The 112,532-nt window shown below is 67.0% G+C and carries 103 protein-coding genes, 1 tRNA gene and 1 pseudogene (2 of these 105 running past the window's edge); 73 read left to right on the forward strand and 32 right to left on the reverse strand.

Annotation, left to right across the window (positions count from 1 at the left end; translation table 11 throughout):
* The 3 genes from ASE66_RS03745 to ASE66_RS03755 form a co-directional block, all read right to left on the reverse strand.
* Positions 1 to 1,218, reverse strand: partial view of a TRAP transporter permease gene (locus ASE66_RS03745; RefSeq protein ID WP_057188193.1) — the 5' portion only. The gene continues 948 nt to the left of window position 1, outside the view; 1,218 of the gene's 2,166 nt are visible here — the first part of the coding sequence; the start codon lies at positions 1,216 to 1,218; its stop codon lies beyond the left edge, outside the window.
* A 128-nt stretch (positions 1,219 to 1,346) separates the two neighbouring features.
* Positions 1,347 to 2,324 (reverse strand): TAXI family TRAP transporter solute-binding subunit, encoded by a 978-nt coding sequence (locus ASE66_RS03750; RefSeq protein WP_057188194.1) that lies wholly within the window; start codon positions 2,322 to 2,324, stop codon positions 1,347 to 1,349.
* A gap of 139 nt (positions 2,325 to 2,463) precedes the next feature.
* Positions 2,464 to 2,784: a hypothetical protein gene (locus ASE66_RS03755; RefSeq protein WP_156412001.1), complete on the reverse strand. Its 321-nt coding sequence runs from the start codon at positions 2,782 to 2,784 to the stop codon at positions 2,464 to 2,466.
* Positions 2,785 to 2,968: 184 nt separating this feature from the next.
* Between ASE66_RS03755 and ASE66_RS03760 the strand changes: the two genes are divergently transcribed.
* A tRNA-Ser gene (locus ASE66_RS03760) sits at positions 2,969 to 3,058 on the forward strand.
* 163 nt (positions 3,059 to 3,221) lie between these two features.
* Here ASE66_RS03760 and ASE66_RS31945 read toward each other — a convergent pair.
* Both ASE66_RS31945 and ASE66_RS03765 read right to left on the reverse strand, forming a co-directional pair.
* Positions 3,222 to 3,353 (reverse strand): annotated as a pseudogene (locus ASE66_RS31945) (IS481 family transposase); the annotation flags it as partial.
* Between the two features lie 146 nt (positions 3,354 to 3,499).
* The gene (locus ASE66_RS03765; RefSeq protein WP_057188196.1) at positions 3,500 to 4,405 is read right to left on the reverse strand and encodes a LysR family transcriptional regulator; all 906 of its coding nucleotides are present in this window, start codon (positions 4,403 to 4,405) and stop codon (positions 3,500 to 3,502) included.
* 157 nt (positions 4,406 to 4,562) lie between these two features.
* Between ASE66_RS03765 and ASE66_RS03770 the strand changes: the two genes are divergently transcribed.
* The 13 genes from ASE66_RS03770 to ASE66_RS03830 all read left to right on the forward strand — a co-directional run bounded on the left by ASE66_RS03770 (position 4,563) and on the right by ASE66_RS03830 (position 18,645).
* Entirely contained in the window at positions 4,563 to 5,141 is a 579-nt protein-coding gene (locus ASE66_RS03770; protein WP_057188197.1) for a VOC family protein, read from the forward strand.
* Positions 5,138 to 5,563: a nuclear transport factor 2 family protein gene (locus ASE66_RS03775; protein WP_057188198.1), complete on the forward strand. Its 426-nt coding sequence runs from the start codon at positions 5,138 to 5,140 to the stop codon at positions 5,561 to 5,563. The genes ASE66_RS03770 and ASE66_RS03775 overlap by 4 nt, the downstream gene beginning before the upstream one ends.
* Positions 5,564 to 5,622: 59 nt before the next feature.
* A complete protein-coding gene (locus ASE66_RS03780; RefSeq protein ID WP_057188199.1) occupies positions 5,623 to 6,507 on the forward strand; it encodes a fumarylacetoacetate hydrolase family protein in 885 nt (294 codons plus the stop codon).
* Positions 6,508 to 6,533: 26 nt separating this feature from the next.
* Entirely contained in the window at positions 6,534 to 8,195 is a 1,662-nt protein-coding gene (locus tag ASE66_RS03785; protein WP_082613171.1) for an FAD-dependent monooxygenase, read from the forward strand.
* Between the two features lie 41 nt (positions 8,196 to 8,236).
* The gene (locus tag ASE66_RS03790; protein ID WP_082613172.1) at positions 8,237 to 9,277 is read left to right on the forward strand and encodes a TRAP transporter substrate-binding protein; all 1,041 of its coding nucleotides are present in this window, start codon (positions 8,237 to 8,239) and stop codon (positions 9,275 to 9,277) included.
* On the forward strand, positions 9,274 to 9,819 hold the full coding sequence (locus tag ASE66_RS03795) for a TRAP transporter small permease (RefSeq protein ID WP_057188201.1): 546 nt from the start codon (positions 9,274 to 9,276) through the stop codon (positions 9,817 to 9,819). The genes ASE66_RS03790 and ASE66_RS03795 overlap by 4 nt, the downstream gene beginning before the upstream one ends.
* Positions 9,816 to 11,123, forward strand: coding sequence for a TRAP transporter large permease (locus ASE66_RS03800; RefSeq protein ID WP_057188202.1), 1,308 nt, complete (start codon positions 9,816 to 9,818; stop codon positions 11,121 to 11,123). The genes ASE66_RS03795 and ASE66_RS03800 overlap by 4 nt, the downstream gene beginning before the upstream one ends.
* A gap of 206 nt (positions 11,124 to 11,329) precedes the next feature.
* Positions 11,330 to 12,982, forward strand: a complete 1,653-nt coding sequence (locus tag ASE66_RS03805; protein WP_057188203.1) for an ABC transporter substrate-binding protein — start codon at positions 11,330 to 11,332, stop codon at positions 12,980 to 12,982.
* Between the two features lie 153 nt (positions 12,983 to 13,135).
* Positions 13,136 to 14,734: an ABC transporter substrate-binding protein gene (locus tag ASE66_RS03810; RefSeq protein WP_057188204.1), complete on the forward strand. Its 1,599-nt coding sequence runs from the start codon at positions 13,136 to 13,138 to the stop codon at positions 14,732 to 14,734.
* Positions 14,735 to 14,761: 27 nt separating this feature from the next.
* Entirely contained in the window at positions 14,762 to 15,715 is a 954-nt protein-coding gene (locus tag ASE66_RS03815) for an ABC transporter permease (protein ID WP_057188205.1), read from the forward strand.
* Position 15,716: 1 nt separating this feature from the next.
* Positions 15,717 to 16,610: an ABC transporter permease gene (locus ASE66_RS03820; protein WP_057188206.1), complete on the forward strand. Its 894-nt coding sequence runs from the start codon at positions 15,717 to 15,719 to the stop codon at positions 16,608 to 16,610.
* Between the two features lie 5 nt (positions 16,611 to 16,615).
* Complete coding sequence (locus tag ASE66_RS03825; protein ID WP_057188207.1) at positions 16,616 to 17,653, forward strand: ABC transporter ATP-binding protein; 1,038 nt, start codon at positions 16,616 to 16,618, stop codon at positions 17,651 to 17,653.
* Entirely contained in the window at positions 17,650 to 18,645 is a 996-nt protein-coding gene (locus ASE66_RS03830) for an ABC transporter ATP-binding protein (protein WP_057188208.1), read from the forward strand. Before ASE66_RS03825 ends, ASE66_RS03830 begins: the two co-directional genes overlap by 4 nt.
* A gap of 214 nt (positions 18,646 to 18,859) precedes the next feature.
* On the opposite strand, the gene ASE66_RS03835 is transcribed toward ASE66_RS03830, so the two are convergent.
* The 4 genes from ASE66_RS03835 to ASE66_RS03850 form a co-directional block, all read right to left on the reverse strand.
* Positions 18,860 to 19,516, reverse strand: coding sequence for a GntR family transcriptional regulator (locus ASE66_RS03835; protein WP_057188209.1), 657 nt, complete (start codon positions 19,514 to 19,516; stop codon positions 18,860 to 18,862).
* Positions 19,517 to 19,586: 70 nt separating this feature from the next.
* Positions 19,587 to 20,417, reverse strand: a complete 831-nt coding sequence (locus ASE66_RS03840; RefSeq protein WP_057188210.1) for an ABC transporter permease — start codon at positions 20,415 to 20,417, stop codon at positions 19,587 to 19,589.
* 8 nt (positions 20,418 to 20,425) lie between these two features.
* On the reverse strand, positions 20,426 to 21,307 hold the full coding sequence (locus tag ASE66_RS03845; protein WP_082613174.1) for an ABC transporter ATP-binding protein: 882 nt from the start codon (positions 21,305 to 21,307) through the stop codon (positions 20,426 to 20,428).
* Positions 21,308 to 21,334: 27 nt separating this feature from the next.
* Positions 21,335 to 22,429, reverse strand: coding sequence for an ABC transporter substrate-binding protein (locus ASE66_RS03850; RefSeq protein ID WP_082613175.1), 1,095 nt, complete (start codon positions 22,427 to 22,429; stop codon positions 21,335 to 21,337).
* Positions 22,430 to 22,666: 237 nt separating this feature from the next.
* Here ASE66_RS03850 and ASE66_RS03855 point away from each other — a divergent pair, with 237 nt between their 5' ends.
* From ASE66_RS03855 to ASE66_RS03870, 4 genes are read left to right on the forward strand one after another with little or no spacing between them, the layout of a single operon-like run.
* Positions 22,667 to 23,800 carry a pyridoxal phosphate-dependent aminotransferase gene (locus ASE66_RS03855; RefSeq protein ID WP_057188212.1) on the forward strand — a complete coding sequence of 378 codons (1,134 nt, stop codon included), beginning with the start codon at positions 22,667 to 22,669 and terminating at the stop codon, positions 23,798 to 23,800.
* A gap of 44 nt (positions 23,801 to 23,844) precedes the next feature.
* Positions 23,845 to 24,627 carry an SDR family oxidoreductase gene (locus ASE66_RS03860; protein ID WP_057188213.1) on the forward strand — a complete coding sequence of 261 codons (783 nt, stop codon included), beginning with the start codon at positions 23,845 to 23,847 and terminating at the stop codon, positions 24,625 to 24,627.
* A gap of 11 nt (positions 24,628 to 24,638) precedes the next feature.
* The gene (locus tag ASE66_RS03865; RefSeq protein ID WP_057188214.1) at positions 24,639 to 25,520 is read left to right on the forward strand and encodes an alpha/beta fold hydrolase; all 882 of its coding nucleotides are present in this window, start codon (positions 24,639 to 24,641) and stop codon (positions 25,518 to 25,520) included.
* A gap of 2 nt (positions 25,521 to 25,522) precedes the next feature.
* Positions 25,523 to 26,773 carry a M20 family metallo-hydrolase gene (locus tag ASE66_RS03870; RefSeq protein ID WP_057188215.1) on the forward strand — a complete coding sequence of 417 codons (1,251 nt, stop codon included), beginning with the start codon at positions 25,523 to 25,525 and terminating at the stop codon, positions 26,771 to 26,773.
* A gap of 61 nt (positions 26,774 to 26,834) precedes the next feature.
* Here the strand turns inward: ASE66_RS03870 and ASE66_RS03875 are convergent, their stop codons facing one another.
* From ASE66_RS03875 to ASE66_RS03905, 7 genes are all read right to left on the reverse strand, one after another.
* The gene (locus tag ASE66_RS03875; RefSeq protein WP_057188216.1) at positions 26,835 to 28,172 is read right to left on the reverse strand and encodes an MmgE/PrpD family protein; all 1,338 of its coding nucleotides are present in this window, start codon (positions 28,170 to 28,172) and stop codon (positions 26,835 to 26,837) included.
* The gene (locus tag ASE66_RS03880; RefSeq protein ID WP_057188217.1) at positions 28,169 to 29,026 is read right to left on the reverse strand and encodes a nitrilase-related carbon-nitrogen hydrolase; all 858 of its coding nucleotides are present in this window, start codon (positions 29,024 to 29,026) and stop codon (positions 28,169 to 28,171) included. The genes ASE66_RS03875 and ASE66_RS03880 overlap by 4 nt, the downstream gene beginning before the upstream one ends.
* A gap of 57 nt (positions 29,027 to 29,083) precedes the next feature.
* The gene (locus ASE66_RS03885) at positions 29,084 to 29,974 is read right to left on the reverse strand and encodes a glycine betaine ABC transporter substrate-binding protein (protein ID WP_057188218.1); all 891 of its coding nucleotides are present in this window, start codon (positions 29,972 to 29,974) and stop codon (positions 29,084 to 29,086) included.
* A 37-nt stretch (positions 29,975 to 30,011) separates the two neighbouring features.
* Positions 30,012 to 30,740, reverse strand: coding sequence for an ABC transporter permease (locus ASE66_RS03890; protein WP_057188219.1), 729 nt, complete (start codon positions 30,738 to 30,740; stop codon positions 30,012 to 30,014).
* A 1-nt stretch (position 30,741) separates the two neighbouring features.
* Positions 30,742 to 31,848: an ABC transporter ATP-binding protein gene (locus ASE66_RS03895; protein ID WP_057188220.1), complete on the reverse strand. Its 1,107-nt coding sequence runs from the start codon at positions 31,846 to 31,848 to the stop codon at positions 30,742 to 30,744.
* On the reverse strand, positions 31,845 to 32,498 hold the full coding sequence (locus ASE66_RS03900) for an ABC transporter permease (RefSeq protein WP_057188221.1): 654 nt from the start codon (positions 32,496 to 32,498) through the stop codon (positions 31,845 to 31,847). The genes ASE66_RS03895 and ASE66_RS03900 overlap by 4 nt, the downstream gene beginning before the upstream one ends.
* Positions 32,499 to 32,629: 131 nt before the next feature.
* Complete coding sequence (locus ASE66_RS03905; RefSeq protein WP_082613176.1) at positions 32,630 to 33,622, reverse strand: GlxA family transcriptional regulator; 993 nt, start codon at positions 33,620 to 33,622, stop codon at positions 32,630 to 32,632.
* Positions 33,623 to 33,806: 184 nt separating this feature from the next.
* On the opposite strand from ASE66_RS03905, the gene ASE66_RS03910 reads away from it, so the two are divergent.
* Together ASE66_RS03910 and ASE66_RS03915 are read left to right on the forward strand one after the other, a co-directional pair.
* Positions 33,807 to 35,045, forward strand: a complete 1,239-nt coding sequence (locus tag ASE66_RS03910) for an aromatic ring-hydroxylating oxygenase subunit alpha (RefSeq protein WP_057188688.1) — start codon at positions 33,807 to 33,809, stop codon at positions 35,043 to 35,045.
* Complete coding sequence (locus ASE66_RS03915) at positions 35,042 to 36,094, forward strand: hybrid-cluster NAD(P)-dependent oxidoreductase (protein WP_057188222.1); 1,053 nt, start codon at positions 35,042 to 35,044, stop codon at positions 36,092 to 36,094. The genes ASE66_RS03910 and ASE66_RS03915 overlap by 4 nt, the downstream gene beginning before the upstream one ends.
* 13 nt (positions 36,095 to 36,107) lie before the next feature.
* Here ASE66_RS03915 and ASE66_RS03920 read toward each other — a convergent pair whose 3' ends face one another.
* A complete protein-coding gene (locus ASE66_RS03920) occupies positions 36,108 to 37,019 on the reverse strand; it encodes a LysR family transcriptional regulator (protein WP_320409750.1) in 912 nt (303 codons plus the stop codon).
* Positions 37,020 to 37,149: 130 nt separating this feature from the next.
* On the opposite strand from ASE66_RS03920, the gene ASE66_RS03925 reads away from it, so the two are divergent.
* The 8 genes from ASE66_RS03925 to ASE66_RS03960 all read left to right on the forward strand — a co-directional run bounded on the left by ASE66_RS03925 (position 37,150) and on the right by ASE66_RS03960 (position 47,082).
* Positions 37,150 to 38,193, forward strand: coding sequence for an aromatic ring-hydroxylating dioxygenase subunit alpha (locus ASE66_RS03925; RefSeq protein ID WP_057188224.1), 1,044 nt, complete (start codon positions 37,150 to 37,152; stop codon positions 38,191 to 38,193).
* 8 nt (positions 38,194 to 38,201) lie between these two features.
* On the forward strand, positions 38,202 to 39,347 hold the full coding sequence (locus tag ASE66_RS33655; protein WP_082613177.1) for a 2Fe-2S iron-sulfur cluster-binding protein: 1,146 nt from the start codon (positions 38,202 to 38,204) through the stop codon (positions 39,345 to 39,347).
* Positions 39,348 to 39,361: 14 nt separating this feature from the next.
* Entirely contained in the window at positions 39,362 to 40,591 is a 1,230-nt protein-coding gene (locus ASE66_RS03935) for an aminotransferase class I/II-fold pyridoxal phosphate-dependent enzyme (RefSeq protein ID WP_082613178.1), read from the forward strand.
* Positions 40,566 to 42,116 (forward strand): ABC transporter substrate-binding protein, encoded by a 1,551-nt coding sequence (locus tag ASE66_RS03940; protein WP_057188226.1) that lies wholly within the window; start codon positions 40,566 to 40,568, stop codon positions 42,114 to 42,116. Before ASE66_RS03935 ends, ASE66_RS03940 begins: the two co-directional genes overlap by 26 nt.
* Before the next feature lie 75 nt (positions 42,117 to 42,191).
* Positions 42,192 to 43,163, forward strand: a complete 972-nt coding sequence (locus ASE66_RS03945) for an ABC transporter permease (RefSeq protein WP_057188227.1) — start codon at positions 42,192 to 42,194, stop codon at positions 43,161 to 43,163.
* A complete protein-coding gene (locus ASE66_RS03950) occupies positions 43,160 to 44,011 on the forward strand; it encodes an ABC transporter permease (protein WP_057188228.1) in 852 nt (283 codons plus the stop codon). Before ASE66_RS03945 ends, ASE66_RS03950 begins: the two co-directional genes overlap by 4 nt.
* A gap of 31 nt (positions 44,012 to 44,042) precedes the next feature.
* Positions 44,043 to 45,683, forward strand: a complete 1,641-nt coding sequence (locus ASE66_RS03955; RefSeq protein ID WP_057188689.1) for an ABC transporter ATP-binding protein — start codon at positions 44,043 to 44,045, stop codon at positions 45,681 to 45,683.
* Entirely contained in the window at positions 45,670 to 47,082 is a 1,413-nt protein-coding gene (locus tag ASE66_RS03960; RefSeq protein WP_057188229.1) for an FAD-binding oxidoreductase, read from the forward strand. The genes ASE66_RS03955 and ASE66_RS03960 overlap by 14 nt, the downstream gene beginning before the upstream one ends.
* A gap of 181 nt (positions 47,083 to 47,263) precedes the next feature.
* Here ASE66_RS03960 and ASE66_RS03965 read toward each other — a convergent pair whose 3' ends face one another.
* The gene (locus ASE66_RS03965) at positions 47,264 to 47,449 is read right to left on the reverse strand and encodes an Lrp/AsnC family transcriptional regulator (protein WP_057188230.1); all 186 of its coding nucleotides are present in this window, start codon (positions 47,447 to 47,449) and stop codon (positions 47,264 to 47,266) included.
* A gap of 105 nt (positions 47,450 to 47,554) precedes the next feature.
* Here ASE66_RS03965 and ASE66_RS03970 point away from each other — a divergent pair, with 105 nt between their 5' ends.
* The 9 genes from ASE66_RS03970 (at position 47,555) to ehuA (ending at position 56,531) form a co-directional block, all read left to right on the forward strand.
* Positions 47,555 to 48,964 (forward strand): PLP-dependent aminotransferase family protein, encoded by a 1,410-nt coding sequence (locus tag ASE66_RS03970; protein WP_413814246.1) that lies wholly within the window; start codon positions 47,555 to 47,557, stop codon positions 48,962 to 48,964.
* Positions 48,965 to 49,093: 129 nt separating this feature from the next.
* Entirely contained in the window at positions 49,094 to 50,122 is a 1,029-nt protein-coding gene (gene eutB, locus ASE66_RS03975; RefSeq protein WP_057188232.1) for a hydroxyectoine utilization dehydratase EutB, read from the forward strand.
* Positions 50,119 to 51,132 (forward strand): ectoine utilization protein EutC, encoded by a 1,014-nt coding sequence (eutC, locus tag ASE66_RS03980; protein WP_057188233.1) that lies wholly within the window; start codon positions 50,119 to 50,121, stop codon positions 51,130 to 51,132. Before eutB ends, eutC begins: the two co-directional genes overlap by 4 nt.
* Positions 51,129 to 52,307, forward strand: coding sequence for an ectoine hydrolase DoeA (gene doeA / locus ASE66_RS03985; protein ID WP_057188234.1), 1,179 nt, complete (start codon positions 51,129 to 51,131; stop codon positions 52,305 to 52,307). The genes eutC and doeA overlap by 4 nt, the downstream gene beginning before the upstream one ends.
* Before the next feature lie 4 nt (positions 52,308 to 52,311).
* The gene (gene doeB, locus ASE66_RS03990; protein ID WP_057188235.1) at positions 52,312 to 53,325 is read left to right on the forward strand and encodes a N(2)-acetyl-L-2,4-diaminobutanoate deacetylase DoeB; all 1,014 of its coding nucleotides are present in this window, start codon (positions 52,312 to 52,314) and stop codon (positions 53,323 to 53,325) included.
* Positions 53,326 to 53,431: 106 nt separating this feature from the next.
* Positions 53,432 to 54,283, forward strand: a complete 852-nt coding sequence (gene ehuB / locus ASE66_RS03995; RefSeq protein ID WP_057188236.1) for an ectoine/hydroxyectoine ABC transporter substrate-binding protein EhuB — start codon at positions 53,432 to 53,434, stop codon at positions 54,281 to 54,283.
* Between the two features lie 85 nt (positions 54,284 to 54,368).
* Positions 54,369 to 55,034, forward strand: coding sequence for an ectoine/hydroxyectoine ABC transporter permease subunit EhuC (gene ehuC / locus ASE66_RS04000; RefSeq protein WP_057188237.1), 666 nt, complete (start codon positions 54,369 to 54,371; stop codon positions 55,032 to 55,034).
* Positions 55,035 to 55,044: 10 nt separating this feature from the next.
* Positions 55,045 to 55,737, forward strand: coding sequence for an ectoine/hydroxyectoine ABC transporter permease subunit EhuD (gene ehuD, locus ASE66_RS04005; RefSeq protein ID WP_057188238.1), 693 nt, complete (start codon positions 55,045 to 55,047; stop codon positions 55,735 to 55,737).
* Positions 55,734 to 56,531: an ectoine/hydroxyectoine ABC transporter ATP-binding protein EhuA gene (ehuA, locus tag ASE66_RS04010; RefSeq protein WP_057188239.1), complete on the forward strand. Its 798-nt coding sequence runs from the start codon at positions 55,734 to 55,736 to the stop codon at positions 56,529 to 56,531. The genes ehuD and ehuA overlap by 4 nt, the downstream gene beginning before the upstream one ends.
* A 26-nt stretch (positions 56,532 to 56,557) precedes the next feature.
* Here the strand turns inward: ehuA and ASE66_RS04015 are convergent, their stop codons facing one another.
* A complete protein-coding gene (locus ASE66_RS04015; RefSeq protein ID WP_057188240.1) occupies positions 56,558 to 57,022 on the reverse strand; it encodes an Lrp/AsnC family transcriptional regulator in 465 nt (154 codons plus the stop codon).
* A gap of 222 nt (positions 57,023 to 57,244) precedes the next feature.
* Between ASE66_RS04015 and ASE66_RS04020 the strand changes: the two genes are divergently transcribed.
* Both ASE66_RS04020 and ASE66_RS04025 read left to right on the forward strand, forming a co-directional pair.
* Positions 57,245 to 58,648 carry an aspartate aminotransferase family protein gene (locus ASE66_RS04020; protein ID WP_057188241.1) on the forward strand — a complete coding sequence of 468 codons (1,404 nt, stop codon included), beginning with the start codon at positions 57,245 to 57,247 and terminating at the stop codon, positions 58,646 to 58,648.
* Positions 58,649 to 58,683: 35 nt separating this feature from the next.
* A complete protein-coding gene (locus ASE66_RS04025; protein ID WP_057188242.1) occupies positions 58,684 to 60,111 on the forward strand; it encodes an aldehyde dehydrogenase family protein in 1,428 nt (475 codons plus the stop codon).
* Positions 60,112 to 60,218: 107 nt separating this feature from the next.
* Here ASE66_RS04025 and proX read toward each other — a convergent pair whose 3' ends face one another.
* From proX to ASE66_RS04070, 9 genes are all read right to left on the reverse strand, one after another.
* Positions 60,219 to 61,259 carry a glycine betaine/L-proline ABC transporter substrate-binding protein ProX gene (gene proX, locus ASE66_RS04030; RefSeq protein ID WP_057188243.1) on the reverse strand — a complete coding sequence of 347 codons (1,041 nt, stop codon included), beginning with the start codon at positions 61,257 to 61,259 and terminating at the stop codon, positions 60,219 to 60,221.
* An 82-nt stretch (positions 61,260 to 61,341) separates the two neighbouring features.
* Positions 61,342 to 62,289, reverse strand: a complete 948-nt coding sequence (locus tag ASE66_RS04035; protein WP_057188244.1) for an ABC transporter permease — start codon at positions 62,287 to 62,289, stop codon at positions 61,342 to 61,344.
* Positions 62,286 to 63,455 carry a quaternary amine ABC transporter ATP-binding protein gene (locus ASE66_RS04040; RefSeq protein ID WP_057188245.1) on the reverse strand — a complete coding sequence of 390 codons (1,170 nt, stop codon included), beginning with the start codon at positions 63,453 to 63,455 and terminating at the stop codon, positions 62,286 to 62,288. Before ASE66_RS04040 ends, ASE66_RS04035 begins: the two co-directional genes overlap by 4 nt.
* Before the next feature lie 64 nt (positions 63,456 to 63,519).
* A complete protein-coding gene (locus tag ASE66_RS04045) occupies positions 63,520 to 63,834 on the reverse strand; it encodes an NIPSNAP family protein (protein WP_057188246.1) in 315 nt (104 codons plus the stop codon).
* Positions 63,831 to 64,676, reverse strand: a complete 846-nt coding sequence (locus tag ASE66_RS04050) for an alpha/beta fold hydrolase (RefSeq protein ID WP_057188247.1) — start codon at positions 64,674 to 64,676, stop codon at positions 63,831 to 63,833. Before ASE66_RS04050 ends, ASE66_RS04045 begins: the two co-directional genes overlap by 4 nt.
* 5 nt (positions 64,677 to 64,681) lie before the next feature.
* Positions 64,682 to 65,767, reverse strand: a complete 1,086-nt coding sequence (locus ASE66_RS04055) for an LLM class flavin-dependent oxidoreductase (RefSeq protein ID WP_057188248.1) — start codon at positions 65,765 to 65,767, stop codon at positions 64,682 to 64,684.
* A 32-nt stretch (positions 65,768 to 65,799) separates the two neighbouring features.
* Entirely contained in the window at positions 65,800 to 67,311 is a 1,512-nt protein-coding gene (locus tag ASE66_RS04060) for an aldehyde dehydrogenase (RefSeq protein WP_057188690.1), read from the reverse strand.
* Entirely contained in the window at positions 67,308 to 68,309 is a 1,002-nt protein-coding gene (locus ASE66_RS04065; protein ID WP_057188249.1) for a flavin reductase, read from the reverse strand. Before ASE66_RS04065 ends, ASE66_RS04060 begins: the two co-directional genes overlap by 4 nt.
* 105 nt (positions 68,310 to 68,414) lie before the next feature.
* Positions 68,415 to 70,220, reverse strand: coding sequence for a helix-turn-helix domain-containing protein (locus tag ASE66_RS04070; protein WP_057188250.1), 1,806 nt, complete (start codon positions 70,218 to 70,220; stop codon positions 68,415 to 68,417).
* Positions 70,221 to 70,357: 137 nt separating this feature from the next.
* Here ASE66_RS04070 and ASE66_RS04075 point away from each other — a divergent pair, with 137 nt between their 5' ends.
* Positions 70,358 to 70,963 (forward strand): amino acid synthesis family protein, encoded by a 606-nt coding sequence (locus tag ASE66_RS04075; protein WP_057188251.1) that lies wholly within the window; start codon positions 70,358 to 70,360, stop codon positions 70,961 to 70,963.
* An 83-nt stretch (positions 70,964 to 71,046) separates the two neighbouring features.
* On the opposite strand, the gene ASE66_RS04080 is transcribed toward ASE66_RS04075, so the two are convergent.
* Positions 71,047 to 72,054: a substrate-binding domain-containing protein gene (locus ASE66_RS04080; RefSeq protein ID WP_057188252.1), complete on the reverse strand. Its 1,008-nt coding sequence runs from the start codon at positions 72,052 to 72,054 to the stop codon at positions 71,047 to 71,049.
* Between the two features lie 157 nt (positions 72,055 to 72,211).
* On the opposite strand from ASE66_RS04080, the gene ASE66_RS04085 reads away from it, so the two are divergent.
* Genes ASE66_RS04085 through ASE66_RS04115 form a run of 7 tightly spaced genes read left to right on the forward strand, consistent with a single transcriptional unit; the run spans position 72,212 to position 78,849 of the window.
* Positions 72,212 to 72,988 carry an ABC transporter permease gene (locus tag ASE66_RS04085; RefSeq protein ID WP_057188253.1) on the forward strand — a complete coding sequence of 259 codons (777 nt, stop codon included), beginning with the start codon at positions 72,212 to 72,214 and terminating at the stop codon, positions 72,986 to 72,988.
* Between the two features lie 6 nt (positions 72,989 to 72,994).
* On the forward strand, positions 72,995 to 73,783 hold the full coding sequence (locus ASE66_RS04090; RefSeq protein WP_057188254.1) for an ABC transporter permease: 789 nt from the start codon (positions 72,995 to 72,997) through the stop codon (positions 73,781 to 73,783).
* Between the two features lie 6 nt (positions 73,784 to 73,789).
* A complete protein-coding gene (locus ASE66_RS04095; RefSeq protein WP_057188255.1) occupies positions 73,790 to 74,587 on the forward strand; it encodes an ABC transporter ATP-binding protein in 798 nt (265 codons plus the stop codon).
* 56 nt (positions 74,588 to 74,643) lie between these two features.
* Positions 74,644 to 75,693: an ABC transporter substrate-binding protein gene (locus tag ASE66_RS04100; protein WP_057188256.1), complete on the forward strand. Its 1,050-nt coding sequence runs from the start codon at positions 74,644 to 74,646 to the stop codon at positions 75,691 to 75,693.
* 60 nt (positions 75,694 to 75,753) lie between these two features.
* Complete coding sequence (hisD, locus tag ASE66_RS04105) at positions 75,754 to 77,067, forward strand: histidinol dehydrogenase (RefSeq protein ID WP_057188257.1); 1,314 nt, start codon at positions 75,754 to 75,756, stop codon at positions 77,065 to 77,067.
* A gap of 2 nt (positions 77,068 to 77,069) precedes the next feature.
* Positions 77,070 to 77,840: an SDR family NAD(P)-dependent oxidoreductase gene (locus tag ASE66_RS04110; protein WP_057188258.1), complete on the forward strand. Its 771-nt coding sequence runs from the start codon at positions 77,070 to 77,072 to the stop codon at positions 77,838 to 77,840.
* A gap of 13 nt (positions 77,841 to 77,853) precedes the next feature.
* Positions 77,854 to 78,849 (forward strand): zinc-dependent alcohol dehydrogenase, encoded by a 996-nt coding sequence (locus ASE66_RS04115; RefSeq protein ID WP_057188259.1) that lies wholly within the window; start codon positions 77,854 to 77,856, stop codon positions 78,847 to 78,849.
* 129 nt (positions 78,850 to 78,978) lie between these two features.
* Here ASE66_RS04115 and ASE66_RS04120 read toward each other — a convergent pair whose 3' ends face one another.
* Positions 78,979 to 79,755, reverse strand: a complete 777-nt coding sequence (locus ASE66_RS04120) for an SDR family NAD(P)-dependent oxidoreductase (RefSeq protein ID WP_057188691.1) — start codon at positions 79,753 to 79,755, stop codon at positions 78,979 to 78,981.
* Positions 79,756 to 79,886: 131 nt separating this feature from the next.
* Here ASE66_RS04120 and ASE66_RS04125 point away from each other — a divergent pair, with 131 nt between their 5' ends.
* From ASE66_RS04125 to ASE66_RS04215, 19 genes are all read left to right on the forward strand, one after another.
* Positions 79,887 to 81,146, forward strand: a complete 1,260-nt coding sequence (locus tag ASE66_RS04125; RefSeq protein ID WP_057188260.1) for an extracellular solute-binding protein — start codon at positions 79,887 to 79,889, stop codon at positions 81,144 to 81,146.
* Between the two features lie 117 nt (positions 81,147 to 81,263).
* Positions 81,264 to 82,154 (forward strand): carbohydrate ABC transporter permease, encoded by an 891-nt coding sequence (locus ASE66_RS04130; protein ID WP_057188261.1) that lies wholly within the window; start codon positions 81,264 to 81,266, stop codon positions 82,152 to 82,154.
* Positions 82,147 to 83,007 (forward strand): carbohydrate ABC transporter permease, encoded by an 861-nt coding sequence (locus tag ASE66_RS04135; RefSeq protein WP_057188262.1) that lies wholly within the window; start codon positions 82,147 to 82,149, stop codon positions 83,005 to 83,007. Before ASE66_RS04130 ends, ASE66_RS04135 begins: the two co-directional genes overlap by 8 nt.
* Before the next feature lie 34 nt (positions 83,008 to 83,041).
* Positions 83,042 to 84,139 (forward strand): Gfo/Idh/MocA family protein, encoded by a 1,098-nt coding sequence (locus tag ASE66_RS04140; RefSeq protein WP_057188263.1) that lies wholly within the window; start codon positions 83,042 to 83,044, stop codon positions 84,137 to 84,139.
* A 12-nt stretch (positions 84,140 to 84,151) separates the two neighbouring features.
* Positions 84,152 to 84,796 (forward strand): ThuA domain-containing protein, encoded by a 645-nt coding sequence (locus ASE66_RS04145; protein ID WP_057188264.1) that lies wholly within the window; start codon positions 84,152 to 84,154, stop codon positions 84,794 to 84,796.
* A 129-nt stretch (positions 84,797 to 84,925) separates the two neighbouring features.
* The gene (locus ASE66_RS04150; RefSeq protein WP_244494789.1) at positions 84,926 to 85,966 is read left to right on the forward strand and encodes a LacI family DNA-binding transcriptional regulator; all 1,041 of its coding nucleotides are present in this window, start codon (positions 84,926 to 84,928) and stop codon (positions 85,964 to 85,966) included.
* A 201-nt stretch (positions 85,967 to 86,167) separates the two neighbouring features.
* On the forward strand, positions 86,168 to 87,121 hold the full coding sequence (locus tag ASE66_RS04155) for a GlxA family transcriptional regulator (protein ID WP_057188265.1): 954 nt from the start codon (positions 86,168 to 86,170) through the stop codon (positions 87,119 to 87,121).
* Positions 87,122 to 87,269: 148 nt separating this feature from the next.
* Positions 87,270 to 88,868, forward strand: coding sequence for an FAD-dependent oxidoreductase (locus tag ASE66_RS04160; RefSeq protein WP_057188266.1), 1,599 nt, complete (start codon positions 87,270 to 87,272; stop codon positions 88,866 to 88,868).
* Positions 88,865 to 90,046 carry an NAD(P)/FAD-dependent oxidoreductase gene (locus tag ASE66_RS04165; RefSeq protein WP_057188267.1) on the forward strand — a complete coding sequence of 394 codons (1,182 nt, stop codon included), beginning with the start codon at positions 88,865 to 88,867 and terminating at the stop codon, positions 90,044 to 90,046. Before ASE66_RS04160 ends, ASE66_RS04165 begins: the two co-directional genes overlap by 4 nt.
* Complete coding sequence (locus tag ASE66_RS04170; RefSeq protein ID WP_057188693.1) at positions 90,030 to 91,307, forward strand: sarcosine oxidase subunit beta family protein; 1,278 nt, start codon at positions 90,030 to 90,032, stop codon at positions 91,305 to 91,307. Before ASE66_RS04165 ends, ASE66_RS04170 begins: the two co-directional genes overlap by 17 nt.
* 10 nt (positions 91,308 to 91,317) lie before the next feature.
* Entirely contained in the window at positions 91,318 to 91,593 is a 276-nt protein-coding gene (locus ASE66_RS04175; protein ID WP_057188268.1) for a sarcosine oxidase subunit delta, read from the forward strand.
* Positions 91,590 to 94,514 carry a sarcosine oxidase subunit alpha family protein gene (locus ASE66_RS04180; RefSeq protein ID WP_057188269.1) on the forward strand — a complete coding sequence of 975 codons (2,925 nt, stop codon included), beginning with the start codon at positions 91,590 to 91,592 and terminating at the stop codon, positions 94,512 to 94,514. The genes ASE66_RS04175 and ASE66_RS04180 overlap by 4 nt, the downstream gene beginning before the upstream one ends.
* Entirely contained in the window at positions 94,501 to 95,115 is a 615-nt protein-coding gene (locus ASE66_RS04185; protein WP_057188270.1) for a sarcosine oxidase subunit gamma, read from the forward strand. The genes ASE66_RS04180 and ASE66_RS04185 overlap by 14 nt, the downstream gene beginning before the upstream one ends.
* A 34-nt stretch (positions 95,116 to 95,149) precedes the next feature.
* Positions 95,150 to 96,355 (forward strand): trans-sulfuration enzyme family protein, encoded by a 1,206-nt coding sequence (locus ASE66_RS04190; protein ID WP_057188271.1) that lies wholly within the window; start codon positions 95,150 to 95,152, stop codon positions 96,353 to 96,355.
* Between the two features lie 4 nt (positions 96,356 to 96,359).
* The gene (locus ASE66_RS04195) at positions 96,360 to 97,325 is read left to right on the forward strand and encodes an ABC transporter permease (protein WP_057188272.1); all 966 of its coding nucleotides are present in this window, start codon (positions 96,360 to 96,362) and stop codon (positions 97,323 to 97,325) included.
* Positions 97,326 to 97,335: 10 nt separating this feature from the next.
* Positions 97,336 to 98,235 carry an ABC transporter permease gene (locus tag ASE66_RS04200; RefSeq protein WP_057188273.1) on the forward strand — a complete coding sequence of 300 codons (900 nt, stop codon included), beginning with the start codon at positions 97,336 to 97,338 and terminating at the stop codon, positions 98,233 to 98,235.
* 33 nt (positions 98,236 to 98,268) lie between these two features.
* Complete coding sequence (locus ASE66_RS04205; protein ID WP_057188274.1) at positions 98,269 to 99,906, forward strand: peptide ABC transporter substrate-binding protein; 1,638 nt, start codon at positions 98,269 to 98,271, stop codon at positions 99,904 to 99,906.
* 142 nt (positions 99,907 to 100,048) lie between these two features.
* Positions 100,049 to 101,521 carry a protein adenylyltransferase SelO gene (locus ASE66_RS04210; protein ID WP_057188275.1) on the forward strand — a complete coding sequence of 491 codons (1,473 nt, stop codon included), beginning with the start codon at positions 100,049 to 100,051 and terminating at the stop codon, positions 101,519 to 101,521.
* Between the two features lie 204 nt (positions 101,522 to 101,725).
* Complete coding sequence (locus tag ASE66_RS04215; protein ID WP_057188276.1) at positions 101,726 to 102,367, forward strand: alpha/beta family hydrolase; 642 nt, start codon at positions 101,726 to 101,728, stop codon at positions 102,365 to 102,367.
* 70 nt (positions 102,368 to 102,437) lie between these two features.
* Here ASE66_RS04215 and ASE66_RS04220 read toward each other — a convergent pair whose 3' ends face one another.
* On the reverse strand, positions 102,438 to 103,652 hold the full coding sequence (locus tag ASE66_RS04220) for an ROK family transcriptional regulator (protein WP_057188277.1): 1,215 nt from the start codon (positions 103,650 to 103,652) through the stop codon (positions 102,438 to 102,440).
* Positions 103,653 to 103,783: 131 nt separating this feature from the next.
* Between ASE66_RS04220 and ASE66_RS04225 the strand changes: the two genes are divergently transcribed.
* From ASE66_RS04225 to ASE66_RS04255, 7 genes are all read left to right on the forward strand, one after another.
* Positions 103,784 to 105,046: an extracellular solute-binding protein gene (locus ASE66_RS04225; RefSeq protein WP_057188278.1), complete on the forward strand. Its 1,263-nt coding sequence runs from the start codon at positions 103,784 to 103,786 to the stop codon at positions 105,044 to 105,046.
* Positions 105,047 to 105,109: 63 nt separating this feature from the next.
* On the forward strand, positions 105,110 to 106,003 hold the full coding sequence (locus ASE66_RS04230) for a carbohydrate ABC transporter permease (RefSeq protein WP_057188279.1): 894 nt from the start codon (positions 105,110 to 105,112) through the stop codon (positions 106,001 to 106,003).
* The gene (locus ASE66_RS04235; RefSeq protein ID WP_057188280.1) at positions 106,003 to 106,824 is read left to right on the forward strand and encodes a carbohydrate ABC transporter permease; all 822 of its coding nucleotides are present in this window, start codon (positions 106,003 to 106,005) and stop codon (positions 106,822 to 106,824) included. Before ASE66_RS04230 ends, ASE66_RS04235 begins: the two co-directional genes overlap by 1 nt.
* A complete protein-coding gene (locus tag ASE66_RS04240) occupies positions 106,821 to 107,858 on the forward strand; it encodes an SIS domain-containing protein (RefSeq protein WP_082613182.1) in 1,038 nt (345 codons plus the stop codon). Before ASE66_RS04235 ends, ASE66_RS04240 begins: the two co-directional genes overlap by 4 nt.
* Positions 107,855 to 108,793, forward strand: coding sequence for an ROK family protein (locus ASE66_RS04245; protein WP_057188282.1), 939 nt, complete (start codon positions 107,855 to 107,857; stop codon positions 108,791 to 108,793). The genes ASE66_RS04240 and ASE66_RS04245 overlap by 4 nt, the downstream gene beginning before the upstream one ends.
* A gap of 272 nt (positions 108,794 to 109,065) precedes the next feature.
* Positions 109,066 to 111,021 (forward strand): transketolase, encoded by a 1,956-nt coding sequence (tkt, locus tag ASE66_RS04250; RefSeq protein ID WP_057188283.1) that lies wholly within the window; start codon positions 109,066 to 109,068, stop codon positions 111,019 to 111,021.
* A 12-nt stretch (positions 111,022 to 111,033) separates the two neighbouring features.
* Positions 111,034 to 111,993 (forward strand): D-2-hydroxyacid dehydrogenase, encoded by a 960-nt coding sequence (locus tag ASE66_RS04255; protein WP_057188284.1) that lies wholly within the window; start codon positions 111,034 to 111,036, stop codon positions 111,991 to 111,993.
* A 25-nt stretch (positions 111,994 to 112,018) separates the two neighbouring features.
* On the opposite strand, the gene ASE66_RS04260 is transcribed toward ASE66_RS04255, so the two are convergent.
* A protein-coding gene (locus ASE66_RS04260) for a GNAT family N-acetyltransferase (protein ID WP_057188285.1) crosses the window boundary here: on the reverse strand, positions 112,019 to 112,532 show its 3' portion. Its footprint extends 83 nt past the window's final position; 514 of the gene's 597 nt are visible here — the last part of the coding sequence; its start codon lies off the right edge, out of view; its stop codon occupies positions 112,019 to 112,021.

Raw genomic sequence — 112,532 nt, forward strand, 5'->3', positions numbered from 1 at the left:
ATGCGCCAGGCCGACCAGCATGCAGCCGGTGATGCCCCAGAAGGCGGCGAGATAGGGCGTGTAGCCGGTGAACAGGACGAGAATCAGCACGAAGAGCGGCGCGATCGTCGGCCAGTCGCGGGCGAAGACCTCGGAGAGCTTCGGAATCTCGGCGTCGGTCAGGCCGCGCATACCGGAGCGCTTCGCCTCGAAATGGACCTGCATCAGCACGCCGAAGAAGTGCATGAAGGCAGGAATGATCGCGGCGACGACGATGGTCGCATAGGGCAGATTGAGGAACTCGACCATCAGGAAGGCGGCGGCGCCCATGATCGGCGGCGTGATCTGCCCTCCCGTCGCGGCCGTCGATTCGACGGCGGCTGCAAAGTGCCGCTGGTAGCCGAGCCGGATCATCATCGGGATGGTCAGCGAGCCGACGGTGACGGTGTTCGCCACCGAGGAGCCCGAGATCATGCCGAACAGGGCCGAGCCGAAGATCGAGATCTTGGCCGGGCCCCCAGCGAAGCGCCCGGCCACCGCCGCGGCGACGCCGAGGAAGAGGCGGCCGAGTCCGACCCTGGTCGCCAGCACGCCGAACAGCACGAAGTGGAAGACATAAGTCGCGACCACGCCGAGCGCGACGCCGTAGATGCCCTGGCTGGTCAAATAGAGATGGTTGACCAGCGTCGACCAGGTCGCGCCCGGATGCAGGAAGATGCCGGGGAACCAGTTGCCGTAAAGTGCATAGACCATGGCAAAGAGCGCGATCACCGGCAGGCCCCAGCCGATCGCCCGGCGCGTCGCCTCGATCATCAGGATGATGGTGATCGAGCCCATGACGACGTCGAGCGTCGAGGGATTGCCGACGCGGAAGACCAGGTCCTCGAAGATATAGGGCACGTAGAGGCTGGAGACCGCGACGGCGACGGCGCAGATCCAGTCATAGAGCGGCACGCCGCCGGGCCGCCAGAGCGTCGAGGCGTGGACCTTGGCGGCCTCGCTCTTGCGCGCGGCGAAAACCAGGAAGATCAGCCCGAGCACGAAGGCGAGGTGGATGCCGCGATGCGTCGTCTCGCGCAGCAGGCCGAAGCCGGCGGTGTAGTAGTGGAAGGCCGAGAGCGCGAGCAGCAGCGCCCCGATCAGGACCGCGGTGCGTGGCGGCACCTTGCGGAACTGCATCTCCGGGTCGAGTTCTTCCTCGAGCCTGGCGAGTTCGGCGACGGAGGGCTGGGTTGTCATCTCTGGCTTTCGGCGAGACGCGGCATTAGATGCGGACGGTACCGTCATTCTCGGGCGGCGCATGGCTCCGACCCGAGAATCTCCGGCAAGAGATGCTCGGGACAAGCCCGAGCATGACGCCTATCGCGTCACTTCAGCAGTCCGGCTTCCTTGTAGAACTTCTCGGCGCCGGGATGCAGCGGCACGCCCTGCAGGCCGGTGAGCGCGCTCGCCTTCTGGATCGCCTTGCCCTTGGCATGGCCGGCGTCGAGCGCGGCACGGGTCTTGTCGCTCCAGAGGCCCTTGGTCACGGCATAGACCGTGTCGTTCGAGACCTTGGCCGAGGTCACCCAATGGGCGCCGACGGCGATGGTCTTGACCGCGCCGACATCCTTGTAGGTGCCGGCCGGGATTTCGTCCGCAGCGAAGAAGGGCGAATCCTTCGCCAGTTTCTCGGCGGCTGCGCCGGTGATCGGCAGGATGTCGATGCCCGAGCCGGTCGAGGCCAGTTCCGAGATCGCCGCGGCGGGAAAACCGCCGGTGAAGAAGAAGGCATCGACCGAGCCGTCCTTCATCTTCTCAGCCGCCTGGTTCGGCTTGAGATATTCGGCCGAGATGTCCTTCTCGGAGACGCCGAAGGCGGCGAGGATCGCCTTGGCGTTGAGCAGCGTGCCCGAGCCCGGCTCGTCGAGCGAGACCTTCTTGCCCTTGAGGTCGGCGACGCTCTTGACGTTCGAGGCCTTGCGAACGACGAGATGGACGCTCTCCGGGTAGAGATTGGCGATCGAGCGCAGCTCGGCGACCTTGGGCTTGCCGTCATAGACACCGGTGCCGGAATAGGCCCAGAAGGCGACATCGGCCTGGACGAGGCCGGACTCCGCCGCGCCGCCGACGATGGCGTTGACATTGGCGACCGAGCCGTTGCTGGCGACCGCCGTCGAGACCAGTTGCGGCGGCGCCGAGATCGCATTCGCGATCAACCCGCCGATCGGATAATAGGTGCCGGCGGTGCCCCCGGTGCCGATGCGGAAGAAGGCCGGAGCCTGGGCGAGCGCGATGCCGGCCAGTGCGAGCGCGCCGGACCCCAGCACGACTGCGAGGCCGCGGCGCGTGATCTTGGACTGCATGAAAACCTCCCGTTGAAACGGGAAGTGTCGGAAGCTTTGCCGCGGCAATCAAGCGGCTAACAGGCAAATCCCGTGCGTTTGTCGCGCCGTCCGCGCAAGATTGTGTTTAAAATACGGCAAACCAGCCCGCTCGCCCGCTTCACCGTCGCGTGACGATGCCGATCTCGGGCCTCGGCGCCGCGCCCAGCCAGAGCAGCAGGAAGCCGAGCAGCAGCCCAGCCGCGGCGGTCGGGACCTGCAGCATCTGGACGAGCACCGGATCCCAGAGCATGGGATGGAGATTGCGCTCGACAGCGGGCTGGAGCTGCCGGAAGCGCTCGCCGACGAAGGTGAGCGCGGTCTCGCCGAGCGGTGTGAAACGCAGGGCCGAGTTGGCGATCGAGCGCGCCCCGTCGGTGAGCAGCGCAACAAAGCCGCCGGCGACGAGGAGATAACCCAGCATCCTGACGAGAAAGCGCAATTCGTCCCCCGATCCCCGCAATGGCCGGCCAGGCGCGGTCCTCGGAACCGCCTCCCCGCCGGGACACCGCATGTGTCCCCTCGCCCGCGGTAATGCAACGGCAAAGGACAATTGCGCACAACCCCGACAGGCTGCGGCTTTAGCGCTTGAAAGTCGCGCGCTTGGACGCCATAAGCAGCGCGCCGGACAGGTGGCCGAGTGGTTGAAGGCGCACGCCTGGAAAGTGTGTATACGGGAAACCGTATCGAGGGTTCGAATCCCTCCCTGTCCGCCACTTCTTTTATCTCACGCCAGTTCGCTTCGCTCACGGCTCCGATGGGGCGGCCTTCCGGCCGGTCGCGCAGTCGCGCTCCAGGCTCCGAGTTCGAACTTGCGTCCGAACTCTCCGCCATCGATCCCGTAAGGGGTTGATTTTCCAGAGAACTTAGGCAAATCAAGTCGTAGCTGTCGTAGTGATAGCGCTTGACGGTCGCGTCCTTGATCGTCCGGTTCATCCGTTCGACCTGCCCGTTGCTCCGGGGATGGTTGATCCCGGTGAAGCGATGCTCGATCCCGTCTTCTCGGCAGACCAGGACAGCGTGACAGCGTGAGGCTCTGCGCCACCAACACGCTCCGCATCAGCGCCGATCTCAGGCCGACTTTTTCAACGCTATCCGCCAGTTGCCGACATTGACCGGAAGCGGTCAAGCAAAGCCAGGACCAGACTGCCCGAAACCTATGGTTCCGCAGCCAGGCGCGACGTCGCCCGGCGCATCAGGTCGAGGAGGTGCAGCGTGGCGGGCGTCAGGGGCAGGTCGGAGCGCCGGACGAGAACCAGCGGTGGCGCGGTGAGCTCTTCGCCAACCCTGATCGTGGTCAGCGCCTTTCCGGTCATCTCGAAGCGCTCCCATTGCGCCGGGACCATCGCCAGCAGGTCGCTGTTGGCGAGGCAGGTCAGCAAGGTCAGCGCCGACTGGCTTCGCACCGCCAGCCGCGGCGGCGGCAGGCCGTGGCGGGCGAAGAAGGCGTTGATCTCGTCGCTCGCATCGGCGGTGATCGAGGTCGTGACCCAGTCCTGGCCGACGAGTTCGCGCAATGAGGTCGCCGCCGCCAATGGGTGGCCTGCGCGGCACAGCACGATGCGGCGGTTGTGGAACAGCACCTCCCGGCTGAGTTGGGGGACGGGCTGCGCACCGCCATCGGGGCCGATGTAGAAGTCGACCGTGCCGTCGCGCAGGCGTTCTTCGAGAGTGGGGTAAAAGCCCTCGATGATATGCAGCCTGATATCGGGATAGCGCGTGCGGAACGGCCGCAGGCTCGGCGGCAGCAGAGCGAGATGGGCCGCGATGGAAAGCCCGACCGTGACCGTACCGGTGCCCGCCCCGCGCAATTGCTCGACTTCTTCGCGGGTCCGCCTGATCTCGGTCAGAATCGACCTGGCGCGGGCGACGAAGGCTTCCCCCAGCGGCGTCGCGACCACGCCGCGCGCGCGGCGTTCGAACAGGGGTGCGCCGAGCTCGCGCTCCAGCAAGGCGAGGCTGCGGGTCAGGGCGGGCTGGGCGATCTGCAGATGCCGGGCCGCGGCGCGCATGCTGCCACGCTCGGCAATTGCCACCACCTCCTCGAAATGATCCAGCTTCATCGGCTCAGCCTCGCAACGCAGCTTATCGATACCGATTTGCTATCGCTCCTGCAATTTTGACATCTGTTCAGGTATCTGTGCCGGCGTTAGCCATTCCTCACGAACAAGGCAGCGGCCGCCTCGGAGAACCGGGAGACGGCCCTTTCGGGAGGAAGGCATGGAGATCATCAAGCCCGTATTCCATCACGTCACCTTCAAGACGAGCCGGCTCGACGAGATGGTGGCGTGGTACGGCACGGTCGTCGGCGCCAGGCCGAACTTCCAGGATGCCAACAATGCCTGGACGACCAATGACGAAGCCAATCACCGCGTCGCCTTCCTCTCGGCGCCCGGGCTCGGCGACGACCCCGACAAGCGCAGCCATAACGGCATGCACCACAGCGCCTTCGAGTATGAGAGCTTCGCCGACCTGATGTCGTCCTATGCCCGCTTGCGCGACGAGGGCATCCAGCCCGCCTTCAGCCTCGACCACGGCATGACGATCTCGATCTACTACAAGGATCCCGAAGGCAATTTCGTCGAGCTCCAGTCCGATACTTATGGCGACTGGAAGCAGTCGAGCGAGTGGATGCGCTCGTCGCCGGATTTCGCCGAGAATCCGATCGGCACCTTCTTCGATCCGGAGCGGGTCTATCAGGACCACAAGGCCGGCCAGAGCTTCGACGCCCTGCACGTCGCGATGCGCCGGGGCGACTACCAGCCGCCCAGTACGCCCGATCTCGGATTGCCGGCGTGACCAACACCGTGCTCGCTCCGCAGGATCGTCTCGCGATCGAGCAGTTGATCCAGCGCCATGCCTGGCTGATCGACCACGGCGAGGCGGACAACGTCGGCGAGCTCTTCTGCCAGGATGCGGCGCTCTATGGCATCGGCCCCGACAAGATCGGCCGTGCCGCGATCGCCGAATGGGGCCGCCAGCGCGCCGCTTTGACCGAGCGCCGTTCGCGTCATCTGCAGAACAACATCTTGATCGAGCCCGCCGGGCCCGATGCGGCCCGCGGCTGGGTCGCGCTGACGCTCTACCGCCATGACGGACCCGGCCAGGGCTCGGCTTCGCCGATGCTCATCGCTGAATATGCCGATCGCTATGCGAGGGAGCCGGATGGTTCCTGGCTCTTCACCGAACGGCGGCTGAGCGTGCTGTTCGGCACCGCCTGACGACCCCGACATTCATCGCCTCGCCGCCACGGCTGGAGGCATCCAAGAAGGAGGACACCATGCGTCTCGCCACCATCCTGAACGGCGGCAAGCCGAGCCTCGCCGCCTATCGCGGCCAGGATCTGATCGATCTCGCCAAGGCTGGCCCGGGCCTGCCGGGCGATATGCTCGCCTTCCTCGCCGGCAGCGAGGCCGCCCGCTCCGCCATCGCCAGTGCGCTCGCCAATGCGCCAGCCTCTGCCGTGCTCGATCCCGAGCTTGCGACCTTCCTGCCGGTCGTACCGCGTCCCGGCAAGATCATCTGCGTCGGGCTGAACTATGCCGACCATTCGGCCGAGAGCGGCTTCAAGCAGCCCGATTATCCGACATTGTTCGGCCGTTTCTCGACCAGCCTGATCGGCCATAAGGCGTCGATGATCCGCCCCAATCTCTCGGACCAGCTCGATTACGAAGGCGAGATCGCGGCCGTGATCGGCCGGGGCGGCAAGCACATCGCGAAGGCGACCGCGCTCGATCATGTCGCCGGCTATGCCGTCTTCAACGAAGGCTCTGTGCGCGAGTATCAGTTCAAGGCGCCGCAATGGACCGTCGGCAAGAACTTCGACGGCACCGGTGCCTTCGGCCCGGCGCTGGTCACATCAGACGAGCTCCCTCCCGGCGCGCGCGGCCTCCGGATCGCGACCCGCCTCAACGGCGAGACCATGCAGAGCGCCAGCACCGACGACATGGTCTTCGATGTGGCGACCCTGATTTCGATCATCAGCGAGGCGATCACGCTGCAGCCCGGCGACGTCATCGTCACCGGCACGCCCGCCGGCGTCGGCGTGGCGCGCAAGCCGCAGCTCTTCATGAAGCCCGGCGATGTCTGCGAGGTCGAGGTCGAAGGCATCGGCCTGCTCGTCAACCCGATTGCGCAGGAAGAGGCCAGGCGGGCCGCGGCCTGACCCCGGCACCTGGTGGAGCGAGAATCGTGAGCAAGAGCGGCAACGATATCGATGTGCTGATCGCCGGCGCCGGGCCGGTCGGCCTTTCGGCCGCGATCGAGCTCGGCCAGCGCGGCATCAGCTGCCTCGTGGTCGAGCGTAACGACCGCGTCGGTTATTCGCCGCGCGCCAAGACGACCAATGTCCGTACCCGCGAGCATCTGCGGCGCTGGGGCATTGCCGATGCCCTGCGTGCGGCCTCGCCGATTCCGCCGGACTATCCCTCCAACGTCGTCTTCGCGACGCGGATGAACGGTCCCGAGCTCGCCCGCTTCAGCAATGCGCTGAACGGCAGCCGTGCCCGCAACGACCTCTATTCGGAAGAGGCCCAATGGGTGCCCCAATATGTGCTCGAGGAGGTGCTGCGCCGGCACGCCTCGTCCCTGCCGGGCGTCACCGTCGCCTTCAACACCGAGCTGGCCTCCTTCACCGATGACGGCCGCGGCGTCGTCTCGCAACTGAAGGACGTCGCGAGCGGCGCGGTGCGCGAGATCGCCAGCGCCTATCTGATTGGTGCCGACGGCGCCCGCAGCGCGGTGCGCCAGGCCATCGGCGCGAAGATGCAGGGCGAAGGCGCCTTCTCGAAGAACTACAACATCATCTTCCGGGCGCCCGCGCTGGCAACCAGCCATGCCCATGGTCCGGCGATCATGTACTGGATGGTCAACGAGGAGGTGCCGTCGCTGCTCGGACCGATGGACAGCGAGGGCCTCTGGTTCTTCATGGCAACCAAGCTCCCCAACGACGTCGATCCGGCGAGCGTCGATCCGGTCGAGCTGATCCGCGCCGGTACCGGGCTCGCCGATCTCGAGATCGAGATCGTCGGCCTCGACCCCTGGGTGGCACATCGCCTCGTCGCCGATCGCTACGAGAAGGGCCGGGTCTTCCTCGCCGGCGATGCTTGTCATCTGCATCCGCCCTTCGGCGGCTTCGGCATGAACATGGGCATCGGCGACGCCGTCGACCTCGGCTGGAAGCTGGCTGCGGTGCTGCGGGGCTGGGGCGGGCCGGAGCTGCTGGCGAGCTACACGGCCGAGCGGCGCAAGGTGCATGAGCGCACCATCGCCGAAGCCGTCATCAATTACGGCGCCGTCGGCAACCAGCTGGTCCGCCCGGGTCTCGAGCAGCCCGGCCCGCTCGGTGAGGCGACGCGGCGCGAGGTCGGCGAGATCATCGAGGCGACCAAATTGCGCGAGTTCCGCACGCTCGGCATCGTGCTCGGCTCGCGCTACGAGGATTCAGCCATCATCGTATCCGATGGCAGCGAGCCGCCGGTCGAGCACTTCATGCTCTATGTGCCCTCGGCCCATCCCGGCTGCCTCGCGCCGCATCTCTGGCTCGCCGATGGCTCGTCGCTCTACGATCATTTCGGGCAGGGCTTCACTTTGCTCGCGACCTCGGGCGACGGCGCGGACGCTGCGCCGCTGACCGCCGCTGCTACCCGTCTCGGCCTGCCGCTGAAGCTTTTGCTGCCGGGCGACCAGCGCCTGCCGGCGCGCTATGGCGCTCGCTTCGCACTGATCCGGCCGGACCAGCACGTCGCCTGGCGCGGGGATGTGATCCCGGCCGATTGCGAGGCGCTGCTCGCCATCGTCACGGGGCGAATGAAGTCGGAAGCTGCGCTCGGAATACCGGCCACGGCCGCCTAGAAACCAAGCACAAAAACAAAACTCGGATCGGGGAGGACAAGATGAAACGGGGAATGATCGGCACCTTGCTCGGCGCAGCGCTGGCGGTCTCGCTGGCAAGCGTCGGCGCGATGGCGCAGACGGTCGAGCTCAAGGTCTCGCACTACTTGCCGCCCAACCACCAGATGCACAAGCAGCTGGAAGCCTGGAGCGCGGAGCTCGCGCAGCGCTCCAATGGCCGGCTCAAGCTCGCCATCTTCCCGGCGGCGCAGATGGGGCCGATGCCGCGGCAATACGACCTCGCCCGCACCGGCGTCGCCGACATCGCCTTCTTCCTGCACGGCGCACTGCCCGGCCGCTTCCCGCTGACCGAGATCTCGCACCTTCCTTACGCCTTCAATCGCGGCGAGGGTGCTGCCGCCAAGGCGCTCTCGACGGCCGAGGCCTCCGGCATCCTGACCGAGCTCTCCGACAAGCTCGCGGCCGAGCACGAAGGCACCAAGCCGCTCTACTTCATCGCGACGCCGACGCTGAGCCTGTTCTTCAACAGGCCGGCGGTGAGAAGCCCCGCCGGCATGCGCGGGCTGCGCATGCGCCATAACGGCCCGGTCGCCTCGGCGATTCTCGAAGCCTGGGGCGCGACACCGGCTGCCGTGCCGCCGGCGGAACTGTCCGACTCGCTTGCCAAGGGCACGATCGCCGGCATGTTCTTCAACTACGAGGCGGCGAAATCCTTCCAGATGGCCGAGAGCGTCAAGTCGGTGACGCAGCTCGATGCGGCGGCCGGCACCTTCGCGCTGGTGATGAACGCCGAGAAGTACAAGTCGCTGCCCGACGACCTGCGCAAGCTGATCGATGAGACGACGGGGCCGGCCGCGGCCCGCGAGGTCGGCGCGATCTACGACCAGGCCGAGGATGATGGACGAAAGTACCTGCAGGCGGTGAACGTCGAGATCCTCGAGCTGACCGGGCCGGAGCGCGCTGCCTTCGAGGAGTTGGCCAAGCCGGTCACCGCCAGCTTCATCGCCAGGGCCGAGGCCAAGGGCGCCAAGGCGAAGCAGTTCTATGACGAGCTGCGCGCTGCTGTCAGCGGTGCGAAATGAGCGGCGGCAAGCTTCGCCGCTTCGACCCGGCGCGGCTGCTCACTGCCTCCGGCGCGCTGGCGCTAGCGGTGATGCTGCTCTGGACGATGGTCGATATCGGCGCCCGGCTCGCCTTCAACAAGCCGCTGCACGGCACGCTCGATCTCGTCGAGGTCACGCTGGTGCTCGTCGCCTTCCTCGCCCTGCCGGAATGCTTCCGGCGCGACGAGCAGATCAAGGTCGATCTCTTCGACACCATGGTTCGTCCGCGGACGCTGGCGCTGATGCGGCTCGCCGGCGAGATCGCGACGCTCGCCTTCCTCGCCTTGCTGGCTGTGACCCTGGTCCAGCCGCTCGCCGACGCCTACCGCTTCGGCGACCAGAAACCTGACCTGCCGGTGCCGGTCTTCCTGCTGCTGTTGGCGATCGAGCTTGCACTGGTCGTCTCGGTCTTCGTCGTGCTCGGCCGTGCGATCGGGCAAGTGCGCGCCTTTCCGCGCGCTAACGACGCTGTCGCCTCTCCTCCTTCGGCTCTCCACGGCAACAACGGAGCCGCGTCATGAGTGCGACCTCCATCGGCCTGATCGGCATGGCGACGCTTGTCGGCATGATCATGGTGCGCATTCCGGTTGCCGTGGCGCTCGGCCTGGTCGGCTTCGTCGGTTATGCCGCGATCGACGGCTTCGCCAAGGCGCGCCTGGTCTTCGGCGCAGTGCCACTCGAGCTCTCTTCGGCCTACACGCTCTCGGTGCTGCCATTGTTCACGCTGATGGGCGCACTCGCGACCATGGCCGGCCTCTCGGGCGACCTGTTCCGGGCGAGCAACGCCGTCTTCGCCGGCATGCGCGGTTCGCTCGCCATGGCGGCCGTCGGGGCCTCGGCCGCCTTCGGCGCGGTCTGCGGCTCCTCGCTGGCGACCGCCGCGACGATGAGCCGGATCTCGATCCCGGAAATGCTGAAGGCCGGCTATTCGCCGGCGCTGGCGGCCGGCGTGGTCGCGGCCGGCGGCACGCTTGGCATCCTGATCCCGCCCTCGCTGATCCTGATGATCTACGGCATCATCGCCCAGCTCTCGATCATCAAGCTCTTCGCCGCCGCGCTGATCCCCGGCCTCGTCCTGACCGGGCTTTATCTGCTGACGGTCTGGATCTGGGTGCGCCTGCGGCCGCAGGCGGCGCCGAAACTGCCGAGCCAGAGCAAAACGCAAGCGCTGCGGCTCGTCCTGAACGTCTGGGACGTGGCGGTGCTCTTCCTCGTCACCTTCGGTGGCATCTATCTCGGCTGGTTCAGCCCGACGGAAGCCGCCGCCGTCGGGGCGTTCGGAGCCTTGCTCCTTGGCTTGCTGCGCAAGGGCTTCGCACGCGGCGATATCGCCACCGCCTTCACCGAGACGACGCGGATCACCGCCAACCTCGTGCTCATCGTCCTGGGATCGACGATCTTCGCGTATTTCGTCGTGCAGACCGGAATGGCGCAATCGGTGGTCAAGTCGATCGCCGCGATTGGCCTGTCGCCGCTGGCGGTGATGCTCCTGCTGATTGCCTTCTACGTCTTCCTCGGCTGCTTCCTTGAAGGCATCGGCATGGTGCTGGTCACGGTCCCCGTGCTGCTGCCGCTCGTCCTGTCGACCGGGTACGATCCGATCTGGTTCGGCGTACTGCTCGTCATCGTCGTCGAGATCGGGCTGATCCACCCGCCCGTCGGGATGAACCTCTTCGTGATCCGGACCCAGGCGCCGGAGATCAGCCTGGGCGCGATGTATCGTGGCGTGCTGCCTTTCCTGGTCGCACCGTTCGCGCTGATCGCCATGCTGCTGGCGTGGCCAGATCTGGCGCTGTGGCTGCCGCGGTCGATGTCACTCAACTAGCCCCATTGCGACTGATCGCGAGGCCGGCTCGCGCCATGAGCTGACCTTGTCATGGTTCCCGATAGCGAACATTCCGGAGAAGCGCTTCAGGTGGTGTGGAGCTGCGACCAACGCCTTCTCTTCACTCCCCGGACCAATGGCACGTCCGTTGCTAGCCCCTGCTCGATCCGTGCGAACCAACGCCGGGCCTCGAGGGGAGCTCCGTCATGTCATCCACATCCGCTAAGCGCGCCGTCATGCTGGCGCTCGGCTTCTCAACCACGCTCGCGGGCGCCTCGCTCGCGCAGGAGAAAGTGCTGCGCATCGGCATGACCGCCGCGGATATCCCGCGCACTCATGGCCAGCCCGACCAGGGTTTTGAAGGCAACCGCTTCACCGGCATCCCGATGTATGACGGGCTGACCAACTGGGACCTGTCCTCGGCCGAGAAGGCGAGCGTCGTCATCCCCGGCCTCGCCACCGAATGGGCGGTCGACGCCAGCGACAAGACGAAATGGGTCTTCAAGCTCCGGCCGGGCGTCAAATTCCAGGACGGTTCGGCCTTCGATGCCGCCGCCGTCGTCTGGAATGTCGACAAGGTGCTCAACAAAGAGGCGGCGCAGTTCGCCCCGGACCAGATCGGCGTCACCGTCTCGCGCATGCCGACCCTCAAGGTGGCAAAGGTCGTCGACCCGCTGACGGTCGAGCTCACCACCTCGGAACCAGACGCCTTCCTGCCGATCAACCTGACCAATCTCTACATGGCGTCGCCTGCGCATTGGGCAGCAAAGCTCGCGGCGGTGCCGGCTTCGGTGACCGAGCCGGCCGAGCGCGCCAAGCAGGCCTGGGCTGCCTTCTCGGCCGACCCGTCCGGCACCGGTCCGTTCAAGGGCGTCAAGCTCTCGCCGCGCGAGCGCTTCGAGATGGTCGCCAACAAGAGCTATTGGGACCCCAAGCGGGTGCCAAAGATCGATCGCGTTGTGCTGTTGCCGCTGCCGGAGGCGAATGCCCGCACCGCGGCGCTGCTCTCGGGCCAGGTCGACTGGATCGAGGCGCCCTCGCCCGACGCCGTACCGCAGATCAAGCAGCGCGGCTTCTCGATCTACAGCAACGCCCAGCCGCATGTCTGGCCCTGGCAACTCTCCTTCGCCGAAGGCTCGGTCTGGCTCGACAAGAAGGTGCGCCACGCCGCCAATCTCTGCGTCAACCGCGAGGAGCTGAAGACCCTGCTCGGCGGGCTGATGGAAGTGCCGAAGGGCACGGTGCCGCCCGGCCATCCCTGGTGGGGCAATCCGAAATTCGAGATCAAATACGACCTCGAAGCCGCCAAGAAGCTGATGACCGAAGCCGGTTTCTCGGCCGCCAAGCCGGCGAAGGTCAAGGTGCTGACCTCGGCCTCGGGCTCCGGCCAGATGCAGCCCCTGCCGATGAACGAGTTCATGCAGCAGGCGCTGAAGGACTGCTATTTCGACGTCGCGCTCGAGGTCGGCGAGTGGAACGCCGTCTTCACCAACTGGCGCGAGGGCGCCAAGCACGCCAATGCCCGCGGCGCGAACGCAACCAACGTCACCTATGCCGCGATGGACCCGTTCTTCGCGATGGTCCGCTTCGTCTCGACCAAGACCTTCCCGCCGGTCTCCAACAACTGGGGCTATTTCGGCAATGACGAGTTCGACAAGCTGATCGCCGACGCCCGCACCTCCTTCGATGGCACGGCCCGCGACGCGGCGCTGGCCAAGCTCCACGCCCGCATCGTCGAGGAGGCGCCCTTCGTCTGGGTGGCGCACGATGTCGGCCCGCGCGCGATGAGCGCCAAGGTCAAGGGCGTGGTCCAGCCGAAGAGCTGGTTCATCGACCTCGCGCCGATGTCGATGGAGTGACGAGGCCGTAGGCCTCGTCATCCTCGGGCGGCCGCAGGTCGACCCGAGGACCTCCTGCCGGAGATGCCCGGGTCAGGCCCGGGCATGACGCGGGGGCGATGGCACGGCGCTTGCTGAGCCGATTTCAGAACACGTCCAGATCAAAGGTGGCCGATGATCCGTTCCGCTCTCGCCTTGTCATTCGCCGCCGGCGTCGCGCTGTTCGCACCGCAGGTTTCCGCCCAGGGCATCCTGCGCATCGGCATGACCGCCTCTGACATCCCGCTGACCACCGGCCAGACCGACCAGGGCGGCGAGGGCATGCGCTTCATGGGCTATACGGTCTATGACGCGCTGATCAACTGGGACCTGAGCAAGGCCGACAAGGCCTCCGACCTGATGCCGGGCCTTGCCACCGCCTGGGCGGTCGACGCTGCCGACAAGACGAAATGGACGTTTGTCCTGCGCGAGGGCGTGAAGTTCCATGACGGTTCGGAATTCACCGCCGAGGCCGTGGTCTGGAACCTCGACAAGCTGCTCAAGACCGAGGCGGCCCAGTTCGACCAGCGCCAGGCCGCGCAAGGCCGCTCGCGCATCCCGGCCGTCGCCGACTACAAGGTGATCGACAAATACAAGGTCGAGATCACCACGAAGGCGCCGGACGCGACGCTGCCCTACCAGATCGCCTGGGTGATGATGTCTTCGCCGGCGCAGTGGGAGAAGCTCGGCAAGAGCTGGGAAGCCTTCGCCAAGACCCCGTCCGGCACCGGCCCCTGGCAGCTCACCGCCTTCCAGCCGCGCGAGCGGGCCGAACTGACGCCGTTCAAGGACTACTGGGACAAAGCGCGCGTGCCCAAGCTCGACAAGCTCGTGCTGCTGCCGCTGCCCGAGGCCAACGCTCGCGCCGCGGCGCTGCGAGGCGGACAGGTCGACTGGATCGAGGCGCCGTCGCCGGACCTGATCCCCTCGTTGAAGGGCGCCGGCTACAAGATCGTCACCAACGCCTATCCGCATAACTGGACCTGGCACCTGTCGCGGGCGGAAGGCTCGCCCTGGAACGACATCCGCGTGCGCAAGGCCGCCAATCTCGCCGTCGATCGCGAGGGACTGAAGGAGCTGCTCGGCGGCATGATGATCCCGGCCGAGGGCTTCTATCCGCCCGGCCATCAATGGTTCGGCAACCCGAAGTTCAAGCTCAGGCTCGACCAGGCCGAGGCGAAGAAGCTGCTCGCCGAAGCCGGCTATTCGCCGGCCAAGCCCCTCCAGACCCGCATCCTGATCGCGCCCTCGGGCTCGGGCCAGATGCAGCCGCTGCCGATGAACGAGTTCGTGCAGCAGAACCTCGCCGAGGTCGGCATCAAGGTCGATTTCGAGGTTGTCGAGTGGAACACGCTGATCAACATCTGGCGCGCCGGTGCCAACCATGAATCCTCGCGCAAGGCGACGGGGATGAACTACACCTATTTCATCCAGGACCCCTTCACCGGGCTGATCCGGCACCTGCAATGCGATCTGAAGCCGCCGGCGGGCACCAATTGGGGCCTCTATTGTGATCCGGAGATGGACGCGCTCTTCGCGCAGATCCGCACCACCTTCGATCCCGCAGAGCAGCTGAAGATCCTGCAGAAGACGCATGAGAAATACGTCGACGACGCGCTCTTCCTGATGGTGACGCACGACGTCAACCCGCGGGCGCTGTCACCCAAGGTCAAGGGCTTCGTCCAGGCGCAGAACTGGTTCCAGGACTTCTCGCCGATCTCCATGGACAAGTGAGGCGGCGATGAAAGCGCGGCGCCGGCCATGCTGATCTATCTCGCCAAGCGCATCCTCTACGTGCTGCCGGTGGCGCTCGGGGTCAGCGTGTTCTGCTTCCTCCTCGTCCATATCGCGCCGGGCGATCCGCTAACCTCGGTGCTGCCGCCCGACGCCTCGCAAGCGATGCAGGACGAGCTGCGCAAGATCTACGGCTTCGACCGGCCGCTGCCGGTGCAGTTCGGGCTCTGGCTGTGGAAGGCGCTGCAGGGCGATCTCGGCACCTCGATCGCGACCGGGCGGCCTGTCGCGCCCGAGGTCTGGCGCGCCGTCGGCAACACCTTGCTGATCGCCTGTCTCGCCACCGTGATCGGCTTCGTGCTCGGCTGCTTCTTCGGCTTCGTCGCCGGCTATTTCCGTGGCTCCTTCCTCGACAAGTTCGCCTCGATGCTGGCGGTGCTCGGCGTCAGCGTGCCGCATTACTGGCTCGGCATGGTGCTGGTCATCGTCTTCTCGGTGCAGCTCGGCTGGCTGCCGCCGGGCGGCGCCGGGCCAGGCGGCTCGGCCGCCTGGAAATGGGACTGGGAGCATGTCAGCCACATGATCCTGCCTGCGGTCACCATGTCGGTGATCCCGATGGGCATCATCTCGCGGACGGTGCGGGCGCTGGTCGCCGACATCCTGAATCAGGAGTTCGTCCCGGCGCTGCGGGCCAAGGGCCTGATGGATTTCGGCGTGTTCAGGCATGTCGTCAAGAACGCGGCGCCGACTGCGCTCGCGGTGATGGGCCTGCAGCTCGGCTACCTGCTCGGCGGCTCGATCCTGATCGAGACGGTGTTCTCCTGGCCGGGCACCGGCTTCCTGCTCGGCAACGCCATCTTCCAGCGCGACCTGCCCTTGCTGCAAGGCACGATCCTGGTGCTGGCGATGTTCTTCGTCGGGCTCAACGTCCTGGTCGACATCGTCCAGGGCCTGCTCGACCCACGCGTCCGGAGGCGCTGAGATGAGCGCTGTCGCCACCGATGCCGTCCCGGTTGCGATCACGCAGCCGCTGCGCTCGCCGGGCTACTGGGCCGGCGTCTTCAGGCGCTTCAAGCGCGACAAGGTCGCGGTCGGAGCCGGCATCGTCGTGCTGGCGATCATCCTGATGGCGGTCTTCGCCGACTATATCGCCCCGGCCGACCCGACGCGCTCCTCGATGCTGCGGCGCCTGCGGCCGATCGGCACGCCAGGCTATCCGCTCGGTGCCGACGAACTCGGCCGCGACATGCTCTCGCGCCTGATCCACGGCGCCAGGCTGTCGCTGTTCATGGGGGTGGTGCCGGTGTTCATCGCCTTTGCCGTCGGCTTGGTGATCGGCGTCTCGGCCGGCTTCTTCGGCGGCAAGTTCAATACGATCACGATGCGCACCGTCGACATCTTCTACGCCTTCCCCTCGGTTCTGCTGGCGATCGCGCTCTCGGGCGCGCTCGGCGCCGGCGTCTTCAACTCGCTGCTCTCGCTGACCATCGTCTTCATCCCGCCGATCGCGCGCATCGCGGAGAGCGTGACGACGCAGGTGCGCTCGATGGACTATGTCGAGGCGGCACGTGCCTCGGGCGCGGGCTCCGGCACGATCATCCGCGTCCATGTTCTCGGCAATGTGCTCGGGCCGATCTTCGTCTACGCGACGAGCCTGATCTCGGTCTCGATGATCCTGGCCTCCGGCCTGTCCTTCCTCGGCCTCGGCACCAAGCCGCCGACGCCGGAATGGGGGCTCATGCTGAACACCCTGCGCACCGCGATCTATGTCCAGCCCTGGGTCGCGGCGCTGCCCGGCGCCGCGATCTTCATCACCTCGATCTCGTTCAACCTGCTCTCGGACGGGCTGCGCTCGGCCATGGATGTGAAGGGCTGACCGGCATGTCGCTTGAAACGTCGATCGAAGATCGTGACCGCGGCGGGGCCGGCACGCCGCTGCTCGAGGCCCGCACCCTGACCAAGCATTTCCCGCTCGGGCGCGGCGCGGTGGTGCGGGCGGTCGACGGCGTCGATTTCCAGGTCCTGAAGGGCGAGACGCTCGGCGTCGTCGGCGAATCCGGCTGCGGCAAGTCGACCACGGCGCGCGTCGTCATGCAGCTCATCCTGCAGGACAAGGGCGAAATGCTGTTCGACGGCGAGGCCGTCGGCAGCGCAGCGCTGTCGCTGAAGGAATACCGCCGCCAGGCGCAGATGGTCTTCCAGGACAGCTACGCCTCGCTCAATCCGCGGCTGACCATCGAGGATTCGATCGCCTTTGGCCCCACCGTGCACGGCGTCCCGAAATCCGGGGCGATCCTGCGCGCCCGCGACCTGCTCACCCGTGTCGGTCTCGACCCTGCCCGATTCGCGGCGCGCTATCCGCATGAGCTCTCCGGCGGCCAGCGCCAGCGCGTCAACATCGCTCGCGCGCTCGCGCTCGGGCCACGCCTCGTCATCCTCGACGAGGCGGTCTCGGCGCTCGACAAATCGGTTGAGGCGCAGGTGCTCAACCTGCTGATGGACCTGCGCGAGGAATTCGGGCTGACCTACATCTTCATCTCGCATGACCTCAACGTCGTCCGCTTCATCAGCGACCGCGTCATGGTGATGTATCTCGGCGAGGTCGTGGAGATCGGCCCGGTCGACGAGCTCTACGACGATCCGCGCCATCCCTATACGCGGGCGCTGCTCTCGGCGATGCCCTCGATGGACCCGGACAACCGGACGATGGAGGCGCCGCTCGCCGGCGATCCGCCGAACCCGATCAACCCGCCCGAGGGCTGCCGCTTCCACCCGCGCTGCCCGCAGGCGCAGACCGTCTGCGCCAAGGTGAAGCCGGCGCTGACCCGGACCGGCGCCGGGGCGCGGCTCGCCGCCTGCCATATGGAAATCGCAGGTTCCGGCCATAGCCGCGCGCCGGCACTGGAGGACGCCGCATGAATCCGGCTTCGACCAGCCCGCCGCTCGTCGCGATGGAGAACGTCACCGTGCGCTTTCGTGGCGCGCAGAATGTCCATGCCGTCAACGGTGTCTCGCTGACGCTGGAGCCGGGCAAGGTGCTCGGCATCCTCGGCGAATCCGGTTCCGGCAAGAGCGTGACGCTGAAGACCCTGCTCAGGCTTTTGCCCGAGAGCCGCACCGAGATCGGCGGCACGGTCATGGTCGACGGCCGGGATGTGCTGGCGCTCGGGGCCCAAGAGCTCTCAGATTATCGCGGCGCCGTCACCTCGATGATCTTCCAGGATCCTGCCCTGGCGCTCGATCCCGTCTACACCGTCGGCGAGCAGATCGCCGAGGCCATCGTCCGCCACGAGAAGATCGGCAGGAAGGCTGCGATGCAGCGCGCGCTCGAACTGCTCCAGCTCGTGCGCATTCCGTCACCCGAGCGCCGGCTGAAGGCGTATCCGCACGAGATGTCGGGCGGCATGCGCCAGCGCGCCATGATCGCGCTGGCATTGGCGGCGCGGCCCAAGCTGCTGCTCGCCGACGAGCCGACGACGGCGCTCGACGCCACCGTGCAGATCCAGATCCTGCTCTTGCTGCGCCAGCTCCAGCAGGATCTCGGCATGGGCGTGATCTTCGTCACCCACGATATCGGCGTCGCCGTCGAGGTCTCGGACCGGCTCGCGGTGATGTATGCCGGCCAGATCGTCGAGACCGGCACAGTGCGCGAGCTGATCAGCGACCCGCAGCACCCCTATACGCGCGGCCTGCTCGCCGCGAACCTGCATGGTGCGAAGAAGGGCGAGCGGCTCGAGGCCATTCCCGGTGCACCGCCGGCGCTGAACGAGCCGCCATCCTCCTGCTCCTTCGCGCCGCGCTGCCGGCAGGCGGAGGAAGCCTGCCGGGCGGGCCTGCCGCCAGCCGTCACGCTGGGCGCAGGCCGGATCGTGCGCTGCACCAGGGTCGAAGCCGCGCTCGCGCCGGCCTGACGATCGCTCCCGCCACAATTGCGGTTCCTTCACAGCACGGTGCACCAGCGTGCAAGCGCGATAAACTTCCCGGTGATGCGGCAGGCTTGGCAGCACAGGACGGCGCGATGTTTCTTTTCGCTGGTCCGAGCACGCCAGAGTTGCCATCTCGCGCGGCTCCAGGCGCGATCGCTGCGGGTGCTGCCGAAGCCTGCGCGTAGCGGCAATCGCCGTTCTACGAAATCTCGGTCAGCAGCCCGTGCTCCCCGGAGGTCCGCAGGAAATGCAGCAGGTCCGACAGTCCCTCGCCGAGCAGGGTGACATGGGCGCGCATCATCTGCGCCGCCTGGGCACCATCGCCCCGCAGGATCGCTTCCATCACCCGCTCATGCTCGGGGATTGACGAATGCATCCGTCCGGGCTGGTAGGTGATGGTGCGCCGATACGCCGAAATCTTCAGCGTCAGCCGGCGCAGTTCGTCCTGCAGGATGCGGTTGTGGCTCGCGTTGGCGATCACCTCGTGGAAATCGAGATTGGCCGCATAGAATGCCTCCGCATCCTCGGCCGCTGCGGCTTCGGCACAGGCACGATGCGTTGCCTGGAGACGCGCCCGCTGCTCCGGCTGGATGCGACGGGCGGCCTGTGAGGATGCGAACGCCTCCAGCTCTGCGACGACACCGAACGCGTCCAGCAGGTCCGCGAGCGACATCTGCGAGACCTGCAGACCCTGGCGGCCGCGCGACACCACGAGGCCACTGGCGGCCAGCCGCTGCAGCGCCTCGCGCACCGGCGTGCGCGACATGCCGAACTGCTCTGCGAGCTGGCGCTCATCCAGCCTGTCGCCTGGTCGCCGAATCCCCTTGAGGATCTCTTCCTCGAGGCGGGTGACCACGCCGGCCGAAAGCGATTCCGGCTCGTCCGGCGCCGTTGATCCGTTAACTCGCGCCATCACGCTCAGCGCCTCACCGGCTGTCTGCCGAATAAAATCTGTTCGCGACCGTCTCCGCGAGTGCCACCAGCCCATAGAGGAGCAGGCCGCAGATGCAAAGCACCACGATGGCCGCCATCGACACTTCCGTGTCAGCGCGCGCCGTCGCGAAGATGATCAGATAGCCGAGGCCGGCTTGCGCCGTGATGAACTCGCCGATGATCACCCCGATGATGGCCAGCGTGATCGCGATCTTCATGCCGCTGAAGATATGGGGCAGCGCCATCGGGAAGCGCACGCTGGTGAAGACCTGCCATTCCGTCGCGGTCAGTGAGCGACACAGTCTCAGGATGCCGCGGTCTACGCTCAGGAAGCCGGCGGTCGTGGCGATGACGACCGGAAAGAAAGCGATGAACACCGAAAACGCGATGCGCGATTGCGAGCCGACCCCGAGCCAGATGATGAAGAGCGGCGCGAGCGCGATCTTCGGAATGAGCTGGAAGAAGATCAGGTTTGGATAAAGTGCCTCGCGCGCCATGTCCGAATAGGTGATGACGATGGCGATCGCGACGCCGAGCAGGAGTGCGAACAGGAACCCAGCCGCCGATTCCAACGTGGTCGGCACCGCATGCATCAGCAGGATGTCGTAGCGGGCGACGATATATTTCGCGATCGAAACCGGCGAAGGCAAGATGACCGAGGGAACCTGCCAGATCGTGACGTAAAGCTGCCAGGCAGCCAATACGATGAAGGCCAGGCCAAGCGGCAGAACGATGCTGCTCAGGCTGGCGGCACCCTGGAATCGACTGGCTCCGGAAGCCGGAAGGGCGGCACCGGTCTCGGTACCGATGGTGGCCTTTGCCATGCTGGACCTCACTCGATGATGCTGACGGCGGCGCTGGTTGCCTTGCCGGGATCTTGCTTGACGGGTTCTCGGTCGGAGTTCTGGCCGTGTCCGTGCGCGGCCTCGATGGTCAGGCGCAATTGCCGGCAAACCTGCGCGAATTCCTGGGTTTCCTCGACCTCAAAACGACGCGGCCGCGGGAATGGCATCTTCATGTCGAGGATAATGGTCGACGGTCGCCCACCCATCACCACCACCCGATCGGAGAGGAACGCGGCCTCGCGGATCGAATGGGTCACGAAGATCACGGTCTTGCGATAGGTCTCGAGAATCTCCGACAGCGCGACGTTCATCTGATCGCGGGTGATGGCGTCGAGCGCGCTGAAGGGCTCGTCCATCAGCAGGATCTCGGGATCGTGAATCAGCGCCCGGCAGATCGCGACGCGCTGGCGCATGCCGCCCGAGAGTTCGCCCGGCTTCTTGTGCTCGAAGCCGGCAAGGCCGACCATCTTGATCAGGCTATGAGCCCGGTCACGGTATTTCTCGATCGGCAGGCGCAGGATGCGGATCGGGAAGAGCACGTTCTCCAGCGTGCTCTTCCACGGCAGCAGCGTCGCGTCCTGGAAGATGATGCCGATGTCGCGGCGTGGTGCTGCGACGGGCTTGCCGGCAAGCATAATCGAGCCCGCCGTCGGCCGCTCCAGTCCGGCAATCATCATCAGCAGCGTCGACTTTCCGCAACCCGACGGGCCGAGCAGCGAAACGAATTCGCCCCTCGCTACGTCGAGAGATGCGGAGGCGACCGCATGGATCGGCGACTGCCGCGTGAAGTAGGTCTTCTGGACATCCGCGGCCGATACGAGAGGTGTCTCGGCTGCGGAAACATCCGCGTTGGGTGCCAAACTCAGCATCAGATGGTCGCCTCGTGCGATTGCCGGTCAGGAGCCGACATATTTGCGGAACGGCGCCGCGCTCTTCTCGGCTGCTGCCAGCTCTTCAGGCGACAGCCTGAGCTTGCCGACGAAGTCATTGGTGAACAGCGCGCCGACATCCGGCTTCACTGCTCCCTCGCCGGCTGCATATTTCATCACGAGATCGGCCATCATGGCGACCTTGGCCGGGTCGGCCCAGCCAAAGCCGTTCTGCTTCACCTCGGGCACGAGATTGGTGAGGTTCGTCAGCCCGAGCCCGATCCGGGCATATTCCTTGCCGGTCGAGGAAATGGCGACCTCGCTATTGGCTTTCAGGAAGATGTCTACGGCTTCGTCGAAATTCGTCATCGTGAACTTGATGGCGTCCATGGCTCCCTGGACGAAAGCCTCGCACAGCGCCTTGTCCTGTTGCAGGCGGGCTGGCTGGGTCGTCAGGGACTGGCCGTAGAACTCGATCCCAACCGCCGAGAACAGCATGAAGCGGACATCTGTGCCGAGCGGCGCCAGCGACGGCACCGTGCTGGTGGCGAAAGCGGAAACCGCATCGACCTGCTTCTCGACCAGCGTGCGCTCGCGCACCTTGCCATCGACCTGCAGGATCTGGAGCTTCGAGAGGTCGATGCCGGCCTTCTCGGCATAGAGCGGCAGGAACGGATATTCGCCGGAGGTCACGCTGGCGCCCAGCTTCTTGCCCTCGAGATCCTTCGGCGCGCGGATCGGCGAGCCGGACAGCACGCCGACCCCCATCAGCGCGTCATAATTGATCTGGCCGATGCAGGTGATCGGCAGCTTCTTCGCCGCCTGAACGATCACGGTCGGCGTCGCCGCCATGCCGAAATCGAAAGTGCCGGCGCTGACTGCTTGCGCCGCCGCTCCCGAACCCGAGCCGCGTGCCACCGAGACGTCGAGGCCATGGCGCTTCCAGAAGCCCTTGTCGCGCGCGACATAGGCGAAAAGGTTCGGGCCTTCCGGGATCCAGGAGGTCGTGAAGGAGACTTTCTTCAAGCCCTGCGAGAGCGCTGGCATGGCGATAGAGCTCGCTGTTGCCGCGGCTGCTGCGGCCCCGAAGCCCTTGAGGGCACTGCGACGTGAAATAAGCATCCGATGTCTCCCCTTCGATCATCGCGAGCCGGCCGTTCGGCGGCGCTGAGACAACAATCACCGTGATCCCCTCCAGGCGCAAGCGTCATTATGCAGAAAACGCAATCCTGCATACTTTTTTACCGTGTCGGCATAATTTTGAGCTGTCCGGCATACGAATTTTGTGCAAACACTCGCGAGGTCCAACCAGAATCCCTGTTTCATTATACCAAACTGACGATATGGCGCGGAGATGTCATGAAATCCTTCGAGGTTCGCAATGCCCATTTCGACCGGCTCGTGAACACGGCCGGCCTGCGCTGGATGGGACAGAACACCAATCATGCGACGCCGCATTCCGCCGTGCTGGCGGCGATGGAGAAGTGCATCCGCGACGAGGAGTTCCACATCTACGCACCACCAGCGGGACTTGAGGAGCTGCGGCACGGCATCGTCGCCGATCTCGGCCTTGAGGGGCAGGCCGCGCTGGTTTCCGACGGCGCGGTCGCCTCGCTCTACCATGTCTGCCACAGCCTGCTCGGGCCGGGAGACGAGTTCATCACCACCGACCCGACCTGGAACTGGCCGATGGCCTTCGCGCGGGCCGTGGGCGCGAAAGTCACGCAGATTCCGATCTATGGCGAGGAATACGGCTACCGCCTCGCGCCGGAGCGGCTGAAGGCGGCGATCACGCCGAAGACCAAGGTCATCTACATCGTCGATCCGAACAACCCGCTCGGCTCAGCCTGCACGGCAGCCGAGATCGAAGGCATCGTTGCGGCCGCGCGCGAGGCCGGGGCCTACCTGATCCACGACTGCACCTATCGCCATTTCGCCCATGAGCACACGCTGGCGGCGACGCGCTATCCCGAGCGGACGCTGACGATCTACAGCTTCTCGAAATGGCTGGGCCTGGCCGGCATGCGCGTCGGCGCGGTCGTCGCCCATCCCGACATCATCGAGAAACTCTCGGCGGCACCGCCGAACAATCTCGGCTCGAACATCCTGTCCCAGCGCGCGGCGCTGGCCGGCCTCGGCATCAAGGCGGAGTGGTTTCCCGGCGTCCTGTCGCAGCAGCGTGCCAACCAGAAGCTGATCAAGGACGCGGCCGACAAGATTCCCGGCCTGTCGATGCCAGTCTTCCCGTCGAACGGCAATTTCGTCGTGCTCGAATGCGAGCGGGCCGGCGTGAAGCCGGAGGCGCTCGTCGCAGCCTATCAGAAGCACGACATCATGATCCGCCAGGGCGCCTATCACACGCCCAATTTCGGCGACCGGTTCGTCAAGATCAGCACCACCGTCCCGACAGCCTGGGTGGAGGAGTTCGTCGACCTGCTGCCGACCATGGTCGAGCAGGCGCGTGGCCAAAACGAAGACGTGAAACTGTTCTGAGCCGGCCTGCTTCGTCGCGGGGCTCATAGAAGGAGAAATCGAAGATGGATCTTAAGCTGAAGAGCAAGATGGTCCTGATCACGGGTGCATCCCAGGGCATCGGCGAGGGGCTGGCGCGCTCATTCGCCGAGGAGGGCTGCAACCTCCATGTCGTGGCGCGCTCCGGCGACAGGCTCGAGGCGCTCAAGCGCGAACTGGAAGCCGCGCATGGCATCTCCGTTACGACACATGCGCTCGACCTGACCGAAGACGGCGCGGCGGCGCGTCTCGTCGATTCCGTCGGCGATATCGACATTCTGGTCAACAATGCCGGGGTCATCCCCAGCGGCACATTGTGGGACGTTGACGAGGCGAAATGGCGCGCCGGCTGGGAGCTCAAGGTCTTCGGCTACATCAACCTCACGCGCGCGCTCTATCCGCGCATGAAGGCGCGCGGCGGCGGCGTCATCATCAACAATATCGGTAATGGCGGCGAGGTGTTCGACCCCGCCTATGTCGCGGGCACGACCGGCAATGCCAGCCTCATGGCCTTCACCCGCGCCATCGGCGGCCACTCGCTCGACGACAATATCCGGGTTGTGGGCGTCAACCCCGGCCCCGTCGATACGGACCGCATCTACAACATGCTGAAGAAGCGTGCCGCCGACTGGCTGGGTGATGCCGGCCGCTACGAGGAGCTGCAGCAGCGCTATCCGCTGAAGCGCCCGGCCCATATCCACGAGGTCACCGATCTGATCGTGTTCCTCGCCTCCTATCGCTCCGGCTATACCTCCGGCGCGATCTTCACCGTCGATGGCGGCATCGCCTCGCGCCGTTCCGTGATCTGAGGAGACGCGACATGGCTTTTGCCACTGCCAGCGACGGCGTGAAGCTTTTCTACGAGGAGGCAGGCACCGGCACGCCGATCATCTTCGTGCACGAGTTCGGCGGCAGCCACTGGAGCTGGGAGCCGCAGCTCAATTTCTTCGCGCGCCGGCATCGCTGCATCACATTCGCGGCGCGCGGCTATGCGCCGTCCGACGTGCCGGAGAGCGTCGACAGCTATTCGCAGGCCCGGGCGGCCGACGACATCGTCGAGGTGCTGACCGCGGCCGGCATCGAGAGGGCTCATGTCGTCGGGCTCTCCATGGGCGGGTTCGCCTCGCTGCATGCGGCGCTGCGCCATCCAGGCCGCGTGCTGTCGGTCGCCGCCGCCGGTGCCGGCTATGGCGCCGAGAAGGCCCATGAGGATTACTTCAAGGGCATCTCCGAGCAGGTCGCCCGGAATTTTCAGGAGCGTGGAGCCAAGGACTTCGCACCGACCTATGCCGAGGGCGCCTCGCGCGTGCAGTTCCAGGACAAGGACCCTCGCGGCTGGGCGCTCTTCGCCGAGCGGCTGGGCCAGCACCATTCGCTCGGCGCGGCGAACACCATGCGCGGTGTGCAGATGCGCCGGCCCTCGCTCTACGATCTCGAGGCCGAGTTCCGCGCCATGCAGGCGCCTCTGCTGGTCATGACAGGCGACGAGGACGACCACTGCATCCAGCCGGGGCTCTATCTGAAACGGGTCGTGCCGCGCTGCGGCCTCGCCGTCTTTCCAAAATCCGGCCATACGCTGAATCTTGAGGAGCCCGAACTCTTCAACCGGCTCCTTGCCGAGTTCATTGCGCAGGTCGAGGCCGGGCGCTGGGGACCGCGCGATCCGCGAGCTAACCCAGCGCAGATCATGCGGACCGACTGAGCATGGCCAGCTCGGAACGCCTTTCCGATTTCGTTGACGGACACCGTCTCTGGGCGCGCCACATGGAACTCGCCCGGTTCGGCGCCCGCCCCGATGGTGGGGTCGACCGCCCGACCCTGTCGCCGCAGGAAGGACAGGCGCGCGCGCAGGTGATCGCATGGGGCCGTGCGCTCGGCCTGGAAGCCTTCACCGACAAGGCCGCGAACCTGTTCCTCCGCCTGGAAGGACGCGATCCTTCGCTCTCGCCCGTCGTGGCGGGGTCACACATCGATTCTCAGCCGACCGGCGGTAAGTTCGATGGTGTCTTCGGCGTCCTCGCGGCGCTGGAAGCGGCGGAGGCGATCGTGGCGCGCGGCGAGCAACCGCTCCGCCCGGTCGAGATCGTGGCCTGGACCAACGAGGAGGGCTCGCGTTTCGCACCGGGCATGACGGGCTCCGACCTCTTCACAGGAACCAAGGCCCTGGAGGCAGTGCTACCCATCCGCGACGCGGACGGCATCAGCATTGGCGAGGCGGTGGCATCCATTCTTGAGGCCGACGACGGCGTCCCGCTGCGAGAATTCGGCCTACCGATCGCCGCCTATGTCGAACCGCACATCGAACAGGCGTCCGTGCTCGAACAGGCGGGCGTTCCGCTCGGCGTCGTCACCGGAATCCAGGGCACGCGGCGCTACCGGATCCGCGTCACGGGCGAGGCTGCCCATGCCGGCACGGCCTTGCGCAAGGATCGGCGCGACGCGCTGATGGCTGCCGTCCGCATGATCCGCGCCATGGACGAAGCCGCCATGGAGCCGGCCGACACCTTGCTGACGGTCGGCATGCTGCAGGTGACGCCGAACGCCCCTTCCGTCGTGCCGGCGGAAGCCTTCTTTTCCATCGATCTTCGGCACCCGGACAATGCCGTGGTCGACCGGGTCGATGCCGATATCCGCCGCGTCGTCGAGGAGATGAAGGGGGATTGCAGCGTCGAGCTGAAACAGATCCAGCATTCGCCCTCGTTGAATTTCGCGCCCGCCATTCGCAGCGCAATAGCCGAAGCAGCCGCTGCGCGTGATATTCGTGCGATGGATGTCTATTCGGCGGCCGGTCACGATGCGCGCCAGTTGCACTATGTCTGTCCCGCCGGGATGATCTTCGTGCCGTGCCGGGGCGGGATATCGCATAATCCCGACGAATGGGCCGAGCCGGAGCATCTGACCGCGGGAGCGCAAGTCCTCGCCGACGTCGTCTGGAACCTGGCCAATCGTGGTTGATTGGGTTGCAGCCCGCAAGTGGACATTCACATGCGGTGGAGCAGCGGCCATGCGATCCGATTCAAATCGGCGCAAACAGACTGGCGTTAGCGAGTTCAGTTTTACAACTTCCCGCGAGCGCCATGCAGTTTTTGGCGAGGGTGGTGCTGCGCTCGCTGCCGAGCATGGCGGCAAAGGAGCTGAACTTCGAGAGCATGTCCGCATCAGACAAGGGGTCCCCCCGATCGCCGCGAGCGGTTGTGGCCTCGGAGGCGGCAATCTGACCTGACTTCAGGACAATACGCAGGCGTGCCAGTCGCTCCACTGGAAAGCGTCGAGAGAATTCGGGGCTTTCGACGAGCCGAATACGGCCCAGCATGTCGCGGATCGCGGAATCACCCAAGCCGTCGGCGCCGATCTCGTCGGCACCGAGCCGCCCACGGACGAGATAGGCGGCGAGCGGGAAGCCGATCGCATACTGTGCCGCCTCCGTCGTCGCCGGCAATTGCGCGCCGAGACGCACCGCCTCGTGGAAGGTCTCGACCTCGACGCGTTCGATGTCGGAGGCCGCGAGAGCATGCTCGGAGAGGAGGCGGCTCGCGGCCTCGATCGCCGGCTGGGCCCAGCGGCAGACCGGCCAGGGCTTGAAATACTGGTCGAGGATCAGCCAGCGCTCACCGAGATCGACCCAGATCGCCGCCTGCTCCGGCGCTTCCAGGGTGATCGCCGGCGCGCCGGTGAAACCGTCCTTGGCCAGGTAGGCGGCGCTGATGCCGGCGAGCGCGCCCCAGCCCGAGCCGTCCTTGACCATGGTCGGATGGTCGATGCAGCGCATCATCTGGCTGCGCGGGCCGTGATATTCGGCGATGCCGAGCGCGTGGCGGGTGCGCTCGCGATCGAGGCGGAGCAGGCGGGCGGCGACGGCGGCGCAGCCGAGCGCGTTCCAGGCGCCGGAGGTGTGGTAGTCGCAAGCGCTGGCGTGCAGGGCGATGCCAGTGCGCGTCGCGATCTCGTAGCCGAGGACGAGGCAGGTCAGCAGCGCTTCGCCGTCGAACGCGCCATCATCGAGCAGCCCCTCGGCATCGGCGACCGCGAGCAGCGCCGGCAGGATCGCGACGCCGGCATGGCCCTTGGTCAAAGCGTGGCCGTCATGGGCGTCGAAGGAATCGATCGTCGTGGCCCCAGCGAAGGCTGCGCCGGCAGCGCTCGCCCGGCGGCCGTCGAAGAGCAGGCGCGCGCCTTTGCGGCCAGCACCGAGGTGGTCGACCGCAAAATCATGCGCGATGCGCGAGAGCTCAGTCTGCCGGCCGCTGATGGCGACGCCGACGAGATCGAGCAGGCAGCGACGGGCCTGGTGGACGACCTCGGCCGGCAGGCTGGAGAAGGTCAGGCGATGGATGAAGTCGATCGTAGCAGTCATGACCGCGCGCTTTCGATGTTCGAGATCAGGTTGCGCAGCAAGGTGCCGACCAGAGCGGGATCGCTGTCGCGAGCGGTCGGCAGGCGGCGCCGGGCCGCTTCGCCATCAGCTTGCGAGAGCTCCGCCATGATGAGTCCGGGCGCAGTCCCCGCCCGCGCGAGTTCGTGGCCGGATGCATCGAGGATGCGCGATCCGCCCCAGAAGGCCGCGCCGCCGCGCATGCCGCAATGATTGGCGAAGAGGGTCGGCAGGCCGTAGGTCATCGCGGTATGGGCGAGGTTGATCTCCCAGCCACGCGGATTGTCGAACTCCCCGCCGACCGCATTGAGCGCAGAGGCCGCCGGCAGCAGCAGCAGGCTGGCGCCGCCGAGCGCGGCGAGCCAGGGCAGTGCCGGATTCCAGGCATCGGCGCAGATCAGCGTGGCGGCATGCCAGCCTGGCGCCAGCTCGACCGACGCGATATCCCTGCCGCGGGTATAGACGCGGTCTTCCCGCAACGCGCCATAACCCGGCAGGTTGAGCTTGCGGTGGATCGCGAGCAGCTCGCCGTTGCGGAAGAGGCCCTGGCTGTTGAAAAAACGGCCCTGTTCACCGCGCTCGATGAAGCCGGCCGAGACCGTAATGCCTTCGGACGCTTCGGCGAGACGTGCGAGCAAGTCCGCATCCTGCAGCAAGGCCAAAGCTGCGCAATCGGGTGCGGCGAGATAATCGGTCAGCGAGAGTTCGGGAAACAACAGCAGCTCGACGCCCTGGCTGCGCGCCTTCGCGATGGCGTCAAGATGCGCAGCGAGGTTTGCGGTGAGATCGGCCGGCTCGCACAGGATCTGGGCGACCGCGACCTTCAGCGACGACATGGGCCCCTCGCAGGACAGCCGGAGGCGCACCGCACCTCCAGCTTGGGCAAAGAATGATCAGACCAGCGACTGCGCCTTGAGGAAGCCGGCCGCGACCTCCTCGATGCTCTTCTTGTCGACATCGACCGAGGCGTTGAGCCTGGCCATCGTCGCATCGTCGAGCTTGGCGGAGAGCCCGTTCAGGAGCTCGGCGAGCTTGGGGTTCTTGTCGAGCGTCTCCTTGCGGACGACGGGCGTCATCGCATAGGTCGGGAAATAGCCCTTGGTGTCGGTCAGGATCACGAAATCGAAGGCCGGGACGCGTCCATCGGTGGCGAAGACCAGGCCGACATCGACTTGGGCATCGCGCAGCGCCTGGTAGATCAGGCCGGTATCCATGCGCACGACATTCTCGCGGCCGAAATCGAAGCCATAGGTCTTCTGCAGCGGGGCAAGCCCGTCGGGACGCGCGTAGAACTCGGCATTGCAGCCCAGCTTCAGGGCCTGGCCGCCCTTCAGCTTGGCAGCGAGATCGTCGAGCGTCTTGACGCCCTTGGCGTCGGCGTCCTTCTTGCGCATGGCGAGCGCATAGGTGTTGTTCGCCTTGGACGGGTTGAGCCAGACGAGGCCCTTGGCGGCATCGAGTTCCTTGACCCTGGCATAGGTCGCGGCCGCATCCATCTTGTCGCTGACCTTGTTGAAGGTGATCAGCGAGGTGCCGGTGTACTCCCAATAGAGGTCGATCTGCCCGGCTTCCTGGGCCTGGCGCAGCGGCGCGGTGCCTAAGCCCGCGCGCTTGTCGACCGTGAAGCCCTTGGCCTTGAGCAGCTGCGTCGTCATCTCCGCCATGATCTGCTGCTCGGTGAAGTTCTTGCCGCCGACGACGATGGTCTGCGCCTGCGCCGCCAGCGGCAGGGCAGCGAAGGCCAGGGCGGCGGAAGCGAGCCTTAGGAAACTGCGCTTGTGCATGGTCGTACTCCCCTTTTCTGGTTGAATGGGCCGCTGCTCAGCGCAGCGGGTTGACGCCTTTCGGGACCAGCCAGAACTGGATCTGACCGATCAGGAAATCGACAAGCACGGCGAGCAGCGCCGTCGGGATCGCGCCCGCCAGCAGCATGCTCGGCTCCATCAGGTCGATGCCGGTGAAAATCAGCTCGCCGAGGCCGCCGCCGCCGATCAGGAAGGCCAAAGGCACCGTGCCGATATTGATGGCGAAGGCGGTGCGCACGCCGGCGAGGATGACGAAGACGGCGTTGGGCAATTCGACCCGCCGCAGGATCTGGCCGGGCGTCATACCCATGCCGCGCGCCGCCTCGATCAGATGCTGGGGCACGGAGCTCAGGCCAGCGATGGTGTTGAGCACGATCGGCAACAGCGTCAGCACGAACAGCGCGAAGATCGCCGGCGGCGAGCCGATGCCGAGGAACGACATCGAGATCGCGAGCAAAGCGAGCGTCGGGATCGTGGTGCCGAGATTGACGATCTGCGTCACCGCATCGGCGAACATCTCGAAGCGCGGGCGCGTCAGCAGGATGCCGAGCGGGATGCCGACGACGAGCGCGAGCGCGCCCGACATCGCTGCGAGCGCGAGATGCTGGCGGATGAGATAGGTGACATCCTGCGCATGGCCGAGAATGGCCGGGATGGTGCCGCGCGCCTGCAGCCAGGCGCCGACCGCGAAGGCGCCGAAGACGACGAGCCAGCGAAGCGTCCCTGCCAGGCCCGCGAGCGCCATCTCAGCTCTCCCGATAGGTCGCGCCGAGCACCTGGGTGATGCTCTTCTGAGTGACATAGCCCTTGTAGAAGCCGTCATCGTCGACGCAGGCGAGCCAGGTCACGCCATGGGTGAACATCTGCGAGACGGCGGTGCGCAGATCGTCGCGGATGTTGACGACGCCGGGCAACGGCTCCTGATGCTCGCCGACCGTGCCCTTGCGCTCGCGCACCTCCTCCAGCCGCACCACGCCGCGGGCCCGGCCGCGCGGCCCGACCATCACGATCGAGACATGGCCGTGCTCCTCCATCAGCTTCACGGCGGTGTCGAGCGTATCTTCGGCGCGCACGCGCGGCGGGTCGGCCATCATCGCATCGGTGACCTTGATCAGCCGCAGCCGCTTCAGGGTCCGGTCGGAGCCGACGAATTCCGAGACGAAGGCGTCGATCGGATGCGCAAGGATGTTGTCGGGCGTGTCGTACTGGATCAGCTTGCCGTCGCGGAAGATCGCGATGCGGCTCGCCATCTTCACGGCTTCGTCGATGTCGTGGCTGACGAAGACGATGGTCTTTTTCAGCTCCGCCTGGAGCTTCATGAACTCGTCCTGGATCACCTCGCGGTTGATCGGGTCGATCGCGCCGAAGGGCTCGTCCATAAGCAGCACCGGCGGGTCGGCGGCGAGTGCGCGCACCACGCCGACGCGCTGCTGCTGGCCGCCGGAAAGCTGCTTTGGATAGCGTTTCAGGAAGACCGACGGGTCGAGATTGACCATGTCGAGCAATTCGGCGGCGCGCTTGCGCGATTTCGACGCCGGCCAGCCGAGCAGGTCCGGCACGACACAGATGTTCTCCTCGATCGTCATGTTGGGGAACAGGCCGATCTGCTGGATGACGTAGCCGATCGAGCGCCGCAGCGTCACCTCGTCGACACCGGCCGTGTCCTTGCCGTCGACATAGATCCTGCCGGACGTCGGCGGGATCAGCCGGTTGATCATCTTCATCGTCGTGGTCTTGCCGCAGCCCGAGGGGCCGAGCAGGACGCAGACGGCGCCGGCCGGCACCTCCATGTCGATGCGGTCGACGGCGATCATCGTCCCGAAATGCTTGGAGACCTGATCGAGACGGATCATTTCAGCTTCAATCCCGGCGAGGTGAGCAGGCGCTGCGCGAAGAGCAGGCCGAAATCGGCGAGGATCGCGAGCAGGCTGACGGCGAAGGCGCCGGTCAGGAGCTGGCGGATGTCGGTCTGCGAGATGCCGCGCGAGATGAAGGTGCCGAGCCCGCCGGCGCCGATATAGGTCGCGATGGCGGCGATCGCGATGTTCAGCACCACGGCGCTGCGGACCCCGTTCAGGATCACCGGCAGCGCCAGCGGCAGCTCGACCCGGCGCAGCCGCTCCAGCGTGGTCATGCCCATGCCGCGCGCCGCCTCGCGCAGCGCCGGGTCGACATTCATGATCGCCGTATAGGTGTTCCGGATGATCGGGAGCTGCGCGTAGAGGATCAGCGCGATCACCGCCGGGAGGTAGCCGATGCCGTGGCCGATGGTCGAGAGCAGCGGGATCAGGATGCCGAACAGCGCGATCGAGGGGATCGTGATGATGATCGAGGCGATGTAGAGGACGAGGTCGGCGGCGCGCTTGCTCTGGGTGATCGCGATGCCGGTCGGGACGCCGGTCAGGATCGCGACGCCGACCGAGACGGCGACAAGCGAGACATGCTCGAGCATGCGCTGCCCGATCACCGGAAGATTCGCCATGATGAAGGCGATCGTCTCCACTTTCGTCCCCTCGCAGCGGCTTTCCGCCTTTTCGAGGGAAAGTGTCGATCAGAACCGTTCCAGCCTCGGGCCGGGGAAGCGACATCGAATGTCGCGCATGCGACCTGCCGCGCGCCTGCAGTGGGCGCTGTTCAGGCGGTCGAGGCCGCCGCTGCCTCATCGCTCACCGGCCGCCCGCGCAGCTGGCTCGGCCGCACGCCCTGCAGCCTCTTGAACCAGTGGGCGAAATGCGAGGTCGAGGTGAAGCCGGCCGCGATCGCGACCTCCAGGACAGGGCGATCGGAATAGAGCAGCAGCTCGCGCGCCCGGTCGATACGCAGCGAGAGGTAATAGCGCGCCGGCGAAGTCTGCAGATAGCGCAGGAACAGCCGCTCGAGCTGGCGCGGGCTCATGCCGACCTTTTCGGCGATCTCGGCGATCGAGATCGTGTCCTCGACATGGCGCTGCATCAGCCTGACAGCGCTGCGCACGGCCGGCGGCAGGCTCGACATCCGTTCCAGCCGGCCACCGCTCTGGTTGTCGCGCTCGTCGCGGATGCGGTCATGGTGGAACTGGTTGGCGACGCGGCGCGCGAGATCGGCGCCATGACGTTCGGTGATGAGATGCAGCATCAGGTCCATCGCTGCCGTACCGCCCGAGCAGGTCATCCGGTCGCGGTCGATCTCGTAGAGCTTGTCGGTGCAGACGAGATGGGGAAACTCCTCCTGGAAGGCGGGGCGGTTCTCCCAGTGGATCGTCGAGCGGTAGCCGTCGAGCAGGCCGGCGCGGGCCAACAGATAGGTGCCGGTCGAGAGCGAGCCGACGCGCACGCCGCTGCGCACCGCCTTGCGCAGGACCGCGAGATAGCGCCGCTCGTCGACCGACTGGATGCGCAGGCCGCCGCAGACGAGGAAGTAATGCGAACCGGGCAAGGCGGTCTCGGCCGCCTCCGCCGGGATCGGGATGCCGTTCGAGGCGGCGAGGACGCCGCCGTCGAGGCTCGCCAGCCGCCAGCGCCAGGCCTCCCGGTCGACCAGCCGATTGAGCGAGCGCAAGGGTTCGATGGCCGAGGCCACGCTCATCATCGAGAAGCCCTCGACGAGCAAGAGCGTGACGATCTGGGTGCCGGCTGGTGCCTCGTTCATGTCTTGGCCTCCTCCTCCGATGATCAGAGCTGGAACCAATCCAAGGAAAGCGGATTTCCGACATTGTTGCAATGAAAGCGACATGCACCCGTCGCAAAGCTTGCCGGCCAGGTCGGAATGCTCCGGCCTCCCTCCCCTCCGGCGGCGCAAGATCGCGGCTATCCACACGCAGGGTCTTCAGCCGATGATCGATCGCGACCGCATCCGCCAGCTCCTCGCCGAGCGCCGCGAGGGCTTCAGCCTGCCGCAGGCCTTCTATGTCGATCCGGCGATGCACGAGACCGACATCAAGGCGGTATTCGAGACCGACTGGCTGTTCGCCTGCAATGCCTGCGAGATCAGGAAGCCGGGCGATTATCTGACCCTGACCGTCGGCGAGAACCCGGTCGTGGTGCTGCGTGACCGGGACGGGCAGGTCCGCGCCTTCCACAACAGCTGCCGCCATCGCGGCTCGCGCATCTGCGGCCAGGAGAAGGGCCGCGCCAACCGGCTCGTCTGCCCCTATCACCAATGGGTCTACGAGCTCGATGGCTCGCTGCTCAACGCCCGCCAGATGCCGGCCGATTTCGACCGCTCGGCCCAAGGGCTGAAGCGCGTCCATGTCGAGGTGATCTGCGGCATGGTCTATATCTGCCTCGCCGACGATCCACCCGACCTGACACGCTATCGCGAGGCAGTGACGCCCTATATCGCGCCGCATATGCCGGAGCGCACCAAGGTCGCCTTCGAGATGACCTTGATCGAGGATGCGAACTGGAAGCTCGTCATCGAGAACAACCGCGAATGCTACCACTGCGCCGGCAACCATCCGGAGCTGCTGGTGACGCTGGTCGAGTTCGCGCTGCCGGACGATCCGCGCGGGCCGGCCGAGTTCAAGGGGCTGATGGACCGCAAGACGGCGAAATGGGAGGCGCTCGGCCTGCCGCATCAGCCGGTCGATGGCGGGCAGGAGTTCCGCTGCATCCGCCTGCCGTTCCATGAGGGAGCGCTGTCGTTCACCATGGATGGCGGCCCGGCCTGTAACAAGCTGCTCGCCGATTTCACCGAGCCCGATCTCGGCTCGGTCCGGATGTTCCGGGTTCCGAACAACTGGAACCACTTCCTCGCCGATCATATCCTGCATTTCAGGGTACTGCCGCTCTCCCAGGACAAGACAGCGGTACGCACGACCTGGCTGGTGCATGAGGATGCGGTCGAAGGCGTCGATTACGACATCCAGCGACTGACCGAGGTCTGGATCGCGACCAATGCGCAGGACGCCGAGCTCGCGGCCGTGAACCATGCCGGCATCCGCTCGATGGGCTACCAGCCCGGCCCCTACGCCCCGTCCGAGTTCATGCTGACCAATTTCACCAACTGGTATGCCGGCAAGATGGCGGCCTATGCCGGCGAGCCCGCGCCGTTCAGGATGGCGGCCGAATGAGCCTGGACAGCCTCGAAGCTCCGGTCGCTGCCCCGGCAGCCGATCTGCTGCAGCTCATCGTCGCCGAGATCCGCGACGAGACGCATGACGTGAAGACCTTCGTCTTCCGGCCTGAAGGCGGCACACCGCGCTACGCGGCCGGCCAGTCGATGACGCTGAAGCTTTCGATCGGCGGCGAGACGCTGTTCCGCACCTTCTCGCTGGCCTCGGCACCGGACGCGTCAGGCACGATCGCGATGACGATCAAGGCCCATGCGAGGGGGGGCGTCACCCGCTGGCTGCACGATGAACTGGCGGTGGGAGCGCGGCTTGAAGGCCGACCGCCGAAGGGCCGCTTCACCATCGAAGCTCGTACGACCGACAGGCTCGCTCTGGTCTCGGCCGGCTCCGGCGCAAGCCCGCTGATGGCGATGCTGCGCCATCTCGCGGCGACCAGGCCTGATAGCGATGTGCACTGGCTCCATGCCGCACGCACACCACGCGACATCCTCTTCGCCCACGAGCTCGCCGAGCTGCAGGCGCGGATGCCGCACCTCAAGGTCGCGATGCTCGCCAGCCGGCCAGAGCCCGGCTGGTTCGGCTTCGCCGGCCGCCTCGGCCGGCGGCTGGTCTCGGTTGCGCTGCCGGATTACGGCCGCCGCGAGGTCTTCTGCTGCGGCCCCGCCGGTTTCATGGAGGAAGCCCGGCTGATCCATGCCGCTGAGGGCGGCGTGCGCGAGCTCTTCCATATCGAGCATTTCGGCGCCGTCGCTCCCGTCGCGCCACCGCCGGTACCGGTGGATGCGCCTGCCGATGGCTATGCGGTCAGGCTCGGCGACAAGCATTTCACCGCCCGGCCGGGCGAGACGCTGCTGCAGGCTGCAACGCGCCAGACCATTATCATCCCTTGCGGCTGCGCCTCGGGAATGTGCGGCACCTGCCGGGTCAGCCTTGTCGAGGGCTCGGTCGAGATGCGGCACGAAGGCGGAATCTCGCCCGAGGAGGAGGCGCAAGGCTATATCCTCGCCTGCTCCTCGCAGCCACGCTCGAATGTGACGATCGCGCTGTGAGACCTAGAGGCTGTCAGAGGGCTGCGGATTTGCGTTGCTGCGCACGCGACATCGCCAGCACCCAATCTCGGAACTCGGCGCCGAATGGCTTCTCCAATGCGGCCCGGTCCCAGGCCAGGAAATAGCTTTCGCCGAGCTGAAGGCGCCTGTCGATCGGCACGATGAGCCGCCCCGAGGCGAGATCCTCGCGGATCATCGCGATCTGGGCGAGCACGAAACCACGGCCGTTGACGGCGGCATCCAGGGCCGTGCTCGACAACGAGAAGGCGAGCTCCGTCGAGACACTGCCCACGGAGACCCCGACGCTGCGTGCCCACTCGTCCCAGCTCGGCGGAGGCTTGTGCGATCCCTCCCACTCGATCCCGATCAGGGGGCAGGCGAAGATGTCTTCCGGTGCCGCGATGGCCTTGCCGGCGATCAAGCCGGGCGCGCAGGCCGGCACGACACAGTCCGTGAAGAGCGGTGCGTAGTGGTCGAAGGATTGGCTCTTCGAACCGTATGACAACCTGAAATCGACCCCATCCTCGAACAGCCGCGGCTCGGATTCGGCCCCGATCAGGCGGATCTTCGAAGCGGGGTTCAACACCTGCCAGTCGAAGAGCTGCGGGCCGAGCCAGCGGCTGGCCACCGTGGCGAGGCAACTGACGACGAGGCCGGCCCCGGCGCGCTTTCGGTGCAGGACGGCATGGGCCTGGCGGAGCGCCGCGAAGGGGCCGACGATGTCGAGGTGGTAGGCCGCCCCCCACGACGTCAGTTCCACGCCGCGCCCATTGCGCTCGACGAGCCGGATGCCGAGGCTGCTCTCCAGCTTCTTGATCTGCTGGCTGATCGCACCGGGCGTGACGAACAGCTCGGCTGCCGCATCGGACACGCTCCCCAGCCGCGCGACCGCCTCGAATGCCTGAAGAGCCTTGAGCGGCGGCAATCCCAAACCCGTCTCCCTTCCCGTTTTCACATTTTAGCAAATCTAAAATGTAACGCAATTCTTCGGACTCAAGCCGGCGTCGCATCGCTGCCTATCATCACCTCGGATGGCGATTGATGGGAGAGCGTCGATGTTCCTGAAAAATGCCTGGTATGTCGCAGCCTGGGACCATGAGGTCCGGGATCAGCTCCACCCGGTTACGATGCTGTCCGAGAATGTCGTGCTCTACCGTCGGCGCGACGGAAAGCTGGCCGCGCTCGAGGATGCCTGCCCGCATCGCAAGCTGCCGCTCTCGATGGGGCGCATCAAGGGCGACGACATCGAATGCGGCTATCACGGCCTGACCTTCGACTGCACGGGCACCTGCACAAGGGTTCCCGGCGCCGAGCGGATTCCGCATGTCGCCCGTGTCCGTTCCTACCCCGTCGAGGAGCGCTATGGCCTCGTCTGGGTCTGGATGGGCGACCCGGCGCTGGCCGACCCCGCGCTGATCTTCGCCGTCGACCACTGGGGCGATCCCGATTGGGGCGTCAATCAGGGCGACGGCATGACGATCGCCTGCAACTACCTCTACATGACCGACAACCTGCTCGACCCCTCCCATGTCGCCTGGGTGCACCAGAGCTCCTTCGCCGGAGCCGGGACCGAGGAAACGCCGCTCGAGACGACCTTGGGCGAGGACGGCGTCACCGTCTGGCGCTGGATGATGGATACCGCGCCTGCGCCATTCTACGCGCCGTTCCTGAACTTCAAGGGCCCTTGCGATCGCAAGCAGCACTATGAAGTGCGCTATCCGAGCCATGCGATCATCAGGGCGATCTTCACGCCGGCCGGAAGCGGCGGGGTAGGCCAGCCGCTTCACCCGGACGTGTTCCTGATGGACAGCTACAACTTCATGACGCCGGTCGACGAGAACAGCACCCGCTACTTCTGGTTCCAGATGCGCAACTTCGCGCCGAACGATCCGGAGATCTCGGCGCAGTTCGCCCATTCGGTGCGCGGCGCCTTCGAGGAGGATCGGGCGGTTCTCACCGCCGTGCATCAGGGCATGGCCAACAAGCGCACCCCCAATCTCGACCTCAAGATCGATGTCGGCCCCTTGCGGTTCCGCCGCCGCCTGGCACAGATGATCGAGGCCGAGACCGCCGCCAGCGCCCAGCAGGCGGCGGAATAGGCGGCGCCGTGGCGGACGCTGCGCAACCTGCGTCCCAATTCCGGCCGTTCCGCGTCGTCTCGCGGACGCCGGAGAGCCGGACGATCACATCCTTCGCACTGGAGCCGCTCGCCCCCGGAGACTGGCAAGCCTTCGAGCCCGGCCAATACCTGCCGATCCGCATCCCCGGCACGGACGGGCAGGCAGCGGCGCTGCGGACCTACAGCATCTCGTCGGCGCCATCCGACAGGGCGCGCTACCGGATCACGGTGAAGCGCGAGGGCGCGCCGGCGCCGGGCCTGCCGGACGGCGTTGGTTCGTGCTTCCTGCACGACCGGATCGCCATCGGCGATCTCGTCGAGATCGCGCCGCCGCGCGGAGAGTTCGTGCTGGCCAAGGAAACGAAGCGGCCCGTCATCCTCGCCAGCGGCGGTGTCGGCCTCACGCCGCTCGTCTCCATGCTCCACGCCCTGAAGGGCGAGCCGGAGCGGGAGGTGCACTTCCTGCACGCCTGCGACGATGGCGAGGTCCATGCCTTGCGCGAGGAGGTCGATGCGCTGATCCGCAGCCGCCCGGGCCTCACGGCGCGCTATTGCTACCGTGTCCCTTCTCCTGCGGATGCCGCGACCGGGCGGCATCATGCCGAGGGGCTCATGACCAGGGCATTGCTGCGCAGCTGGCTGCCGCTCGGCGATTACGACGTCTATCTCTGCGGACCGCCGCCTTTCATGGCCAATGTCTACGCCGCCTTTCGTGAGCTCGGCGTGCGCAAGGAACGGATCCGCTACGAGTTCTTCGGCCCGGCGACCGTGCTCGAAGCCGGGGAGGCGGATCCGCCAGCGGCGCCCCCGATCGAGGTGGCGCCATCCCGCGACGGGCCCGCGCATGCCCATAGCCGGAACGTGGCCGGAACAAGCGGCCCGCAGATCGGCTTCGCGCGATCGCAACGCTCGGCAAGTTGGGATGAAGCCGTCGACACCAGCCTGCTCGCCTTCGCCGAGCGGCTCGGCCTCGATCCGCCCTTCTCCTGCCGCGCCGGCATCTGCAGCACCTGCCGCACCGGCCTGCTGCAGGGCGAGGTCGACTATGTCGAGGAACCGCTCGATCCGCCCGGGCCCGGCGAGGTGCTGCTGTGCTGCGCCAGGCCGCGCGGCCCGCTCGTCCTGGATCTGTGAGGAAGGCCTTACCGATGACCGAAGCGACGCTCCGCACTGCCAACGAAGCCGGACGGACCGGCGGTTCGCTCGTCCTCAACCCGCATGTCGCTGCGCTGCCGCCCTACAATGCCGGGCTGAGCATCGCGGTGGCGCGGGCAGTGAGTGGGCGGTCCGATATCGCGCGGCTCGCCAGCAACGAAAACCCCGATGGCTGCTCGCTCGCCGTGCTGGAAGCGCTGCGCTCGCCGCAATTCGAGCCCTGGCGCTATGCCGACCCGGCCTGCACGGAACTGAGGAGCGCGCTTGCGGAGAAACTTACGGCCGCGCCCGACCTGATCGTCGTCGGCAACGGCTCGGAGGAGATGATCGCAGCGATAGCGCGGGCTGCGCTGACGCCAGGCTGCGAGGTCGTCACCGTGACGCCGAGCTTCGGTCTGCACGAGATCGAGCCGCTGGCAGCCGGCGCCCGGGTGGTGAAGGTTCCGATGGCCGATGACCTCGGCTTCGATATCGAGGCCATCGCCGCAGCGCTCGCAGCCGAGCCGCGAATCCTGTTCCTGTCGTCGCCGTCGAATCCGGTCGGGCCCGCCCTCGACCAGGCGCAGCTCGAACGGCTCGCGCGAGCCGCATCGCCGCGCACGCTCTTCGTGCTCGACGAAGCCTATTACGAATATGCCGACGAAGGCGCCCCCGATGCACGCGCGATCCTGAATGCCGGTGGCCTGCCTCATATCGTGCTGCGGACCTTCTCGAAGGCCTATGGCCTCGCCGGCCTCAGGGTCGGCTATGCGATCTGTTCCGATGCCGGGCTCGCCCGCGCCGTCGCGGCGGCGAAGACGCCGTTCAACGTCAACGGCGCCGCCCAGATCGCCGCCATGGCCGCATTGCGGGACGACGCCTGGATGAAGGCCTCCACCGCAAGGCTGCGGACCGAGCGCGGGCGGGTGCGGGCGGCATTGCACCGGCTCGGTCTCAGGCCTGCGCCGTCGCAGACCAATTTCCTGTTCTTCGATACCGGCGCCGACAGCGACGGCATCGCCGCCGCGCTCTTGCGCGAGGGGATCATCGTCAAGCCTTGGCGCGAGGCCGGGTACCGCAGCTACCTGCGCGTCACCATCGGCCATGCCGCGGACAATGACCGGCTGATCGCCGGGCTCGCCGCCTGCCTCGGCGCACATCGGCCACCAGCATTCAACGAGAGCGAAAACCGCTCCGACAACACAGAGGGAAACTGCAATGACCAACCACGGACATCCGGATAGGCGAAGCCTTCTTCTCGGCGCCGGCGCGCTCGGCGCAGCGCAACTCCTGCCGTCTAGCGCCATCGCGCAGACCCCGAAGCGCGGCGGCGCCTTCAGGGTCGGCATTTCCGACTTCGCGACCTCGGACTCGCTCGACCCGACGCTGGTCGAGACGCAGTTCTCGCAGCATCTGCAATGGCAGCTGCGCAACAATCTCGTCGAGGCCGGGCCGGGCGGAAAGCTCGTCCCCGAGCTCGCGGAAAGTTGGGAAGGCTCGAAGGACGCAAAAACCTGGACCTTCAAGCTGCGCAAGGGCGTCACCTTCCATGACGGCAAAAGCCTGACCCCGGCCGACGTCGTCCATTCCTTCAACACCCATCGCCGCGACGGCTCGAAGTCGATGACCAAGCCGATCCTGGCCCAGATCGCGACGGTCAAGGCCGACGGCCCCGATACGGTCGTGTTCGAGCTGATCGACGGCAATGTCGGATTTCCGGCCCTGACGAGCTCGGTCGGCCTCGTCATCATCCCCGACGGCGACACCGACTATCGCCGCGGCATGGGCACCGGCGGCTACATTCTGGAGCAGTTCGAGCCGGGGGTGCGCTCACGCGTGAAGCGCAATCCGAACTACTGGAAAGCCGGCAGGGGCAATTTCGACACGGTCGAGATGATCTGCATCAAAGATGCGACCGCCCGTGCCAACGCGCTGCTGACCGGGCAGCTCGACGCCTATAACGCCGTCGATCCGCGCACCGTGGCGCTGCTCGAGCGCAATGCCGCGGTCCGCATCAACCGGGTCAAGAGCAAGGCGCACTTCGCCTTCCCGATGATGGTCGACCAGGCGCCGTTCGCCTCCAACGATGTGCGCCTCGCCATGAAATACGCGATCGATCGCGAGGAGATCGTGAAGCGGGTGCTCGGCGGCTTCGGCTCTCCGGGCAACGACCATCCGCTCTCGGCGGCCTACGAATTCTATGACGGCTCGATCCCGCAGCGCGCCTACGATCCGGACAAGGCGAAGTTCCACCTCGCCAAGGCGGGCGAGGCTAGTCTGCGCGTCCAGCTCCATGTGTCCGAGACTCCGTTCTCCGGCGCGACCGATGCAGCGGTGCTGTTCAAGGCCCACGCAGCCAAGGCCGGCATCACCGTCGACGTCGTCAAGGAGCCGGAGGACGGCTACTGGTCTTCCGTCTGGAACAAGCGGCCCTTGTGCACCTCGCGCTGGAGCGGGCGCATCAACGACGACGTGCTGCTGACGCTGGGCTACTCCGAGACCGGCACCAAGGCCGGCTGGAACGAGACGCGCATCAACAGTCCGCGCCTCAACACCATCGTCGCCGAAGCCCGCAAGGAGTTCGACACCGGCAAGCGCCGCGCGCTCTACAGCGAGGCGCAGCGCATCATCCACGACGATGGCGGCTCGAACATCTTCGCCTTCGCCGATTTCCTCGATGCGACCAGCCGCAAGCTGGCCTTCGGCGAACTCGCCGGCGACTGGATGCTCGACGGCTGCCGCGCCTCCGAGCGCTGGTGGTTCGCCTGAAGCACGTCTTCCTTCTCGATTTGGCCGCCTGACCTGCCCCCGCCGGGAGCTGGTCAGGCCAGCAAGGATCGTTCGATGCACGGCGTCTCCGCCATGATAGCCCAGCGGATCGCGCTCGGGATCGCGACCCTGTTCGTGATCTCGATGCTGGTCTTCCTCGCCGTCGACATGCTGCCGGGTGATCCGGCCGAGGCGATCCTCGGCCAGAGCGCGACGCCCGCCTCGGTCGCGGCGCTGCGGCAGGAGCTCGGCCTGAACAAGCCGCTGGTCGTGCGCTATGCCGACTGGGCGGCAGGCATGCTGCGCGGCGATTTCGGGCGTTCCCTTGCCAATGACCGCCCGATCTCGGAGCTCGTTGCGCCCCGGCTTGGCGCAACCTTGTCGCTTGCGGCGCTGGCGGCCGCGATCGCGCTGCCGCTCGGGGTACTGCTCGGCATCCTCTCGACCGTGCATCGCGACCGGGCGCTCGACCGGGTCGCCTCCACAGCCTCCCTGCTCGTGATCTCGTTTCCCGAGTTCTTCACGGCCTACATGCTGGTGGCCTGTTTCTCCGTCGGCCTCGGCTGGCTGCCGGCGATCTCCCTGCCGAACCAGGGCGGTTTCCTCGAAACCCTCACGATGCTGGCGCTGCCGGCCCTGACATTGTCGCTCGCCGTGATCGGCTACGTCCTGCGGATGACGCGGGCGGCCATCATGGGCGTCATGGGCTCTCCTTACGTCGAGATGGCCCGGCTCAAGGGCGTGGGACCTTTCGGGGTCGTCGTCCGCCACGCGCTGCCCAATGCGCTGTCGCCGATCATCAACGTCGTCATCATCAACCTCGCCTATCTCGTCGTCGGCGTCGTCGTGATCGAGGTCGTGTTCGTCTATCCCTGCCTCGGCCAATTGCTGGTCGACTCGGTCGCGAAGCGGGACATCCCCGTCGTCCAGGCCTGCTGCATGCTGTTCGCCGGCACCTATATCGGCCTCAACCTGCTCGCCGACATCCTGGCCTTGCTGGCCAATCCGCGCCTGCGGCGGCCGCGTCATCGGGAGGCGCGGGCATGACCGGCATCGCAGCGCTCCGCACCGCTCCGCTCTCGGCCCGGATCGGGCTGGCGATCGTCGCCACCTATCTGTTCTGCCTGCTCTTTGCCCCTCTCGTCGCGCCCTATGGCGAAACCGAGATCGTCGGCGGGCCCTGGGCCGGGGGCTTCTGGGACCCGGCGGCGGAGGGGCCGGCAACACTGCTGGGCACCGATCATCTCGGGCGGGACGTGCTTTCGCGCCTGATCTACGGCGCCCGCAATTCGATCATGCTGGCGCTGCTGACCACGACTCTCTCCTTCCTCACCGGTACGACGCTGGGGCTGCTCGCAGCCGTGCGTGGCGGGTTGATCGACCAAGCCCTCAGCCGGCTCGTCGATCTCGTGATGGCTTTCCCGACACTGATCTTCGCCTTGCTGGTGCTCGCCGTCGCCGGTTCGACGCTGCCCGTGCTGATCGGCGTCATCGCGCTGCTCGATGCGACGCGGGTCTTCCGGATCGCGCGCGCCGTCGCGATGGACGTCGCGGCCCAGGATTTCGTCGAGGTCGCACGCTTACGCGGCGAGGGAACCGGCTGGATCATGCGCCGGGAAATCCTCCCCAACATCGTCGTGCCGCTCGCCACCGAATTCGGCCTGCGCTTCTGCTTCGTCTTCCTGTTCATCGCGACGCTGAGCTTCATCGGCCTCGGCATCCAGCCGCCCACCGCCGACTGGGGCTCGATGGTGCGCGAGAACGCCGCCGCGATCTCGTTCGGCATCCTGATGCCGCTGTTTCCGGCGGGCGCGATCGCGCTGCTCACCATCGGCATCAATCTGGTCATCGACTGGGCCGCGGCCGGCAACCATGGGCTGAGCGATGAACGCTGAAACCGCGGGCCTCGCCGAAGAGGCACAACGCATGCTGACTGAGACGGGTGGCGTGCCGCTCCTTGTCATGCGCGATCTCGTGATCGAGGCGAGCGGGGCCGGCCGGCCGCAGCGGATCGTCGACGGCATCGATCTGGAGCTGCACGCCGGTGAGGTGCTCGGTCTGATCGGCGAATCCGGTGCCGGCAAGTCGACGATCGGCCTCGCTGCGCTCGGCTATGTTCGGCCCGGCTGCCGCTTCGCGGGAGGCACCATCCACTTCAATGGGCAGAACCTGCTCGATTTGCCGCCGCAGCACCGCCGGGCGCTGCGCGGCACCCGCATCGCCTATGTCGCCCAGAGCGCCACCGCATCCTTCAACCCGGCGCATCGCCTGATCGACCAGGCGGTCGAGACCGCCACAAGGCAGGCCGGCATGGGCAGACGACAGGCGGAGCAGGAGGCACGCGAGCTGTTCGCGCGCCTCGCCCTGCCGGATCCCGACCGCATCGGCGAGCGCTTCCCGCACGAGCTTTCGGGCGGCCAGCTCCAGCGCGTGATGATCGCGATGGCGATGATCTGCCGGCCGGATCTCATCGTCTTCGACGAGCCGACCACGGCCCTCGACGTCACCACGCAGGTCGAGATCCTCGCCTGCGTCCGCGATGTCGTCGAAGCCTTCGGGACCGCTGCGATCTACATCACCCATGATCTCGCGGTGGTGACACAGCTCGCCCATCGCATCGTCGTGCTGCGCCATGGCCGCATCGTCGAGGAAGCTCCGACGCGTGCCATGCTCGCCGCTCCGCGCGAGACGTATACCCGCTCGCTCTGGGCCGTGCGCAAGATCAGGAAGGCGCCGGAGCCGGACCATGGCGCGGCGCTGCTGGAACTGGCCGGGGTCGGCGCCTCCTATGGCTCCGTCCCTGTGCTCAGGGATGTCTCGCTGACGGTCGGAAAGGGCCGCACGGTCGCCCTCGTCGGCGAATCCGGCTCCGGCAAGTCGACCCTGGCGCGCGTCGTGGCCGGGTTGCTGCCGCCCACGGCCGGACGGGTCCTGCTGCAAGGAGGCGGCTTGCCGGGGCGCCTGCGGGATCGCTCGCGTGACGAGCTTCGCCGCGTCCAGCTCATCCACCAGAGTCCGGATGCGGCACTCAATCCCCACCACAGCATCCGCGAGACGATCGGCCGGCCGCTGCAGCTCTATAACGGCCTCAAGGGGGCTGCGCGCGCGGCCCGCCTGTACGAGCTGATGGCGCTGGTCGAGCTCAAGCCCGAACTGCTCGACCGGCTGCCCAACGCGCTCTCGGGCGGGCAGAAGCAGCGCGTCTGCATCGCCCGGGCGCTCGCAGCCGACCCCGAGCTGCTGATCTGCGACGAGGTGACCTCGGCCCTCGATCAGGTCGTCCAGGCCGACATCCTGGCGATGCTGCAGCGATTGCAGAAGGAGCTCGGCCTGTCTTGCCTCTTCATCACCCATGACATCGCGACGGTGCGCGCCATCGCGGACGAAGTCGTCGTGATGCGCCACGGCGCCGTGGTCGAGAGCGGACCACGCGACACGGTGCTGGAGGCGCCGTCCGACGCCTATACGCGATTGCTGCTCTCCTGCGTGCCCGATGTCGATCCGGACTGGCTCACCCGGCTCCTGCAACAGCGGGCCATCCCCGGAGACATGCATGATGCGTTGTGAGGAACAGCTGGCCGAGCCTGAGCTGGACAAGGTCGCTTCTTTGCGCAGCCAGTTGCCGGAAAGCCAGGTGCTCGATCGCAGCGTGCTCGCCGCGCGCGATCCAGGCTGGGACGCGGGCAACCTGAACGCCTTCGCGCTCGTTCGCCCCGGCTCTGTCGCGGACGTCGTAGAGCTGGTGTCGTGGTGCCGGGCGCAGCGCTGTGCCTTCGTGCCGCAAGGCGGGCGGACAGGTCTCGTCGGCGGCGCCGTCACCACGCCCGACCAGCTGATCTGCGATCTCGGCGCGCTCGACAAGATCGAGGAGATCGACCCCGACAGCGGCATCGCCGTGGTCCAGGCCGGGGTCACGCTCGGGGCCTTGCAAGAGGCCGCGGCAGCCTTCGGACTCCATCCTGGCCTCGACCTTGCCGCGCGCGGCTCGGCCACGATCGGCGGGCTGATCGCGACCAATGCCGGTGGTATCACGGCCTTCCGCACCGGCGTCATGCGCCACCGCGTGCTCGGCCTGGAGGCCGTGCTGCCCGATGGCCGCCTCGTCGACGACATGACCCGCGTCCTGAAGACGAGTGCCGGCTATGATGTGAAGCAGCTCCTGATCGGCGCGGAGGGAACGCTCGGAATCGTCACGCGTGCAGTGATCCGGCTCGATCCCTTGCCGAACGGCCGCGCGACCGCGTTGCTCGGCCTCAACGGTGCGGCGCAGGCGCTCGACATCGTCCGGCATTTGCGTGGCGGGTCGTCGCCACTGCTCGCGGCGGAGATCATGTGGTCCGGCTTTGCCGCCGTGACCTGTGCCGCGATCGGCCTCGACCCGGCGCAATTGCCGTTGCGCTCACCCTGCCTGCTGCTGGTCGAACTCGGTGGTGCGAGCTTCGAGGCTGCGCGCACCGCCCTGGAAGAAGCGCTCGCAGCGCTCGCCGAGACAGAGCCGGACCTCGATGGCGTCGTCTGCACCTCGATGGCCCAGTCGGCGCAGCTCTGGCGGCTGCGCGAGGACACGGACGTGCTCTATCGGCTGCATCCTCAGGCGCCTTCCTACGACATCTCGTTACCGGCGCGCGAGTTCGACGCTTATGTAGCGCGCCTGCGGCCGGCTCTGAAGGCGATCGATCCGGCCATCGAACCTTATCTGTTCGGCCATCTCGCCGACGGCAATCTCCACATCGTCCTGAACCTGTCCGGCCCGCTCCGGCCGGATATCAGGGCAGCCGTGGACACTGCGATCTATGGTGAGTTGCGCGGGCTCGGCGGCTCGTTCTCCGCCGAGCATGGCATCGGCAACAAGCGGATCGCGGCCCTGCAACGCCACGCCGACCCCGTGAAGGTGGCGCTGATGGCCCAGATCAAGACGCTGTTCGATCCCGACAATCTCTGCAATCCCGGCAAGATCATCGCTTGAAGTTTCAGGCTGAGGCAGGCCGCCATGCCTGCAGCTCATTCCTCTGCACCCGCGCCGCTCACGCAAAGCGCGAGGAGCCGACATTGGGCGATCGCTTTGGAAGCGGACATTCATATGGAGAGACCGGCGGGCTATCGGCCGCAGCTCAAGTAAACCGGCATTCCATTCCCTAGCCGGATTGCTATGGCCGTGAATGCGCCTCGGCGAGTGGAATGCCCTTGATCACGCCGGCCGCGTCCATCCGGCGCAGCCGCTCCCAGCAGGCGGCTGGCGACAGCGCCACCGTTTCGGCGAGCTTGAGCTTGGTCATGCGGCGGTCGCACTGCAGGGCCGCGACGATCTTGAGGTCGATGGGATCGAGCTTCATCTTCGGTGACCGCCCGTGCATAATGTCCTGAACGATGCGTCCTTAGAACGAGACAATCCCATGTTCCGTCAAGCCGAACGGCCTTCCGGCAACAGGCTTTCCCCGATGGTGGAGAAGGCCGTCGAGTGGCATCCGGTCCTGACGAAGCAGAAGGGCGCGACCAAGCATGCCGCGCTGACCGAGCGCATCATCGCCGATATCGACGCCGGCATCCTGAAGCCGATGGACCGGATGCCGACCCATCGCGACCTTGCCCGCGAGCTCGGCATCTCCGTCCAGACCGTCAGCCTGAGCTACAAGGAGGCCGAGCGCCTCGGCTATCTCAGCGGCGAGGTTGGGCGCGGAACCTTCGTGAAGAGCCGCGTCACCGAGCAGGCCGGGCGGCTGATGCTCGACCGCAGCCCGACCGAGGTCGTCGACCTCTCGATCGTGCGCGGGGTCTATCTCGACGCGCATGAGACGGCCTCGCGCCAGGCGCTGGCGGCCTTGGCCGAGGATGACAACGGCGCCTTCATGCGGCCGTGCCGGCCGATCGCCGGTCTCGACCGCCACCGTGAAGCCGCGCGGCTTTGGCTTGGGCCACTGGGCGTCGAGACGGCCGTCGAGCGCGTGCTGATCACGAACGGGGCTGCCCATGCGCTCTTCCTGGCGCTGACTTGCGTGGTCCGGGCCGGCGACCTCGTGCTGACCGAGAACCTGACCGATCACGGCGTCATCGGCCTCGCCAATATCCTCGGCTTCAGCCTCAAGGGCCTGCCGACCGACGAGGAAGGCATTCGCCCCGACGCGTTCGAGGCCGCCTGCCGCGCAGGCGGCGTGCGGGCGCTGGTCCTGATCCCGACGCTCAACAATCCGACGAGCCATGTCGCCGGCCCCGAGCGCCGCCGCGCCATTGCCGAGATCGCGCAGCGCCATGGCGTCTTCGTCGTCGAGGACGAGGTCTACAAGCCGCTCATCCCTGAGCCACTGCCGTCGATCACCGCGCTGTTGCCCGACCTCGGCTTCTTCCTCACCAGCTTCACCAAGACGGTGCTGACCGGCCTGCGTGTCGGCTATCTCGTGGTGCCGCCGCAGTACTCGATCCGCGCCGCCTCGATCCTGCGTGTGACCAGCTGGAGCGGCACCTATCTGCCGGCCGAGATCGCGACGCGCTGGGTCGAGGACGGCACCGCGCAAAGGCTGCTCGCCGTCCAGCGCGCGGAGGCGCAGGCCCGCCAACGCATCGTCGCGGAGACACTTGGGGCGCATGTCGCCTCGAGCCATCCGCTCTCGCTCTGCGCCTGGCTCAAGGTCCCCGCGCATTGGACCGAGGACAGCCTGGTGCGCTCGCTCGCCGACAGGCGCATCGCCGTGACGCCGTCCGATCCCTTCGTCGCCGGTCCCGGCCATGGCGGCGGCATCCGCATCTGCCTTGGCGGACGGATGAGTCATGAGCTTCTGGCCCGGACGCTGACGACGGTCAGGCAGACCTTCGAGCAACTCCCGCCGGTCTTCGACATCGGCGCGATCGGTTGACAGCAGCGGCGTTTGACGGGCGCGGCTTTTTCGCGACCGCCACTTCAGCACGCGCGTCATAATTGAATCATGACAATATAGTAATTGACATGAAATTTTCTCCCTCGCAGCATGACAAGCGAGAGGGGAATGACGGTGACCAAACCGCATCTTGCCGCTGCAGAAGCAGAGCGGCCGGCCACGCAGCCGGCCTCCCTGGTTCTGTCCGACATCGAAGCCGCCGCAGCGCGCATCGCCGGCCGGGTGGTTCGCACACCGCTCGTCGCCTCGCCCTCCTTGAGCCGCCTCTGCGGCCACCCTATCCATCTCAAGCTCGAAACCCGCCAGCCGATCGGCGCCTTCAAGCTTCGTGGTGCGATGAACGCGGTGCTGGCATTGGACGGCGACCATAGCCGGCGCGGGCTCGTGACCGCGTCAACCGGCAATCATGGCCGCGCCGTCGCCTACGCCGCCCGGGAGCTCGGCCTTCACGCCACGATCTGCATGTCGGCGCTGGTGCCGGCCAACAAGGTCGAGGCGATCCGCTCGCTCGGCGCAGAGGTCCGTATCGTCGGCCGCTCTCAGGACGACGCACAGGCCGAGGTCGAGCGGCTGGTCGCCGAGCATGGGCTCGCCCCGATCCAGCCCTTCGACCATCCGGATGTCGTCGCAGGCCAGGGCACGATCGGTCTCGAACTGGTCGAGGATATGCCTGATCTCGCCTGCGCGCTGATCCCACTCTCGGGCGGCGGTCTCGCGGCCGGGATTGCGGTCGCGGTCAAGGCGCTGCGGCCCTCGGCAAGGATCGTCGGCATCTCGATGGAGCGCGGCGCCGCCATGGCCGCGGCGCTTGCAGCCGGCCATCCCGTCGCGATGGTCGAAGAGGAAACACTGGCGGATTCGCTCGGCGGTGGCATCGGCCTTTCCAACCGCGTCACCTTCGCGCTGTGCCGCGACCTTCTCGACGAAGTCGTATTGCTGAGCGAGACGGAGATCGCCGCAGGCATCCGCCATGCAGCGCGCGATGAGGGCGAGATTGTCGAGGGCGCCGGTGCGGTCGGTATCGCGGCCTTGCTTGCCGGCAAGGCCAATCCGCTGGGGCCGACAGCGCTCATCGTCTCCGGCCGCAATATCGACGAGGCCGTGCACCGGCGCATCGTCTCCGGGGCCGCCGCATGAGCCGCATGCTTGTCCTCACTGAAGCGGAACTGCGCCGCGTCGTCAGGCTCGATCAGAGCGCGGTTGCCTGTGTCGAGGAAGCCTTCGCGGCGCTCGCGACCAAGCCCGTCGCCATGCCGCCGATCCTGCGGCTCGACATCCCCGAATATCGCGGTGAGGTCGATGTGAAGACGGCCTATGTGCCGGGCCTCGACGGCTTCGCGATCAAGGTCAGCCCCGGCTTCTTCGACAATCCCAAGCTCGGCCTGCCCAGCCTGAACGGGCTGATGATCCTGTTCAGCGCCAGGACCGGGCTGGTCGAGGCGCTGCTCCTGGACAATGGCTATCTCACCGATGTCAGGACGGCCGCGGCCGGAGCCGTCGCGGCACGCCACCTCGCCCGGCCGGATGCGGCGGTCGCCGCCGTCTTCGGCGCCGGCATGCAGGCAAGGCTCCAGCTCGAAGCGCTGGCGCTGGTGCGGCCGATACGGGAGGCGCGGATCTGGGCGCGTGACCAGGAGAAGGCCGGTAAGGTCGCGAGCGACCTCTCCCGGAAGCTTGGTATTTCCGTCACGGCGATTACCGATCCTCGGGCGGCCGTAAGGGGCGCCGACATCATCGTCACCACGACGCCGAGCGAACAGCCCATCCTGAGGGCAGACTGGCTCGAGCCCGGCCAGCACGTCACCGCGATGGGCTCCGACAGCGAGCACAAGAACGAGATCGACCCGGCCGTCTTCGCTCGCGCGACCTATGTCGCCGACCGCCTCAGCCAGACCCGGCGCCTCGGCGAACTCGCCTCCGCGATCCGCGCCGGCCTCACCACGGCCGACCAGTCTTTCGCTGAACTGGGCGAGGTCATCGCGGGCAAGCGCACCGGCCGGACGCGTGCTGACGAGATCACCCTGGCGGACCTGACCGGCACCGGCGTGCAGGACACGGCGATCGCCAATCTTGCCGCCGCCCGCGCCCTCAGTGCCGGCGCCGGGCAGACCATCGACACCAAAGCCGAAGCGGGAGACGCCGCGTGACCGTGACCCTGAATTTCACGCGCGAGGAGTATGCCGAGCGCCTCGCCAAGACCCGTACCGCGATGGAGCGGGCCGGCGTCGAGCTGATGATCGTCACCGATCCCTCAAACATGCACTGGCTCACCGGCTATGATGGCTGGTCGTTCTACGTCCACCAATGCGTGCTGGTGCCGCCGACGGGCGAGCCGATCTGGTACGGTCGCAAGCAGGATGCGAACGGCGCAAAGCGCACCGCCTATCTCGGCCATGACAACATCATCGGCTATCCCGACCACTATGTTCAGTCGACCGAGCGCCATCCGATGGATCTGCTCGCTGAGATCATCGCCGAGCGCGGCTGGGGCACGCTCTCGATCGCGGTCGAGATGGACAATTACTACTTCTCGGCGGCGGCCTTCGCCTCGCTGCAGAAGCACCTGCCCAATGCCCGCTTCAAGGATGCCGGCGGACTGGTGAACTGGCAGCGCGCGGTCAAGAGCACGACCGAACTCGACTACATGCGCAAGGCCGGCCGCATCGTCGAGCTGATGCATAAGCGCATCGTCGAGGTCGCCCGACCCGGCATGCGCAAATGCGATCTCGTCGCCGAGATCTATGATGCCGGCATCCGCGGCACGCCCGAGTTCGGCGGCGACTATCCGGCGATCGTGCCGCTGCTGCCCTCGGGCGCCGACGCCTCCGCGCCGCATCTGACCTGGGACGACAAGCCGATGCGATCAGGTGAAGGCACGTTCTTCGAGATTGCCGGTGCCTACAAACGCTATCATTGCCCGCTCTCGCGCACCGTCTTCCTGGGCAAACCGACGCAGGCCTTCCTCGATGCCGAGAAGGCGACGCTCGAAGGCATGGAAGCCGGCCTCGCCGCGGCAAAGCCCGGCAACACCTGCGAGGACATCGCCAACGCCTTCTTCGCGGTGCTGAAGCGGTACGGGATCATCAAGGACAACCGCACCGGCTACCCGATCGGCCTGTCCTATCCGCCCGATTGGGGCGAGCGCACCATGAGCCTCAGGCCCGGCGACCGGACCGAGCTCAAGCCCGGCATGACCTTCCATTTCATGACCGGCCTCTGGCTCGAGGATATGGGCCTCGAGATCACCGAAAGCATCGCGATCACTGAGAGCGGCGTCGAATGCCTGTCGAACGTGCCGCGCCAGCTCTTCGTCAAGGCTTGACGCGATGTTGACCGCCTCACCCCGTCCCTCGCCGGTGACACCCACGATCGACCTGTCGGCGCAGGGCGTCCAGCACGGCCACTTACGCCTGCCCTATAGCCGCGACGACAGCGCCTGGGGTTCGGTGATGATCCCGATCTGCGTGATCGCGAACGGCGAAGGGCCGACCGCGCTCCTGATCGGCGCCAACCACGGTGACGAATACGAAGGGCCGGCGGCGCTGTTCGAGCTGGCGCGCACGCTCGATCGGGCCGAGGTTTCGGGTCGCGTCATCATCCTGCCGGCGCTGAACTATCCGGCCTTCCTAGCCGGCACGCGCACCTCGCCGATCGACAAGGGCAATCTCAACCGCAGCTTTCCCGGCCGACCGGATGGAGGCGTGACCGAGAAGATCGCCGACTACGTCACGCGCCATCTCGTGCCGCTCGCCGATATCGTCCTCGACTTCCACTCCGGTGGAAAGACGCTCGACTTCTTGCCCTATGCCGCCGCGCATGAATTGCCGGACAAGGCGCAGGAGGCGCGCTGCTTTGCAGCGGTCGCCGCCTTCTCCGCGCCCTACTCGATGAAGATGCTGGAGATCGACGCCGTCGGCATGCTCGACACCACCGTCGAGGAGATGGGCAAGGTCTTCGTCACGACCGAGCTCGGCGGCGCCGGAACGGCAAGTGCACGCAGCATCGGCATCGCCCGGCGTGGTGCCGCCAACCTGCTCAGGCACTCCGGTATCCTGGCAGGTACGCCCGAGACCGCGCCGAGCAGCTGGCTCGACATGCCCTCGGGCGACTGCTTCATCTTCGCCCAGGATGACGGGCTGATCGTCTTCGAGCACGACCTCGGCGAACCCGTGCGCGCCGGCGAGGTGATCGCCCGGGTCTATCCCGTCGGCAAGACCGGGCTCGCCCCTGCCGAGTACCAGGCCGCCATGGACGGCATCCTGGCCGCGCGCCACGTCCCCGGGCTGATCAAGGCCGGCGACTGCCTCTCGGTGCTTGCCGTGCTGACGGAGGCGCCCTGACCCGTTCGGCCGGGAGACCGGTCCAAGCCAATCCGCCGGCGCAAAGACGCCAGAGAAGCCGAAGCAATCGGCAAGCGGAGAAACATCAACCAGAGGAGAATTGCACATGCCGTTTCTGAAAATCGCCGGGGTATCCGCTTTCGCTGTCGCCATCGGCCTCTCCGCCGCCGGCGCCACCACGCTCAAGGACGTCAAGGACCAGGGTTATATCCGCGTCGCGACCGCCAATGAGGTGCCCTATTCCTACATGAAGGATGACGGCACCTCGGCCGGCATCGGCCCCGACGTCGCCAACGCCGTGCTGAAGAAGCTCGGCGTCGCCGAGGCCAACTGGTCGGTCACGCCCTTCGGCACGCTGATCCCCGGCCTCAAGGCCAAGCGCTTCGACTTCGTCGCCGCCGAGCAGAACATCTCGCCGGAGCGCTGCAAGCAGGTCTCGTTCTCCGAGCCGAACTCCTCCTATGGCGAGGGCCTGCTGGTGAAGAAGGGCAATCCGAAGAAGCTCACGACCTATGCCGACATCGCCAAGGACCCGTCGCTGAAGGTCGCGGTCGTCTCCGGGGCGAACAATATCGACTTCCTGCGCGCCGTCGGCGTCAAGGACAGCCAGGTGATCTTCATCACCGCCAATGCCGATGCGCTCGCCACCGTGCAGAGCCGCGCCGACGCCTATGCCGCGACCGAGCTCACCGTCGCCTCGCTCGCCAAGGGCCAGGCCAATGTCGAGCAGGTCGCGCCCTTCACCGATCCGGTGGTCAACGGCAAGCCGGTCCGCAATTTCGGCGGCTTCGCCTTCCGGCCCGAGGACAAGGAGTTGCGCGACGCCTTCAATGTCGCCCTCGTCGAGTTCCGCAAGAGCGACGAGTACAAGAAGACCCTTGGCAATTACGGGCTGTCCGAGGCCAGCATCAAGGCGGCGGCGGAGCGTAAGGTCGAGGACCTTTGCGCCGGCAAATAGGGCGCTAGCCGAACACGTTTCCGCCCGCCCAAGTGGCGGGCGGGACTCTGCGCCCATATTCGACGCTCTCGCGGGAGTTTACCGGATGGAGTGGCTGTCCTATCTGCCTGCGCTCTCGCGCGGCGCACTCGTCACCGCGGCGATCACGCTGTCGGCAATCGCGATCGGCGCCGTCGCCGCCTTCGTGGCCGGCATCGCCCGCGTCGAGGGCGGGCGCGTGCTGTCGACGATCGCGCTCTGTTACACGGAGCTCTTCCGCGGGACGTCGCTGCTCGTCCAGTTGTTCTGGTTCTACTATGCCCTGCCGCTCGTCGGCGTCAGCTTCGAGCCCGTCGCCACCGGCATTCTCGTGCTCTCCCTGCATGTCGGCGCCTATGGCTCCGAGATCGTGCGCGGCGCGCTGCAATCGGTCTCCGTGCAGCAGCGTGAGGCGGCGCGGGCGCTGAATTTCGGCCGCGCCCAGACGCTTCTCCGTATCAGCCTGCCGCAGGCGCTGGTCGAGATGATGCCGGCCTTCGGCAATCTCGCCATCGAGACTCTGAAGCTGTCCTCGCTGGTTTCGCTGATCTCGATCGCCGACCTGACCTTCCGGGCGCAGTCGATCCGCAACCTCACCCTCGACAGCGCCGGCGTCTACAGCCTGACGCTCGTCGGCTACTTCGCGATGTCGCTGGTGCTGATGCTGATCATGCGGCTGATCGAGCGGTGGGTCCGGCGCGGCGCGGCCTTCCCGCGCGCGGCGCATTCGTGAGGCCGATGGCATGATGTACGGCTTCGAATGGGATACGACGACGCCGCTGACCTACGCGGCCTCGATCCTGCCGATCATCCTGATCGGGCTCACCGTGACGCTGCAGGCGGCGGCGGCCGGCTTTGCGATCGCGCTGGTGCTCGGTCTCGTCTTCGCGCTGCTACGCCGCAGCCGGCTCGCGGCCGTGTCCTGGACCACGGCCGTGGTCGTCGAATTCCTGCGCGACACGCCGCTCCTGGTGCAGCTCTTCTTCCTCTATTACGTGCTGCCGGATTACGGCATCACGCTGCCGGCTTTCCTGACCGGAGCGCTCGCGCTCGGGCTGCAATATTCGGCCTATACCTCCGAGGTCTATCGCGGTGGCATCGAGGCTGTGCCGCGTGGGCAATGGGAAGCGGCGACCGCGCTGAACCTCAGCCGGCTGCAGACTTATCGCGACATCGTCGTGCCGCAGATCGTGCCGCGCATCCTGCCGGCGATGGGCAACTACCTCGTCGCCATGATCAAGGAGACGCCAGTGCTCTCCATCGTCACCGTGCTCGAGATGATGGGGCTCGCCAACATGATCGGCGAGCGCACCTTCGAATATCTCGTGCCGCTGACGCTGGTCGGCCTGATCTTCCTTCTCCTCACGCTGATCTGCTCGGCCGGGCTGCACCGGCTGCAGAAGGCGCTGCCGAAAGCAGGGATTCCGTTGCGATGACCGACACCGCCCAGCCTGCCGTCGATCCACAGCCGCCCATCATCGAGTTCGCCGGCGTGACCAAGCGGTTCGGCGCCTTGACCGTGCTCGACGATTTCAACTTCAGCGTCGCCCGCGGCGAGAAGGTCACGCTGATCGGCCCGTCGGGCTCGGGCAAGTCGACGGTGCTGCGCATCCTGATGACCCTGGAGCCGTTCCAGGAGGGACGGTTGACGCTCGCCGGCATGTCCTATCACGAGCCGAATGCCGGCGGACCGTTCAAGGCGTCGGATAGTCATCTGCGCCAGATCCGCAGCCATGTCGGCATGGTCTTCCAGAGCTTCAACCTGTTCCCGCACATGACTGTGCTGCGCAATGTCGTCGAGGCACCGCTACGGGTGCTCGGCCTGCCGCGCGGCGAGGCCGAATGCCGGGCGGTCGACCTGCTCGCCATGGTCGGGCTCGCCGACAAGAAGGACCACTATCCGGCGCAGCTTTCCGGCGGTCAGCAGCAGCGCGTCGCGATTGCCCGTGCGCTCGCCATGCGCCCGCGCGTGCTGCTGTTCGACGAGCCGACCTCGGCGCTCGATCCGCAACTCGTCGGCGAGGTGCTCTCGGTCATCCGCGGCCTCGCCAGCGAGCATGATCTCACCATGCTTCTCGTCACCCACGAGATGCGCTTCGCCCGCGAGGTCTCCGACCGGGTCTGCTTTTTCGACAAGGGCCGCATCTGCGAACAGGGCGAGCCGGAGCGCATCTTCAGCGCGCCCGAGCAGCCTCGTACCCGCGAATTCCTGGCCTCGGTGCTAGGCTGAACCGGCGCCGCTTCAACTGCGGAAATTCACAGTTCGATTGGCAAGGAAAACCCTGCCTTCACGCGGTCCATGACCACCAAGGTCTTGAAGCCCTTGATGTCGGGGTTCTCGTAAAAGAACCGTCGCGTGAACTGCTCGTAGTCCTCCATGTCGCGTGCGGTCACCACGAGTACAAAGTCAGCGTCGCCCGTCACATAGAAGCCGATCATCACTTCGGTGGTCGACCTGATGGCAGCCTTGAAGCGATCGACGATGTCCGCGCGCTCCCGTTCGAGAGAGACGAGCACGAGCATCGAAACCGGGCGCCCGACCGCCTTCGGGGACACGATCGAGACGTCCCCCTCGATAACGCCCGCCGCGCGCAGTCTTTTCATGCGGCGCTGGCAGGCGGTTGGCGACAGGTTCGCCAGTTCGGCGAGCTCTTCCGATGTGAGGCGGTTGTTCGCCTGCACTGCCCTCAGGAGCTTGATGTCGATCTGATCTAGCGTCATTGCGCACGAATCCTGCGTGAAGCCGATAAATACGCAGAAAGCCATCCATTGAGAGCATGTGAACGCCGCCAACCTGCGCCTTGGCTCTATATAACGTTATCAATGGTCAGGACACCAAATCCGGCGGTTGGCGGTCACGCCCGCTGACAATCGCTCGCGGTGGAGCGCGGAGACTTCTCCGGCGCTCTCGACTGAACATTCGATGACAGAAGGAGCCACGCAATGACGGTCAACGTCGCCGAGATCAGCAGGCTGGACCGCGCCAGCGTCCTCCATCCCTTCACGCAGCTCGCCGACTTCGCGAGCGGCAAGATCGGTGATCCGACCATCGTGGAGACAGGCAAGGGCATCCGGATTCAGGATGCGACCGGCAAGGAGTTCATCGACGGCTTCGCCGGACTCTACTGCATGAACATCGGCTACGGTCGGACAGAGGTGGCGGAGGCGATTTCCCGTCAGGCCTATCGGCTCGCCTACTACCATACCTACGCTGCGCACACGACCGACGAGCTGGCGATCCTGTCCGATCGCCTGGTGCGGATGGCCCCGGGCAAGATGAGCAAGGTTTTCTATGGCATGTCGGGCTCCGACGCCAACGAGACGAATGTCAAACTCGTCTGGTACTACAACAACCTCCGCGGCAAGCTGAAAAAGAAGAAGATCATCTCACGTCTGCGGGGTTACCACGGTTGCAGCGTGGTGTCGGGGTCGCTGACCGGCATGAGCTTCTATCATGACCATATGGACCTGCCGGTTTCCGGGATCATCCACACTGGCGCGCCACACCACTATTGGGGCGCAGAAGCCGGCGAGACGGAGCTTGCCTTCTCGGCGCGCCGGGCCGCTGAACTCGACGCGCTGATCCAGCGCGAGGGAGCCGATACCGTTGCGGCGTTCATCGCGGAGCCGGTCCTTGGCACGGGTGGCATCACGCCGCCCCCGGAAGGCTATTGGGCCGCCATCCAGGAGGTCCTCAGGAAGCACGACGTGCTCCTCATCGCCGACGAAGTGATCACGGGCTTCGGGCGGACGGGCTCAATGTTCGGCTCCCATCACTACGGAATCGAGCCCGATCTGATCACCATCGCCAAGGGCCTGACCTCGGCATACTTCCCGCTTTCCGGCTCCATCGTGGGCGAGAAGATCTACGCGGTGATGGAAGAAGGCGCGGCAAAGGTCGGGGCATTCTCCCACGGTTACACCTATTCGGGACATCCCATCGGTGCCGCCGCCGCGAACGCGGTCCTCGACATCGTCGAGAAGGAAGACCTGCCTGGCAATGCGCGCGTCGTCGGCGAGCACTTCCAGCAACGGCTCACCGCCACATTCGCTCAGCTCCCGATCGTCGGCGAGGTTCGCGGCGTTGGATTGATGGGCGCGATCGAATTCGTCGCTGATCGGGAGCGCAAGACCCGCTTCGACGCCGGATTGAAGGTTGGCGCCCGTGTCTCGAAGGCGGCACGCGACCGCGGCCTGATCGCTCGCGCGATGCCACACGGCGACATCCTCGGCTTTGCTCCGCCGCTGGTGACGACCAAGGGAGAGATCGACGAGATCATTTCGATCGCCGAGGCCGCGGTACGAGAGGTCATGGACGAGCTGTCACGCGAAAACGCGATCGCCTGATCGGGCACAGCCTGCCGCACTGCTTGGATATCGTCATGGCGTCTCCAGACTCCCACTTGGATGTGGTGCCGGCCGCATCCGAGGATTGCACCACCATCGATGTCGAGAACCCATTCGACGGCTCGGTCGTCGGGAGGGTTCCCTCGACCGGCACGGAAGCTCTTGACGATCTGCTCGCCCGCGCCCGGCGTGGAGCGGCTGTGTCTCGCCAATTGCCGCGTCACAAGCGGGCCGACATCCTCGAAGGCGCTGCCGCCCGCATAACCGATCGCTGCGATAGTTTCGCGAACACGATCGTCGCCGAGGCCGGGAAGACGATCGTTCAGGCACGCAAGGAGGTCATGCGTTGTGCCAACACGTTGAAGCTCTCGGCGGAAGAGGCAAAGCGCAACACGGGTGAGGTCATTCCCTTCGACGCCTATCCGGGATCAGAGCAGCGCCAGGGCTGGTTCACACGCGAGCCACTCGGGATCATCACCGCGATTACGCCCTACAACGACCCGCTCAATCTCGTGGCGCACAAACTCGGGCCGGCAATCGCCGGCGGGAACGCGCTCCTCCTCAAGCCGTCCGAACTGACTCCGCTCTCCGCAATGAAGCTGGTCGAGGTTCTCATCGAAGCTGGCTTGCCCGAAGAGATCATCACGGTCGCAATCGGCGGCGTCGATCTCGGCAAGGCACTCGTCTCCGCCCGAGATGTTCGTATGGTATCGTTCACCGGTGGTTTCGCCGCTGGGGAAGCGATCACGCGCTCTGCTGGGTTGAAGAAGCTCGCGATGGAGCTCGGCGGCAACGCGCCGGTCATCGTCATGGCCGACTGCGACTTCGACATGGCGGTCGAAAGCTGCGTCTCGGGTGCGTTTTGGGCTGCGGGGCAGAACTGTATCGGCACGCAGCGCATTCTCATCCAGGCGCAGCTGTATCAGCGCTTCCGTGACGCCTTCGTGCTGGCCACGCAAGAGCTCACAGCAGGCGACCCGTCACGGGAAGACACAGATGTCGGACCGATGATCTCGGAGACGGTCGCGAAGCGAGCCGAAGCCGCCGTGAACGATGCAATCGCGGCTGGCGCGACCTTGCTCTGCGGCAATCTTCGCAAAGGTTCGCTCTACAATCCGACCGTGCTGGAGGGCACTCCTCCGACCTGCTCGCTATGGCACGATGAGGTTTTTGCCCCGGTGGTGATGCTGTCGCCATTCGAGACCTTGGATCAGGCGATCGATATGGCCAACGATCCTGACTACAGCCTGCATGCCGGCATCTTCACGAACAGTCTCTCGGTTGCGCTGGAAGCCTCCCGGCGGCTCGACGCCGGCGGCGTCATGATCAATGATTCCTCCGATTATCGGTTCGATGCCATGCCGTTCGGCGGGTTCAAGCACGGCAGCATCGGGCGGGAGGGCGTTCGTTTTGCCGTCGAGGAGATGACCCAACCAAAGGTCGTTTGCATCAATCGCAGGTAACAGCCTTCACGTGCCACGCCATCTGCCGACCTGGGCCACGCCAGTTGCGGTCGCTGGGCCAAAAGGAAAGCCGGCCCTCCGGGCCGGCTTTCCCATTGCGTTCCTGCTCAGACAGCGTCCCTGCCGCTCTTCACCCAGCCATCGAAGATCGCCTTGTTCTGGCTGATCCACTCTTCCGCCATGCGGTTGACGTTGGCGCTGCTCGCTCCGTTCTTGTTGATATTGAACTCCCAGGCCGACCAGATCGGCAGCGGGAACTTCATCTGCTCGATCAGCGCCTTGACCGCCGGGTTGGCCGCGACGAACTGCTTGTTGGCAACGGAAGCCCAGTTCCACGACGCCATCGCCATGCGGCAGGGATCGGCCCCGCCGGCACAGCCCTTGACGCCGGCGACCTGGGCCGAGCCGCGATTGGGCACGTTTGGCGGCAGCGCGTCCTCCGGTGTCGGCAGCCAGACGACCTCCTCGCCCGGGATCAACGCGTTGTTCACCCAGGACGGGCTCCAGGCGTAGAAGAAGGCCGGCTCGCCGCGCTTCACCCGCGCCACGGCCTCGACCATCAGCGTCTCGTACTTGCCGCGTACCGAGCGCACCGTGTCCTTCAGCCCGAACTTGTCGATCTGGAAGTCGACGACGTCGCCGCAGCTCCAGCCGGGATCGCAATTGATCAGATCGGCCCGCCCGTCCTTGCCAAACAGGGCGGCGAGCTTGGGGTCCTTCATCTGGGCGAGGCTGGTGATGCTGTGTGCCGTCGCCGTCTTCTTGTCGATCAGGTAGCCGTTGACGCCGCCGCCGACGATCATGCCGCTGCCGATGAGCTCGGCCTGCTTCTCGACGGCGCGGAAGGCCGGCTCGCGCTGGGGCATGTTGACGTCGGTCGCCAGATCGAGGTCGCCCTGCGCCGCGGCCTGGAAGAACAGCGTCGTATTGAGTGTCGAGATCTTCACCTCGTAGCCGAGTTCCTTCAGCGCCCGGTTGACGATCTGGGCGGTGACATAGTTGGCGCCGAGGCTGTCGCTCTGGGCGTAGCGCACGGTCTTGCCCTTGCCCGGCAGCGCCTGGGCGAGGGCGGTGCCTTGCAGTGTGGCCACGGCGAGCGCCGCCGCGGCGAATGTCTTGACGAAGGTCTTGGCTGACGGGCTGATCATCGCGTTCTCCTCTTTGATTGTCGCTTCTTGTTGTCCCCACCCGCCTGACCGGCGGGATGTCTTGCGCCGCTGGCTGCGGCGTCTATGCGCCTTGCCGGGTGGCCTCGCCCGGCGGCAGGGCGGCGATCTCCTCGCGCCGCCCGCCGCGCAGGAAGCGCAGTGCGAGCTGGAACAGCGACGGGCGCTGGCCGCTCTTGGCCTCGGCGAGCTTCTGCGTGATCCGGTCGAGCATCATCGCCAGCAGCACGATGGCGATGCCGCCGACAGCGGCGCGGCCGACATCGAGCCGCCCCAGCCCCTGGAGCACGACGAGGCCGAGCCCCTCGGCGCCGATCATCGCGACGACGACCGACATCACCATCGCGGTCAGCACCGTCTGGTTGAGGCCGCCGAGAATGGTCGGGATCGCGAGCGGCAGCTGGATTTCCCAGAGCAGTTGGCGCCGGTCGGCACCGAAGGCGAGGCCGGCCTCGACGATCTCGTGCTCAACCATGCGGATGCCGAGATTGGTGAAGCGGATCAGGGGCGGAGCGGCCGCCGTGACGACCGCAACCTCGCCCGGCACCGTCCCGACGCCGAAGAGCATGACCACCGGCACGAGATAGACGAAGGTCGGCGTGGTCTGCATGATGTCGAGGATCGGACGGACCACGTTCCAGACCCGGTCGCTGCGCGCGCAGAGAATGCCGATCGGAATGCCGATCACGGCGCAGAAGACGATCGCCGTCGCGATCAGCGACAGGGTCGTCATCGCTTCGGCCCAGACGCCGAGCATGGCGATCGCGACCAGCGAGACGACGCTGAAGATCGCGACGCCCGCGCCGGCACTGCGCCAGGCGACGAGGCCGATCAGCAGCAGCATCGCCGGAAACGGGATGGCGTGCAGCACCCAGTCGTTGAAGCCGAGCAGGCTCTCGACCGGCCATTTGATCGCCTGGAAGAACGGGCGCAGGTTCAGCGCCAGCCAGCGCACCCCGTCCTGGATCCACTGGTCGATCGGGAAGATGGCAAGATCATCGGCCTTGATCATGACTCGAACTCCCGAGCCGGCAGGTTGGCGATGCGGGCGAGTATCTGCTCGGCGCCGAGCAGGCCGACGAGCCGGCCGGCATCGTCGACCACGCCGACGCTCCGGTCGGCGCGGTAGCAGCGGGCGACATCGATGAGCTTGGCGGCCGCCGGCACGCAGATCGGGGCAGCGTGCTCGGCCGGCAGCATCCCGGTCTGCTGCAGGCAGGCGATCTCGGCGCCGTCCAGCCCGGCAACGACCTGCTCCTGCTGATCGAGCAGGAAGCCCCCCTCCGGCCCGCCGACGACGATGCCGGCCGGCCCGCGCCAGAGCTCCGCGGGCACCTTCATCACCGAGCGCGCGTCGAACAGGCGCGCCCGATCGACCTCGCGCGTGAAGGCCGCGACATAGTCGCTGCCCGGCTCGAGCACGATCGACTGCGGCGTGCCCTCGCGCACCAGCCGCCCCTCGGACATGATCGCGATGCGGGTGCCGAGCTTCAGCGCCTCCTGGAAATCATGGGTGATGAACAGGATGGTCTTGTTGAACGTGCGCTGCAGGCGCAGCAGCTCGTCCTGCATCTCGGTGCGGATCAGCGGATCGAGCGCGCTGAAGGCCTCGTCCATGATCAGGATGTCTGCATCGGTCGCCAGTGCCCTCGCCAGGCCGACACGCTGGCGCATGCCGCCCGAGAGCTGGTGCGGCAGATGATAGCCCCAGCGCCCGAGCCCGACGACGGAAAGGACCTCCTCGGCACGGCGGCGTCGCGCGGCCGGCGGAACGCCACGCAGCTTCAGCCCGAATTCGACATTGTCGATCACGCGCTTGTTCGGCAGCAGCGCGAAATGCTGGAACACCATCGAGATGCGCGTGCGCCTGACCTCGCGCAGCGCCTTCTCGTCGAGTGGCACGAGATCCTGCCCGTCGAGCAGGATACGGCCGGCGCTGGGTTCGTTCAGGCGGTTGATGCAGCGCGCCAGGGTGGATTTGCCGGAGCCCGACAGCCCCATCACCATGTACATGGCGCCGGACGGCACCGCGAGCGAGACGTCGTCCAGGCCGACGACATGGCCGAGCGTCTCGAAGACGCTGTCCTTCGTGCCACCCTTGCGCAGGACCTGCAGGGCAGGTCCGGGATCCTTGGCGAAAACCTTGTAGAGGTTCTCGATACGCAGCCTCTCGCTCACTGCAACTCCCCTCCTGTGATCGTGCGGGGCGGCGATTGCGCCTTGTCACCCGCGCATGCTGCGCTCAGCGCAGCGGCGAAAAATCCGTAGGCAGCAGAATGCGGTTCTCGGCCTGCTCGATATTCTCAACCAGCTTGGGCAGAAAGGCCTGCCAGCGCGGATCGTCGGCGAGCTGCTGGCGCCGCCTGCGGCGGTCTTCGAGATCGGTATAGGCCCATAGATGCGTGACCTGGCTCAGCACCCCGATCTCGGTGGTGAAATAGCCGACGAGATGCCCGAGGATCGGCTGCTGGATAGCGAGCCCCTCCTCGCGCACGAGCTGGAGATAGCGGCCCATCCGTCCGTTGCGGATGCGGTAGATGCGTTCCTCGACGATCACGCTGCGTCCTCCGCACCCGTTTCCATGAGAAAGTCGCCCATCAACATCGCGACGCGGTCGGGCGCCTCGTTCAGCAGGGAATGGCGCAGCCCCGGCAGGATATGCAGGCGGGAGCCGGCGATGCGCTCGTGCATGAAGCGCGACATGCGCGGATTCGAGCCCAGGTCGTGCTCGCCGGTGGCGATCAGGGTCGGGAGGCGGATCTGGTCGATCAGCCCGCCGAAATCGGTTTCCGCCAGGACGCGGTAGGCGGCGGCATAGCAATCGGGATCATTCTCGGCATTGCGGCGGCGCAGTTCCGCGATCAGCTCCGGATTCCGCTCCTGGAAATCCTCGGTCAGCCAACGCGACAGCGATGCATCGTAATGCGAGCCGCGGTCGCCGGCCTTGAGCGCCGCAAGCCTGGCGAGCACGCGCTCGCGCTCCTCCGGCGTCCGGCCGGACACGGTCGAGAGCAGGACGAGCCGTCGCAGCCGCTCGGGATGCGTGAGGGCGAGGCGCTGCGCGATTAGCCCGCCGAGCGAAAATCCCGCGATATCGAAGCTGGCGAAACCGACATGGTCGGCGAGACCGAGCACGTCCCCGGTGAAATCGTCAATCTCGTAGCGCCCCCTTACCCGCTCGGAGCGGCCATGGCCGCGCAGGTCGAAGCTCAGTATCCGGAAGCGGTCGGAGAGCCGCGCGATCACCCCGTCCCAGGCCTCGCGATAGGAGCCGACGCCGTGGACCAGCACGAGCGGCCGAGGCCCCTGCCCGCTCAGCCGATAGTTCAGCGCGACGCCCTCGCGGACGAAGGTTCCGGCGATATCCGGATCGATCGCTGCGGCGGCGAGGCCAGCCATCTCCGTCAGGCCCCGACTGCGGCGAAACGAGGCTTGGCCACGTCGCGCTCACGGGCGGCGAAATGCGGCATCACCTCGTCGATGAACAGCCTGAGCGTCTTCATCTGCAGTTCGAAGGGCAGGTTGTAGGAGAGGCCGAGGCAGAACTGGTCGACGCCGGCAGCCTCATAGACCTCGAGCTTCGGGATGACCTCCTCAGGCGTGCCGAAGACGAGGTTGTCGCGGATCGTGCGGGGGTCGTAACTGCCGCGATTGGCGACGGTCTCGAACGGTACGGCCTCGGGGAAACCGTTCGTCACCGCGCCGATGTTCTGCATCAGGTTTTCGAAATAGCGCCCGTAATCGACGCTGTGACGGACGATCTGCTCCCAATCCTGCGAGCGCTCATAGACGCAGGAGCGGCGCTGCATCATGAATTTCGGCCGCGGGCGCTCGGGATGGTCGGCACAGGCCTTGCGGAACTTCTCCGCGAGAACGCCGATCTCGGCGACCGGTGCGGAAAGGGGCGTCGAGAGGATGTTGGCGCCGATGCCGACCGCCCAGTCGAAGGTGCCGGGATCGCGCGCCGCCACCCAGATGCGCGGATGGGGACGCTGCAGCGGCTTCGGCACGGAGGTGGCGAGCGGAAACTGCCAGTACTGGCCCTCATGCGCATAGTCGCCGGCCCAGAGCTTCTGCACGGCCGGCACGAGCTCCTTCATATAGGCGACGCCCTCCTGCTGAGGCATGCCGCCCGCCATGCGATCGAACTCGTACTGATAGGCGCCGCGCGCGATGCCGAATTCAAGGCGGCCGCCAGTCAGGTGGTCGCAGAGCGCCGCCTCGCCGGCCAGCCGGATCGGCGACCAGTACGGCGCCACAAGCGTCGCCGTGCCGAGCCTGATGCGGTCGGTATGCTGGGCCAGCCAGGTCAGGGTCTGGAAGGGGTTGGGCGAGACCGTGCACTCGATCGTGTGATGCTCGGCCGTCCAAAGCGTCTCGAAGCCGCCCTCATCCGCCACGCGGGCGAGCGCCAGCATCTGGGTCATGGCGTCCTTCATCGACGCCTCGGGCGAAAAGCGCTCCATATTGATCGAGAGAGCGAACTTCATGGGTGCCTCCGTGGAGCGAGCGGGACAGCGCGTCAGCGCAGCCGGATGACGAACGGGTCCTGCATGGCGCCCGAGTAGTCGATGACGACGTTCTTCAGCCGCGAGAATTCGCGCATGACCTCGAAGCCGCCGCGGCGGCCGTAGCCGCTCTTCTTCGTGCCGCCATTGGCGGACATGAAGGCGGCCGAGCGGTAGGTGTTGATCCAGACAGTGCCGGCCTCGACATTGCGGGCGAAGCGCATCGCGCGGTCGATGTCGCGCGTCCAGATGCCGGAGGCGAGGCCGTATTCGGTGTCGTTGGCCAGCGCGATCATCTCGTCCTCGCTGGAGAAGGGCATGACCCCGACCACCGGCCCGAAGATCTCGTGGCGCATGAAGCTCATCTCGTTGCGCGCTTCGGCGAGTACCGTCGGCTCGTAGTACCAGCCGCGCGCCAAAGCCTCGTCCTGCGGCTTGCGCCCGCCGACGGCGACCCGCGCACCTTCGCGCACGCCGGAGCCGACGAAGTGCTCGACCTTCTCGAGCTGTGCCGCCAGCGCCAGTGGCCCGATATCGGTGTCCTCCGCCAGCGGATGGCCGACCTTGACCCGCCTGGTGCGCTCGACCAGCGCCTCGACGAAGCGCTCGTAGACCGGAGCCTCGACGAAGCAGCGCGAGCCCGCGACGCAGGTCTGGCCCGCTGCGGCGAAGATGCCGGAGACCACGCCGTTGACCGCACGCTCGATATCGACGTCGGAGAAGACGACATGGGGCGACTTGCCGCCGAGCTCCATCTGGCAGGGCACGAGGTTGCCGGCGGCATTGCCGGCGATCTTGCGGCCAGTGTCGGTCGAGCCGGTGAAGACGTATTTGGCGATACCGGGATGGCGTGTCAGCGCGTCGCCCGTGGTCGCGCCATCACCGGTGACGACATTGACGACACCAGCCGGGATGCCGGCCTCGATGACGAGTTCCGCCAGCGCCAGGGCCGAGGCTGTCGCGTGCTCGGACGGCTTGACCACCACCGTGTTGCCGATGGCGAGGCACGGCGCCAGCGTCCCCGTCAGCATCATCAGCGGCGAATTCCACGGGATGATCATGCCGACCACGCCGATCGGCTCGCGCAGGTTGAAGTTGAGCGTGTCGAGCTTGTTGACCGGGATCGTGTCGCCCTGGAGCTTGTCGGCCATGCCGGCGAAGTAGCCGTAAGAATCCGGGATCGCCCGCATCTGGGCGCGCATTTCCTTGATCAGCTTGCCGTTGTCGCGGCATTCGAGCTGCGCGAGGTCCTCGGCATGGGCGAGCACGAGTTCGCCGAGCCGGCGCACCAGCTTGCCGCGATCGGTCTGCGTCATCCGCCGCCAGGCCGGGTCGAGCAGCGCTGCCTTCGCCGAGCGCACCGCCGCATCGACGTCACCAGCATCGCCCTGGGCGAACTCGTACCAGGGCTCGGCCGTGGTCGGGTCGTAGCTCGGCGCATAGACGCCGGCACGGGGCGCGACGAACGCCCCGTCGATGAAATGCCCGATACGCGAGCCCTGCAGGGTCTGGACCGTCGTCTTCATGCCGCGCCACCGCGCTCCCATTGTTGCGGGACGCCGTCCCAGGGCTGGGTGTCCTCGACCATCGCGAAACGCCCGCCATCATGGGAATCGACATAGATTCCGAAGCGCCGCCGGCTGCTTTCGCTGACATAGCGGCGCAGCATCGTGCGGGTTTCGCGGGTGAGGATCTGCTCGTAGGGCAGTTCGTCGAAGCCGAAGAAGCGCACCCCGTCCGGCAGCGTCAGGCCGGCGGCATCGCCCGCCAGCCGCGCCCGGTAGACCAGATGGCCGGGATCGCCGTCGGCGATATCGAAGACCGAATAGAGGAAGGTCGTCTCCGGCAGCAACGGCAGCCCCTCGCCGCCGGGCACCGGCAGCCGGCCATCGACGATCCGGCGCGCGGCATGGGGCAGAGCCCAGCCGCCATCCTCGTTGCGGCAAAGCAATAGCCGGCCGTCGCTCTCGACCAGGTAGTTGACGATCATGCTGCTGGAGGCGAGCCAGCCGGGCGGCAGCGGGTCCTTCACGGCCGCATAGCGCCCGCGACAGAAGGCCAGCGGTGCGGAAGGGCTCGTGCCGAAGGCCCGGACGCGGCCGATCAGGATGAGGTGGTCGCCGGCCTCGACGCGGTCGTGCACCGTGCAGTCGAACCAGCTCAGGCTGTCGCTCAGCACCGGCGCGCCGGTATGGACGCTGTCATGCGGCGTGTCGGTGAACTTGTCGGCCGCCTTCGACGCGAACAGGCCGGAGACCGCCTTCTGCCCTTCATGGAGCAGGTTGACGGCGAAGGCCTGTCCTTCCGCGAAGGCCGGATAGCTCGCGGCGCCCTTGCCGACGCAGACCAGGAGCAGCGGCGGATCGAGCGAGACCGAGGTGAAGGAGTTCGCCGTCATCCCGCGCGGCCGGCCTTCGGAATCGCGCGTGGTGATCACGGTGACGCCGGTCGGGAAGGTGCCGAAGGCCCGGCGCAATGCGACGGGGTCGATCGAAACCGGCTCCTGGGGTGCTGTCGCCAGCATGGCTGGTCCTCCAATGGCCTACGCCATTGGGAAACAGGCTATGGAGACCGCAGCCGGCGTTCTTCCTATGAAACAACGGAACCGCTTCGGAAATTTTCCGCGATTTCATTCAGGTGCGGGTGCAGCTCCCTCGATAAGGCCGTGCATCTTGAGCGCCAGTTCCAGAGCGAAGCGTGTATCGGGCGGTTCGGGATCGATGCCGAACAGCTCCTGTATCCGCGTCAGCCGATAGCGCAATGTGGTGACGTGCAGTCCCATGGCGTCGGCGCAGGCCTGGTTGCGGCAGCCATGGCGCAGATAGGTCGCGAGCGTGTCGAGATAGGGCGTGCCGTGCTGCCAGTCATGGGCCGCGACGCGCCCGATGCTGCCGTCGACGAACCGGCGCACCTCGGCCGCATCGGCAGCGCCGATCAGCATCGGCAACGGCCCGAAATCGAGCGCCGACAGCACGCCGGTCCGCTTGAAGCCGCGGGCGATGCGCACCATGCGCCAGACCCGCTCCCACTCGCCGGCATAGTCGTCCAGCTCCTGGCACAGCCCGCCGATCACCACGATCGGCTCGCCCTGCAGGTCATGGCGCAGGACTTCGGTGATGCGCCTGGCAAACCGTTCGGAGGCTTCGCGCCGCGGGCCCTCTTGTTCCGGTTCGAGGCAGACGAGCCCGGCGCCGACGGCAATGATGTGGCAGCCCAGGCCGAGCTGGCCGGCGAGGCGCGCGACGCTCTGATGCGCCTGTTGGGTGCGGTCGCGCTCGCCATGAGCGGCGGCAGGCAGGTCGACCACGATCATCCGCAGCGGCCGCGAGAGCGAGACGCCGAGATGGCGCGCCCGGCGCAGGATGTCGTCGGGGTCGCGCCAGCGCCGCTCGACGATCTCGAAGAATAGTTCCGTCAGCGTCCGCGTCTCGAAGCGGAAGCGGATCACGCTGCGCATCATCTGCACGCTCAAGGCAAATTTCGCGCTGTCAATCGTCAGCCGCCGCAGATCGCCGCCCTGCTCTTCGCCGAACAGCACGAGCGCACCAACCTTCTCCGCCTCGACGGCGAGCGGCTCGACCGCCCCTGCGAGCCGCAGCATGCGCCCGCCATGCGCGATCGGCAGCTCGACCCGGCCTGCCTCCTCGCGCGTGACGCTCTGCCTGAGCTGCGCGATCAGAAGTTCGGCCTCACCATCGGCGAGCAGCTTGTACCAGGCCGCTGCGTCGAGCGCGTCCGGCGTGGGGGAACCGTGGGCAACGAGCGTGTTGTCGGAGAAATCGATCACCAGCACGGCACATTGCAGGAATTCGCCGAGTCGTTCCGCCAGGGCCTCGATCAAGCCTCCGGCCAGCACCTCCTGCAGCAGGTCGCTTTGCGCCACCAGTGCATGTCGAAGGTCTTCAGCGACCCCGCGCGCGGCCCGCAGGCGATGCTCGCGCTCGACCGCGATCGTGCCGAGATGCGCGATCATCGCCATGAAGGCGAGATCTTCGGAGGGCACGGGCTTCACGGCCCGGCTAACCAGGCTCAGCACCATCGGGCGGCCCTCGGCATCGGCGCTGCCGAGCGGCAGGACGATGACAGACCGGTAGTCGCGCTCGAACGCCTCGCGCCGATAGCCGGGAAACTCCTCGGATGTCCGAGCGTCTTCGATATACACCGGCTCGCCCGTGCGGAGGGCGAGGAACGCCGGACTCGTCGCGAGTTCCCAGCGATCCTCGAGCCGTCGGCGCAGCAAGGTGGGATCGTGCCTCGCGACCACATTGGCGTGGCCATGCGTCAGATCGACCGCCATGATCGAACCCATCGTCCAGCCGCCATGCTCGCAGGCGACCTTGACCAGGTCGAGCAGCAGCCCATCGAGATCCGAGCCGGAATTGATCCGGCTGGCGACGTCGCGCAGCGAGGCGATCTGGGCAACCGGGTCGAGCATCGCGTCCTGTTCCTGGCTGGCAATCTGCGTAGTCTCACAGCATTGCCTCGGCGGTTCTTCCTAGCAACCGGAGGAAGACAGGCGCCCCCTCGCAGCTAGCTTTGCGAGCGACGACATTTCAAACGCCGGAGGCGAGCATGGATATTGGGCTGCGCAAGATCGCGACCTTCGTGGAAGAGACCATGCTAGAGGGCGGCAAGGCCGCGCCCCGGCCGACCACCATGGTGGTGGTCGCCGCCGTCGTGAAGAATCCCTGGGCCGGTCAGGGCTTCGTCGAGAACCTGCGGCCGGAGATCCTGCGGATCGCTCGCCCGCTCGGCCTGGAGATGACGCGCCGGCTCGTAGCCGCGATGCCGGGAGAGCGTGTCGAAGCCTATGGCAAGGCGGCCATCGTCGGCATCAGCGGCGAGATCGAGCATGCGTCCGCGCTGATCCATACGCTGCGCTTCGGCAACGTCTTCAGGGAAGCGGTCTCGGGCACCGCCTTCCTGAGCTTCACCAACACCCGCACGGCGCCGGGGGCGCTGATCTCCCTGCCGATGATCCACAAGAGCGAAACCGGCAAGCGCTCGCACTTCATTACCGCGACCTTCCAGATCGCCGACGCCCCGGGGCCGGATGAAATCCTGGTCGCGATCGGCGCATCAGATGGCGGTCGCATCCATCCGCGCATCGCCGATCGGTTCGAGGACATGAAGGACATGGACAGCGAGAAGGCGCCGGGCGAGACAGTGCCTGCCTAACACCCACGCGCCGGCAGTGATGATCGCCGAGAAGGCGGCGCAATTCATCGCCGCTGCTGCGTAGTGCCTCGATCCGGTTGATCTCAGCCGAAGCCGGTGGTGGAGCGTCGCACCACCAGCTCGACCGGCAGCATCGTCGTCGCCGCCGGACGCCCTGACACAAGCGCCATCAGCGTCTCCGCCGCCAGCGTCCCGATCCGACCGATCGGAAGATGGACGGTGGTCAGCGAGGGCGAGACATGGGCCGACATGTCGAGGCCGTCGATCCCGACCACCGAGAGGCCGGAGGGAACCGCGATGCCGCGCGCATGCGCCTCCTCCATGCAGCCGATGGCGAGGAGATCGATGCCGCCGATCAATGCGGTCGGCGGATCGTCGAGCTCGAGCAGCGTCGCGCAGCCGGCACGCCCGCCGGCGAGAGTGACCGCCTGTTCGGAATGGAGCTGGTCGGGAAGGCCGAGGCCGGCTTCGACCAGGGCCGCTCGCGCCCCGGCCAGCCTCGCCCGCTGGCGGTCGTTGAAGCGTAGCTGGCCGGTGACCATGCCGATCCGGCGATGGCCGAGGCCGATCAGATGCTCGGCAGCAAGGCGCCCGGCGAGCGTATTGTCGATGGTGACGGCGGTGAAATTGCCGTCGCCGCACCAGGTCAGGACGATCGGCACCCGGGCCTCCTTCAGCATGGCGACGGTCTCGGGCGAACGCTCGGCGCCGACCAGCATCAGCCCGTCGACACCGCGCCCAAGCAGCGAGCGCACGGCCTGGGCTTCGGCCGCGGCATGCCCTTCATGCGAGGCGACGAGAAGCAGGAAGCCCTCCTGCGCCAATGTCGACTGCATCGCCTGCAAGGCCCGTGCGAAGATCGCGCTGTCGAGCGTGGGGACGATCGCCCCGATCGTCATCGAACGGCCCGAGGCCAAAGCGCGCGCCGCGCCATCCGGGAGATAGCCGAGCCGTAGCGCGCTCGCCCTGACCCTGGCGAGGGTCTCCTCCGAGAGCAGATGCGGCTGGGCGATCGCGCGCGACACCGTCGCCGGAGAGACCCCGGCGTCGCGCGCCACATCGCTCAGCTTGATGCGACCACCCTGCCTCATGCCATGTCCTGAAAACTCTTTCATAAGAGATATCGCTGTCATCGCGCGATCTCAAACGAAAAGCGCGTCAGCACCGGTAGATTAGCGCTTGACAGGCGGGAGCGTCTTTGGAAACTTGAATGAAAGCGCTTTCAATAGATGCGCAACGGGAAACGCCATGATTGGACGAAGGGGATTGGCCGGCCTGACCTCCGTGGCCGCAGCCCTATTGCTCTGGTTCGTATTGACGACGCTGACCGGGCTGGTCTTGCCGGGCCGCTTTCCGGCGCCGGCGGAGTTCTGGCAGTCGCTGGTCCAGATCGCGACGCGCGGCTATGCCGGGGCGCCGCTGCTCGCCCATGCCGTCCAGAGTCTCAAGCTCGTGCTGCTCGGCTTTGCCGTGGCGGTCGCGACCGGCGTGCCGCTCGGCCTGTGGATGGGCTGGAGCCGGCGGGCGGAGGCGGCGATCAATCCCGTCTTCCTGCTGATCCGTCCGATCCCCCCGCTGGCCTGGATCCCGCTCGCCATCCTCTGGCTCGGCCTTGGCGATGCCGCGAAGATCATGGTGATCTGGTTCGCCGCCTTCGTGCCCTCGGTGATCAACGCCTTCGCCGGCGTGCGGGCGATCGACCGCCCGATGATCGAGGCGGCGCGCATGCTCGGCACGCCGCGCTGGCGGCTGGTGCGCGAGGTCATCGCGCCGGCGGCCTCGCCGATGATCTTCACCGGCCTGCGCCTGTCGCTGCAGGCCTCCTGGACGACATTGGTCGCAGCCGAGCTGGTCGGAGCCCTGCTCGGCATCGGCTTCGTGCTCAACGTCGCCCAGCAGGACATCTATCCCGGCATGATCCTCGTCGGCATGGTCACGGTCGGCTTGCTCGGCTGGGCCACGACCTGGCTGCTCGCCATGGCCGAGCAGCGGGCGCTGGCCTGGAACATGGCGGCGCGGGACTAGGAACCGATGCGCGATACGCCTCTCTCCTTCGCGGAACGGATCGGCTGGGGCGCGCTCGGCTTGGCGGTGCTGCTCGGCAGCTGGACGCTGCTCACCGCGTCGGGCCTCGTGCCACGCCCGTTCCTGCCGACGCCGCTCGATGTGCTCGGCCGCATGATCGAGCTGACGAACGCGCCCTTCGCCGGCGCGACCCTGCCGCAGCACCTGGCCTCGAGTTTCGAGCGCTATGCCTATGGCGTGCTGCTCGCGGCTCTGATCGGCGTGCCGCTCGGCCTGCTGATGGGATGGTTCCGCTGGCTCGATGACGTCGTCACGCCGCTGTTCGACGGCCTGCGCTTCATCGCGCCGATCGCCTGGGTCCCATTCGCGGCGCTGTGGTTCGGCACCGGCATGGGCGGCCCGGTGCTGATCATCTTCGCCGGCGCCTTCCCGCCCTGCCTGATCAACGCCTATCGCGGCGCGCGCTTCGTCGAGCCCCGGCTGATCGAGGCGGCGCGCATGCTCGGCACCGGCAATCTGCGCACCATCCTGGAGATCCTGCTGCCGGCGGCGACACCCTCGATCGTCGCCGGCCTGCGCGTCGCCGCCGGGCTCGGCTGGCAGTCGCTGGTCGGTGCCGAGCTCATCGTCGCCGCGGCTGGCGTTGGATTCATGATGGTGCAGGCGCAGGCGAACGTGGCGACCCCGACGGTGATGGCCGGCATGGTCGCCATCGGCATCGTCGGCATGCTGATCGATATCGCCCTGCGCCAGGGCGAGGCATGGCTGCGCCGTCGGCGCGGCCTGGAGGCTTGAGGCAAGATGGGTTCGATACGCTTCGACAAGGTCGACAAGGTCTTCGGTCCGCAGACGGGCGGCGTGAAGGCGCTGGATTCGATCGACCTGGAGATCGCCGAGAAGGAGTTCGTGGCGATCGTCGGCCCTTCGGGCTGCGGCAAGACCACCTGCCTGCGCATGGTCGCCGGCTTCGAGGCGCCGAGCGCCGGCGTGGTCAGCGTCAACGGCAAGCCGGTGACGGCACCAGGGCCGGATCGCGCCGTTGTCTTCCAGCAGTTCGCGCTGTTCCCGTGGAAGACGGTGCGCGAGAACATCGATCTCGGCCTGCGCAACAAGGGCCTGCCGAAATCCGAGCGCGGCGAGCGCATCGCCGGCGCGCTCAGGCTGATGAACCTCGAAAGCCATGCCGACGCCTTCCCGCACCAGCTCTCGGGCGGGATGCAGCAGCGCGTCGCCATCGCGCGCGCCTATGTGCTCGATCCCGAGGTCTTGCTGATGGACGAGCCGTTCGGCGCGCTCGACGCCCAGACCCGCGTCGTGATGCAGGAGGAACTCGTGCGCCTCGCACGGGTCAATCCGCGCACGGTGCTGTTCATCACCCACGCCGTCGAGGAAGCGGTCTATCTCGCCGACAGGGTCGCGGTGATGACCCGCCGGCCCGGCCGCATCAAGGAGATCCTCGATATCCGCTCGGTGCGCGAGGCGGAAAACTGGGATCGCCACCAGAGAATAGAGGACGTGATGGATCTGGAATCCTTCGTCCATCTGCGCACCCAGATCTGGAAGTCGCTGCGCGAGGAAAAGGGGCCGCTCGGCGTCTGATCTCGCAGGCCAACACGGCACGGCCGAAGGCCGGCCGAACGACAGGGAGAGCAACAATGAAACGGATCATCGCGGGAGTTGGCCTGGCCTTAAGCTTGAGCCTGGCTGTCCCCGGCAGCGCACAGGCGCAGACCAAGATCGGCGTCAGCTACCAGCCTTCGCTCTACTGGGCGTTGCCCTGGCACTATGCCACGGTCAAGGGCTGGTGGAAGGAGGTCGGCCTTGCGCCTGAATTCTCGACCTTCCCGGCCGGCGCGCCGCAGATCGCCGCCTCGGCGGCGAAGTCCTGGGATGTCGGCGGCACCGGGTCGGTGCCGGCCGTGCTCGGTGCGGTGCGGTTCAATATCCTGACCATCGGCATCACCAACGACGAGTCGAAGGCGAACGCGATGATGGTGCGCGGCGACAAGTTCGACGCGATCAAGGCCGATCCCAAGAGCCTGAAGGGTCAGCGCCTGCTGCTGACCACCAATTCGACCGCCGATTTCGCCGCTCGCAAATGCCTGGCGAAATTCGGCCTCGCCTCGAACGACATGCAGTTCGTCAATCTCGGCCAGGCCCAGATCGTCACGGCGATCACCTCCAACAATGGCGATGTCGCCGGCGTCTGGGCTCCGAACACCTATACGCTCGAGGACCGCGCCAACGCGAAATATCTCTGCTCCGGCGCCGATGCCGGCGCGATCGTCCCCGGCGCGTTGATCGTCCGGGCCGACTTCGCCAAGGAGCGCCCGGAGGACGTCGCCAAATTCCTCGCCGTCTATCTGCGCGGCTGGTCCTGGGCCAAGGCGAATATGGCCGAGGCGCAAAAGCTCGCGCTCGACTTCTACAAGCAGGGCGGGCTCGAGGCGACACCGAAGGCGATGGAGCAGGAGTTCGCCCTGCGCCCGACCTTCGCCCTCGACGAGCAGTTGAAGCTGATGGCGCGCAATGGCGGCGCCTCACAGGTCGATGGCTGGTTCTCGGAAATCGGCAAGTTCATGGCCGAGGTCGGGACCATCCCGACCATCCCCGAGGCGAAATCCTATCTGACGGACGACTTCCTCAAGCGGGTCGCCGCCGATCCGAAGCTCAAGGCCTTCGCTACCGAATTCGACAAGAAGTGACATCGCCGCGGGTGGCCTCAAGGCCACCCGCCCACCCCGTATGCGCGCCGGATCCCAACCATGGCCATCACCTATCTCAAGACAGCGTCCAAGACCCCGGAGACGGAGACCGATGCGGCGCGCACGGTCGTGAGCGAGATGCTCGCGGCGATCGAAGCCGGCGGCGAAGCGGCCGTGCGCGACTACGCCCTCAAGCTCGACCGCTGGAACGGCCCGATCGTCCTGGACCAGGAAACGATCGCGGCGCGCATCCGCGACATCCCACAGGCGGTGAAGGACGATATCGATTTCGCCGCCCGGCAGGTCCGCCGCTTCGCCGAGGCGCAGCGGGATTCGGTCAGGGATTTCTCGCTCGAACTCTCGCCCGGGCTCCGGCTCGGCCAGAAGCTGGTGCCGGTGAACACCGCCGGCTGCTATGTGCCGACCGGGCGCTACGCCCATATCGCCTCGGCCTATATGTCGATCGCGACCGCCAAGGCCGCCGGCGTCAAGACCGTGGTCGCCTGCTCGGCTCCCTATCGCGGCGACAACATCCACCCGCATGTGCTCTACGCCATGACCATCGCCGGCGCCGACGTGATCATGTGCCTCGGCGGCGTGCAGGCGATCGCGGCGATGACCTACGGGCTCTTCACCGGCAAGCCGGCCGACATCATCGTCGGCCCGGGCAACAAGTTCGTCGCCGAGGCCAAGCGCATGCTGTTCGGCAAGGTCGGCATCGATGTCTTCGCCGGCCCGTCCGAGGTCGCGGTCATCGCCGACGACAGCGCCGATGCGCTGATCGTCGCGAGCGATCTGGTCGGGCAGGCCGAGCATGGCCATGAGAGCCCGGCCTGGCTGATCACCAGTTCCCGGCGCCTCGCCGACGAGGTCGCCCGGCTGATGCCTGAGCTGATCGCCACCCTGCCCGCCACCGCCCGCGACGCAGCCGGCGCCGCCTGGCGCGACTATGGCGAGATCGTCCTCTGCGACACGCGCGAGGAGATCGTCGAGGTCTCCGATCGCTATGCCAGCGAGCATCTCGAAGTGCATTGCGCCGAGCTCGGCTGGTGGCATGAGCGCTTGAGCAATTACGGCTCGCTCTTCCTCGGCGAGGAGACCAATGTCGCCTTCGGCGACAAGGTCTCCGGCCCCAACCATATCCTGCCGACCAAGTTCGCGGCGCGTTATTCGGCCGGGCTCTCGGTGCACAAGTTCCTGAAGCCGCTGACCTGGCAGCGCATGGACCGCGACGCCTGCCAGCGCATCGCCCCGGTTTCGGCCCGCATCTCGCGGCTGGAGGGCATGGAGGCCCATGCCCGCACCAGCGATGTGCGCATGGAGAAGTACGCTCCCGGCTCGAACGCCGATCTCGGCCGCCCGGTCGAGGCGTGAGCATGTTCCGCCTCGCCTCCCTGTTCGACCTGACCGGCCGCACCGCGCTCGTCACCGGCGGCAATAGCGGCATCGGGCTCGCCATGGCGCGCGGGCTCGGCCTCGCCGGCGCCCGCCTCGTGCTGGTGGCGCGGCGCGAGGGCGAGCTGATCCAGGCGGCTGCGCAACTCCAAGCCGATGGCATCGACGCGCGCTGGTTCACCGCCGACCTCGCCCTGCCGGAGGTGGCGGCTGAGCTCGCGGAAGCCTGTGCGCGTGAGAAGCTCGACATCGACATCCTCGTCAACGCGGCCGGGATCAATCTGCGCCAGGCCTTCGATGCGGTCAGCGCCGAGGCGTTCGACCTACACATGGCCGTGCATTTGCGCGCGCCCTTCCTGCTGACGCAGCGCTTCGCCCCCGCCATGGCAGAGCGCGGTCATGGCCGGATCATCAACATCGCCTCGCTGCAGAGCTGGCGCGCCTTTGCCGACAGCGCGCCCTATGGCGCCGCCAAGGGCGGCGTGCTCCAGCTCACGCGGGCGACCGCGGAAGCCTGGTCGCGCCATGGCGTCACCTGCAATGCGATCGCGCCCGGTTTCTTTCCGACGCCGCTGACAGCGCCGGTCTTCGGCGATCCCGAGCGTGCGGCGCGGAACGCCGCACAGACGGCGATCGGCCGCAATGGCGAGCTCGATGACCTCATTGGCGCGACCGTGTTCCTGGCCTCGCCAGCTTCAGCCTATATCACCGGCCAGACGCTTGCCGTCGATGGCGGCTTCACCGCGAAATGAGGATGCCGCCGCGATGAAGGCGCTCGTCTATACCGGCCCGAACCAGCTCGTCTTTCGCGACGAGCCGAGCCCCGAGCCCCAGTCGGGCGAACTGCTCGTCCGCGTCGAGGCGGTCGGCATCTGCGGCTCCGACATGCACGCCTATCACGGCTTCGATGCGCGTCGCCCGCCGCCGCTGATCCTTGGTCACGAGGCGGCCGGCCGTATCGTCGGCGGGCAGCGCAACGCCGAGCGGGTAACGATCAACCCGCTGGTGGTCGATCCGGCCTGCCCCTATGCGGTCGAGGGGCGCTGGCATCTCTCGCCGACGCGCCAGATCATCTCGATGCCGCCCCGGCCGGGCGCCTTCGCCGAATTGGTGCGCATCCCCGAGCGCAATGTCGTGCCGATCCCGGATTCGCTCCCGATCGAGCATGCCGCGCTGGCGGAACCCATCGCCGTCGCCTGGCATGCCGTGCGGATCGGCTTGGAGAAGCTGCACCGCCCGCTGGCCTCGGCCCGCGTCGTGGTGCTCGGCGGCGGCGCGATCGGCCTCGCCTGTGCGCTGGTGGCGCGGCGCTTCGGCGCCGGCGAGATCATGGTCGCGGAAACCAACCCGCTCCGGCGCAGGACGCTGGATGCCGAGCCGGGGATCGGCGTTTACACCCCGGGCGACACGGCCGAACCCGCCGAGAGCAGCATCGACCTCGTCCTCGATGCCGTCGGCGCCGACGCCACCCGCGCCGCCGCCTGCCGCATCGTCCGTCCTGGCGGCGTGATCGTCCATATCGGCCTGCTGCCCGGAACCGAGGGGCTCGACATCCGCAAGATCACGCTGCAGGAGATCACCCTGAGCGGCTCCTATTGCTACACTCCGACGGATTTCACCGACACGGTCGGCGCCCTGGTCGCCGGCCGCCTCGGCGCCCTCGCCTGGACCGAGGAGCGCGCACTGTCCGAGGGCGATGATGCCTTCCGCGCGCTCGATTCCGGCGCGACCGCCGCCGCCAAGATCGTGCTGCGGACCTGAGGCGCGGAGATCGTCAGGCATCTCGAGAACGTCAGGCAGGTGCTGCTCGCTAATTCCGGCAGCGGTAGCAGGTAGACGGGATCGGCCCGCCCGGGGTCGCTTTGACGGCCCCGCACCGCGCGCCAAGACTCAAACCCAGCCGCCGTCAACGACGTAGTGCTGATTGGTGCAGGCGCCGGCCTCCTCCGAGGCAAAGAACAAGGTCGCGCGCGCGACGTCTTCGGGCACCAGCCGCCGCTTCAGGCATTGGCGGCGCATCAGTTCGGCCTCGCTCTCGGGCGTGAGCCAAAGGTCGATCTGGCGCTGGGTCATGATCCAGCCCGGCGCGATGGCATTGACACGGATGTTGTGCTCGCCGAAATCGCGGGCCAGCGAGCGCGTCAGCCCGAGCACCGCCGATTTCGCCGCCGTATAGGCCACCATGCCGCCCTGGCCGATCATCCACGAGGTCGAGCCGAAATTGATGATCGCGCCGTGCTTGCTGGCGATCATGTCGGGCAGCACGGCTTGTGCCGCGAAGAACTGGTGCTTCAGGTTCACCGCCATGCGCTCGTCCCAGTATTCGGGGGTGACCTCGAGCGCATCATGGCGCTGGTCGTGCGCGGCGTTGTTGATGAGGACATCGACCGGCCCGAGCGCAGCGCGTATCGCGGCGATCGCCTGGCGCAGCGCGGCGATGTCGGTCAGGTCGGCATGCTCGAAATGCACGCTCGCCCCACCTGCAGCGACTTCCGCCGCGATCGCGCGGGACTCCGCGTCCTTCAGGTCGATGAAGCCGACCTTTGCGCCCTGCCGGACAAAGGCACGGACGATCGCCTCGCCGATCCCCGAGCCACCGCCCGTGACCAGCACCACCTTGCCCGCGAGATCGGGATAAATCGCCCCCGCCAAGATCGCCTCCCTCATCATGCCGCGCATCCGTCGCGGCCTTCGCAGATTCGAATAGCATCAGAATTTGAGTTGCGCACCTCAAATTCTGAGGTTAGCGTTCAGGCAATCAACGGCCCGTCAGCGGCCGAAACTCGGGAGGAACTCCAATGGCTCGCTTCAAGCGCCTGCTCGCCGGTGTCGCCGCTCTCGCCCTCAGCAGCGGCGCCGCCATGGCCCAGACCACGGTCAAATGGCTGCATATCGAGGCCAATCCCGTCGTGGTGAAGATCTGGGACGAGGTTGTACGCGACTTCGAGGCGAAGAATCCCGGCGTGAAGGTCGAGATGCAGTATCTGGAAAACGAGGCCTACAAGGCCAAAGCGCCGACGCTGCTGCAGTCGAAGGATCGACCGCACATCATCTACAGCTGGGCCGGCGGCGTGCTGAAGTCACAGGTCGAGGCCGGCGTTCTCGAAGACATCACCCCGGCCATGCAGGGTTACAAGGACAATCTCTCCGCCAGCGCGGTCGACGCCTTCACAGTCAATGGCAAGATCCACGGCGTGCCCTATGGTGTGTCGCAGGTCGGCTTCATGGCCAACAAGGACCTCTTGGGCAAGGCCGGCGTCGATGCCGCCAAGATCGCGAGCTATGACGACCTCCTCGACGCAGTGAAGAAGCTCAAGGCCGCCGGCATCACGCCGCTCGCGGTCGGCGGCGCCGACAAGTGGCCGGTCCATTTCTACTGGACTCACCTGGCCGTGCGCCTCGGCGGCAAGGCGGCGATGCAGGCGGCGCTGAAGGGACAGGATGGCGGCTTCGAGGGTGAAACCTTCCAGAAATCGGGCGAGCTCTTCAAGCAGCTCGTCGACCTCCAGCCCTTCCAGAACGGCTTCCTCGGCTTCAAGAGCCAGCAGGCGATCGGCCATTTCGGTGACGGCAAGGCGGCGATGCTGCTCGCCATCTCAAGCTTCTACCACACCCAGAAGGTCTTCGCGGTCGACAAGACCGGGATCCCCGACGACAAGCTGGCCTGGATCAACTTCCCGGCTGTGTCCGGCGGAAAGGGCCTGCCAAACGACACGCTCGGCGGGATCAATGGCTGGCTCGTCACCAAGGGCGCGCCGAAAGAGGCGGTCGCCTTCCTCAAATACTTCGTCAACGCCGAGCCGCAGAAGCGCCTCGCCGCCGGCAACTTCATCGTGCCCGTCTACAAGGGCGCCGAGGCCGGCCTCGGCAGCGCCTTCATGCGCAACATCGCCCAGAACATCGCCAACTCGACCTATCACCAGAACTTCTACGACCAGGATCTCGGCCCGTCGGTCGGCCGTGTCGTGAACGACGCGACCACCGAGATCGCCGCCGGCACGATGACGCCGAAACAAGCCGCCAAGGCCATCCAGGACGCTTTCCGCCAGGGCAATTGACGGCGAGCGACAATCCAAGGGGCAAGACACGCACCCCTTGCCAATGGAAGCGTCAGGCGGCGGGCACCTCCCGCCGGCCGACCTCCCCTGCCCGTCCCGTCATCGCGCGAGGTGAACATGGCTGCTCTCGCCGGGCGCAGAGGCGCCGATATCGGCAAGCTCTCGACCATCCTGCTGTTCCTGCCGCCGGCGCTGCTGCTGTTCACGCTGTTCGTGGTGCTGCCGGTCGGCGAAGCGGCCTGGTATTCGGGCTTCAACTGGAACGGCTTCGGCTCGCCGACCAACTGGATCGGCCTCGACAACTACCGCTTCGTCTTCGACAACCGCGCCTTCGGCACCGCCTTCAAAAACAATCTCTTGATCATCGTCGTCTCGCTGGTGATCCAGCTGCCGCTGGCCCTGTCGCTCGCGATCATCCTGGCCGACCGGTTCCGCGGCGCGGTGGTGCTGCGGATGGTGTTCTTCCTGCCCTATATCCTGGCGGAGATCGCCACCGGCCTGATCTTCAGCTTCGTCTATGACGGCGATTACGGCCTGCTGGCGGCGATCTACAAGAGCTTCGGAGCGCAGGCGCCGCATCTGCTGGCCAGCCCGCAGACGGCCTTCGCCGCCATCCTCGTGGTCGTCGTGTGGAAGTATTTCGGCTTCCACATGATGCTGTTCATCGCGGCGCTCCAGAGCCTCGATCGCTCGATGCTGGAGGCGGCCCGGATCGATGGCGCCAGCCGCTGGCAGAGCCTGCGCTATGTCGTCATCCCGGCTCTGTCGCCGACCATCAGGCTTTCGGCCTTCTTCGCCATCGTCGGCTCGCTTCAGCTCTTCGACCTGGTGATGCCGCTGACGCGCGGCGGGCCCTCGGACTCGTCCCATACCATGGTGAGCTTCCTCTACACCTTCGGGATCACGCGCATGCGCGTCGGCTTCGGCAGTGCCGTCGGCGTTATCCTGTTCCTGATCTGCGTGGTGTTCGCGTTCACCTACAAGCGCTGGATCATGCGCGATGAGTGAGCCCGCCACGTCCGCCCCCTTCAGCGATGACGGCTTCAGCCCGGCCGCGATCAGCAAGGCGCTCTATCTGCTCGCTGTTGTCCTGTTCGTGACGACACCGCTGATTGCGACGGTCCTTGGCGGCTTCAAGTCGCTGGGCGAGCTGCGAACCAACCCGTTCGGGCTGCCCAGCGTCTGGGAATGGAGCAACTACACCGACATCCTGCTCTCCCGGCGCTACTGGCAGCTGCTGGGCAACTCCTTCGTCATCGCCACGCTGACCGTGGTGCTGACGCTGATCGCCGCTGCGATGGCCGCCTTCGTCTTCGCCCATCTGCACTTCTTCGGCCGTGACATGCTGCTGAACTACCTGACGATGGGGCTGCTCTTTCCGGCGGCGACGGCGATCCTGCCGATGTTCATCAAGGTTCGCGATCTCGGCCTGCTCGACAGCTATCTCGGCGTCGTCCTGCCCCAGGTCGCCTTCGCGCTGGCGATGAGCATCCTGCTGCTGCGGCGCTTCTTCAAGGACCTGCCGACGGAGCTGCTGGAGGCCGCACTGGTCGACGGCTGCTCCTATCCCAAGTTCTTCCGCTACGTGACGCTGCCGCTGTCGCGCCCGATCCTGGCGACGGTCGGCACCATCACCTTCGTGCACAGCTGGAATTCGTATCTGATCCCTTTGGTGATGCTCAACAGCGACAGCCTCTACCCCTGGCCGCTCGGCATCATGGTCTACCAGGGCGAATACTCGACCGAGTGGCACCTGATCCTCGCCTTCATCACCCTGACCATCCTGCCCACCGTCCTCCTCTTCCTCGTCGCCCAGAAGCACATCGTCGCCGGCCTGACCGCTGGCGCGGTGAAAGGCTGAGCGGCTGCCCATCCCAGCTATCAAGGAGCGTTCAATGCGAAAGATCGGCGTCGGCATCATCGGATGCGGCAATATCTCGACGAAATACATGACGGCGATGAAGCAGTTCTCGACCATCGAGCTGCGTGCCGTCGCCGACATGCGTTCCGCTCCGGCCGAAGCGCGCGGCGCCGAGTTCGGCGTGCCGGCGATGCGGGTCGACCAGTTGCTCAAGCGCGACGACGTCGAGATCGTCGTCAACCTGACCGTGCCGCTGGCCCACACCGATGTCAGCCTCGCGGTCCTGCGGGCCGGCAAGCATGTCCATTCGGAGAAGCCGCTCGGCGTCAACGTCGCCGAGGCCCGCAAGGTCATGGACCTCGCGCAGGAGAAGGGCCTGCGCGTCGGCTCGGCCCCCGACACCTTCCTCGGCGGCGGGCACCAGAGCGCGCGCAAGCTGATCGACGACGGCGCCATCGGCAGGCCTGTCGCCGGCAACGCCTTCTTCGGCTGCCCCGGCCATGAGCGCTGGCACCCGGCACCCGGCTTCTACTACCTGCGCGGCGGCGGGCCGATGCTCGACATGGGTCCCTATTACATCACCGACCTGGTCAACCTGCTCGGCCCGATCGCCTCCGTCGTCGGCTTCGCGACCCGGCCGAAGGCCGAGCGCCTCGTCACCAGCCAGCCGATGAACGGCACGCTGATCCCGGTCGAGGTCGCGACCCATGTCACCGGTGTGCTCGAATTCGTCTCGGGCGCGGTCGTCTCGATCACCATGAGCTTCGACGTTCCCAAGCACCGCCACAGCCCGATCGAGATCTATGGCTCGGAAGGCAGCCTTTCCGTGCCCGACCCGAACCGCTTCGGCGGCGAGGTCCTGGTCGCCAAGGCCGGCGGTGACTGGCAGGGCCAAGCCCTCAGCCACGGCAACAGCGAGGGCGAGTTCCGCTCGATCGGCGTTGCCGACATGGCGGCGGGCCTGATCTCCGGCCGGCCGCACCGGGCCAGCGGCGCCCTGGCGCTGCATGTGCTTGAAGCGATGGAAGCCTTCCAGACCGCCTCCGACGAAGGACGGCGCGTCACGCTTGAAACCACGGTCGAGCGGCCGGCGATGCTGCCGCCCGGCCTGCCCACCGGCACTCTGGATTGAACGGGGATCGACATGACAAAGACTGCGCTGATCGTCTGGGGCGGCTGGAGCGGCCACGACCCCGACCTCTGCAGCTCGATGATCCGGGGCTGGCTGAAGGCGGAGGGCTTCGACGTGCGGGTGGAGACCGCGACCTCCGTCTTCCTCGATCCGGAGATCCGCGACTACTCGCTGATCGTTCCGATCTACACCATGTCGAAGATCGAGAAGCCGGAGGCGGCCGCCCTGTGCGAGGCGGTCGCCGGCGGCGTCGGCCTCGCCGGCCACCACGGCGGCATGGGCGACGCGTTCCGCGACGCGGTCGACTACCAGTTCATGTGCGGCGGCCAATGGGTGGCGCATCCCGGCGGCATCATCGACTACAAGGTCGACATCACCCGGCCCGACGATCCGCTTATGCAGGGCATCGCCAGCTTCGAGCACCGCTCGGAGCAGTATTACATGCATGTCGACCCGGCCAACGAGGTGCTGGCGACCACGACCTTCACCGGCGAGCACGCCTCCTGGATCGACGGGGTGGTGATGCCGGTGGTCTGGCGCAAGCGCTACGGGGCGGGGCGGGTGTTCTATTCCTCGCTCGGGCACCGGGCCTATGAGCTCGACGTGCCGGAGATCCGCACCATCATGACGCGCGGCCTGCTCTGGGCCGCGCGCTAGCACTTGCCGTACCCGGCTTGGTCTGAACGGCTGGACTCGGCGCATCAGCCAATGCCAAGGCCTGCTTTGCTGGTGAAGGTGGAATCCGATCCGGCAGGGCAGGCTCGAGGAGAGTTCGTGGAGAGCAAGGTGGATCAGAGCCGGGCCTCGATCAGGAGGGCGACACTGGAGGATGTGGCGCGCGAGGCCGGCGTCTCGCTCGCCACGGCCGACCGGGTCGTGAACCAGCGCGAAGGGGTCCGCGCCAAGACCGTCGAAAGCGTCAGGCGGGCGATCGCCAAGCTCGACTACCGGGCCAATCCGGCGGCGGCGCGGCTGGCGCGCGGCCAGTCCTTCCGCTTCGCCTTCATCCTGCCCTCCAGCACCAACGCCTTCATGGCCGGCCTGATGCAGCAGGTGCGCCGCATCTCGGATTGGCTGGAACCCCAGAACGCCTTCATCGACGTGCTGCAACTCGACGTCTTCGATCCCGAGGCGCTGGCGAGCGGGCTGTCCGGCCTCGCCGACCATTTTCACGGCGTCGCCACGGTGGCGCTCGATCATCCCAAGGTCCGCGCCGCCATCGACGACCTGGTGGCGCGCGGCGTGCCCGTCGTCACGCTGGTCTCGGACGCTCCGACCTCCCGCCGCGCCCATTATGTCGGCATCGACAACCCGGCGGCGGGCCGCACCAGCGCCTCGCTGATGGGGCGTTTTCTTGGTGGCCGCAGCGGCCCGGTTGGCGTCATCCTCGGCTCGATGTCGCTGCGCGACCATGTCGAGCGGCTCTTCGGCTTCCAGCAGGTGCTGTCCGGCGAATACCCAGGGCTGACCCTGCTGCCCGTGCTGGAGGAGCGTGACCAGAGCGAGCGCAACGCGGCGGCGGTGACCCGGCTCCTCGCCAAGCACCCCGATCTGATCGGGCTCTACAATATCGGGGCCGGCAATGAGGGCATCGTCGCGGCGCTCGAGGCCGCCGGCAGGCCACTCGTCTTCATCGCGCATGAATTGACCGAGGCGACGCGGCGCGGCCTCCTCTCCGGCACCGTCGCCGCGGTGATCAACCAGGATCCGGGCCATGAGGCGCGCTCCGCGGCGCGCGTGCTGATGGCAGAGGTCTCAGGCGAACCGATCCTGCCCGACCAGGAGCGCATCCGCATCGAGATCTTCCTGCGCGACAACATGAACTGAGCCGGCAGATACCGGAGAACCTCCGCTTCCGTCTCGCCAGCAAGCTGGTGAGCCGCCTGGTCGGCGCGAAGCGACATTGCAGCACCAATACCCGGGAGACCGCAGCTCTACACCGGGGCCGATCTCTGGCATCGTTCCGCCGGAGCGGGTGGTCGCCGATGTCCGGTCTTCCGATGTGCGGCCGATCAAAGCCGGTGAGTCATGCAGAGCGAATACCGCGTCGCCATCGTCGTATTGCCGAACTTCACCTTGCTGGCCTTGTCCTGCATCGTGGATACGTTGCGGCTGGCGAACCGGGCGCTCGGACGCGAGGCCTATCGCTGGACCGTCTACGGGCTGCACGAAACGGTCGCGGCCTCGAGCCATGTCAGTATCCTGCCCGACGAGACGCTGGCCGGCGCGCATGATGGCGAAGTCGACATCGCCATCGTCTGCGGCGGGATCGGCGGCCATCTCTATAATGAGCGCCCTTTGCGGGCCTGGCTGCGGGATCTCGACAGCCGTGGCGCGATCATCGGCGCGATCTCGACCGGCATCTGGCAACTGGCCCGCGCCGGACTGCTCGATTCCTATCGCTGCGCCGTCCACTGGGACGACCTGCCATCGTTCTCCGCGACCTTTCCGCTGGTGGAGGTCCGCTCCGAGATCTTCGTGCACGACCGGCGCCGGCTCACCTGCTCGGGCGGCGTCGCTGTCGTCGACATGATCCTCTATCTCGTGGCGGTGCAATTCGGCATCGCCCAGGCCGACAGCGTCGCCGACCTGCTAATCCATGCCCGGATCCGCTCTTCCGACGAGAAGCAGCGCGGCACCGCCGGCAGTCCGCAGGCGACACCGAGGACCGTCCGGAGGGCCGTGACCCTGATGGAGCGCAATATCGAGGTAACGGTCCCGATCACCGAAATCGCCCGCGACATCGGCTGCTCCACCCGCCAGCTCGAACGCCTTTTCACTGAGGCGTTCGGCATGTCGCCCAAGCGCTATTATGACGGCGTGCGCCTGCGCCACGCCCGCAAGCTTCTCGTCGAAACCGACGTTCCGCTCTCGGACGTCGCCGTGCAATGCGGCTACCCGTCCCAGGCGCAGTTCGCGACGCGCTTCCGGACCGCCTTCGGCAAGGCTCCGCTGCGTTACCGGCTCCATGCCCACCGGTGACAGATCCGCTCCTGCGGATGTTGCAGTGCCGCGAAAGCTCTGTCGCTTATCGGAAAAAGATGTCGCTTTTTTGAAAGTCACGACTCCGGCCCTTCCTTAGCCTCCTTTCAAACGCCGCCCGTCGAGAGGGCGCCGGGAGACTGCCAGAATGACCCGCCTGGATGAGCGGTCGACGGCCGGCAAGCCGTTGCCCGTCCGTGAGCACGCACGTCTGTTGGTCATCGGTGCCGGCCCTGCCGGGCTGTCGGCAGCGCTCGAAGTCGCCCGGCGCGGTGTCGAGGTCGTGCTGGTCGATGAGCACCCTGTCGATCACGCGCTCATGGGCCTCGATGTGCCCTATCATTTCGGCCAGCGCATGGGCGGCTCCACCCGCAACAAGGCGCGCATGATCGAGACCATCGCCGCGGCCGACGGGCGGATCGCCGAAGCCTTCGAGGCAGGCGTCGACGTCAGGCTCGGCATTGCCGTCTGGGGCCTGTTCTCGCAGCGTCCCGGCCTGCGCTGGCTGCGCGGCCATGTCGCTGGCCTCAGCGATGGCGAGAGCTGCTGGTTCCTCTCCTTCGATGCGGCGATCGTCGCGACCGGACGCCGCGATGTCGGGCTCGCCTTTCCCGGCTGGGAGCTGCCCGGTGTGATGGGAGTGACGGCCGCGAGCGCGCTGCTGCAACGCTACGATGCGTTCGATGGCCGGGCGCTGGCGATCCTCGGCTCTGGCGTGGAAGCGACCCGGTTCGCGCAGGCGGCTCTCGCAGCCGGGCGCAAGATCGTCGCGCTGATCGAGGCGGGAGAAGTGCTGCGCGACCCCGCCGGCTGCGCGGACCTCGTCCAAAGAGGAGTGCCCGTACTCACCGGGACGATGATCTCGCATGCCGTCGGCGGGCCTGACGGCGTCGAGCATGTGCTCGTGCGGACGCTGGGGAACGACAGCGCGGATACGGGCAAGCTTGCCTGCGATACCGTCGTCCTCGCCACAGGTGCAGCCCCCGTAATCGAGCTGCTCGATGTGGCGGGCGCTGAGATCACCTTCGCCTCGCATCGCGGCGGCTATGTCCCGCTCCTCAACGCCGACGGCAGGACCTCCATTCCCGGCCTCTTCGCCGCTGGGGATTGTGCCGGCCTCTTCGCCGGCAAGACCAGCGACGCCACCATCGCCGCGATGGAAGGTGTTCGCGCCGCGGCTGCAGCCTGCGACGAGCTTGCCGGCAGCACCGCCAAGGCATGGCTGCCGACGCCGGAGGCCGAGCCGGGCCCGGCCGACGAGGACGTCGAAGCAGTGCGCTCCGCCTGGGTCGCCGCGTCGATGGCGGTCGCCGATGCCGACACGCATCTGTGCCAATGCGAGGAGGTCAACCTGGCGGACCTGCTCGGCGTTCGCCCGCCGCGCTATCTGTCAGGCAAGGATGGCGAGCTGAAGTCGCACGATCTCGCAGCACTCGCCGCAGATGGACAGATCAGCCAGGACCAGATCAAGCGGTTGACCCGCGCCGGCATGGGCCCCTGCCAGGGCCGCCGCTGCCGCGAGCAGGTCGGCGCGGTGCTGGCCAGGGCCAGCGGCACGCCCCTCGCCCGGATGCCCCTGCCGAGCCATCGCGCGCCGGTCCGGCCCTTGCCGCTCTCGGCCTTTGCCGAGGATCACGAGCCCGATGTCCTCACGCAGAACTGGGAAGGCTGGTTCGGCATCGCCAGCCAGTGGGAGCCGTTCTGGACCTTGTCGTCGGATGCCGCCGGCACGGAGGAGCGGCCATGACCGTCGGCGATGGTCGCAAGGGCGCCGATGTCATCATCGTCGGCGGCGGCGTGACCGGGCTGAGCACGGCCTGGTGGCTGGCGCGAGCCGGGGTCGATGTGCTGCTGATCGAGAAGGGCATCGTCGGCTGGGGCGCCTCGGGCCGCAATGGCGGCGGAGCGACACACCATCAGAGCCCGCTCTTCGCCGAGGAGCAGCGGCTCTGGCCGCTGATGGACGAATTGCTCGGCTATCCGACCGAGTACCAGCCGAAGCGCATCCGCATGGCCTTGAGCGATGCGCAGATGGAAGAGTTCAAGATCGGCGTCGACAACACGCGCGGCCAGGGCTTTCCGGCCGAATGGCTCGATGCGAGCCAGGTGCGTGCGCTGGCGCCGCTCGCCGGCGACAATGTCTGCGGCGGCGTCTATTTCGAGCGCGGCGGCCACGCCAATCCGCAGCGGACAGTGCAGGCCTATGCCTGGGCGCTGCAGGATCTCGGCGGACGCATCCTGCAGCATACGGCGGTGACCGGGTTCGAGCGGCGTGGCGACAAGGTCGTCGCGGTCGAGACCAGCGCCGGGAGCTTTTCCTGCAACACGCTGGTGCTGGCGGCCGGACCGCAGACCGGGGCATTGTCGGCCCTGCTCGACAGCGAGGTGCCGGTGACGCCGGCGCGCGCCGAGATGATCGTAACCGAGCCGCTGCCGCTGATGCCGATCGGCGGCGTCGACGGCAACCATCTCTATGGCCGCCAGACGCTGCGCGGCAACCTCGCCTATGGCGGCGGCCCGCATGAATGGCTGAGGCCGCAGGACGATGCCATCGCGGCGCGCCCGTCGAGCCCGCTCGCCCGCAATGTCGCCAAGCGCCTGGCCGAACTCTTCCCCAAAGCCGCGCATATCCGCGTCATCCGCAGCTGGGCCGGCGTGATCGAGAACACGCCGGACGGACGGCCGGTGATCGACTGGCTGCCGACCGCCGGAAATGTCATTGCCGCGACGATGTCTAGCGTCGGCTTCGGCCTGTCGCCGGCGACCGGCCGCGCCATCTCGCAGCTCGTGCTCGACGGGCACTGCGACTTCGCCGACCTGTCGAGCTTCCGCCTGTCGCGCTTCGGCAATCTCGGCCCGGACTGGCGCGAGGAGCGCGGCTGGCTGCCCCCGCAAACGGATGGTGACGATGCCTGCGCGGCCTGAACCTATCGCCGACCGCTATTCGGCCTGGCGGCTGCTGACGGAGAGCTTCTCCGGCAATCGCGGCTGGAAGCCGGCCTGGCGCAAGCCGGAGCCGAAGCCGGCCTATGACGTCATCATCGTCGGCGGTGGCGGCCATGGGCTGGCGACCGCCCACTACCTCGCCAGCGTGCACGGGATCACCAATGTGGCGGTGATCGAGAAGGGGCCGATCGGCCTCGGCAATGCCGGCCGCAACACCACGATCGTGCGCTCGAATTACAGTTTGCCGAGCAATACGCGCTTCTACGAATGGTCGCTGAAGCTGTGGGAGGGGCTCGAGCAGGACCTCAACTACAACGTCATGATGAGCCAGCGCGGCGTGCTCAACCTGTTCCATTCGGATTCGCAGCGCGACGCCACCGCCAGGCGCGGCAACTCGATGCGCCTGCAGGGCGTCGATGCCGAGCTGCTCGACCGCGAGCAGGTCAGGGCGATGGCGCCGTTCATGGCGATGGACAATCCGATGTTCCCGATCTTCGGCGGGCTCCTGCAGCGGCGCGGCGGCACGGCCCGGCACGACGCCGTGGTCTGGGGCTTCGCCCGCGCCGCCGACCGGCGCGGCGTCGACATCATCGAGCATTGCGAGGTCACCGGCATCCGCCGCGAAGGCGGCCGCGTCACCGGCGTCGAGACGACGCGCGGCTTCATCGGCGCCAAGAAGGTCGGCGTCGCCGTCGCCGGCAACACCTCGCGGCTGGCGACGATGGCGGGCCTCAAGCTGCCGGTCGAGTCGCATCTGCTGCAGGCCTTCGTCTCCGAGGCGATCAAGCCGATGATCGACTGCGTCGTCACCTTCGGCGCCGGGCATTTCTACATCAGCCAGTCGGACAAGGGCGGCCTCGTCTTCGGCGGCGACCTCGACGGCTACAACTCCTATTCGCAGCGCGGGAACCTGCCGCTGGTCGAGCACCTGATGGGTGCCGCCGTATCGATGATCCCGGCGATGTCGCGGCTGCGGGTGCTCCGGCAATGGGCCGGGATCATGGACATGACGATGGATTCCTCGCCCTTCATCTGCAAGACGCCGGTCGACGGGCTCTATTTCAACGGTGGCTGGTGCTATGGCGGCTTCAAGGCCACGCCCGGCTCGGGCTGGTGCTTCGCCCACACCATCGCCAACGACGCGCCACACGCCTTCAACGCCGACCTGACGATCGAGCGCTTCCGCGACGGGCGCATGATCGACGAGCGGGGCGCCGGCCCCAATCCCTGGGCGCAGTGAGACGGCGGCGATGCACCTGATCCCCTGCCCCTATTGCGGCGAACGCCCCCAGGACGAGTTCCACTATCGCGGCGACGCCACCGTGACGCGGCCGGCACCGGATGCCGGCGAGCAGGCCTTCTACGATTACGTCTACACGCGGGCCAATCCGCGCGGCTGGCATGACGAGTGGTGGCACCACTATGCCGGCTGCCGGCAGTGGCTGAAGGTCCGGCGCAACACGCTGACCCATGCGGTCGCGGCGTCTGTCGGACCTGCCGATGCGCTGCCGGAGGCGACGCCATGACCTCGCGGCGCCTTCCCAGCGGCGGCCTGATCGACCGCAGCAAGACCATCCGCTTCAGCTTCGACGGGCGCGAGCTCTCCGGCCATCCCGGCGATACACTCGCCTCGGCCCTCCTCGCCAATGGCGTGCGCCTGGTCGGCCGCAGCTTCAAATACCACCGACCGCGCGGGATCATGACCGCCGGCCCCGACGAGCCGAACGCGCTGGTCGAGCTGCGCGAGGGCGCAAGGCGCGAGCCGAACAGCAAGGCTACCGAGATCGAACTGCATGACGGCCTCGTCAGCCGCAGTCAGAACCGCTGGCCCTCGCTCGCCTTCGACGTGTTGGCGCTCAATGCGCTGGCCGGCAAGGCGCTCTCGGCCGGCTTCTACTACAAGACCTTCATGTGGCCGAAGCGCTTCTGGGAGAAGCTCTACGAGCCGCTGATCCGCCGCGCCGCCGGCCTCGGCCGAGCTGCGACAGAAGCCGACCCGGACCACTACGAGGCGATGCACGCCCATTGCGACGTGCTGGTGGTCGGTTCGGGCCCCGCGGGCCTGGCGGCGGCCCGCGCTGCTGGCGAGGCCGGGGCGCGCGTCATCCTGTGCGAGCGCGACGTCCTGATCGGCGGCGGGCTGCTGCTTTGCCCCGACCATCAGGCCTGGCACGCCGACATGCTCGCCGCGCTCAGGGCGCTGCCGAATGTCGAGATCCTGCCGCGCACCAATGTCTTCGGCTATTACGACCACAATTTGCTCGGCGCGCTGGAGCAGGTCGCCGACCACCGGCGAGAGCCCGGCGAGCACGAGGTCCGCCAGCGCTACCGGACCTTCCGAGCAAGGCAGGTCGTGCTGGCGACCGGCGCAAGCGAGCGATTGATCGCCCTGCCCGGCAATGACCGGCCGGGCGTGATGATGGCCGGCGCGGTGCTGGCCTATCTGCGCCGCTTCGGCGTCGCGCCGGGCGAGAACGCCGTCGTCTTCACCAATAATGACAGCGCCTATGACACCGCCCTCGCCTTGGCCGAGGCGGGCCTTGGCCGGGTGACGCTCGCCGATGCGAGGCCGCAAAGCGAGCTTGCCGGCGTGGTGGCGGCGCGCGGCGTTGAGGTCCGGCTCGGAACCGAGGTCGCCGGCTTCGACGGCAAGAGCGTGATGCTGCGCCAGCGCGGCAGCTCGATCGGGGAGCCGATCGTCGCCGACCTGCTCTGCCTGTCGGGCGGCTGGAACCCGAACGTCCAGCTCGCCAGCCAGTCCGGTGCGAAGACGCAATGGAACGCCGAACTCGCGAGCCATGTGCCAGGCGAGCCGGTGCAGGCGGAACGCTCAGCCGGCGCGGCGCGCGGCATCTTCGGCATCGGCGCTGCGGCGCATGACGGCGCCCGGGCGGGTGAGGCCGCGGCCAGCGCGTCAGGCTTCGAGGGCAAGCCCGGCTTCGCTTTGCCCCATATCGGTCGGAGCGAGCAGCCGCTCGTGCCATTCTGGGAGGTCAAGGCGGACGGCAAGAGCTTCGTCGACCTGCAGCACGACGTCACCACCGAAGACATCCGCCTCGCCCATCGCGAGGGCTACGCCCATATCGAGCACGCCAAGCGCTATACGACGCATGCCATGGCGACCGACCAGGGCAAGCTCGGCAGCCTCGTCGGCGCGGCGATCCTGGCCGAAGCACGCGGCGAGCCGGTCGAGGCGGTCGGCGTGCCGACGCATCGGCCCTACACCATGCCGGTCGCGGTCGGCGCCCTCGCCGGCCATGCCTCCGGCGCGCATTTCCAGCCGATCCGGCGCACCGCGCTGCATGACTGGCACCTGCGCAACGGTGCGGCGATGCAGCCGACCGGGGCCTGGCTGCGGCCCTTCTTCTATCCCAAGCCGGGCGAGACCGGCTGGGAACCGATCTTCCGCGAAGCGCGGGCGGTGCGCTCGGCCGTCGGCATCTGCGACGTCTCGACGCTCGGCAAGATCGACGTGCAGGGACCGGACGCCGCGACCTTCCTCGACCGCCTCTACATCAACAATTTCTCGACGCTCGCGGTCGGCAAGTGCCGCTATGGCGTGATGCTGCGCGAGGACGGCATCGTCTTCGATGACGGCACGACGTCGCGGCTCGGCGAGGACCATTTCGTGGTGACGACGACGACCGGCAATGCCGCGCCGGTGCTGGAGCATATGGAGTTCCATGCCCAGACGGTCTGGCCCGAGCTCGACGTGCAGTTCTGCTCGATCTCGGACCAATGGGCGCAGATGGCGGTCGCCGGGCCGAAATCGCGCGAGACGCTCGCCGCTGCGGTCGAGGGGCTAGAACTCGCCAACGAGGCCTTTCCGTTCATGGCGGTCGGCGAGGGCAGGATTGCCGGCGTGCCGGTCCGCCTGTTCCGCATCAGCTTCTCGGGCGAGCTCGCCTATGAGGTTGCCGTGCCGTCCAGTCAGGCCGAGACGGTCTGGGAGGCGATCCTTGCGGCGGGCAAGCCCTTCGGCATTGTGCCCTACGGCTTGGAGGCGATGAGCCTGATGCGGGTCGAGAAGGGGCATGCCGCCGGTCCCGAGCTGAACGGCCAGACCACTGCGGCCGATCTCGGCATGGGCCGAATGATGAAGAAGGCAGGCGATGTGATCGGCCGCGTCCTCGCCGGTCGCCCCGGCCTCGCCGATCCCGGCCGGCCGCGCCTTGTCGGCATTCGCCCGGTCGATGCCGCGCAGCGCCTGCGCGGCGGCGCCCATATCGTCGGCGAGCCCGGCTCGGGCACGAGCCTCGGCTGGATCAGCAGCGTCACACAGTCGATCGAGCACAAGTGCTGGATCGGCCTCGCTTTGGTCGAGAACGGCGAGAGCCTGAAGGGGCAGCGCCTCTTCGCGGTGTCGCCGCTGCACGAGGAGAGCGTCGCGGTGACGATCACCAGCCCGCACCATGTCGATCCGGAGAACGCCCGTGTCCGCGCCTGACCGCCGCTCGCGCTTTCCGGCCTCGCAGCCGCGCCAGGGCGGACGCAGTGGCGACGCGCCGCTCACGATCGTCGAGCGGCCGGCGACGCTGGTGCAGGTGAACGCACGCAAGGGCCGGCAGGCCGAGCTTGTTGCCGCCATCGCCAAGACGCTGGCACTCGCCCTCCCCGACGCCGGCCGGACCGCGACCGCGGCGGACATGGCCGCACTCTGGCTCCAGCCCGGAAGCTGGCTGATCGAGGCGCCGGCCGGGCGACGCGGCGAGCTGCCGGGCACTCTCGCGCAAACGCTGAACGGCATCGCGGCGGTGGTCGACCAGAGCCATGGCCGCTGCGTGATCGAGATCTCCGGCGCCGAGGCGCGGGCAGTGCTCGCCAGGCTCTGCCGGCTCGACCTGCACGAGCGGGCCTTCGCGGCGGGCGACAGCGCCGCGACGCTGGTCGGCCATGTCTCCTGCCTGATCCATCGCACGGGCGGCGAAGCACCATGCTTCCGGCTGGTCGTCGGCTCGACCTTCGCGGAGTGGCTGCTCCACGAGCTCACCGCCGCAGCCGCCTCCTATGGCTGGCGCTTCACCCCGGCCGGCGAGGCCGCCGCATGACGATCTCCGACGCCAGCACCGGAACCCCAGCGCCATGACCATCCACCGGCCCAACCGCCAGCTCGGCTTCCAGACGCGCTCGATCCACCAGGGTTACGATCCGCTGCTGGAGCGCGGCTCCGTCTCGCCGCCGATCTATATGACCTCGACCTTCGCATTCCCGAATGTGGCCGCCGCGGACGCGGTGGTCGCGGACGAGGTCGAAGGCTTCCTCTACGGCCGCGAGCACAATCCGACGCAAGCCTTGCTGGAGCAGCGCGTCGCCTCGCTGGAAGGCGCGGAAGCCGGCGTCGCCGCCGCCTCGGGCATGGCCGCGATCAGCTCGCTCTTCTTCTCGCTGCTATCGCCCGGCGACGAAATCATCGTCCACGAGACGCTCTACAACAACACCACGGCGCTCACCGGCGAGGGCCTGCCGCGCTTCGGCATCAAGGTCGTCAAGGTCGACCTCTCGGAGCCCGGCAACCTGACGGCCGCGGTGACGGATAAGACGCGGCTCGTCTATTTCGAGTCGCCGATCAACCCGACCGGCGAAGTGCTCGACATCGCCGCGATCGCCGAACTCGCGCACCGGGCCGGCCTGCGCGTCGTGGTCGATTCCACCTTCGCCTCGCCGGCCCTGCAGCGGCCGCTGGAGCACGGCGCCGACATCGTCGTGCATTCGCTGACCAAATACATCAACGGCCATGGCGACCTGCTCGGCGGCATCGTGCTCGGCGATGCGCAGACCATGCACAAGGTGCGCGGGCTCGGCCTGCGCTATCTCACCGGGGCGACGCTCTCGCCGATGGCCTGCTTCCTCGTGCTGCGCGGGCTCAAGACGCTCAAGGTCAGGATGCGCCAGCATAGCGAGAACGCGCTCGCCGTGGCGCAGATGCTCGACGCTCATCCCGCGGTCCGGATCGTGCGCTATCCCTTCCTCGAGAGCTATCCGCGTAACGCCATCGCCCGCAAGCAGATGAGCAATGGCAGCGGCATGATGTCGTTCGAGCTGCATGCCGGCTATGACGGCGCCATGGCGATGATGGACAAGCTCAAGCTGATCGCGCGCGCCGTCAGCCTGGGCGATGTCGAATCCCTGATCATGCATCCCGGCGGCCTGCTGCAGGCGCGCCGCAAGGTCTTCCCCGAGGCCAAGCTCGGCACCGGGGTGACCATGGACCTGATGCGCCTGTCGATCGGCCTGGAAGACGCCGAGGACCTGATCGACGATCTCAAACAGGCACTCGACGGAGGCTGATGCGATGCGCGGGGACGTCCTGAGCTATGTCGTCTGGCGGATCATCCACTCGATCCCGCTCGTCATCGGCGTCTCCATCATCGGCTTCGGCATCATGCACCTGGCGCCGGGCGGACCGCTGGCGGTCTATACGCTGAACCCGACCATCACCGTCACCGATATCGAGCGCATCCGCGTCGCGCTCGGCCTCGACCAGCCGGTCCACATCCAATACCTGACCTGGGCCAAGTCGATGCTGACCGGCACCTGGGGCTTCACCTTCTTCGGCGGGCGGCCGGTGCTGGAGGTGATCGTCGAGCGGCTGCCGGCGACGATGATCCTGATGGGCACGTCGCTCGCGCTCGCCATGCTGATCGGCACGCTGATCGGCATGCTCGGCGCGATCAGGCGCGGTTCGATCTTCGACTACCTCTCGACCACCGGCGCCATGCTGGCGCTGTCCTTCCCGACCTTCTGGTTCGGGCTGATGGCGATCTACATCTTCGCCATCGAGCTGCGCTGGCTACCCTCCGGCGGCATGTACGAGCTCGGCGAGGAAGGCAATCCCTGGGATCTGCTGCGCCATCTCGTCCTGCCGGCGATGGTGCTCACCCTCGTGCTGGTCGCGCAATGGAGCCGCTACGCCCGCTCCAGCTTCCTCGACGTGATCCAGCAGGACTATATCCGCACCGCGCGCTCTAAGGGGCTGAGCACCCGCGCCGTCCTGTTCGGCCATGCCTTCCGCAATGCGGTGATCCCGCTTGTCGCCCTGTTCGGCGTGCAGTTGCCGACACTGTTCTCGGGCGCGCTCGTCGCCGAGACGATCTTCAGCTGGCCCGGCATGGGCCGCCTCTTCGTCGATGCGCTCAACATGAAGGAATACCCGATCCTGATGGGGATGATCATGTTCACGGCGCTCTTCGTCGTGGTCGGCAACCTGATCGCAGACATCGCCATCGCGCTGATCGATCCACGCGTGAAGCTGGGATGAGGACGTGGCCATGACCGACATCCCCGTCTCGACCTCCACCCCGGCCACAGCGCCGAACCGCACTTACGCGCAGATGATCGCGCGGCGCTTCGTCAGCCATCGCATGGCGGTCGCCGGCGCCGTGCTGGTGGTGCTGCTCTGCTCGTCGGCCCTGTTCGCGCAGTTCGTCGCGCCGCACGACCCGACGACGATCGACACGGCGAAGCGCTTCCTGCCGCCGCTCGCCTCCTGGAGCTACCCGCTCGGCACCGACGATCTCGGCCGCGACACGCTCAGCCGGCTGCTCTATGGCGGCCAGGTCTCGCTCATGGTCGGCATCGTCGCGATGCTGACGACGATGCTGACCGGCACCCTGGTCGGACTCGCCGCCGGCTATTACGGCGGCATCATCGACAACCTGCTGATGCGTTTCGTCGACACGCTGCTGTGCTTTCCGCAGGTCTTCCTGCTGCTGGTCGTCGCCGCCTTCGTGCCGCCGACCATCCTGTCGATCTCGCTGATCATCGGCCTGACCTCCTGGATGGAGGTCTCGCGTATCGTGCGGGCCCAGGTCTCAACGCTGAAGGAGATGGACTTCGTCCAGGCCTCGCGCGGCTTCGGTGCCTCGAACTGGCGCATCATGCTGGTCGAGCTCTTGCCGAACATCGCAGCGCCGGTGCTGGTCGCGGCGACGCTCAAGGTCGCGACCGCCGTGCTGATGGAATCCTATATCAGCTTCCTCGGCTATGGCGTGCAGCCGCCGATGGCGAGCTGGGGCAACATGCTGACCAACGCCCAGGGCTATTTCGACACCGTGCCCTTCCTGGCGATCCTGCCAGGCATCCTGATCACCTTCACTGTCATGGGCTTCAACTTCCTGGGCGACGGCCTGCGGGACGCCGTCGACGCCAGGCTCAAGATCGACCCGTAGTCCAACGCCGAACAACCAAGAGGGGAGACCAGCATGTCCACGACATCGTCACCGACCCGGCGCTCGCTGCTCAAGACCGCAGCGGCATCGAGCCTGATCCTGCCCGCCGGCGCGATCTTCAGCCCGGCGATCGCACAGCGCCGCGACCGCCTCATCCTCGGCACCACCCAGGAGCCGGTGCAGTTCAATCCGCTGCTCTATGTCAACGCCGGCGCCGAGAACATTCCCGAGGCCTGCCTGTTCGACGCGCTCTGGGACGTCAACGAGAAGGGCGAGTTCGTGCCCAACCTCGCGGCGCGCATCCCGACCCGCGAGAACGGCGACATCTCCGCCGACGGCAAGACCTGGCGCATCAACCTGAAGCGCGACGTGAAATGGAGCGACGGCCAGCCCTTCACCGCCCGCGACGTCGAGTTCACCTACCAGACCATCGTCAATCCCAAGGTCGCGGTGCGCTCGCGCAGCGGCTTCGACCTGATCGAGAGCTTCAAGCGGGTCGACGACCACACCGTCGAAATCGTGCTGTCGCGCCCCTTCGTGCCCTTCATGTGGGCCTGGCAGAACATGCACATCGTTCCGCACCACCTGCTCTCCAAGGAGGAGAACATCAACACCTCGGGCTTCAACGCCCAGCCGGTCGGCACCGGTCCCTATCTCTTGAAGTCACGCACGGCCGGCAGCCACATGGTCTACGAGGCGAACCCGAACTACCATCGCGGCGCCGCCAAGATCAGGCAGTTCATCCATAAGTTCGTGCCCGACCAGCTCGTCGCCTACAGCCAGGCGCGCACCGGCGAGATCGACTATCTCGGCGTCTCCGGCGTACCCTTCGACCGCTGGGGCGAGGCGGCGAAGCTGCCGGATCGTACTTTCTTCCCGCTGGCGCAGCCCTGGGTGCAGTTCGTCTACTTCAATTGCGGCAAGCCGCAGTTCAAGGACCCGAAGGTACGCCGGGCGCTCTATATCGCGCTCGAAATGCAGAAGACGATCGATGACGTCTTCTTCGGCGCCTACAAGCGCACGCTGTCCTATCTGCACACCAGCCACTGGGCCTACAATCACGACCTCAAGGACACCGGCCCCAATCCGCAGCTCGCCGCCAAGATGCTCGACGAGGCCGGCTGGAAGGTCGGCGCCGACGGCGTCCGCGAAAAGGACGGCGTCAAGATGAAGTTCTCGATGTCGACGACGGCCGGTTTCCCGGCCCGCCAGGCGACGCAGGCGATCTTCCAGCAGAACTGGAAGGCGATCGGCGTCGAGATGGAGATCAAGAACATGCCGGCCTCGGTGGTCTGGGGCGAGTACACCACCAAGTCGCAGTTCGACACGCTGCTGGTCTCCTGGGAGCCGACCGTCGGCATGGATCCCGACTACACCGCGCGGGCCCATTCCAAGATGATCCCGGTGAAGACCGGCAGCGGCTCGAACTACACCCAGTACGAGAATGCCGAGGTCGACCGGCTGCTCGAGGACGGCGTCAAGCAGACCGACCAGGCCGAACGCAAGAAGATCTATGCCCGCATCCAGGAGATCCTGCTGGAAGAGGTGCCGTTCGGGCCGCAGGGCGGCGTCTTCCAGGGCCAGATCGCCCACAAGTCCCTGCAAGGCATCAAGCCGAACCAGTACGTGGTCGACGCCGCCTGGAATGTCCACGAGTGGTCGTGGGGCTGAGCGCCGCCCTCGCCCCGTCACCGGAACGCCCGGCGACGGGGCAGGCCTTCCCCGCCGGCGCCGGCGGATCAGCACAGTCTGATCGCGCCGGCCGTGGTCGATCTCGTGTTGCGATGCTGCTTTCCGCGCATATCTACGATCGATGATCCCGATCGCTTTCGATAATTCCTATGTGCGCCTGCCGCAGCGCTTCTACGCAGCGGTCGCCCCGACCACCGTTTCCGCGCCTCGGCTGATCCGGTTGAACGCCCCGCTCGCATCGGAGCTTGGGCTGGACCTGGACTGGCTGAAAGATCCGGAGGGCGTGGCGATGCTGTCCGGCAATGGCGTGCCGGCGGGAGCCGCTCCGATCGCGACCGCCTATGCCGGCCACCAGTTCGGCGGCTTCAGCCCCCAGCTCGGCGACGGGCGCGCCATCCTGCTCGGCGAGCTCGTCGACCGGCACGGCCGGCGTCAGGATCTCCAACTCAAGGGCGCCGGCCCGACGCCGTTCTCGCGCCGGGGCGATGGCCGTGCCGCCCTGGGGCCGGTCCTGCGCGAATACATCGTCAGCGAGGCGATGGCGGCGCTGGGTGTGCCGACGACACGCGCCCTCGCCGCGGTCCTGACCGGCGAGGCCGTCAGGCGCGAGACGCTGCTGCCCGGCGCGGTCCTGACCCGCGTCGCCTCCAGCCATATCCGGATCGGCACCTTCCAGTTCTTCGCCGCGCGCGGCGACGCCGAGGCCTTGCGCCTGCTCGCCGACCACGTGATTGCGCGCCACTACCCGGCTTGCACCGGCGATGGTCGCTATCTCGCCTTGCTGGAGGCCGTGATCGCCGCGCAAGCCGCGCTCGTCGCGCAATGGATGACGATCGGCTTCATCCACGGCGTGATGAACACCGACAACATGTCGGTCGCCGGCGAGACCATCGACTATGGACCCTGCGCCTTCATGGACACCTATCATCCGACGACGGTGTTCAGCGCGATCGACGAGCATGGCCGCTACGCCTTCGGCAACCAGCCCCCGATCGCCCGCTGGAATCTCGCGCGCTTCGCCGAGGCGCTGCTGCCGCTGCTGGCCGACGACCAGGACGAGGCGGTGTCGATCGCGCAGCACGCGCTGAGCCAGTTCGACCCACAGTTCCAGGCAGGGTTGACCGCGGGGTTCCGCCGGAAGCTCGGCCTCGCCACGGAAGAAGCGGAGGATGTCGAGCTCATCAAGGCGCTGCTCGAGACGATGCAGCGCGGCGAGGCCGATTTCACGCTGGTCTTCCGGCGCCTGAGCGAGGCGGCCGGGCAAGCGGACAGCGCCGCGGCCTGTCGCAGCCTCTTCGCCAACCCGGCCGAGTTCGATGCCTGGGAAGGCCGCTGGCGCCAGCGCCTGTCGCGGGAGCCCGCATCGGCGAAAGCGCGCCAGGATGCGATGCTGCGCGCCAACCCGCTGTTCATCCCGCGCAACCACCTGGTCGAAGCGGCGATCCAGGCTGCCGTCGAGCGCGATGACTTCACCCCGTTCGAGACCCTCCTCGGGGTCCTCGCCAAGCCGTTCGAGGCGCAGCCGGGCCGTGAGGATCATGCGCGACCGCCGGCTGCGCATGAGCGCGTGATGGCGACGTTCTGCGGGACCTAGATCATCGCGCGTCCTATCGGGCGCTATCACGATGATCTATCACATTGTTATCGCATCGGATTATTCCAAAAAAGTGGATTCCACTTTTCGGTCCGATGCTATAGATGGCCGCGCGTCCTATCGGGCGCGGCAAAGGCGCTCTAGGCTGCTGAACGGAGGCGGTCCGGAACCGGGACACCCGGCTCGCCGAGACAAGGCAGCGCGATGTTTCTTTTCGACGGTCCCGACAAGGCTGATGTGACCATCCTCCTGGCGCATGGGGCCGGAGCGGCGATGGACTCGCCATCGATGACCGCGGCCGCAGAGGCGCTGGCCGGAGCGGGCTTCCGCGTTGCCCGCTTCGAGTTCGACTATATGGCGGCACGGCGGACCGGAGCTGGCCGCACGCCGCCGCCACGCGCCGAAAAGCTCAACCCGCACTATCTCGCCGCCGTCGACGCGCTCGGCGCCGAGGGAGCCCTGGTCATCGGCGGCAAGTCGATGGGGGGCCGCGTCGCGAGCATGGTGGCGGACACGCTGTTCGAGGCGGGCCGGATTTGCGGCCTTCTGTGCCTCGGCTATCCCTTCCATCCGCCCGACAAGCCGGAGCAGCTACGAACCGGCCACCTCGCCGACCTGCGGACCCCAACGCTCATCGTGCAGGGAACGCGGGATGAGTTCGGCACCCGGGAGGAGGTATCGACCTATCGGCTGTCGCCGCGCATCGACGTCCTCTGGCTGGAAGATGGCGACCACGATCTGAAGCCCCGCAAGCGGATCTCCGGCTTTTCAGCCGCCGACCATCTCGGCACCATGGCCGAGACGACTTCCGCCTGGGCCGGGCGCCTTCATTCGGCCGGCCGGTAACCTGTCGCAAGTTTGGCAAAGATCATGCGCGGATCGGGCCGCGCCAACGTTCGCCGCAACCATCAGCCTTTCAAATCCGCTCCACGACGTCCTGCTTGAACAGCAGCGACAGCTCGGGCGTCATGCCGTCGAAGACCGGCAGCGTCGCGGCGCCCAGCGCCGGCGTGTCCGGGCCCATCTCGGCGGCGATCAGGCGCGGCGTGTCGGCCGCCTTGTTGAGGCTGACGCTGCGCGGCAGCGGCTCGATCCGGGCGATGAGCGCCTCCAACACGGGGCGGGGGAGCACGCCGCCGAGGATCACGGTCTGCGGGTCGAGCATGTTCTCGATCATCACCACGGCCTGGCGCAGGCTGGCTGCGGCCTCATCCAGCCAGGCGAGCAGACGGACGTCACCGTCGTCGAGCGCCTTGGCGATACGATCGAGATCACCGTGCCGGACAGTCGCCGCCTGGACGTCGCCAAGCGCCTTCAGCGCAAGCGAGACCGAGGCGTAGCGTTCAAGGCAGCCGCGATTGCCACATGGGCAAGGCCGCCCGTTGGTGTCGACGACGAGATGGCCGATCTCGCCCGACTTGCCGTAGCCGCCGCGATAAGGCTGGCCGCGCAGGAAGAGCCCGCCGCCGATGCCGGCGCCGATATAGATGTAAGCGAAGTCGGTCAGCGCACGGCCGGCGCCGTAGAGCCGCTCGCCGATCGCGGCCGCCGTGGCGTCGTTCTCGAGCAGCACGGGCAGGCCGAGCTTGTCCTGCAGCGACCGGCGCAGTGAGAAATCCTTCCAGCCAGGCAGCGCGACCTCGCCGAGCACCACGAGCCGGTCGTCCTGGAAAAGAGCCGGGATGACGAGGCCGACGCCCCAGACGCGCTGGCGCGCCACCTGCTGGCGTTCGAGCATCGCCGAGATCGTCGCCGCGATCTGGTCGAGCACCGCCTCGGGGGCGTCGGAGGCGAGGTCGAGCTCGGCGCGATCGCGCACTCCGCCGGCGACGTCGGTCAGTATGACCAGCAGCACGCCATGGCCGAAGGACACGCCCAAGGTGAAGCCGCCGTCCGGATTGATGTCGAGGTCGACGGCCGGCTGACCACGTCCGCCGCTGCGTCGGCTGACGCTGCGCACCAGCCCGGCCTCGGTGAGCTCGCCGATGATGTTGGAAATGGTCTGAGGCGCCAGGCCGGTGGCGCGCGTGATCTCCGCACGTGAAAGCGGCGCCTGCAGCCGCACCGTCTCTAGCACGACCCGCCGGTTGAACCGGCGGGCATGGTCCATGTTGGCGCCGAACAGCTTCATTTTTGCCTCTGCCTCATCGCTCCTGCCTACACCCGGGCGCTTGCCAGTCGAAATGGTCTCTGATTAAATCACTTCATTGGAATAAATCGGGCGGCGGCGAAAGACCGCCCGGAAACAGCGGGGAACAGACCATGACGCAGCAGCGCGAATCCAAGAGTGGCTTGTCCCGCCGGACGGTTCTGGGCGCGGCAGGCACGATGGCGGCGACGGCCTGCGGCTTCGGCGCACGGGCGCAGGAGATGAACGTCCGCTTCGTCGGCGAGCGCTATCCGGCGCTGGAATTCTACGTGAAGAAGCTCCAGAGCGCGCTGCCGAACGTGAAGGTCACCGCCGACCTGATGCCGAACGCGCCGTTGAAGGAGTTGCAGACGATCACGCTGTCGTCCGGCGCCGACTCGATCGACATCATGCTGGGCAACGACCTGACGATCGCCAATTTCGCGCAGAACGGCTGGCTCGAGCCGCTCGACGAGTACATCGCCAAGCACAAGGACGAGTACAAGCTCGACGACTTCGCCAAGACCGCGATGAGCTCGGCCTCGTTCGGCGGCAAGGTCTATGGGCTGCCGGTGCTGACCAACACCCAGCTCATGGCCTATCGGCAGGACCTGTTCGAGGCAAAGGGCCTGAAGCCGCCGACCTCGTTCGAGGAGTACATCGCCGCCGCCGGCGCGCTGAGCTCGCCCTCCGTCGCCGGCACGGTGATGACGCTCAAGGGCGACGGCGTCCTCAACGAGGGCCACTGGTATCTGAATGCGCTCGGCGACGGCTGGTTCGACGCCAACAAGAAGCCGGTCTTCAACAGCCCCAAGGGCATCGCCGCGATCGAGACGATGAAGTCGCTGACGCGCTTTGCGCCGCGCGGCTACACCGCCAACGGCAACGACGAATCGACCATCCTGTTCCAGCAGGGCGCCGCCGCCATGGGCATGCAGTGGCTGACCCGCACCGCCGCGATGGACCGCCAGGACCAGTCCAAGGTGATCGGCAAGATCAATTGGGCGCCGCCGCCGCGGGGTGGTCAGGTCGTCGTCGCCGACACTTTCGCCATTTCGAAGTTCACCTCGCGCAACAAGGACACGCTGTTCCGCCTGCTCGCCGCGACGCTGTCGCCGGCGAACCAGCGCGAGGGCGCGAGCCTCGCCTGTCCGACGCGCGTCTCGGTGCTGGAGGATCCGGAGCTGCGCCAGCGCTTCCGCTATTACAACGTGCTGGTGCCGGCACTGGACAAGGGCGCGACCTTCCCGAAATTCGCCGAGTTCAAGGAAGTCAGCGAGACGGTGACGCGGCGCGTCCTGCAGGCCGTCACCGGCGAGATGCCGGTCAAGGAGGCGCTCGACACCGGCGCCAAGGAGGCCGAGGAATTCCTGACGCGCCGCGGCGTCTACAAGTGAGCATTCTCGCTTCCGGAACGGTCCGGGCCTGAACCGGGCCGCTCCAGCGCAAGGCACAGATTTATGGCGTCGTCGTCGGCGCGGGCCTATCCCCGCGAAATATCGCTCTGGCTGTTCGTGGTGCCGAGCGCACTCGTCGTGCTCGGCATCCAGCTCTACCCGGTGCTCTACGCCGTCTATCTCAGCTTTTTCGACTACCATATCGGCCAGTCGCAGCCCCGTTTCGTCGGGCCCGACAACTACCTCGCTTTGCTTGGCCAGGACCGTGTCTGGGCCTCGCTCAGGACGACGGTGATCCTGGTTGCCTGCTCGCTTGCGGTCGAGTTCGCGCTCGGCCTGCTGCTCGCGCTCGGGCTCTACAAGCTGACGCGCGGCGCGCGCCTCTTCTCGACACTGATCTTCGTGCCCTATCTGATCACGCCGGTGGTCGCTGCGCTGTTCCTGCGCTGGATCTTCGCGGCGCGCTGGGGTCTCGCCGACGCCGTCATCGCCTCCTTCGACATCTTCCCGCCGGACTGGCTGGGCTCGCCGGTCTGGGCCTTCGTCACCATCATCGTCGCCGATGTCTGGCAATTCACGCCCTTCGTCATGCTGATCCTCTATGCCGGCCTGCAGGGCATGGATGAGGCGCTGCTCGAAGCCGGCAGGATCGACGGTGCCTCCGGCCCGCGCCTGGTCTGGCACATCATCCTGCCGTGCCTACGGCCGCAGATCCTGTTCGTGCTGGCGATCCGGCTGATGGATTCCTTCCGCACCTTCGACAGCATCTATGTGCTGACCGGTGGCGGCCCCGGCACCGCGACCGAGACGCTGACGATGTACACCTACGCTTTGGCCTTCAAGCAGCTCGACCTCGGCCGCGCCTCGACGCTGGGCGTGCTGACCATGCTGATCGTGACCGGACTGACGCTGATGATCATCTCGCTGATGTACCGGCGCGAGAAGGGAGCGTTCTGATGCGTCGCCTGCTCGGTCAGCCGCTGGTCGTCTTCCTGTTGTCGTTGTTCGCGCTCTTCAGCCTGACGCCGATCATCTGGGCGGTGCTGATCTCGATCAAGCAGCCGGCCGATGCCTTCGCGATCCCGCCGAAGCTGTTCTTCGAGCCGACCTTCCGCTTCCATTACGAAATCTGGGTCGAGCGCCGCTTCGTCGAGTTCTTCCTGAACAGTTCGATCATCGCACTCGGCACCGTCTTCATCTCGGTGCCGCTCGGCACGCTTGCCGCCTATGGCCTGTCGCGGCTGGAGAGCAAGATGGCGCGCTCCTATCTGATGGGGCTCCTGGTGATCCGGATGTTCCCGCACATCCTGCTGCTGATCCCGTTCTTCATCGTGGCGCGCTCGCTCTCGATGATCGACACCTATCCGGCGATGATCGCGGCGATGGTGGCGATCAACCAGCCCTTCACCGTCTGGCTGATGCGCAGCTTCTTCCTGGAGATCCCGCGCGAGCTCGACGAAGCCGCCACGATCGACGGCTGCAATGCCTGGACGACCTTCACCAAGGTGATCCTGCCGCTGGCCAAGCCCGGCATCGTCGTCACCTCGCTGTTCAGCCTGCTGCTCGCCTATAACGAGTTCCTGTTTGCGCTGATCCTGACCGGCAGCAACACCAAGACGCTGCCCGTCGCCATCGCCGAATATGGCGGCGAGGACCTGAACTACTGGTCGCTCTCCGCGGCCGGCGCGATCGGGATCATGCTGCCGATCCTGCTGTTCATGCTGTTCTTCCAGCGCCATCTCGTGCGGGGCCTGACCATCGGCGCGGTGAAGGGATGACCATGGTCGACCAGAGCATCATCGACGGCTTCATTCGGGCGCAGGCGCAGATCGTGCCGGCGACGATCGCGGCCGTGCGCCAGCGGCTGCGCGAGCTCACGCTTCCGCGGGCCGGGCACATCGTCCTCGTCGGTTCCGGCACTTCGCTCAACGCGCTGATGGTGGCAAAGCCGGCACTGGAGGCCGGGGGCGCTTTCGTCGAGGTGGTGAACCCGGGCGCCTTCCTGCAACGCGAACCGGTGCTCGGTCGTGAGGCGTTGGTCGTCGCGCTGTCGCAGACCGGGACCAGCGAGACCACTGTTGCAGCTGTCCGCCGCGCGCAGGACAGCGGGCTGACCTGCCTCACCATCACCGCCGAGGCCGACAGCCCGATCGGGCAGGTGGCGACCACGAAGATCGTGATGCCGGTCGGGCCCGAGCCGGTCGGCCCGAAGACCAAAGGCTATGGCGGATCGCTCGCGGCGCTCGCCGAGCTGGTGGCCGCGCTCTCCGGTCATGTCGGCCAGAACGTCGCCGAAGCGGAGATCGCCGCGCTGATCGAGGCGGCGACGCCGCCGGCCTTCGCGCTGGCGACGGAACTCGATGCGGTCGATGGGCTGCTCTTCACCGGCGAGGGCCGCCACTTCGGCACGGCGCTCGAAGCCTCGCTCAAGCTCGCGGAGATGACCGGCGTGCCGGCGGCGGCCTTCCCGACCGAGGAGGCCATGCATGGCCGCCTCCATGGGCTGACCACGCGGAGCCTCTGCGTCATGATCGCGGCGGACGCGGCCGAACGCCGGCTCGCGGCTCATGCCGCCGAGGTGATGGCCGGGCTCGGTGTCCGCATCCTGATCCTCAACCTGACCAATGAGCCGACCCCGCTCGACTGGCTGCGGCCGGGCGGACTGGCACCGCCCTATGACGCACTCGCGGCGATCGTGCCGGTGCAGCGGCTGGCGCAGGCCATGGCGGCTCGGCGCGGGATCCCGCCGCATCTGATGCGCTTCCCGGGATTGTCCAAGAAGCTCGGCATCAAGATCGACCGCCTGCCATGAAGACCGTCTTCGCCTTCGATATCGGCGGCACCGCCGTCAAGTTCGGGCTGGTGGCCGAGGGCGGCCGCCTGCTGAAACAAGGCGAGGTGCCGTTCGAGCGCGACCTGTCCTTCGCAGCGCTCGGCGAGCGGTTGGCCCGGCTCTATGAAGACGTGATGGCGGGCGCCCGGGCCGATGCCTTGGCGGTCGCGATGCCGGGCTTCGCAGCGCCGGAGAGCGGCGTCGTCATCGATGGCGGCGGCAATGTTCCGGCGCTGCGCGACGGCTCGATCGCGGGGGCGCTCGAACAGCGCCTTAGCCTGCCGGTCTGGTTCGGCAATGATGGCGTTGCCGCTGCATTGGGCGAAGTCAGGTACGGCGCCGGCCGGGCGCTGAGCCGCTTCCTGCTGATCACCATAGGGACGGGCGTGGGCGGCGCCGTCGTGCTCGATGGAAGGCCGATCATCAGCCCGAACGGCCATCCTCCGGAGCTGGGCGCCATCATCGTCGGCCTCGACGATGTGGGTGAGCCGCTCTCGCTTGAAGCACAATCGTCAGCGCCAGCCATGTTGCAGGCTTACGCACGCCGGACGGGGAACATGGCCGTAACGGCGCGAGGACTGTTCGAGCAGGCCGAGGCCGGCGATGCGGCAGCGGAAGCGGCCATCGATGCGGCGTGCCGGGGCATCGCCCAGGCGGCAGGGGCCCTCACCAACGCACTCATGTTCGAAGCGATCGTCCTCGGCGGCGGCGTGTCGGGCGCGGGCGAAGCTCTGGCGCGCCGGCTTCGCCGGCTTATGCCCGCTTATGTGTGGCCGGCACTGGCGGCGAAGGTCGACATCCGTATCGCCGAACTCGGCAACACGGCCGGGCTGCTCGGCGTCGCCTCGCTCGCCTTCGATGGGCTCTCCACGCCGTCCCGGCGCCGCGACGTTCGGCGGGACGTCAAATCCTGAGCAAGACGATCCGGCAAAGTCAGCCGGCCGGGACCTGCTTGTTCATGCCTTGGGCCACAGGGCTGAACTGGATCATCGCCCCAAAAGAACCACTCGGCCGATCCTGTGCCGAAAGCTGATTCAGGTTCATGTATCGCTCTAAATTTCGCGTTTTAGCGAGCGCTGGAACTTGGGCACACTCTGCTCTCCGGACATTGGATCGCAAGAGGCAGAGCTTGAACATTTCACAATGGCGCGCGCCCGCTGGATCACGCCCAGCCGCACTTGCCGACATGGCCCACGCAATCCGGTTCCTCTCGGTCGATGCTATTCTTGCCGCGGGCGAAGGCCATCAAGGCGTGCCACTCGGCATGGCAGAGATCGCCACCACCCTCTACGCCCGGCATCTGAAGTTCGATCCGGCTGATCCGACCTGGCCTGACCGCGACCGCGTCGTGCTCTCGAACGGCCATGGTTCGATGCTGCTCTATTCCCTGCTGCACCTGACCGGCTACCACCACATCTCGCTGGACGCGGTGAAGCGCTTTCGTGAGCTCGGCTCACCTTGCGCCGGACATCCCGAGTGCGAGCCGGCCGCCGGCATCGAGACCACCACGGGCCCGCTCGGCCAGGGCATCGCCAATGCGCTGGGGATGGCGATCGCGGAAGCTTCGCTCAATGCCCGCTTCGGCGATGCACTCGTCGACCACCGGACCTGGGCCTTCGTCGGCGATGGCTGCCTGCAGGAGGGCGTCGGACAGGAGGTCATCCAGCTCGCCGGGTATCTGCGGCTGGGCAAGCTCACTGTCTTCTGGGACGACAACGCCATCACCGATGACGGTGCGACCGAGCTGTCGATCTCCGAGGATGTCGCCGAGCGCTTCCGCGTGGCGGGCTGGCACGTCGAGGAGATCGACGGGCATGACATCGCTGCGATCGATGCGGCGATCGCCGCAGCCAAATCCGACCCACGTCCCTCGATGATTGCCTGCCGCACGACGATCGCGCGCGGCATTCCGCGCCTGGAAGGGCAGCGCGGCGGCCATTCCGGCAAACTCTTCCCCGAGGATCGCGCCGAGATGGCCGAGCGTTTCAGCTGGACGGGCGGACCGTTCGAGACGCCCGAGCAGATCGCGACGGCCTGGCGCACGACCGCAGCGCGCGGGGCACAGGAACGCGCGGCCTGGGGTGCACGGCTTGCGGAGACGAGCAATGCCGTGCGCGACGAATTCCTGCGTATAGACGGATGCACCCTGAAAGCGGGCTGGCGCGAGGCCATTCACGCCTTCAAGGCGCGCGCTGCTCAGGACGGCAAGGCCGAGTTCTCGATCGCGTCCTCGGGCGAGATCGCAGCGGCGCTCTACGAGGTGCTGCCGGAGATGATGACGGCTTGCGCCGATCTGGAGGCGCCGACCAACCACAAGCGCCAGCTTGCCGCCTTCAACGCGAGCGACCGGACGGGCCGCTATCTCCATTGCGGCGTGCGCGAGCATGCGATGGGCGCGCTCGCCAACGGCATGGTCGCGCATGGCGGCGTGATCCCGCTCGCCGTCACCTACCTGCCCTTCTCCGACTATGAGCGGCCGGCGATGCGGATGGCCGCGCTGATGGGCCTGCCGACGCTGTTCGTCTTCAGCCACGACTCGATCGGCATCGGCAAGAACGGGCCGACGCACCAGCCGGTCGAGATCATCGCCTCGCTGCGGGCGATGCCCAACATGCTGGTGCTGCGCCCTTGCGACGCGGTCGAGGCGGCCGAGGCCTGGGAGATCGCGCTCGCACATCGCAGCGGGCCGACCTCCCTCGTCTTCGCCCGCCAGAGCCTGCCGCAGCTGCGGCGCGACGGCGGCCCCGAGAACCGCTCGGCGCTCGGCGCCTATGTGCTCGCCGAAGCCGAGGGCGGGGCCCGCAAGGTGACGCTGCTCTCGACCGGCTCGGAGGTGCAGCTCGCGCTCGCCGCCCGCGAGCTGCTGCAGCGCGACGGAATTCCCACCGCCGTCGTCTCGATGCCGTGCTGGAGCCTGTTCGAGGCGCAGGGTCGCGCCTATCGCCGGGACGTGCTCGGCGAGGGCTGCGTGCGGGTGGCCGTCGAGGCCGCGGTGAAATTCGGCTGGGAGCGCTGGATCGGCGAGGATGGCGGCTTCGTCGGCATGAACGGCTTCGGCGCCTCCGGGCCGGCTGACGAACTCTACAGGCATTTCGGCATCACCGCCGAGGCCGTGGCGGCCGAGGCGCGTGCGCGCCTGTGACGGGAGGCAACCATGCACAGGATCGTCTTTCTCGATCGCGACACCGTCGCCCCGGCGGTGACCATCCGGCGCCCGTCCTTCCCGCATGAATGGGTCGAATACGGACAGACGCGGGCCGACGAGGTGGCAGCCTGCGCAGCGGACGCGACCATCATCGTCAACAACAAGGTCGATCTGCGCGCCGGGACGCTGGCGAGCCTGCCGCGCCTGCAGCTCATCGCGATCGCCGCAACCGGGACCGACTGCGTCGACAAACAGGCCGCCGCCGAGCGCGGAATCCCCACCGTCAATATTCGCGGCTATGCCAAGGCGACGGTTCCGGAGCACAGCTTCGCCTTGCTGCTGGCACTCGCGCGCTCGATCGTTCCCTATCGCCAGGAGGTCCTGGCCGGCGCCTGGCAGGAAGCCGGCCAGTTCTGCTTCTTCAGCAATCCGATCGTCGATCTCAGTGGCAAGCGGCTGGGCCTTGTCGGGGCAGGCGTGCTCGGCAATCAGGTCGCCGGGATCGCACGCGCCTTCGGCATGGAGGTCGTGTTCCACGATCCCGCCGCGGCACCGGGGCAGGCGGGCATCGTCAGCCTCGACGAGCTGATCGAGACCTCGGACGTGATCAGCTTGCACTGTCCACTCACCAGCGAGACGCGCGGCATGCTCGATCTCGCCGCCTTCCGCCGGATGAAGCGCCGGCCGATCATCGTCAACACCGCCCGCGGCGGCCTGATCGTCGAGGAGGATCTCGAAATCGCGCTGGACGAAGGCCTGGTGTCCGCCGCCGGACTGGACGTGACGCTGCCCGAACCGCCGCCCTCCGACAGCGCCTTCATGCGCCTCGCCCGCCGCAGCAACGTGATCTGCACCCCGCATGTCGCGTGGGCCTCGACCGAAGCCCAGCAGGCGCTGGTCGACCAGCTCATCGACAACATCGAGAACTTCGTCGCGGGCAATTCGACCAACGTGGTCGCGCCCGACTGAGCAGGCCATCAGGAGGCTGTGCCGATCAGCTTGCGGCAGGTCGCGGCGGGCGCAGCATCGGCGTCAGGACCGGCGACGATCCGATCTGGATGGTTCCGAGGATTTCGAAGCCATGCCGTTGATAAAGCGGGATGTTCCGCGGATTCGACGATTCCAGATAGGCTGCGACGCCGTCGTGGTCGCAGCGTGCGAGGGCGTGATGCATGAGCGCGCTGCCGATCCCCTGGCCCTGCCGCATCGGATCGGTGCCGATCAGCGGCAGATACCAGTGCGGGATCTCCGGATGATAGCGCGCCATGGCATCGAACATCGCATCGACGTCGGGCAGGATCGCCGGATCGGCATTCGCCTTGATGAGACGATCCAGCGTCTCGATGTCGGGCTCCACGCCGGGGGGCAGCCACATCGCGGCGCCACCGAAACCGTCGCTCACATAGGTGCTGTCGCTGTCATAGGCGGCAGCGCCGAACGCGCGGATCAGATCAGGCATCACGGCGAGATAGACCTGCGCGTCGCTCAGTGACCAGCGTGCCATCGGA

Source organism: Allobosea sp. Root483D1 (genome assembly GCF_001429505.1).
Classification (GTDB): Bacteria; Pseudomonadota; Alphaproteobacteria; order Rhizobiales; family Beijerinckiaceae; genus Allobosea.

What these genes read in the sequence shown, in the direction of transcription:
- ASE66_RS04255 (WP_057188284.1), top strand. Translation starts at nt 111,034, where the DNA reads ATGCACAGGATCGTCTTTCTCGATCGCGACACCGTCGCCCCGGCGGTG.
- ASE66_RS04025 (WP_057188242.1), top strand. Translation starts at nt 58,684, where the DNA reads ATGGCGTCTCCAGACTCCCACTTGGATGTGGTGCCGGCCGCATCCGAG.
- ASE66_RS03895 (WP_057188220.1), bottom strand. Translation starts at nt 31,848, where the DNA reads ATGATCCGTCTCGATCAGGTCTCCAAGCATTTCGGGACGATGATCGCC.
- ASE66_RS03885 (WP_057188218.1), bottom strand. Translation starts at nt 29,974, where the DNA reads ATGCACAAGCGCAGTTTCCTAAGGCTCGCTTCCGCCGCCCTGGCCTTC.
- ASE66_RS04080 (WP_057188252.1), bottom strand. Translation starts at nt 72,054, where the DNA reads ATGAGGCAGGGTGGTCGCATCAAGCTGAGCGATGTGGCGCGCGACGCC.
- ASE66_RS04245 (WP_057188282.1), top strand. Translation starts at nt 107,855, where the DNA reads ATGAAGACCGTCTTCGCCTTCGATATCGGCGGCACCGCCGTCAAGTTC.
- ASE66_RS04170 (WP_057188693.1), top strand. Translation starts at nt 90,030, where the DNA reads ATGCCTGCGCGGCCTGAACCTATCGCCGACCGCTATTCGGCCTGGCGG.
- ASE66_RS04090 (WP_057188254.1), top strand. Translation starts at nt 72,995, where the DNA reads ATGCGCGATACGCCTCTCTCCTTCGCGGAACGGATCGGCTGGGGCGCG.
- ASE66_RS03905 (WP_082613176.1), bottom strand. Translation starts at nt 33,622, where the DNA reads ATGAACGAGGCACCAGCCGGCACCCAGATCGTCACGCTCTTGCTCGTC.
- ASE66_RS04110 (WP_057188258.1), top strand. Translation starts at nt 77,070, where the DNA reads ATGTTCCGCCTCGCCTCCCTGTTCGACCTGACCGGCCGCACCGCGCTC.
- ASE66_RS03750 (WP_057188194.1), bottom strand. Translation starts at nt 2,324, where the DNA reads ATGCAGTCCAAGATCACGCGCCGCGGCCTCGCAGTCGTGCTGGGGTCC.
- ASE66_RS03890 (WP_057188219.1), bottom strand. Translation starts at nt 30,740, where the DNA reads ATGGCGCTCGCGGGCCTGGCAGGGACGCTTCGCTGGCTCGTCGTCTTC.
- ASE66_RS03810 (WP_057188204.1), top strand. Translation starts at nt 13,136, where the DNA reads ATGATCCGTTCCGCTCTCGCCTTGTCATTCGCCGCCGGCGTCGCGCTG.
- ehuA (WP_057188239.1), top strand. Translation starts at nt 55,734, where the DNA reads ATGACCGACACCGCCCAGCCTGCCGTCGATCCACAGCCGCCCATCATC.
- ASE66_RS03940 (WP_057188226.1), top strand. Translation starts at nt 40,566, where the DNA reads ATGACCAACCACGGACATCCGGATAGGCGAAGCCTTCTTCTCGGCGCC.
- ASE66_RS03805 (WP_057188203.1), top strand. Translation starts at nt 11,330, where the DNA reads ATGTCATCCACATCCGCTAAGCGCGCCGTCATGCTGGCGCTCGGCTTC.
- ASE66_RS04180 (WP_057188269.1), top strand. Translation starts at nt 91,590, where the DNA reads ATGACCTCGCGGCGCCTTCCCAGCGGCGGCCTGATCGACCGCAGCAAG.
- ASE66_RS03875 (WP_057188216.1), bottom strand. Translation starts at nt 28,172, where the DNA reads ATGACTGCTACGATCGACTTCATCCATCGCCTGACCTTCTCCAGCCTG.
- ASE66_RS03790 (WP_082613172.1), top strand. Translation starts at nt 8,237, where the DNA reads ATGAAACGGGGAATGATCGGCACCTTGCTCGGCGCAGCGCTGGCGGTC.
- ASE66_RS03910 (WP_057188688.1), top strand. Translation starts at nt 33,807, where the DNA reads ATGATCGATCGCGACCGCATCCGCCAGCTCCTCGCCGAGCGCCGCGAG.
- eutB (WP_057188232.1), top strand. Translation starts at nt 49,094, where the DNA reads ATGACGGTGACCAAACCGCATCTTGCCGCTGCAGAAGCAGAGCGGCCG.
- ASE66_RS03915 (WP_057188222.1), top strand. Translation starts at nt 35,042, where the DNA reads ATGAGCCTGGACAGCCTCGAAGCTCCGGTCGCTGCCCCGGCAGCCGAT.
- ASE66_RS04240 (WP_082613182.1), top strand. Translation starts at nt 106,821, where the DNA reads ATGACCATGGTCGACCAGAGCATCATCGACGGCTTCATTCGGGCGCAG.
- ASE66_RS03800 (WP_057188202.1), top strand. Translation starts at nt 9,816, where the DNA reads ATGAGTGCGACCTCCATCGGCCTGATCGGCATGGCGACGCTTGTCGGC.
- ASE66_RS04055 (WP_057188248.1), bottom strand. Translation starts at nt 65,767, where the DNA reads ATGAAGTTCGCTCTCTCGATCAATATGGAGCGCTTTTCGCCCGAGGCG.
- ASE66_RS03960 (WP_057188229.1), top strand. Translation starts at nt 45,670, where the DNA reads ATGATGCGTTGTGAGGAACAGCTGGCCGAGCCTGAGCTGGACAAGGTC.
- ASE66_RS04215 (WP_057188276.1), top strand. Translation starts at nt 101,726, where the DNA reads ATGTTTCTTTTCGACGGTCCCGACAAGGCTGATGTGACCATCCTCCTG.
- ASE66_RS04115 (WP_057188259.1), top strand. Translation starts at nt 77,854, where the DNA reads ATGAAGGCGCTCGTCTATACCGGCCCGAACCAGCTCGTCTTTCGCGAC.
- ASE66_RS04100 (WP_057188256.1), top strand. Translation starts at nt 74,644, where the DNA reads ATGAAACGGATCATCGCGGGAGTTGGCCTGGCCTTAAGCTTGAGCCTG.
- ASE66_RS04145 (WP_057188264.1), top strand. Translation starts at nt 84,152, where the DNA reads ATGACAAAGACTGCGCTGATCGTCTGGGGCGGCTGGAGCGGCCACGAC.
- ASE66_RS04220 (WP_057188277.1), bottom strand. Translation starts at nt 103,652, where the DNA reads ATGAAGCTGTTCGGCGCCAACATGGACCATGCCCGCCGGTTCAACCGG.
- ASE66_RS04035 (WP_057188244.1), bottom strand. Translation starts at nt 62,289, where the DNA reads ATGATCAAGGCCGATGATCTTGCCATCTTCCCGATCGACCAGTGGATC.
- ehuB (WP_057188236.1), top strand. Translation starts at nt 53,432, where the DNA reads ATGCCGTTTCTGAAAATCGCCGGGGTATCCGCTTTCGCTGTCGCCATC.
- ASE66_RS04165 (WP_057188267.1), top strand. Translation starts at nt 88,865, where the DNA reads ATGACCGTCGGCGATGGTCGCAAGGGCGCCGATGTCATCATCGTCGGC.
- ASE66_RS03765 (WP_057188196.1), bottom strand. Translation starts at nt 4,405, where the DNA reads ATGAAGCTGGATCATTTCGAGGAGGTGGTGGCAATTGCCGAGCGTGGC.
- eutC (WP_057188233.1), top strand. Translation starts at nt 50,119, where the DNA reads ATGAGCCGCATGCTTGTCCTCACTGAAGCGGAACTGCGCCGCGTCGTC.
- ASE66_RS03865 (WP_057188214.1), top strand. Translation starts at nt 24,639, where the DNA reads ATGGCTTTTGCCACTGCCAGCGACGGCGTGAAGCTTTTCTACGAGGAG.
- ASE66_RS04225 (WP_057188278.1), top strand. Translation starts at nt 103,784, where the DNA reads ATGACGCAGCAGCGCGAATCCAAGAGTGGCTTGTCCCGCCGGACGGTT.
- ASE66_RS03970 (WP_413814246.1), top strand. Translation starts at nt 47,555, where the DNA reads ATGGTGGAGAAGGCCGTCGAGTGGCATCCGGTCCTGACGAAGCAGAAG.
- ASE66_RS04130 (WP_057188261.1), top strand. Translation starts at nt 81,264, where the DNA reads ATGGCTGCTCTCGCCGGGCGCAGAGGCGCCGATATCGGCAAGCTCTCG.
- ehuC (WP_057188237.1), top strand. Translation starts at nt 54,369, where the DNA reads ATGGAGTGGCTGTCCTATCTGCCTGCGCTCTCGCGCGGCGCACTCGTC.
- ASE66_RS04175 (WP_057188268.1), top strand. Translation starts at nt 91,318, where the DNA reads ATGCACCTGATCCCCTGCCCCTATTGCGGCGAACGCCCCCAGGACGAG.
- hisD (WP_057188257.1), top strand. Translation starts at nt 75,754, where the DNA reads ATGGCCATCACCTATCTCAAGACAGCGTCCAAGACCCCGGAGACGGAG.
- ASE66_RS04140 (WP_057188263.1), top strand. Translation starts at nt 83,042, where the DNA reads ATGCGAAAGATCGGCGTCGGCATCATCGGATGCGGCAATATCTCGACG.
- ASE66_RS04095 (WP_057188255.1), top strand. Translation starts at nt 73,790, where the DNA reads ATGGGTTCGATACGCTTCGACAAGGTCGACAAGGTCTTCGGTCCGCAG.
- ASE66_RS03955 (WP_057188689.1), top strand. Translation starts at nt 44,043, where the DNA reads ATGCTGACTGAGACGGGTGGCGTGCCGCTCCTTGTCATGCGCGATCTC.
- ASE66_RS04190 (WP_057188271.1), top strand. Translation starts at nt 95,150, where the DNA reads ATGACCATCCACCGGCCCAACCGCCAGCTCGGCTTCCAGACGCGCTCG.
- ASE66_RS04020 (WP_057188241.1), top strand. Translation starts at nt 57,245, where the DNA reads ATGACGGTCAACGTCGCCGAGATCAGCAGGCTGGACCGCGCCAGCGTC.
- ASE66_RS04210 (WP_057188275.1), top strand. Translation starts at nt 100,049, where the DNA reads ATGATCCCGATCGCTTTCGATAATTCCTATGTGCGCCTGCCGCAGCGC.
- ASE66_RS03840 (WP_057188210.1), bottom strand. Translation starts at nt 20,417, where the DNA reads ATGGCAAAGGCCACCATCGGTACCGAGACCGGTGCCGCCCTTCCGGCT.
- ASE66_RS04050 (WP_057188247.1), bottom strand. Translation starts at nt 64,676, where the DNA reads ATGGCTGGCCTCGCCGCCGCAGCGATCGATCCGGATATCGCCGGAACC.
- ASE66_RS04120 (WP_057188691.1), bottom strand. Translation starts at nt 79,755, where the DNA reads ATGAGGGAGGCGATCTTGGCGGGGGCGATTTATCCCGATCTCGCGGGC.
- ASE66_RS03855 (WP_057188212.1), top strand. Translation starts at nt 22,667, where the DNA reads ATGAAATCCTTCGAGGTTCGCAATGCCCATTTCGACCGGCTCGTGAAC.
- tkt (WP_057188283.1), top strand. Translation starts at nt 109,066, where the DNA reads ATGGCCCACGCAATCCGGTTCCTCTCGGTCGATGCTATTCTTGCCGCG.
- ASE66_RS03815 (WP_057188205.1), top strand. Translation starts at nt 14,762, where the DNA reads ATGCTGATCTATCTCGCCAAGCGCATCCTCTACGTGCTGCCGGTGGCG.
- ASE66_RS04070 (WP_057188250.1), bottom strand. Translation starts at nt 70,220, where the DNA reads ATGCTCGACCCGGTTGCCCAGATCGCCTCGCTGCGCGACGTCGCCAGC.
- ASE66_RS03820 (WP_057188206.1), top strand. Translation starts at nt 15,717, where the DNA reads ATGAGCGCTGTCGCCACCGATGCCGTCCCGGTTGCGATCACGCAGCCG.
- ASE66_RS03870 (WP_057188215.1), top strand. Translation starts at nt 25,523, where the DNA reads ATGGCCAGCTCGGAACGCCTTTCCGATTTCGTTGACGGACACCGTCTC.
- ASE66_RS03935 (WP_082613178.1), top strand. Translation starts at nt 39,362, where the DNA reads ATGACCGAAGCGACGCTCCGCACTGCCAACGAAGCCGGACGGACCGGC.
- proX (WP_057188243.1), bottom strand. Translation starts at nt 61,259, where the DNA reads ATGATCAGCCCGTCAGCCAAGACCTTCGTCAAGACATTCGCCGCGGCG.
- ASE66_RS03770 (WP_057188197.1), top strand. Translation starts at nt 4,563, where the DNA reads ATGGAGATCATCAAGCCCGTATTCCATCACGTCACCTTCAAGACGAGC.
- ehuD (WP_057188238.1), top strand. Translation starts at nt 55,045, where the DNA reads ATGATGTACGGCTTCGAATGGGATACGACGACGCCGCTGACCTACGCG.
- ASE66_RS03860 (WP_057188213.1), top strand. Translation starts at nt 23,845, where the DNA reads ATGGATCTTAAGCTGAAGAGCAAGATGGTCCTGATCACGGGTGCATCC.
- ASE66_RS03825 (WP_057188207.1), top strand. Translation starts at nt 16,616, where the DNA reads ATGTCGCTTGAAACGTCGATCGAAGATCGTGACCGCGGCGGGGCCGGC.
- ASE66_RS03830 (WP_057188208.1), top strand. Translation starts at nt 17,650, where the DNA reads ATGAATCCGGCTTCGACCAGCCCGCCGCTCGTCGCGATGGAGAACGTC.
- ASE66_RS04060 (WP_057188690.1), bottom strand. Translation starts at nt 67,311, where the DNA reads ATGAAGACGACGGTCCAGACCCTGCAGGGCTCGCGTATCGGGCATTTC.
- ASE66_RS04065 (WP_057188249.1), bottom strand. Translation starts at nt 68,309, where the DNA reads ATGCTGGCGACAGCACCCCAGGAGCCGGTTTCGATCGACCCCGTCGCA.
- ASE66_RS03780 (WP_057188199.1), top strand. Translation starts at nt 5,623, where the DNA reads ATGCGTCTCGCCACCATCCTGAACGGCGGCAAGCCGAGCCTCGCCGCC.
- ASE66_RS04235 (WP_057188280.1), top strand. Translation starts at nt 106,003, where the DNA reads ATGCGTCGCCTGCTCGGTCAGCCGCTGGTCGTCTTCCTGTTGTCGTTG.
- ASE66_RS04155 (WP_057188265.1), top strand. Translation starts at nt 86,168, where the DNA reads ATGCAGAGCGAATACCGCGTCGCCATCGTCGTATTGCCGAACTTCACC.
- ASE66_RS04160 (WP_057188266.1), top strand. Translation starts at nt 87,270, where the DNA reads ATGACCCGCCTGGATGAGCGGTCGACGGCCGGCAAGCCGTTGCCCGTC.
- ASE66_RS04135 (WP_057188262.1), top strand. Translation starts at nt 82,147, where the DNA reads ATGAGTGAGCCCGCCACGTCCGCCCCCTTCAGCGATGACGGCTTCAGC.
- ASE66_RS04205 (WP_057188274.1), top strand. Translation starts at nt 98,269, where the DNA reads ATGTCCACGACATCGTCACCGACCCGGCGCTCGCTGCTCAAGACCGCA.
- ASE66_RS04230 (WP_057188279.1), top strand. Translation starts at nt 105,110, where the DNA reads ATGGCGTCGTCGTCGGCGCGGGCCTATCCCCGCGAAATATCGCTCTGG.
- ASE66_RS04195 (WP_057188272.1), top strand. Translation starts at nt 96,360, where the DNA reads ATGCGCGGGGACGTCCTGAGCTATGTCGTCTGGCGGATCATCCACTCG.
- ASE66_RS04015 (WP_057188240.1), bottom strand. Translation starts at nt 57,022, where the DNA reads ATGACGCTAGATCAGATCGACATCAAGCTCCTGAGGGCAGTGCAGGCG.
- ASE66_RS03845 (WP_082613174.1), bottom strand. Translation starts at nt 21,307, where the DNA reads ATGCTGAGTTTGGCACCCAACGCGGATGTTTCCGCAGCCGAGACACCT.
- ASE66_RS03880 (WP_057188217.1), bottom strand. Translation starts at nt 29,026, where the DNA reads ATGTCGTCGCTGAAGGTCGCGGTCGCCCAGATCCTGTGCGAGCCGGCC.
- ASE66_RS03950 (WP_057188228.1), top strand. Translation starts at nt 43,160, where the DNA reads ATGACCGGCATCGCAGCGCTCCGCACCGCTCCGCTCTCGGCCCGGATC.
- ASE66_RS03965 (WP_057188230.1), bottom strand. Translation starts at nt 47,449, where the DNA reads ATGAAGCTCGATCCCATCGACCTCAAGATCGTCGCGGCCCTGCAGTGC.
- ASE66_RS03850 (WP_082613175.1), bottom strand. Translation starts at nt 22,429, where the DNA reads ATGCTTATTTCACGTCGCAGTGCCCTCAAGGGCTTCGGGGCCGCAGCA.
- ASE66_RS03945 (WP_057188227.1), top strand. Translation starts at nt 42,192, where the DNA reads ATGCACGGCGTCTCCGCCATGATAGCCCAGCGGATCGCGCTCGGGATC.
- ASE66_RS04200 (WP_057188273.1), top strand. Translation starts at nt 97,336, where the DNA reads ATGACCGACATCCCCGTCTCGACCTCCACCCCGGCCACAGCGCCGAAC.
- ASE66_RS04125 (WP_057188260.1), top strand. Translation starts at nt 79,887, where the DNA reads ATGGCTCGCTTCAAGCGCCTGCTCGCCGGTGTCGCCGCTCTCGCCCTC.
- doeB (WP_057188235.1), top strand. Translation starts at nt 52,312, where the DNA reads ATGTTGACCGCCTCACCCCGTCCCTCGCCGGTGACACCCACGATCGAC.
- ASE66_RS04085 (WP_057188253.1), top strand. Translation starts at nt 72,212, where the DNA reads ATGATTGGACGAAGGGGATTGGCCGGCCTGACCTCCGTGGCCGCAGCC.
- ASE66_RS04075 (WP_057188251.1), top strand. Translation starts at nt 70,358, where the DNA reads ATGGATATTGGGCTGCGCAAGATCGCGACCTTCGTGGAAGAGACCATG.
- ASE66_RS03795 (WP_057188201.1), top strand. Translation starts at nt 9,274, where the DNA reads ATGAGCGGCGGCAAGCTTCGCCGCTTCGACCCGGCGCGGCTGCTCACT.
- ASE66_RS03925 (WP_057188224.1), top strand. Translation starts at nt 37,150, where the DNA reads ATGTTCCTGAAAAATGCCTGGTATGTCGCAGCCTGGGACCATGAGGTC.